This is a genomic window from Desulfosporosinus sp. I2 (assembly GCF_000960765.1).
GTDB lineage: Bacteria > Bacillota > Desulfitobacteriia > Desulfitobacteriales > Desulfitobacteriaceae > Desulfosporosinus.
Genome location: NZ_JYNH01000001.1, coordinates 1 through 115,343, shown reverse-complemented (window position 1 = coordinate 115,343; position 115,343 = coordinate 1). Strand labels below are relative to the sequence as shown.

101 protein-coding genes, 3 pseudogenes, 2 riboswitches and 1 other annotated feature (1 of these 107 running past the window's edge) are annotated in these 115,343 nt (G+C 42.4%); of the genes and pseudogenes, 71 read left to right on the top strand and 33 right to left on the bottom strand.

Annotation, left to right across the window (positions count from 1 at the left end; all coding sequences use genetic code 11):
* The 5 genes in view from hisC to hisF are tightly spaced (at most 32 nt apart) and all read left to right on the top strand, a layout consistent with a single transcriptional unit that may run on beyond the window.
* A protein-coding gene (gene hisC, locus UF75_RS00500; RefSeq protein WP_045572629.1) for a histidinol-phosphate transaminase crosses the window boundary here: on the top strand, positions 1-40 show its 3' end. 1,037 nt of this gene lie to the left of the window's left edge; 40 of the gene's 1,077 nt are visible here — the last part of the coding sequence; the start codon falls outside the window, past its left edge; it ends in the stop codon at positions 38-40.
* Positions 41-72: 32 nt separating this feature from the next.
* Positions 73-657: an imidazoleglycerol-phosphate dehydratase HisB gene (hisB, locus tag UF75_RS00495; RefSeq protein WP_045572628.1), complete on the top strand. Its 585-nt coding sequence runs from the start codon at positions 73-75 to the stop codon at positions 655-657.
* Position 658: 1 nt separating this feature from the next.
* A complete protein-coding gene (gene hisH / locus UF75_RS00490; RefSeq protein WP_045572627.1) occupies positions 659-1,288 on the top strand; it encodes an imidazole glycerol phosphate synthase subunit HisH in 630 nt (209 codons plus the stop codon).
* Positions 1,266-2,057, top strand: a complete 792-nt coding sequence (gene hisA / locus UF75_RS00485) for a 1-(5-phosphoribosyl)-5-[(5-phosphoribosylamino)methylideneamino]imidazole-4-carboxamide isomerase (protein WP_045572683.1) — start codon at positions 1,266-1,268, stop codon at positions 2,055-2,057. Before hisH ends, hisA begins: the two co-directional genes overlap by 23 nt.
* Before the next feature lie 14 nt (positions 2,058-2,071).
* Positions 2,072-2,845, top strand: a complete 774-nt coding sequence (gene hisF / locus UF75_RS00480) for an imidazole glycerol phosphate synthase subunit HisF (RefSeq protein ID WP_045572626.1) — start codon at positions 2,072-2,074, stop codon at positions 2,843-2,845.
* A 135-nt stretch (positions 2,846-2,980) separates the two neighbouring features.
* Here hisF and UF75_RS28865 read toward each other — a convergent pair whose 3' ends face one another.
* Entirely contained in the window at positions 2,981-3,298 is a 318-nt protein-coding gene (locus tag UF75_RS28865) for a hypothetical protein (RefSeq protein ID WP_197079280.1), read from the bottom strand.
* Between the two features lie 420 nt (positions 3,299-3,718).
* On the opposite strand from UF75_RS28865, the gene hisIE reads away from it, so the two are divergent.
* Both hisIE and UF75_RS00465 read left to right on the top strand, forming a co-directional pair.
* Positions 3,719-4,390: a bifunctional phosphoribosyl-AMP cyclohydrolase/phosphoribosyl-ATP diphosphatase HisIE gene (gene hisIE, locus UF75_RS00470; protein ID WP_197079283.1), complete on the top strand. Its 672-nt coding sequence runs from the start codon at positions 3,719-3,721 to the stop codon at positions 4,388-4,390.
* Between the two features lie 329 nt (positions 4,391-4,719).
* Complete coding sequence (locus UF75_RS00465; protein ID WP_052692940.1) at positions 4,720-5,958, top strand: methyl-accepting chemotaxis protein; 1,239 nt, start codon at positions 4,720-4,722, stop codon at positions 5,956-5,958.
* Between the two features lie 135 nt (positions 5,959-6,093).
* On the opposite strand, the gene UF75_RS00460 is transcribed toward UF75_RS00465, so the two are convergent.
* Entirely contained in the window at positions 6,094-7,401 is a 1,308-nt protein-coding gene (locus tag UF75_RS00460; protein WP_045572624.1) for an aminotransferase class I/II-fold pyridoxal phosphate-dependent enzyme, read from the bottom strand.
* Positions 7,402-7,668: 267 nt separating this feature from the next.
* Between UF75_RS00460 and UF75_RS00455 the strand changes: the two genes are divergently transcribed.
* The 3 genes from UF75_RS00455 to UF75_RS00445 all read left to right on the top strand — a co-directional run bounded on the left by UF75_RS00455 (position 7,669) and on the right by UF75_RS00445 (position 9,361).
* Entirely contained in the window at positions 7,669-8,349 is a 681-nt protein-coding gene (locus UF75_RS00455) for a CoA pyrophosphatase (RefSeq protein WP_045572623.1), read from the top strand.
* A 308-nt stretch (positions 8,350-8,657) separates the two neighbouring features.
* Entirely contained in the window at positions 8,658-8,897 is a 240-nt protein-coding gene (locus UF75_RS00450; RefSeq protein ID WP_242860051.1) for a hypothetical protein, read from the top strand.
* A gap of 35 nt (positions 8,898-8,932) precedes the next feature.
* Complete coding sequence (locus UF75_RS00445) at positions 8,933-9,361, top strand: acyl-CoA thioesterase (protein ID WP_045572621.1); 429 nt, start codon at positions 8,933-8,935, stop codon at positions 9,359-9,361.
* A 7-nt stretch (positions 9,362-9,368) separates the two neighbouring features.
* On the opposite strand, the gene UF75_RS00440 is transcribed toward UF75_RS00445, so the two are convergent.
* On the bottom strand, positions 9,369-10,193 hold the full coding sequence (locus UF75_RS00440; protein ID WP_045572680.1) for a nitroreductase family protein: 825 nt from the start codon (positions 10,191-10,193) through the stop codon (positions 9,369-9,371).
* A gap of 386 nt (positions 10,194-10,579) precedes the next feature.
* On the opposite strand from UF75_RS00440, the gene UF75_RS00435 reads away from it, so the two are divergent.
* The 6 genes from UF75_RS00435 to larA all read left to right on the top strand — a co-directional run bounded on the left by UF75_RS00435 (position 10,580) and on the right by larA (position 18,817).
* Entirely contained in the window at positions 10,580-11,365 is a 786-nt protein-coding gene (locus UF75_RS00435) for an enoyl-CoA hydratase/isomerase family protein (protein ID WP_045572620.1), read from the top strand.
* Positions 11,366-11,597: 232 nt separating this feature from the next.
* Positions 11,598-13,178 (top strand): CapA family protein, encoded by a 1,581-nt coding sequence (locus UF75_RS00430; RefSeq protein ID WP_045572619.1) that lies wholly within the window; start codon positions 11,598-11,600, stop codon positions 13,176-13,178.
* Positions 13,179-13,490: 312 nt separating this feature from the next.
* Positions 13,491-14,453 (top strand): MBL fold metallo-hydrolase, encoded by a 963-nt coding sequence (locus UF75_RS00425; RefSeq protein ID WP_045572618.1) that lies wholly within the window; start codon positions 13,491-13,493, stop codon positions 14,451-14,453.
* A gap of 357 nt (positions 14,454-14,810) precedes the next feature.
* Positions 14,811-16,202: an FAD-linked oxidase C-terminal domain-containing protein gene (locus UF75_RS00420; RefSeq protein ID WP_045572617.1), complete on the top strand. Its 1,392-nt coding sequence runs from the start codon at positions 14,811-14,813 to the stop codon at positions 16,200-16,202.
* 4 nt (positions 16,203-16,206) lie between these two features.
* The gene (locus tag UF75_RS00415; protein WP_045572616.1) at positions 16,207-17,529 is read left to right on the top strand and encodes a (Fe-S)-binding protein; all 1,323 of its coding nucleotides are present in this window, start codon (positions 16,207-16,209) and stop codon (positions 17,527-17,529) included.
* The gene (larA, locus tag UF75_RS00410) at positions 17,522-18,817 is read left to right on the top strand and encodes a nickel-dependent lactate racemase (RefSeq protein ID WP_052692939.1); all 1,296 of its coding nucleotides are present in this window, start codon (positions 17,522-17,524) and stop codon (positions 18,815-18,817) included. Before UF75_RS00415 ends, larA begins: the two co-directional genes overlap by 8 nt.
* A gap of 156 nt (positions 18,818-18,973) precedes the next feature.
* Here the strand turns inward: larA and UF75_RS00405 are convergent, their stop codons facing one another.
* The 6 genes from UF75_RS00405 to UF75_RS00385 form a co-directional block, all read right to left on the bottom strand.
* Positions 18,974-19,669 (bottom strand): ABC transporter ATP-binding protein, encoded by a 696-nt coding sequence (locus tag UF75_RS00405; protein WP_348983016.1) that lies wholly within the window; start codon positions 19,667-19,669, stop codon positions 18,974-18,976.
* On the bottom strand, positions 19,666-20,403 hold the full coding sequence (locus UF75_RS00400; RefSeq protein ID WP_052692938.1) for an ABC transporter ATP-binding protein: 738 nt from the start codon (positions 20,401-20,403) through the stop codon (positions 19,666-19,668). Before UF75_RS00400 ends, UF75_RS00405 begins: the two co-directional genes overlap by 4 nt.
* Before the next feature lies 1 nt (position 20,404).
* On the bottom strand, positions 20,405-21,265 hold the full coding sequence (locus tag UF75_RS00395) for a branched-chain amino acid ABC transporter permease (RefSeq protein ID WP_242860050.1): 861 nt from the start codon (positions 21,263-21,265) through the stop codon (positions 20,405-20,407).
* Positions 21,195-21,374: a hypothetical protein gene (locus UF75_RS29745; protein WP_242860061.1), complete on the bottom strand. Its 180-nt coding sequence runs from the start codon at positions 21,372-21,374 to the stop codon at positions 21,195-21,197. The genes UF75_RS00395 and UF75_RS29745 overlap by 71 nt, the downstream gene beginning before the upstream one ends.
* A gap of 31 nt (positions 21,375-21,405) precedes the next feature.
* Positions 21,406-22,284: a branched-chain amino acid ABC transporter permease gene (locus UF75_RS00390; RefSeq protein ID WP_045572614.1), complete on the bottom strand. Its 879-nt coding sequence runs from the start codon at positions 22,282-22,284 to the stop codon at positions 21,406-21,408.
* 309 nt (positions 22,285-22,593) lie between these two features.
* On the bottom strand, positions 22,594-23,835 hold the full coding sequence (locus UF75_RS00385) for an ABC transporter substrate-binding protein (RefSeq protein ID WP_045572613.1): 1,242 nt from the start codon (positions 23,833-23,835) through the stop codon (positions 22,594-22,596).
* 370 nt (positions 23,836-24,205) lie between these two features.
* Here UF75_RS00385 and UF75_RS26710 point away from each other — a divergent pair, with 370 nt between their 5' ends.
* The gene (locus UF75_RS26710; protein ID WP_082074948.1) at positions 24,206-24,442 is read left to right on the top strand and encodes a glutaredoxin family protein; all 237 of its coding nucleotides are present in this window, start codon (positions 24,206-24,208) and stop codon (positions 24,440-24,442) included.
* 76 nt (positions 24,443-24,518) lie between these two features.
* Here UF75_RS26710 and UF75_RS00375 read toward each other — a convergent pair whose 3' ends face one another.
* The 3 genes from UF75_RS00375 to UF75_RS00365 all read right to left on the bottom strand — a co-directional run bounded on the left by UF75_RS00375 (position 24,519) and on the right by UF75_RS00365 (position 27,759).
* Positions 24,519-25,694 carry a pyridoxal phosphate-dependent aminotransferase gene (locus tag UF75_RS00375; protein WP_045572612.1) on the bottom strand — a complete coding sequence of 392 codons (1,176 nt, stop codon included), beginning with the start codon at positions 25,692-25,694 and terminating at the stop codon, positions 24,519-24,521.
* 24 nt (positions 25,695-25,718) lie between these two features.
* Complete coding sequence (locus UF75_RS00370) at positions 25,719-26,705, bottom strand: D-glycerate dehydrogenase (RefSeq protein ID WP_045572611.1); 987 nt, start codon at positions 26,703-26,705, stop codon at positions 25,719-25,721.
* Between the two features lie 94 nt (positions 26,706-26,799).
* Entirely contained in the window at positions 26,800-27,759 is a 960-nt protein-coding gene (locus UF75_RS00365) for a phosphodiester glycosidase family protein (protein ID WP_045572610.1), read from the bottom strand.
* Between the two features lie 206 nt (positions 27,760-27,965).
* Positions 27,966-28,197 (top strand) — a binding site (T-box leader).
* Between the two features lie 68 nt (positions 28,198-28,265).
* Here UF75_RS00365 and ileS point away from each other — a divergent pair.
* The gene (gene ileS / locus UF75_RS00360; RefSeq protein ID WP_045572609.1) at positions 28,266-31,367 is read left to right on the top strand and encodes an isoleucine--tRNA ligase; all 3,102 of its coding nucleotides are present in this window, start codon (positions 28,266-28,268) and stop codon (positions 31,365-31,367) included.
* Positions 31,368-31,493: 126 nt separating this feature from the next.
* Here ileS and UF75_RS00355 read toward each other — a convergent pair whose 3' ends face one another.
* From UF75_RS00355 to UF75_RS00340, 4 genes are all read right to left on the bottom strand, one after another.
* Positions 31,494-32,747, bottom strand: coding sequence for an FAD-dependent oxidoreductase (locus tag UF75_RS00355; protein ID WP_045572608.1), 1,254 nt, complete (start codon positions 32,745-32,747; stop codon positions 31,494-31,496).
* A 15-nt stretch (positions 32,748-32,762) separates the two neighbouring features.
* On the bottom strand, positions 32,763-34,670 hold the full coding sequence (cooS, locus tag UF75_RS00350) for an anaerobic carbon-monoxide dehydrogenase catalytic subunit (protein ID WP_045572607.1): 1,908 nt from the start codon (positions 34,668-34,670) through the stop codon (positions 32,763-32,765).
* Between the two features lie 2 nt (positions 34,671-34,672).
* Entirely contained in the window at positions 34,673-35,167 is a 495-nt protein-coding gene (locus UF75_RS00345; RefSeq protein ID WP_045572606.1) for a 4Fe-4S dicluster domain-containing protein, read from the bottom strand.
* Positions 35,168-35,395: 228 nt separating this feature from the next.
* The gene (locus UF75_RS00340; RefSeq protein ID WP_242860049.1) at positions 35,396-36,034 is read right to left on the bottom strand and encodes a Crp/Fnr family transcriptional regulator; all 639 of its coding nucleotides are present in this window, start codon (positions 36,032-36,034) and stop codon (positions 35,396-35,398) included.
* A gap of 492 nt (positions 36,035-36,526) precedes the next feature.
* On the opposite strand from UF75_RS00340, the gene UF75_RS00335 reads away from it, so the two are divergent.
* Positions 36,527-40,135: an EAL domain-containing protein gene (locus UF75_RS00335; protein ID WP_207642465.1), complete on the top strand. Its 3,609-nt coding sequence runs from the start codon at positions 36,527-36,529 to the stop codon at positions 40,133-40,135.
* 140 nt (positions 40,136-40,275) lie between these two features.
* On the opposite strand, the gene UF75_RS00330 is transcribed toward UF75_RS00335, so the two are convergent.
* Entirely contained in the window at positions 40,276-41,502 is a 1,227-nt protein-coding gene (locus tag UF75_RS00330) for a trypsin-like peptidase domain-containing protein (RefSeq protein WP_082074946.1), read from the bottom strand.
* Between the two features lie 320 nt (positions 41,503-41,822).
* Here UF75_RS00330 and UF75_RS00325 point away from each other — a divergent pair, with 320 nt between their 5' ends.
* From UF75_RS00325 to UF75_RS00310, 5 genes and pseudogenes are all read left to right on the top strand, one after another.
* Complete coding sequence (locus tag UF75_RS00325; protein ID WP_045572604.1) at positions 41,823-42,533, top strand: HAD family phosphatase; 711 nt, start codon at positions 41,823-41,825, stop codon at positions 42,531-42,533.
* 45 nt (positions 42,534-42,578) lie between these two features.
* Entirely contained in the window at positions 42,579-42,803 is a 225-nt protein-coding gene (locus UF75_RS26705) for an isocitrate/isopropylmalate family dehydrogenase (protein WP_082074945.1), read from the top strand.
* 103 nt (positions 42,804-42,906) lie between these two features.
* A pseudogene (locus tag UF75_RS00320) lies at positions 42,907-43,569 on the top strand (diaminopimelate decarboxylase); the annotation flags it as partial.
* A gap of 103 nt (positions 43,570-43,672) precedes the next feature.
* A complete protein-coding gene (locus tag UF75_RS00315) occupies positions 43,673-44,197 on the top strand; it encodes a YfiT family bacillithiol transferase (protein WP_045572603.1) in 525 nt (174 codons plus the stop codon).
* Positions 44,198-44,397: 200 nt separating this feature from the next.
* The gene (locus tag UF75_RS00310) at positions 44,398-45,984 is read left to right on the top strand and encodes a substrate-binding domain-containing protein (protein ID WP_045572602.1); all 1,587 of its coding nucleotides are present in this window, start codon (positions 44,398-44,400) and stop codon (positions 45,982-45,984) included.
* A gap of 107 nt (positions 45,985-46,091) precedes the next feature.
* Here UF75_RS00310 and UF75_RS00305 read toward each other — a convergent pair whose 3' ends face one another.
* On the bottom strand, positions 46,092-46,601 hold the full coding sequence (locus UF75_RS00305) for a flavin reductase (RefSeq protein ID WP_045572601.1): 510 nt from the start codon (positions 46,599-46,601) through the stop codon (positions 46,092-46,094).
* A 305-nt stretch (positions 46,602-46,906) separates the two neighbouring features.
* On the opposite strand from UF75_RS00305, the gene UF75_RS00300 reads away from it, so the two are divergent.
* Both UF75_RS00300 and UF75_RS00295 read left to right on the top strand, forming a co-directional pair.
* Positions 46,907-47,596 (top strand): ElyC/SanA/YdcF family protein, encoded by a 690-nt coding sequence (locus tag UF75_RS00300; protein ID WP_045572600.1) that lies wholly within the window; start codon positions 46,907-46,909, stop codon positions 47,594-47,596.
* A 61-nt stretch (positions 47,597-47,657) separates the two neighbouring features.
* Positions 47,658-49,673, top strand: coding sequence for a molybdopterin-dependent oxidoreductase (locus UF75_RS00295; protein WP_045572599.1), 2,016 nt, complete (start codon positions 47,658-47,660; stop codon positions 49,671-49,673).
* On the opposite strand, the gene UF75_RS00290 is transcribed toward UF75_RS00295, so the two are convergent.
* A complete protein-coding gene (locus UF75_RS00290; protein ID WP_045572598.1) occupies positions 49,670-50,944 on the bottom strand; it encodes a solute carrier family 23 protein in 1,275 nt (424 codons plus the stop codon). The genes UF75_RS00295 and UF75_RS00290 overlap by 4 nt on opposite strands.
* A 180-nt stretch (positions 50,945-51,124) precedes the next feature.
* Here UF75_RS00290 and UF75_RS00285 point away from each other — a divergent pair, with 180 nt between their 5' ends.
* Positions 51,125-52,408, top strand: a complete 1,284-nt coding sequence (locus tag UF75_RS00285) for a glycoside hydrolase family 18 protein (RefSeq protein WP_045572597.1) — start codon at positions 51,125-51,127, stop codon at positions 52,406-52,408.
* A 162-nt stretch (positions 52,409-52,570) separates the two neighbouring features.
* Here UF75_RS00285 and UF75_RS00280 read toward each other — a convergent pair whose 3' ends face one another.
* Both UF75_RS00280 and UF75_RS00275 read right to left on the bottom strand, forming a co-directional pair.
* Positions 52,571-53,923: an ammonia-forming cytochrome c nitrite reductase subunit c552 gene (locus UF75_RS00280; RefSeq protein WP_045572596.1), complete on the bottom strand. Its 1,353-nt coding sequence runs from the start codon at positions 53,921-53,923 to the stop codon at positions 52,571-52,573.
* Positions 53,924-53,940: 17 nt separating this feature from the next.
* Positions 53,941-54,426, bottom strand: coding sequence for a NapC/NirT family cytochrome c (locus tag UF75_RS00275; RefSeq protein ID WP_045572595.1), 486 nt, complete (start codon positions 54,424-54,426; stop codon positions 53,941-53,943).
* Positions 54,427-54,735: 309 nt separating this feature from the next.
* Between UF75_RS00275 and UF75_RS00270 the strand changes: the two genes are divergently transcribed.
* The 7 genes from UF75_RS00270 to UF75_RS00240 all read left to right on the top strand — a co-directional run bounded on the left by UF75_RS00270 (position 54,736) and on the right by UF75_RS00240 (position 62,483).
* Entirely contained in the window at positions 54,736-56,964 is a 2,229-nt protein-coding gene (locus UF75_RS00270) for an LUD domain-containing protein (RefSeq protein WP_052692937.1), read from the top strand.
* Positions 56,946-57,791 carry a lactate utilization protein gene (locus UF75_RS00265; protein ID WP_197079278.1) on the top strand — a complete coding sequence of 282 codons (846 nt, stop codon included), beginning with the start codon at positions 56,946-56,948 and terminating at the stop codon, positions 57,789-57,791. The genes UF75_RS00270 and UF75_RS00265 overlap by 19 nt, the downstream gene beginning before the upstream one ends.
* A 203-nt stretch (positions 57,792-57,994) precedes the next feature.
* Positions 57,995-59,158 carry an ABC transporter substrate-binding protein gene (locus UF75_RS00260; RefSeq protein WP_052692936.1) on the top strand — a complete coding sequence of 388 codons (1,164 nt, stop codon included), beginning with the start codon at positions 57,995-57,997 and terminating at the stop codon, positions 59,156-59,158.
* Between the two features lie 24 nt (positions 59,159-59,182).
* Positions 59,183-60,061, top strand: a complete 879-nt coding sequence (locus UF75_RS00255) for a branched-chain amino acid ABC transporter permease (protein WP_045572592.1) — start codon at positions 59,183-59,185, stop codon at positions 60,059-60,061.
* Entirely contained in the window at positions 60,062-61,009 is a 948-nt protein-coding gene (locus UF75_RS00250; protein WP_045572591.1) for a branched-chain amino acid ABC transporter permease, read from the top strand.
* The gene (locus tag UF75_RS00245; RefSeq protein WP_045572590.1) at positions 61,006-61,767 is read left to right on the top strand and encodes an ABC transporter ATP-binding protein; all 762 of its coding nucleotides are present in this window, start codon (positions 61,006-61,008) and stop codon (positions 61,765-61,767) included. Before UF75_RS00250 ends, UF75_RS00245 begins: the two co-directional genes overlap by 4 nt.
* Entirely contained in the window at positions 61,767-62,483 is a 717-nt protein-coding gene (locus UF75_RS00240; protein ID WP_045572589.1) for an ABC transporter ATP-binding protein, read from the top strand. The genes UF75_RS00245 and UF75_RS00240 overlap by 1 nt, the downstream gene beginning before the upstream one ends.
* A 137-nt stretch (positions 62,484-62,620) precedes the next feature.
* Here UF75_RS00240 and cax read toward each other — a convergent pair whose 3' ends face one another.
* The gene (gene cax / locus UF75_RS00235) at positions 62,621-63,655 is read right to left on the bottom strand and encodes a calcium/proton exchanger (protein WP_045572673.1); all 1,035 of its coding nucleotides are present in this window, start codon (positions 63,653-63,655) and stop codon (positions 62,621-62,623) included.
* Between the two features lie 157 nt (positions 63,656-63,812).
* Here cax and UF75_RS00230 point away from each other — a divergent pair, with 157 nt between their 5' ends.
* On the top strand, positions 63,813-64,334 hold the full coding sequence (locus UF75_RS00230) for a GNAT family N-acetyltransferase (protein WP_045572588.1): 522 nt from the start codon (positions 63,813-63,815) through the stop codon (positions 64,332-64,334).
* Between the two features lie 222 nt (positions 64,335-64,556).
* Here the strand turns inward: UF75_RS00230 and UF75_RS00225 are convergent, their stop codons facing one another.
* From UF75_RS00225 to UF75_RS00210, 4 genes are read right to left on the bottom strand one after another with little or no spacing between them, the layout of a single operon-like run.
* Complete coding sequence (locus UF75_RS00225) at positions 64,557-64,982, bottom strand: universal stress protein (RefSeq protein ID WP_045572587.1); 426 nt, start codon at positions 64,980-64,982, stop codon at positions 64,557-64,559.
* A 14-nt stretch (positions 64,983-64,996) separates the two neighbouring features.
* On the bottom strand, positions 64,997-65,917 hold the full coding sequence (locus UF75_RS00220) for a SufD family Fe-S cluster assembly protein (protein ID WP_045572586.1): 921 nt from the start codon (positions 65,915-65,917) through the stop codon (positions 64,997-64,999).
* Entirely contained in the window at positions 65,898-66,650 is a 753-nt protein-coding gene (locus UF75_RS00215) for an ATP-binding cassette domain-containing protein (protein WP_045572585.1), read from the bottom strand. The genes UF75_RS00220 and UF75_RS00215 overlap by 20 nt, the downstream gene beginning before the upstream one ends.
* A gap of 44 nt (positions 66,651-66,694) precedes the next feature.
* The gene (locus UF75_RS00210; RefSeq protein ID WP_242860047.1) at positions 66,695-67,447 is read right to left on the bottom strand and encodes an epoxyqueuosine reductase; all 753 of its coding nucleotides are present in this window, start codon (positions 67,445-67,447) and stop codon (positions 66,695-66,697) included.
* Positions 67,448-67,896: 449 nt separating this feature from the next.
* On the opposite strand from UF75_RS00210, the gene UF75_RS00205 reads away from it, so the two are divergent.
* The gene (locus UF75_RS00205; RefSeq protein WP_045572583.1) at positions 67,897-69,915 is read left to right on the top strand and encodes a hydantoinase/oxoprolinase family protein; all 2,019 of its coding nucleotides are present in this window, start codon (positions 67,897-67,899) and stop codon (positions 69,913-69,915) included.
* A complete protein-coding gene (locus UF75_RS00200) occupies positions 69,916-70,563 on the top strand; it encodes a DUF1638 domain-containing protein (protein WP_045572582.1) in 648 nt (215 codons plus the stop codon).
* Between the two features lie 341 nt (positions 70,564-70,904).
* Here UF75_RS00200 and UF75_RS00195 read toward each other — a convergent pair whose 3' ends face one another.
* Entirely contained in the window at positions 70,905-72,473 is a 1,569-nt protein-coding gene (locus UF75_RS00195; RefSeq protein WP_045572581.1) for a sodium:solute symporter family protein, read from the bottom strand.
* A gap of 1,071 nt (positions 72,474-73,544) precedes the next feature.
* On the opposite strand from UF75_RS00195, the gene UF75_RS00190 reads away from it, so the two are divergent.
* Positions 73,545-74,090: a GDSL-type esterase/lipase family protein gene (locus tag UF75_RS00190; protein ID WP_045572580.1), complete on the top strand. Its 546-nt coding sequence runs from the start codon at positions 73,545-73,547 to the stop codon at positions 74,088-74,090.
* Between the two features lie 18 nt (positions 74,091-74,108).
* Here UF75_RS00190 and aspD read toward each other — a convergent pair whose 3' ends face one another.
* Positions 74,109-75,740 carry an aspartate 4-decarboxylase gene (gene aspD / locus UF75_RS00185; RefSeq protein WP_045572579.1) on the bottom strand — a complete coding sequence of 544 codons (1,632 nt, stop codon included), beginning with the start codon at positions 75,738-75,740 and terminating at the stop codon, positions 74,109-74,111.
* 384 nt (positions 75,741-76,124) lie between these two features.
* On the opposite strand from aspD, the gene UF75_RS00180 reads away from it, so the two are divergent.
* Positions 76,125-77,663, top strand: a complete 1,539-nt coding sequence (locus UF75_RS00180; protein ID WP_052692935.1) for a L,D-transpeptidase — start codon at positions 76,125-76,127, stop codon at positions 77,661-77,663.
* 82 nt (positions 77,664-77,745) lie between these two features.
* On the opposite strand, the gene UF75_RS00175 is transcribed toward UF75_RS00180, so the two are convergent.
* Entirely contained in the window at positions 77,746-78,822 is a 1,077-nt protein-coding gene (locus UF75_RS00175; protein ID WP_045572577.1) for an aromatic acid exporter family protein, read from the bottom strand.
* Between the two features lie 254 nt (positions 78,823-79,076).
* Between UF75_RS00175 and trkA the strand changes: the two genes are divergently transcribed.
* Both trkA and UF75_RS00165 read left to right on the top strand, forming a co-directional pair.
* Positions 79,077-80,408, top strand: coding sequence for a Trk system potassium transporter TrkA (gene trkA, locus UF75_RS00170; RefSeq protein WP_045572576.1), 1,332 nt, complete (start codon positions 79,077-79,079; stop codon positions 80,406-80,408).
* Positions 80,409-80,419: 11 nt separating this feature from the next.
* On the top strand, positions 80,420-81,871 hold the full coding sequence (locus tag UF75_RS00165; protein WP_045572575.1) for a TrkH family potassium uptake protein: 1,452 nt from the start codon (positions 80,420-80,422) through the stop codon (positions 81,869-81,871).
* Between the two features lie 76 nt (positions 81,872-81,947).
* Here UF75_RS00165 and UF75_RS00160 read toward each other — a convergent pair whose 3' ends face one another.
* On the bottom strand, positions 81,948-82,466 hold the full coding sequence (locus tag UF75_RS00160) for a NapC/NirT family cytochrome c (protein WP_242860046.1): 519 nt from the start codon (positions 82,464-82,466) through the stop codon (positions 81,948-81,950).
* Between the two features lie 266 nt (positions 82,467-82,732).
* On the opposite strand from UF75_RS00160, the gene UF75_RS00155 reads away from it, so the two are divergent.
* From UF75_RS00155 to UF75_RS00100, 12 genes and pseudogenes are all read left to right on the top strand, one after another.
* Positions 82,733-83,830, top strand: coding sequence for a C4-dicarboxylate ABC transporter (locus UF75_RS00155; RefSeq protein ID WP_045572574.1), 1,098 nt, complete (start codon positions 82,733-82,735; stop codon positions 83,828-83,830).
* A gap of 78 nt (positions 83,831-83,908) precedes the next feature.
* Entirely contained in the window at positions 83,909-84,541 is a 633-nt protein-coding gene (locus UF75_RS00150) for a hypothetical protein (protein ID WP_045572573.1), read from the top strand.
* Between the two features lie 35 nt (positions 84,542-84,576).
* Positions 84,577-85,185 carry a DsbA family oxidoreductase gene (locus UF75_RS00145; protein WP_082074944.1) on the top strand — a complete coding sequence of 203 codons (609 nt, stop codon included), beginning with the start codon at positions 84,577-84,579 and terminating at the stop codon, positions 85,183-85,185.
* An 88-nt stretch (positions 85,186-85,273) separates the two neighbouring features.
* Positions 85,274-85,987, top strand: coding sequence for a sulfite reductase subunit beta (locus tag UF75_RS00140; RefSeq protein ID WP_045572571.1), 714 nt, complete (start codon positions 85,274-85,276; stop codon positions 85,985-85,987).
* Between the two features lie 79 nt (positions 85,988-86,066).
* Positions 86,067-86,771: a futalosine hydrolase gene (locus UF75_RS00135; protein WP_045572570.1), complete on the top strand. Its 705-nt coding sequence runs from the start codon at positions 86,067-86,069 to the stop codon at positions 86,769-86,771.
* Positions 86,768-87,606 (top strand): annotated as a pseudogene (locus tag UF75_RS00130) (1,4-dihydroxy-6-naphthoate synthase). The gene UF75_RS00135 and the pseudogene UF75_RS00130 overlap by 4 nt, the downstream one beginning before the upstream one ends.
* Before the next feature lie 37 nt (positions 87,607-87,643).
* Positions 87,644-88,528 carry a uroporphyrinogen decarboxylase family protein gene (locus UF75_RS00125; protein ID WP_045572569.1) on the top strand — a complete coding sequence of 295 codons (885 nt, stop codon included), beginning with the start codon at positions 87,644-87,646 and terminating at the stop codon, positions 88,526-88,528.
* A 287-nt stretch (positions 88,529-88,815) separates the two neighbouring features.
* A complete protein-coding gene (locus UF75_RS00120; RefSeq protein WP_156146148.1) occupies positions 88,816-90,123 on the top strand; it encodes a phenylacetate--CoA ligase in 1,308 nt (435 codons plus the stop codon).
* Between the two features lie 72 nt (positions 90,124-90,195).
* Positions 90,196-91,791: an L-lactate permease gene (locus UF75_RS00115; RefSeq protein WP_045572568.1), complete on the top strand. Its 1,596-nt coding sequence runs from the start codon at positions 90,196-90,198 to the stop codon at positions 91,789-91,791.
* A gap of 404 nt (positions 91,792-92,195) precedes the next feature.
* Entirely contained in the window at positions 92,196-92,891 is a 696-nt protein-coding gene (locus UF75_RS00110) for a GNAT family N-acetyltransferase (RefSeq protein WP_242860045.1), read from the top strand.
* A gap of 13 nt (positions 92,892-92,904) precedes the next feature.
* Positions 92,905-93,672, top strand: a complete 768-nt coding sequence (locus tag UF75_RS00105; RefSeq protein WP_045572567.1) for an NRDE family protein — start codon at positions 92,905-92,907, stop codon at positions 93,670-93,672.
* A gap of 45 nt (positions 93,673-93,717) precedes the next feature.
* Entirely contained in the window at positions 93,718-95,289 is a 1,572-nt protein-coding gene (locus tag UF75_RS00100; protein ID WP_045572566.1) for an ASKHA domain-containing protein, read from the top strand.
* 68 nt (positions 95,290-95,357) lie between these two features.
* Here the strand turns inward: UF75_RS00100 and UF75_RS00095 are convergent, their stop codons facing one another.
* Together UF75_RS00095 and UF75_RS00090 are read right to left on the bottom strand one after the other, a co-directional pair.
* Positions 95,358-96,359, bottom strand: a complete 1,002-nt coding sequence (locus tag UF75_RS00095) for a methyl-accepting chemotaxis protein (RefSeq protein WP_045572565.1) — start codon at positions 96,357-96,359, stop codon at positions 95,358-95,360.
* A gap of 136 nt (positions 96,360-96,495) precedes the next feature.
* Entirely contained in the window at positions 96,496-96,897 is a 402-nt protein-coding gene (locus tag UF75_RS00090) for a hypothetical protein (protein ID WP_045572564.1), read from the bottom strand.
* Between the two features lie 238 nt (positions 96,898-97,135).
* Between UF75_RS00090 and UF75_RS00085 the strand changes: the two genes are divergently transcribed.
* The 18 genes and pseudogenes from UF75_RS00085 to galE all read left to right on the top strand — a co-directional run bounded on the left by UF75_RS00085 (position 97,136) and on the right by galE (position 114,044).
* Positions 97,136-97,417: a hypothetical protein gene (locus UF75_RS00085; protein WP_045572563.1), complete on the top strand. Its 282-nt coding sequence runs from the start codon at positions 97,136-97,138 to the stop codon at positions 97,415-97,417.
* A gap of 91 nt (positions 97,418-97,508) precedes the next feature.
* Positions 97,509-97,700 (top strand): annotated as a pseudogene (locus UF75_RS00080) (ArsR family transcriptional regulator); the annotation flags it as partial.
* 11 nt (positions 97,701-97,711) lie between these two features.
* On the top strand, positions 97,712-97,870 hold the full coding sequence (locus tag UF75_RS27915; RefSeq protein ID WP_156146138.1) for a hypothetical protein: 159 nt from the start codon (positions 97,712-97,714) through the stop codon (positions 97,868-97,870).
* A 550-nt stretch (positions 97,871-98,420) separates the two neighbouring features.
* Complete coding sequence (locus tag UF75_RS00075; RefSeq protein ID WP_045572562.1) at positions 98,421-99,389, top strand: efflux RND transporter periplasmic adaptor subunit; 969 nt, start codon at positions 98,421-98,423, stop codon at positions 99,387-99,389.
* A gap of 16 nt (positions 99,390-99,405) precedes the next feature.
* Entirely contained in the window at positions 99,406-100,059 is a 654-nt protein-coding gene (locus UF75_RS00070) for an efflux RND transporter periplasmic adaptor subunit (RefSeq protein WP_045572561.1), read from the top strand.
* 15 nt (positions 100,060-100,074) lie between these two features.
* Positions 100,075-101,700 (top strand): DHA2 family efflux MFS transporter permease subunit, encoded by a 1,626-nt coding sequence (locus UF75_RS00065; protein WP_045572560.1) that lies wholly within the window; start codon positions 100,075-100,077, stop codon positions 101,698-101,700.
* Entirely contained in the window at positions 101,663-102,124 is a 462-nt protein-coding gene (locus UF75_RS00060) for a MarR family transcriptional regulator (protein WP_045572559.1), read from the top strand. Before UF75_RS00065 ends, UF75_RS00060 begins: the two co-directional genes overlap by 38 nt.
* Before the next feature lie 79 nt (positions 102,125-102,203).
* A riboswitch (purine riboswitch) is annotated at positions 102,204-102,305 on the top strand.
* A 347-nt stretch (positions 102,306-102,652) separates the two neighbouring features.
* A complete protein-coding gene (locus tag UF75_RS00055; RefSeq protein ID WP_045572558.1) occupies positions 102,653-103,816 on the top strand; it encodes an alanine--glyoxylate aminotransferase family protein in 1,164 nt (387 codons plus the stop codon).
* Between the two features lie 336 nt (positions 103,817-104,152).
* Complete coding sequence (locus UF75_RS00050) at positions 104,153-104,638, top strand: DUF6323 family protein (RefSeq protein WP_045572557.1); 486 nt, start codon at positions 104,153-104,155, stop codon at positions 104,636-104,638.
* Complete coding sequence (locus UF75_RS26050) at positions 104,635-105,474, top strand: DUF6179 domain-containing protein (RefSeq protein WP_052692934.1); 840 nt, start codon at positions 104,635-104,637, stop codon at positions 105,472-105,474. Before UF75_RS00050 ends, UF75_RS26050 begins: the two co-directional genes overlap by 4 nt.
* 50 nt (positions 105,475-105,524) lie before the next feature.
* Complete coding sequence (locus tag UF75_RS26045) at positions 105,525-106,007, top strand: hypothetical protein (RefSeq protein WP_207642464.1); 483 nt, start codon at positions 105,525-105,527, stop codon at positions 106,005-106,007.
* A 160-nt stretch (positions 106,008-106,167) separates the two neighbouring features.
* Positions 106,168-106,269: riboswitch (purine riboswitch) on the top strand.
* A gap of 180 nt (positions 106,270-106,449) precedes the next feature.
* Positions 106,450-107,253 carry an FAD binding domain-containing protein gene (locus UF75_RS00040; protein WP_045572556.1) on the top strand — a complete coding sequence of 268 codons (804 nt, stop codon included), beginning with the start codon at positions 106,450-106,452 and terminating at the stop codon, positions 107,251-107,253.
* Positions 107,238-107,687 carry a 2Fe-2S iron-sulfur cluster-binding protein gene (locus UF75_RS00035; RefSeq protein ID WP_045572555.1) on the top strand — a complete coding sequence of 150 codons (450 nt, stop codon included), beginning with the start codon at positions 107,238-107,240 and terminating at the stop codon, positions 107,685-107,687. The genes UF75_RS00040 and UF75_RS00035 overlap by 16 nt, the downstream gene beginning before the upstream one ends.
* A gap of 1 nt (position 107,688) precedes the next feature.
* Positions 107,689-109,965, top strand: a complete 2,277-nt coding sequence (locus UF75_RS00030) for a molybdopterin cofactor-binding domain-containing protein (protein WP_045572554.1) — start codon at positions 107,689-107,691, stop codon at positions 109,963-109,965.
* Between the two features lie 156 nt (positions 109,966-110,121).
* The gene (locus tag UF75_RS00025) at positions 110,122-110,463 is read left to right on the top strand and encodes a MazG-like family protein (RefSeq protein WP_045572553.1); all 342 of its coding nucleotides are present in this window, start codon (positions 110,122-110,124) and stop codon (positions 110,461-110,463) included.
* A gap of 130 nt (positions 110,464-110,593) precedes the next feature.
* Complete coding sequence (locus UF75_RS00020) at positions 110,594-111,616, top strand: hypothetical protein (RefSeq protein WP_082074943.1); 1,023 nt, start codon at positions 110,594-110,596, stop codon at positions 111,614-111,616.
* Positions 111,617-111,807: 191 nt separating this feature from the next.
* Entirely contained in the window at positions 111,808-112,650 is an 843-nt protein-coding gene (locus UF75_RS00015) for a DegV family protein (RefSeq protein WP_045572552.1), read from the top strand.
* A 401-nt stretch (positions 112,651-113,051) separates the two neighbouring features.
* Positions 113,052-114,044, top strand: a complete 993-nt coding sequence (galE, locus tag UF75_RS00010; protein WP_045572551.1) for a UDP-glucose 4-epimerase GalE — start codon at positions 113,052-113,054, stop codon at positions 114,042-114,044.
* Between the two features lie 85 nt (positions 114,045-114,129).
* Here galE and UF75_RS00005 read toward each other — a convergent pair.
* Positions 114,130-115,343: acyl-CoA dehydrogenase family protein (locus UF75_RS00005; RefSeq protein WP_045572550.1), on the bottom strand; the 1,214-nt coding region annotated here is incomplete at its 5' end.

The following is a 115,343-nucleotide window of genomic DNA, read 5'->3' as shown; positions in this document are numbered from 1 at the left end:
AGACTTTTTACGAGCAGTCCGAGAGATCAATGGTGGATAACGGGGATTACGGACAGTGAAGGAGTAGAGATCATGAGAGAAGCTTTTATTGAACGGAAAACTAAGGAAACAGAGATTCATGTGCGATTAAACATAGACGGAACGGGAGAATCCCAAATCGAAACTGGAATAAGTTTTTTCGATCATATGTTAACTGCCTTTGCCCGGTTTGCCTACTTTGATCTCGTCCTGAAGGCCAGTGGGGATTTAGAGGTGGATGCTCACCATACAATTGAAGACTGCGGTATCGTCTTGGGACAAGCGCTTAGAGAGGCTTGCGGAGATAAGCGAGGAATTGAACGACTGGGAGAGGCCCTGCTACCTATGGATGAAGCACTTATTCAAGTGGCGCTCGATCTTTCCAATCGTCCCTATCTAGTCTGGGATGTAAATTGTCCGGACGGTATGGTAGGTGAGTTTCCTGTTGAAATGGCTGAGGAATTTTTTCGAGCATTTGTTGTTCAGAGCGGGCTTACCCTCAACATCAGGCAACTTTCTGGGAAAAACCGACATCATATTTTAGAAGCTATTTTTAAAGGGGTGGGAAGAGCCCTTGGTCTAGCCCTCCGTCAGAATGTACGGTATAGCGGTATCCTTTCGACTAAAGGAGTTTTATAAGATGATAGGGATTGTGGATTATGGGCGGGGAAATTTAAGAAGTGTTGAAAAGGCTTTGGAAAAGGTCGGTTATCAAGCCAAAATCATGAATGACCCTCAAGAATTAAGTGAGGTAGATGGGCTGATCCTGCCGGGGGTTGGAGCATTTGCCGATGCGATGGGGGCTTTAAAAATAATGGACTGGATCGAGCCATTGACTCAGTTCGCTCATTCGGGTCGTCCGTTCTTAGGGATTTGTCTGGGCATGCAACTTCTCTTTGAGATCGGGGAAGAGCACGGAGAGCATGCCGGACTAGGGCTCTTAGCAGGCCGAGTTATCAAATTCCCCCCCGGCGGCAAGGTACCGCATATGGGCTGGAATAGCTTAAACTTTGAACAATCTTCTCGGTTACTTGATGGGATCCCCAATCAATCTGATTTTTATTTTGTCCATTCGTATTATGCTGATCCTAGCGAGAGTCGGGATATTATTGCCACGAGTGACTATGGAATTGTCTTTCCTGCCGTCGTAGGCCGGGAGAATGTCTGGGGGGCGCAATTTCACCCGGAGAAATCAAGTCCTTGGGGGCTTAAACTTCTGACGAATTTTGGAAAGTTGGTGAATGACAATGTTGCTCTTTCCAGCAATTGACCTGAAGGAGGGGAAAGCGGTACGTCTACTGCAGGGTCGGATGGAGGATGCCACGGTTTACGCCGAGAACCCTGTTGACGTGGCTATGGATTTTGAGAGCCAAGGTGCGGAATATTTACATATAGTCGATCTCAATGGCGCGTTTTCCGGAAAGCCCGTGAATGATGAGATGATCCGTAAAATTGTCGGAAGTGTTTCTCTGAAGATTCAAGTCGGCGGAGGAATTCGGACCATGGAGCGAATAACGGAGCTTTTAGAGTTAGGGATTGAACGCGTTATTCTGGGAACGATTGCTGTTAAAAATCCGGATTTGGTAGCTGAAGCTGCACAGCGGTATGGGAAACGAGTCATTGTTGGGATCGATGCCAAAGATGGCTTGGTAGCGGTTCAGGGCTGGGCAGAAGCAACCGAGATGCATGCCACTGACTTGGGTAAGGCGATGAAAGCTGTGGGAATCCAAACTGTGGTTTTTACAGATATTGCACGCGATGGAATGCTACAAGGACCGAATATTAGAAGTACGGTTCAGTTAGCTCGGGAAACCGGCCTAGCAGTGATCGCCTCTGGCGGGATTTCTACTCTTGACGATTTGCGAAACCTACAGGCTGAGGTTTTACAAGGGGCCTCGATCGAGGGGGCCATCACAGGCAAAGCACTTTATAGCGGAGCCTTTAGCTTAGGGGAAGCAATAGAGGCAGTTCGCACAGAAGTACGGACCGGAAAGCTTGTAAGCGGAATACAAACAAAAAATAGGGATAATGTGGGTTGAGGAGGGAATGAGACATGTTAAGTAAGCGAATCATTCCCTGTTTAGACGTCCATGATGGGCGGGTCGTCAAAGGGACTAATTTCGTACAGCTACGGGATGCTGGAGACCCGGTGGAACTAGCTGCTCTCTATGATAAAGAAGGCGCCGACGAATTGATATTTTTAGATATCACGGCTTCATCAGATAAACGCGAGACAATGGTTGACGTAGTCCGCCGAACGGCGGAACAGGTCTTTATTCCTTTTACGATTGGGGGCGGACTGCGGACGATCGAGGATATTCGTCGCATGCTGCGAGCAGGGGCGGATAAGATCGCCCTGAACACCTCTGCAGTTCAGACTCCACGACTTATCCAAGAAGGGGCGCATGCGTTTGGCAGCCAGTGTATCGTCGTAGCCATTGATGCACGAAGCACGGCGCCAGGTAGATGGGAAGTGTATATTCACGGGGGAAGAACGGCCACTGGCAGGGATGTGTTGGAATGGGCCGCGGAAGCAGAAGCCCTCGGGGCAGGGGAAATCCTCTTGACCTCCATGGATCGCGACGGAACTAAGATCGGCTACGAGTTAGAATTAACCAAGGCTGTGAGCCGGGCGGTATCCTTGCCAGTCATTGCGAGCGGCGGAGTAGGAACCTTAGAGCATTTAGCGGAAGGGTTAACCTTGGGGGAAGCGGATGCTGTCTTAGCGGCTTCGATCTTTCATTACAAGGAGTATAGCATTGAGGAAGCTAAACGCTATCTGGCAGAGCGGGGGATTTTGGTGCGAAAGACCGGGGGACTTGTGTGAGGGACTTGTGTGACACAGCGCTCGGTGCTTACGACGCAGAGCAAACTAACCGTTCAAGCTCCTGCTATGGGGAGCGGGGTCCATCCTTCGGCGATAGTATTTATTTTAAAGAATGCGCCTACGGCGATAATAATCCTACGCCGGTAGGTATCGTTTGGAGATTAACGGCTTCGGCGATACTCTCCACTGGAGACTATCGTCACTGGAGACTATCGTGCCAAAAGCGCCATCCGCCGTCCATGACTCAAACAGGACGTTTGAGGTTAGAGCACCGCCATGGATGGCAAGGTGCCGTGATGGACAAGTGTCCCTGTAGCCCGAAGACACTGTCTTTGCACGTATTAACCTTCTTGCAGGACGGCGAGAAGGGACCTTGGCGCATTGGCGGCAGTGCACATCCGCTGGCCAAGGATGGCCGAGTGTCCCTGTAGCCCGAAGACACTGTCTTCGCACGTATTAACCTTCTTGCAGGATGGCGAGAAGGGACCCTGTGCACTGCCCCGTATCTGGGGTCGGTCGCTTGAACGGAAGTTTGCTATTCTGCTTACGTAAAGACGTCGCGCTCTGTCACACTGCGTCCCCGGCTGGGGTCGTGGAGCTGAGTTTACGTGCAAGCTGAGGACGGTTCTTGATTTGTATGGAGATAGCTAAGAGTGCGTGTTTAGTGCGATGGTTCTGGGGGACGGCACATAACATGTGCACCGTCTTTTTTGGGGGTCGCTTTCACGGATTATGATATACTACTTATGCAGAACACCATGCTTGTAATCACACCATGTCTCGGGTTTGGGTAGGGAAAAGGCGCGATGCATGAATAATACATACGAACCGCTAACCACGGACCACGATATGAATAGAAAGGTTGAGATAGGAATGGATGCAAATAAAATAGAAGCCTTAGACTTATCAGGGATCCGCTGGGACTCTCATGGCCTTGTTCCTGCAATTGTTCAGGATGCGGAGACAAAAGAGGTTCTGATGCTCGCTTATATGAATGAAGAGTCTTTACGCAGAACGTTGCTGGAACGCAAGGCATGTTATTATAGCCGAAGTCGGCAATCTCTGTGGCTGAAGGGGGAAACCTCAGGACATTTCCAAGAGATCATCGACATTAAGTTTGACTGTGATCAGGATGCAATTCTTCTGAGTGTGAAACAAACTGGGATGGCTTGTCATGAAAACTATTTTTCATGTTTTCACTATGATTTGACAAGTGAAGGATTTAAGGTTATCGGAGAACCAGAGGTAAGGCCCGAGCCAAATCTAGGAAGAATTCTAGAGTTATTGAGCGATGTGATTCACTCTCGAAACCTTGAGCGACCGGAAGGGGCTTATACCACCTATCTGTTCGAAAAAGGGATTGATAAGATCCTAAAAAAGGTCGGAGAGGAAAGCGCTGAAGTGATCATTGCGGCTAAGAACTCAGATCCGGAAGAGATCAAATGTGAAGTTTCAGATTTGTTTTATCATGTCTTAGTCATGCTGGAAGAACGTAAGGTTGGAGTTGCAGAGGTAGCTAGTGAGCTACTTAAGAGGCAAAAATAGGGAATACACAAATATAGAATAATGGGATGTAATAAACTTGCTTGGCAATTTATTGCATCTCCATTTATTGATAAAATATAAACTTTAAGAGCATCCTTCACTTAGAAGGGGCATTTCTCTTGCAAAGAATCAATAAATGTAAAATAAACACGAAATATTTAAAATTTTATATATTATTTTGTATAATCCAGTTATAATTACTTAGGTACATAAAATCAGGGTAAAAAAACCACGTAGTAACCCCCCTATTTTAGGGGATTTTTTTCAATGGAGGAGGGTTTATTATTATAGGTAGTAATGAAGCAAAAAATGTCGGTTTAGGTAAGTATATGCTCAAAACATTAGGTTTAGTTCTTCCAATGGACATAGTTATGGGAATTATTATTGCTTACATTTTGCAACTTGATTGGAAAAAGTCTTTAATTATGATAGTGTGTTTTGTAATATCAGGAGTGTTAATAGGGATTCTTGCCGTCTTGAAGAATTATTACCGTTTTACAAAACCTATATTTTATATGGAAAAAAGCATTATTCAGGTGGCCCAAGGAGATCTTTCTCAGCGAATGAGAGTTATTAAAAATAGCGATGTTGCAGAATTAGGGGAAGCATTTAACCTTATGATGGACAATTTTGAAAATATTGTTCTTAAGATTAGTGAATCTTCGGAGCAAGTAGCCTCTTCATCCAAAGAATTAACCATCATTGCGGAGCAAAACGCTTTAGTATCTACACAAATAGCATCCTCTGTTGAGCAAGTAGCATCGGGAACGGAAAACCAATCGGTGGCTGTCAATAAAACCTCTTTAATCACAGAAGACATTTCAAGCAGTACGGAAGAAGTCGCAGCCAGTACCAGCGAAGTCACTAACGCGATGATTAGGACAATAGAAACTACTCAGGCAGGTCAAAAAGCACTAGATCGCGTGGTACAACAGATGAATAGTATTAATTCAGGTACAGATCGTGTTCAAAGCTCAATAATTGAGTTATCCACAAGTTCAGATAAAATCGGAGAAATAGTGGGGGTTATAACCAGTATCGCTGAACAAACTAATCTGTTAGCTTTGAACGCAGCCATAGAAGCAGCACGAGCTGGCGAACAAGGTAGAGGGTTCGCGGTAGTAGCTGATGAAGTTCGAAAACTAGCTGAACAATCTAGCGAAGCCACAAAACAAATATCTGTTTTGATAAATCAAAACCAAACAAACATTGGTACAGCTGTATCGGCTATGAAAGATGGTACTAAAGACGTTAAAATTGGGATCGAGGTAGTCACGGTAGCCAGTAAATCATTTGATGAAATTGCTTATTTGGTTGAAAATGTATCGACTCAAATGCAACATATTTCGGCGACCATACAGCAGATTGCTATCGGTACACAGCAAATAGTTACTTCGGTCCGCGAAGTTGATGTAATAAGTGCAGAGACAGCCGATCAGGCTCAATCGGTATCTGCGGGAGTCGAAGAACAAACTGCTTCTATGGAACAAATTTCCTCGGCATCACGAGATTTGTCCACAATGGCATTTGAGTTACAGTCTATTATAGGAAAGTTTAAAATTAAGTAGAATCCCTAAGATACTCTCCATTTCAATAGGGCTTAGCGAGTACGTAATAGAAACAAGGCTGGAAGCTAATGCTTCCAGCCTTGTTCCATAAAAAATAACATGGTTGGTTAACCGAACCCCCAAAAAGAGGTAAGGTTAGGAATCAAGAGCCCACGCTGACAAATCTTTGAATCCCCGATAAATAAGATCAAAAAGTTGTTCAAGTTCCTGTTCCTCGACACATGAGAAGGCGACTCGGACATCATTTTCCCCAAGTGAAATGATCCCTACGCCATAATGGTCGAGTAGATGTATCCGCAAAGCTTCAGCATTTACCCCTTTGAGCTTGAGGCACATGAAATAACCGGAATTAAACGGGTAATAATCCCAGGCATCATGGTATTCCTTTCGTTCGAGAATCTGTTTGACTTTAAGAACACGTTGCTTGAGTAGTTCGAATTTAACTTGTTTCTCGGTCTGGAATTCACTCGATCGAAGGGCATTTATGACAAATGTCTGAGCAGGATGAGAAGAACTAGAAATTGTTCCACGAATAATACCTAACGTCTTTTTTTCCAAGGCATTTAAGATAACCGGATGCTCAGATGCGTATGTAATAAACCCTACACGAAATCCCCACATAAACTCTTCTTTTGTAGCGCCATCTACTTTTATGGCTAGTATTCTAGGGTGAAGGTTAGCAATCCGGGCAAACATGGATTCCTTAATGGAATTCTCATAAAATAAACCGAAATAGGCATCGTCAGTAACCACTGCCAGGTTCATTCCTTGTTCAGCGACTTCTCTTAAGGCTTTAACGATCTCCGTTGCTTCTTGTTCATTCGGCGTATATCCTGTTGGGTTGTTTGGAAAATTAAGTAATAAGACTGCCTTGCCATGGTCTTTCTTAGAAAGTAAGGCTTCTTTCATGCCTGCCGTATTAAAAGCCCCTTCCTGCGTGAAGAAAGGGAAGGTAATGTTTTCTGCCCCTCTACGAACCCCAAAGATAAGGTTATAATTACCCCATATTTTATCGGGCAAAACCAAGGGGTCGTTTTCGTCGATAAAAAGATCTGCAACGATACTTAAACCATGAGTCAAGGCATTGGTCACTAGGGGGTTGCTAAAGGATTTATCCTTTAAAGAAGGATTTTCCTGTAGCATCTTTTCTCGCCAGAGTTGTCTTAGCTCAGCTTTTCCAGCAGGGGGAGCATAGGGATAAAGGTCTTTAGGAGTATAGCTGCTTAAGGTTTCCTGGATTAATGGTAAGAACATCGGTTGACCATTTTCAGTTGCAATCCCTATCGTAGCATTATAGCGATAGGCCTTCTGATTGGCCTCCGCAGATTGAGTTAGAATCCCCTTAGGATAGTATAGATTCTTTCCAAGTTCTGACAAAAGTTCATAAACATAGGGATTTTCTTGTTGTATCTGGCGATTTAAGTCTTGGGCAATCTCATTCATAGTTCTTCTCCCTTGCTGTTAAAGTCGTTTTAATAGTTTCTATATTGAGCTAAGCAACTAAATTTTACACTATATTGGTTATTTCCACCACTATAAGGTTGTATTTATTGGTGTAAACCAGTTAGAGAAAGTTGCTTGCGGCTTTTGCCTTTAGGTAAATTTTTCAGAAAGGGTGGGATTGTTTGGATTGTAGGCGATTTATTATTGTAAAAAGTGTAATATAGTATTAGTAGCAAAAGTTATCCAATTGATGAATGGAGGTGGGATATGAATAAATCGATGCTAGAAGGTCTGAAAGAAAAGTTACCACTGGTACCTGGCATCAATGGAAAAGAAGAGTATTTTAACTCTGCAGTTGTAGTGCTTATGATGCTGATAGGAGAAGAATATCATTTTGTGTTTGAAAAGAGAGCGGCCATGATACGACAAGCCGGAGAAATTTGTTTTCCCGGCGGTAAATTTGATCCTGATAAAGACTCTGATCTTCGAGAGACGGCACTTAGAGAAACGGCCGAGGAGTTAGGAGTTAACGCAGAGAAGATAATGATCCTGGGAACGCTTGACACGGTTGTTGGCACAATGGGTACCACTGTTGACGCTTTTTTAGGCATTATTGATATATCGAGTTTGGATGAATTAATTATAAATCTTGATGAAGTAGAAAAAATCTTTACAGTTCCAGTTTCTTATTTTGTGAATACGGATCCGACGGTATATAAAGTGAACCTTAGAGCTCAACCTTCTTACATCAATCAAGCCGGCGAAGAGGTTATCACATTTCCGGCGAAAGAATTAGGACTTCCAGAGCAGTATACAAAACCATGGGGAACTATGATGGGCAATATTTTTGTTTATAGGGTACCAGAAGAAACAATATGGGGAATCACCGCACGATTAATTAGGGATGTTACTGCTAAAATAGCGGAGCTTATCAGCCCAACTGAGTGATAATCTATAACCCCGACTTGCATCGGACTGGAAGCAACACGTGCTTCCGGTCTTCTTTTTGGTGATTTATTTTTGAAAGAGGATAATATGACACTTTCGTAGAATTGTGAGGAATTAAGACTAAAGCGAGAATCAAGCGTTGAAACATTATAAATTGGGACATTTTAATAAGGAACACTCCGACATAGCACTCAGATGACAAAGCATAAGAGAATAATCGAATTAGAATCTAAAATGATAGGCGGGTATAGTAAATGTTAACATTGACAGCGAAAATAGAGTTTGTAAAATTCATGAATGAAAAATTCATGGGCAAAAACTTAGAAAGTATAGAGGTTAGTAGTGTCATAGATTGTACTGTAGATTTTGGAGTTGTAGAGTATATAGACGTTGCAGATGATAAGGTTTCGGTATGGGGTGCGGAAAGTCGAGTGTTTTGGATTAATTTGAACGACGTTCTTGCCGTAAATTATAAACCATTTGAAGAGGATGTATGTGTACTGATCGAAGCGAAGAATAATGTTGAAGTTCGGTTTAAAGTAGTTTAAAACATATAAATGAATTTTTTCAAGGAGGCAGAATTATGGATTTGAAGGATTTTCCCGTTCAAGTGAAAACACACATTGCTTGGGGAGAGATGGATGCCTATGGTCATATCAATAACATTTATTATTTGAGATATTTCGAAAGCGCTAGGATCCAATACTTTCAGGAAATAGGGTTAAATGACCTGAAATCCAAGACGGGTATAGGCCCAATTTTGGCTCAAACGACCTGCAAGTATCTCAAGCCGCTGACATATCCAGATCAAATAATTGTCGGCGCAAAGGTAAAATCAATGGGTAAATCAAGCTTTGTCATGGAGTACTTAATTGTCAGTGAAAAATTAGGGGTAGCGGCTAGTGGGGAAGGGGTTATCGTCATCTACGATTATAATAATTCAAAAAAGGCGGAGTTACCCTTGACCACCAGGGAGGCTATCGAAATGATCGAAAAGGGAAAACCCTGCTAGAGCAAAACTAAAGCCAAGTAACCAGAGGGGCATTTCGATTTGGGATACGATAATATCCATATTGTGGGTAGCCGAGCATTACGGCCCCAAAACACTTATGTCCTTCTGGCAAGCCTAAGGCTTTTTTTAGAGGAGCGTAGGCATTGGCTGCCGAAGTAAGGTAGCCTGCCCAGCAGGTGCCAAGCCCTTTAGAAAAGGCATAAAGCTCCAGATAGGTCAGGGCGATCACGCAGTCAGATGATACAGAGGGCAGATTACCTTGAGAATGAGCCATTATCAGGTGAGGTGCACCATGTAGTATGCGGTCTTCACCTTTTTCCCAGCTTGAGACTAAACGTTCCATTCGTATAACAGTAATTTCATCCGGGATTTGTTTAACCATTAGCTTTACCCAATCAATCACTAAGGATGACAAATCTTGAAGTTTCGTTTTGTCTTCAAAGACAGTCCAGTGCACTTGTTGTTTATTGCTTCCTGTAGGTGCATACCGTCCTAGGTCAACAAGCTCAGCTAGAAGGTCGTGGCTAACAGCCTGTTTATGATATTTGCGAATTGAACGTCTAGAAGTTAAGAATTGTTTAATACTTTCTGCTCCAGGGAGCAGATTTTTTTGAATTAGGGGATAATCATCTATAATCATCGTGTTAAGAGTCAAAGCTCCATGAGGACATACCGCCACGCAGTGACCGCAGTTTAAACAGTATTCTTCGGCATTCTCCACAAGAAAGGGGAACCTGTCTTGGTTGGTAAAACTAATAATCTTGGTTGGACATTCTGCGGCACATATACCGTCACGCTTGCATTTTTTCTGATCAATTTCAACTAAACTCATTTCTTTCATCCTTTCGAACTTCATCTGAAGTCTCAATGTTTCAATTAAGGGGAACGATTTCTTTCCAGACCCAATGGGGGATCTATTTTATACGAAATGAAGTTCACCACTGTTGTTTGAATTATATGATTAGTCGTTATCAATGTAAAGATGAGAACGACTAATCATTTTAGAATGTAACCTTCTCTATATTAAAGAGACATAAATTTTATCATCGAAAATAAAGGAATAAAATAAAGTTTGGCGAACTTCAAACTAATTAATAAATGAATACTAATTCATTAGACGTTAGAAAGGAGCGAACTAAATATTCTCTTGGTGGGAAAGCATTCGTCATTGCTCAAAAGAGAGTAGGTTGTTACCTAGAGAGGAAAGGTGGAGGGTTTATGAATTGGAAAACAGTTAAACTTGATATCCTGGACACTGGAGTGGCAGTGCTTACGTTTAATCGCCCGGAAACCATGAATTCTGTCAATGATCAATTTTGTTATGATGTTCAGGCGGCTTGCAAGGAGGCGTCTGAAAACGATGCTGTTAAAGTCGTTGTCATTACTGGTTCAGGTAAGGGGTGGTCTAGCGGGGGAGATATCTCTATGTTAGCTTCTATAAAAGATCCTATCAGCGCCAAGGAAACTTATGATGCGTCAGGTGAACTTGTAACGGCAATCTATGAAATGAAAAAACCAGTGATAGCTGCACTTAATGGTGTGGTAGCAGGGGCCTCGGTGGCAGCATGTTTGGCATGCGACTTGATTATTGCTTCTGAGAAAGCTCGTATGGGCTTTACCTTTATGCAATTGGCTTTCTGTCCTGATAGTGGAGCATCGCATTTTCTGATTCAGAAAGTGGGCTATCATAAAGCTTTGGAATTATTGTGGTTTGGTAAAATTATCAATGCCGAGGAAGCCGAGAAACTGGGATTATTAAATAAAGTAGTGCCACATGAAGAGTGCTTGCCTGAGGCGATACGATGGGCAGAAAAGTTGGCTATGCAGCCACTCATGACAGTAGGTCTCGATAAAAAGCTATTGCGTGAGGCCTGGAAAAATGATTATTATCAGCAGACCGAATTGGAGGCAATGTATCAGGTTCTGACCTGGTCTTCGGAGGATTTCAAAGAAGGCTGTAAGGCATTTGCTGAGAAACGTAAACCTATATTTAAGAATCGATAGGTCATATTATGGAAACGTATGAGACTTAGTTCAAGGGGGAGTTCTTCTTTTTGGTGAAGGACTTCCCCTTTGTAGTGTTCAAAATAACAATAAAAAAACATATTATGATGGAATTGTTTTATTGTAGGAAAGAGCCCTTTAATTTACCGGTACAAACTGAAGATAAGAAAACACCTTCTAGGGAAATTTAAAGATGTATTCGTTTTGAATGTTTTAGGGAGGTGGTCTTTTCGTGTGCAATCGATCCTTTGCTCTGCTCATAACCGCCACATTTTTTTGGGGATTTACTGCCCAAGCTCATGCAGCGGATACACCTAATCCTCTTACAGCAGAAGGGACAGAATATAAAACTATCACGGAAACGTATGAGGTTAAGACCCAGAACATTATGGATATCAAAAAGAAAACTGATTTTGTTGAGGTCCAGCAAATTATCCCATCTGTGGATTTGGACATAAAGTATGCAACCACCGATAATTTTACTCACACCAAACTTTACGATCGTCCAAAAGCACTTCTTCGCCAAGGGACCGCCGATAAACTTAAGAAAGTTGCCGACGAAGTAGGGGAAAGGGGATATCGCCTCAAAGTTTGGGATGCCTATCGAAGTCCTGACGCTCAATTTGCGATGTGGAAGCTCGTACCCGATACACGTTATGTAGCGAATCCTAATAAGGGCTATTCTAACCACTCAAGGGGATCGGCTGTTGATTTGACCCTGGTGGATATTCAAGGAGTTGAACTTGAAATGCCAACGGGCTTCGACGATTTCACGTCTAAGGCAGCTCGGATCAATGAAAATGCGAAATACTTAAAAGAGGTCATGGTTAAGTACGGGTTTAAGCCGTTGGCAACGGAATGGTGGCATTTTGATGACAGGGATACGTATAAATCAGCTGATTCTGTCCAAGTCTCACCGCCACCAGTTTTACTTCAAAATGAAAAAACGACAATTACCCTCAGTGCTTTAGGAGATGTGACATTGGGTCAAGATGAACGTTTTTCATACTCAGGTAGTTTTGATCAGTATTACCAATTGAAAGGTCTAGACTATTTTTTCTCAAAGACAAAAAAAATCCTGACTGAGGATGATCTGACCATCGCCAATCTAGAAGGGACCTTAACTGAAGCAATCGAAAAACCCGATAAAAATTCCCAGGGAGATCAGGCTTTTTTCTTTAAGGGAAATCCGTACTATACGGCCATCTTGAAGGACGGAAGCATTGAAGCTGTAAACCTAGCTAATAACCATAGTATGGACTTTCTGAACAAAGGTTTTACGGACACTGTTGCAACCTTGGATCATGCTGGGATAACTAGTTTTGGGGATAACAAAATTGCAGTTTATGAAAAAAATGGAGTGAAAATCGGCTTAATAGGAGTTAACACTTTAGGACCAGTAGAGGAAGGGGTTAGCTTTGATAGCCTAATGTCTGAATTAAAGGTTAATATCCAGGCTTTAAAACAAAGAACTTCGTTAATCATTGTAAGTTTCCATTGGGGTAAGGAAAATAAATATAACCCCACTCAAGAGCAACGTAGGCTTGGGCGCTTCGCTGTTGACCAAGGCGCAGATTTGGTGTTGGGTCACCACCCGCACGTTCTTCAAACATACGAAATTTATCAAGGTAAATGTATAGTTTATAGTTTGGGTAACTTTGTATTTGGGGGGAATTTAAATCCTTGGTATAAGAACACGGAGATTTTTCGCCAAAAGTACAGCTTTGTGAATGGTAAACTTGTTGAGGTGAGTTCACCCCTTATCATACCATGCCGATTGTCTTCTAGTTTTAGCCCAGAGCCATCAAAATAGAATTTAGCAACCTCCTCTATCCAGAAGAAACGCTGGATGGGAGGTAGCTGTCTGTAGGAAAGATGTGTATTGGTTTGTAACTAGGGGGATTTTATGTTAGATTTAATCCGTAATCGGCTAGTGCAATCGATCTTAGGAAGAATGAGGGTAATGAAGATACAGGTTTGTTCTGGTATAAAAGGCAACTGACTAAGCGAACGATACATTGATGGTAAAAGAAGGTATAATATAAAGATACCTAAAAAATCTACAGTAGCTCAATCCTAGAAGTGATTCCTGCTACCGAAGTAGTTAATTTGGAGGCATTACAAGATGATAACTGAAGTTTACCCAAACATTTTCAAAAACGAAATACCTCTCCCTAAAAATCCCTTAAAAGCAATCAATAGTTACATCATAGTATCTGAGACTAGGAATTTAATTATCGACACAGGATTTAACACAATAGAATGTCAGAATGAGCTAATGAAGGGCATAGAAGAACTAAACATTGACCTAGATAAAACGGATCTCCTGATTACTCATATGCATACTGATCACTCAGGCCTTGCTCCTTTTCTCAGAAAACAAGGGGTACAAGCCATATATTTTAGCCAGATTGATGGAGAAATTTATAATCAGACTTCCGAAAAAGATCTGTTTTTTAAATCACTCAACCAACTATTAGGCTTTGAAAGCAACAAGACGATCAAGTTTGGCAAGGAATTCGGGACTACCCCAACCGAGCCTCTTGATTTTAGTCCTTTGTATGAAGGTAATAAAGTGGTTATAGGAGCTTACAGCTTTGAAGTGGTGAATATTCCCGGGCATACACCTGGACATATCGGTTTATATGAGAGAAACCATAAGCTGTTTTTTTGCGGAGACCATATACTAGATGAAATAACTCCCAATATTACCTTCTGGGGATTTGAACAGGATATTTTAGCGACCTATTTTAAGAGCCTTAACAAAGTGTATGAGTATGAAATCGATTACTTATTTACGGCTCACAGGAAGATTATCAGAGCTCACCAACCAAGAGTTACTGAGCTTTTGCGCCATCATCAAGAGCGACTCCAAGAGATCTTAGGAATTTTGAAAGAGGGCAGCAAGACTCCTGTGCAAATGGCAGCTTCAATGCATTGGGATTTAAGTCATAAGGAATGGGCTGATTTTCCGTCTTCACAAAAGTGGTTCGCTTCTGGTGAAGCACTATCCCATTTAGAACATTTAGTCCATATCGGACTCGTTAAGCGGACAAACAAGGAAGGAGTGCTCTTTTACGGACTCTAATCCCAGTGCCGGCCAATGGAAACTTCAGTTTTAGATTAGAAAACTTGGCTGGCGCCCGAAGACACTGTCTTCGCACGTGTTAGCTTAGCGGAGCGAAGACACTGTCTTCGCACGAATTAACCTTCTAGTTAGCCTTGGCGAAGGCGGCTGACTTAGTTGCACTTATGCTACAGAAAGTATGTAACGTAAGTTATACTTTCTGATCAGTACAAGAAAAGGAGGAAGACATATGTGACGTATGTCTTCCTCCTTTGTCATATTTAAAGGATATTTAGAACAGATAGCGAAATAATATAGTGTTCTATAATTCGACAACCATTGAGTTACAGAGGGAACCCACTAAAGGAGGACATAAGTTTGAGGTCAGAGATTATTCAAAAACTTGGTGAAATTGTTGGCAAAAATAATTTATATACATCGTTAGAGGATTTATATTGTTATACGTATGACGCTTCTTTTGTTAAGGCGGATCTTAAGAAGGATTTAGCCGGAGTTGCTGTGTATCCAGCTAACACAGAAGAAGTGGCGCAAATTCTCAAGCTGGCAAACCTTGAGAAAATACCGGTTGTCCCACGAGGAGCAGGGTCAAATGTGAGCGGAGGATCTGTTTCTGTAGGGGATTGCATTGTCCTAGTTCTGAAGAGAATGAACAAAATACTTGAGCTTGACCGAAAAAACTTGATTGCTGTGGTGGAACCTGGCGTGATTACTAGCCAATTGCAAAGCGAGGTTGAGCGAGTAGGTCTGTTTTATCCTCCGGATCCCGCTAGTCAAGCGTTTTCGACGATGGGCGGAAATGTGGCGGAATGTGCTGGAGGACCGCGTGGCGTGAAATATGGGGTCACTCGAGATTATGTTATTGGGCTTGAAATAGTACTTTCAAACGGAGAGGTTATGAATACCGGGGGTAGAACGATTAAGAATGTCACTGGTTACGATATGACCAAGTTATTCACCGGTTCAGAGGGAACGTTGGGTGTTATCACTAAAATCATTGTTAAACTTATCCCTTTGCCGGAAGCAAAGAGTACTATGATGGCGGTTTTCCCTGAGATTGATCAAGCCTGTGAGACGGTTTCCGAAATCATAGCCATGGGGTTGGTTCCTTGCTCACTTGAATTGTTGGATAACATTTATATTCGGAACATCGAAGAATATGCTAAGGTAGGTCTACCCACGGAGGCGGGTGCTGTACTTTTAATAGAAGTCGATGGAGATTCGGAAATTCTAGCTAAGCAGATTGGCAAGATCGAGCAAATCTGCAGGCAGCTAGGGGCTGTCCAGATCCGGGTTGCCAAGACGAAAGAAGAGGCTGAAGAATTATGGCGTGCGCGTCGCTCAGCATTTGCAGCTGTGGCAAGGCTGAAACCAACCATTATTGGGGAGGATGCGACCGTTCCGCGGAGCAGCATCCCAGTTGCTGTAAGGAGAATTCAGGAAATATCGGCTAAGTATAACATTATCATCGCGATACTCGGACATGCAGGAGACGGCAACTTGCACGCCACGCTCCTTACCGATGAAACGAATCTGGAGGAGATGTCGAGAGTCGAAAAAGCGATTGATGAGATCTTTATCGCGACAGTGGAACTGGGCGGCTCTTTAAGTGGTGAGCATGGTATTGGTCGGGCAAAATCCAAGTTTATTACCCTACAGATCGGGGAGGTTGGACTGGAAGTACAACACCAGATTAAAAAGGCCCTTGACCCTAACAATATTTTAAACCCCGGCGTAATGTTTGGAGCGTGATGGAATGGAATGTTCATTAGAGTCTTGGGAAAAGGAAGTCATCCGCTGTATTCGTTGCGGTGCCTGTCAAAACGTTTGTCCAGTCTTTAAAGAGTTACAGGCAGAATCCACCGTAGCCAGAGGACGAGTTAAACTGATTCGCGGAGTTATTAATCAAGACTTGGGTTTAACAGAAGGGTTTATCGATAAAATATCCTTGTGTTTGATGTGTAAGGCTTGTGTTGTTAACTGTCCGAGTGGCGTGAAAGTAGACAAGCTGGTGGAAGCAGCTCGCAAGGAAATTGCGGACAAGGAAGGACTTTCTCTGCTTAAGAACCTGATCTTTCGTTTGGTTTTAAAAAATCGTTGGGTGTTTAACACGGGAATGCGGACAGGACGAATATTTCAGGGCTTATTCTTCCGTAAAGGGCCTCATGGACAAGGAATGTTACCGAGAATGTCACTGGGAATAGACAAGAGAAGACTTCTCTCTCCTCTTGCCCAAAAACCACTTAAATCGATGTTTCCAGAAGTGGTCAAAACCACGGAAGCAACCATGAGGGTCGCTTTTTTCACAGGGTGCATGATTAACTACATTTATACGGATACTGGTCGGGCCGTCATCAACGTTCTAAAACACAGCGGAGCAGAGGTGGTAATTCCTGCACTTCAAAATTGTTGTGGTACGCCCGTCAGGATTAACGGGGACTATGAAACAGCTAGAATGATGGCGAAGGCCAATATCGATGTCTTCCTTAAGGAAGAGGTTGATGTAGTTGTCGTGGCCTGTGGCACATGCGGCTTAAGTCTGAAGGAAGAGTACGCCGAATTACTCGGGGATGATCCGATCTATGCCAAAAAGGCCAAGCAGCTTGGGGGTATGATTAAGGACTTTACCGAACTGTTGGTTTCCCTGGAAGGGATTGAGGACAGAATGGGTCGTTTGCCAATCAAGGTTACTTACCACGATCCTTGTCACCTCGGCAGAGGACTAAAGGTTAAAGAACAGCCCAGACAGATTATCAGAAGTATCCCGGAAGTAGTTTTTGAAGAAATGGATAAACCGGATACCTGCTGTGGTAGTGGGGGTTCCTTTAGCTTATATCACTACGAACTCTCGACCCAAATCAATGATCATAAAGTGGAGGCTATCAATCAGACGGGTGCAGAGGTGTTAGTTACAGGGTGTTCTGCTTGTCGAATGCACATCGCTGACGGTCTGAACCGCCAGGGATTTTCGGTAAAGGTAATGCATACTGCTCAACTTGTTGAAATGGCTTATGAAGCCAAGGGGAAAAGTTTGGAGACATTAAAAAACAGACCACAGGGGGGAATAAAGGGTGAATAGTTTTGACCTTGCCTATGGTAAAGAAACGTTGTCCTTTAGGCTTCCGCCCTCCGCGAAGGTTATGGAGATTGAAGCAAAAACCAGTCAGCCAATTCTGAATATAGAACAAGCAATTCTTGAGGCTGTAGCTCATCCTGTTGGAACGGTTCCACTCATCGAGGTCGTAAAACCTGGAGACAAAGTGGTTATTATCGTGAGTGACATTACTCGACTTTGGGTGAGGGCAGATGTCCTTTTGCCTGTACTGCTGAATGTTTTAAATGGTGCTGGAGTACCGGATAAGGACATTTCTATTGTAACGGCGACCGGGGACCATCGATTGCAGACGTTAGAAGAGCACATTGCAATTTGTGGGGAAAAGGTCTTGGCGAGGGTTTCCATTTACGATCACGAATGTCGCGCCCAGGATTTAGTTGATTTAGGTTTATCCTCCCAAGGAACACCCATTCTTGTAAATCGTCGGGTGTGGGAAGCAGACAAGGTGATTCTGACCGGTGGAATTGCTTATCATTTGCTTGCAGGCTTTGGTGGTGGCCGAAAGTCTATTGCACCTGGAGTATGTGGTTACGAGATGATCCAGCAAAACCATGCTTTAGCACTCAAAGGAGGAGGGCCCAAGGGACTTAATCCAAACATAGAAACCGGAAAAATGGAGGGCAACCCGGTTGCCGAGGATATGTTAGAAATCGCTCGTCTAGTTGGTGTGGATTTCATTCTCAATGTCGTTATTAACGAAAAGAAGGAATTTGTCTATATTACAGCGGGTGATTTGTATCAAGCACATAAAGCGGGTTGCCGGGTGATCGAAGAAATCTTCGGAATTGAAATCGAGGAAAAAGCGGAGTTAGTCATCGTTTCGTGCGGTGGGTATCCTAAAGATACTCAGCTTTACCAAGCAATCAAGGCCTTGGACAATGCTAGCTATGCGGTACAAGAAGGTGGAGTCATTATCCTGGTTAGTGAATGCTCTGAGGGGGTAGGTTCTCAACCTTTTCTGGAATTTTTTAATCACGGTGAGGTGGAGGATATGAACGTTAGACTGCATGCTGACTTTATAATGCCAGGCTTCATAAGCCTGAAAACAGCGAGCATCTGTCAAAAGACTCCCGTGATTTTGATCAGTTCCTTGCCGATGGAGCTAGTTAAACACGTAAAGATGATTCCAGCCTATTCCACCGCTGAAGCTTTGCAGTTAGCAAGTCAAATACTTGGGCGTCAACCGGAATCCGTCTATATAATGCCTCACGGAGAAAACACGTTTCCGATCTCTAGTAAGCTTAAAACGTAAAAATAGCCCTACTTATCTATCCAAGGTAAGCGCTTAACAGACAGTGTATAGTCAACATGCGCTAAACCAAAGAACGAGAGAACCCGCATAATGTGGGTTCTCTCGTTGTATACATGTCAGCAAAACAATGAACTATTTTTTTGTCAGAGAAGGATATCAAACCAATAAATATTTCGACCGAACGTCTTCATTTTCGGCTAACTCTTCGACTGTTCCTTCAAAACGTACTTGTCCTCGTTCAAGGACATAACACCGATTGGCTAATTTTAAAGCAGATTTGAGATTTTGCTCTGCTAAGAGAATCGATATCCCCGTTGAACAAAGCTCAAGAATTTGCTCTTCTAATTCACGAACGATCAAAGGTGCCAGTCCCTCGGTCGGCTCATCTAAAATCAGAAGCTCAGGATTGCCAAGCAGGGCCCTAGCAATACTTAACATTTGTTGCTCTCCTCCGCTTAAGTTCCCGCCCCTCCGATTCTCGACTCTTTTTAGGACCGGGAATAACCCATGGACTTTATCCAAATCCCAAGCACCTGATTTGACGCCTGTTGCGATCTCAAGATTTTCGCGCACAGACAAGTCGGCAAAGATTCTACGGTTATCAGGGACAAAGCTAATCCCTAATTTAACCATCCGCTTAGTTGGGGTTTTTGAAATGTCTTGCCCTTTAAACTTGATTTGTCCGGTTTTTGGCGGGGTAATTCCTATAATGCTCTTAAGTGTCGTGGTCTTGCCTACCCCATTACGACCAAGCAGACAGACTACTTCGCCTTTACTTACCTGTAAGGATAAACCGAATAAGATGTGACTTAATCCGTAATAGGTATGAATATCTCTAACGTCTAACATCATCCTGCTTCCCCCAAATAGGCATTTTGCACAGATTTATCGTTTCTGATATCTTCAGGAAGCCCTTGAGCTATGGTTGTACCCTGGTGAAGAACCATAATTTTTTGAGCAACATCAAAAACTAATTCCATATCGTGCTCAGTAATTAAAATTGTTAGGCCCTTTTCCCGGGATAACTTCTTAATAAGATTAACAATTTTGCGAGTTTCTTCTGAAGACATTCCTGCAGTAGGCTCATCTAAGAGAAGGAGCTCGGGTTTGCTTCCCAGAGCAATTGCAATTTCCAGGACCTTTTGATCCCCGTAAGATAGGGATGTACACGAACGATCTTTTAATTCTAACAGTCCAAAAATGTCCAATACCTCTAGTGTCTCATCAATCAGCAATCTTCTTGAGGGTGTAAAGAAATTCCGATCTAAGCGTTGTTGGGCAAGGACTGAAGTTTGCACATTTTCAAAAACCGTTAGACTAGAGAAGATATTAATCAACTGAAAAGATCTAGCCATTCCTTTATGGCAAATTTTATAGGGAGCTAAGTTTGTGATTTCTTGACTTTGAAATTGGATATGACCGGAATCGGCCTGCAGGTGTCCAGTTATTAAATTGAATAAGGTGGATTTTCCTGCGCCATTGGGACCAATGACTGCCACGACTTCTCCTATCGGAACAGAAAGGTTAGCGTCTGCGATGGCTTGAAATCCATCGAATGCTTTCTTAAGCTGTTTAACCTGAAGCATGTTAATTCTCTCCTCTCATACTTCGGCGTTTGTCATAACTCTCCATCAAATAACCAAGAATACCCTGAGGCAAGAAGAGTACGAGGATCAGTAACAGCAGCCCAAGGACAAGAAGCCAATATTCTGTGTAAAGACCAACGATCATCGACAAAAGAACTAAAATGCCGGCCCCTAACGTTGGGCCCATAAAGACAGTCAGTCCTCCCATTAAACACATGATTAGGATTTCGGCCGATTTGTTCCAAAATAACAGGGAGGGGGCTACAGATCGTTCAACTAAGACAAAGAGCACGCCCGCAATTCCTGCAAAGAAGCCAGCAATAACAAAGGCAATCAGGCGGTGGCTTTTGACATTGATTCCAATGCTTTCCGAGCGCACAGGGTTATCGCGAGTCGCAAGTAACGTGATACCAAACGGCGATTTACTGATCATGTAGAGAATTATAAGAGAGATGACTAGAACCAATAGCGTCGTATAATAAACGGAATTAATAGAGGACAAGGATTCCGGAACGGGTATGGCGTGGATTCCGTTGTCTCCATTGGTTAGAGCATTCCAGCGGTATACAATGGCCCAAACTAACTGCCCTAAAGCAAGCGTAAGCATACCAAAATATAGTCCTCTTAGACGTACGCAAAACCATCCGATCACTAAGGCTATAAGTGCGGCAACCATGGGTGCTAGCAAGATCGCAACAGCAAATGGCCAAGAAGTTTTGGTCATCACGATCGCTACCGTATACGCGCCTACCCCAAAAAATACGCCATGGTGCAAATGCAGTAGACCTCCGTTACCCAGAACCAGATTTAAACTGCTCGCTAGTAAAGCTGTTGTAAAAAACAGTGGCCAGCAAGTAGACATAGTATTGAGTGAGTATCGTAGGGGCCACCAGAAGTATCAGAACGCCTGCTACTGCAAAGGCCCAACCTAGATAGGTGCCGAGCTTTTTAGGTTTTTTTGTGGATCTCAAGTTATTCGTGGACATATCTATGTTCCTTTCTCTACCAGGCAGATTTTAGCAAGCCAGTGGGTCGTACGATAAGGAGAACACCTGCTATGATATAAGGAATTATGATGGCAATGCCCGGAATAAATAAAATCCCTAATGCCTCCCCAACCCCCATAATAATTGAACTAATCAGTGCACCCCAGACGTTTCCTAGACCCCCTATCACCACGATCAGGAAAGCATAAATGACAATGCTAGCATCCATACCCATCGAGATGGAGGTCGTTGGCGCAATCAAAGCTCCTCCCAACCCGGCAAGCCATCCACCCAATGCAAAAACCATAGCAAATACTCGGGTACTGTTAATCCCCAAAACATCCACCATTTCTCGGTCAGTAGCCGTTGCACGGCAGATTTTACCCAGATGGGTTTTTGATAAGAACAACCATAAGCCAAGGGCAACGATGGGCCCCACGATCAGAAGGAATGCATTATACCAAGGTAAGGATGCCCCCCATAGATTAAAGGAACCTCTTAAAACTGCAGGGATATTCATAGACTTAAATTCTGTTCCCCATATTATTTTGACAAGATCTCCCGCAATGAGCACTAGAGAATACGTTAAGAGCATCTGGATTAAATGATCTCGGTTATAGATAAATCTAAGCAACCCGCGCTCGATGACTAGACTAACTAACATTACTGCGACAGGAGCAACCAGCAGGGCTAACCAAAAACCATAAGGACCCTGTCCAACAAGGGTTGAGACTGAATAAGCGATAAATGCGCCTAACATATAAAGTGCTCCGTGAGCAAAATTTGTGATTCTTAAGACCCCAAAGATCAGAGTTAATCCTGCAGAAACGATAAAAAAAATCATTCCCCTGCTTAGTCCAATAAAAAACTGACTAGCGAGTGTGGCAAAATCCATGGGTAATCTCCCCCGTCATCAATGATTTAAAAAAACATGGCTAGCGCCAAGCGCTGGCCATGACTCGAACAGGACGTTCGAGATTAGAGCGCTGGCCATGGATGGCCGAGTGTCCCTGTAGCCAAGACTCGAACAAGGATGTTCGAGATTAGAGCGCCGCCATGGATGGCAAGGCGCCGTGATGGCGAGAAGGGACCTTCCAGAAAGTATATAAACTTTATTTATACTTTCTGACTAGTAGCGTAAATGGGCGGCACCTGGCAGCACCGCCCATTAATCTTTTCTCTTTCTCTTATCACTTACCCTACACTATTTTGACCTAGACTTGAGAATTTGGTCAACCGAGGGCATAATTTCATCAGAATTCAGAGTGTGAAGGTCTTTACCTGTAAAGACACCATTGACTTTGGCAACTACACCATAGGACATGGGAATTGCCACCTGATGATCTTCTTTACGTAGGGTTGCCTTACCGACTGGAGTATCAATCGTTAATCCTTCCATAGCGTCAATGATTTTTTCTTTATCGGTACTTCCTGCTTTGGTAATTGCTTCACCGAGGAATTTTCCTCCCATGTAACCGTACAAGGCAAACGCAGCGGGTTCACGATTATATTCTTTCTTAAAGGCTTCAACAAAGGCTTTATTTTCAGCTGTGTCGGGATAATTATACAAATATGGATTAGTACCCATCACTCCTTCAGGTGCTTGATCTCCCAAAGGCCTTAGGGTAGCTGGGTCGTAGCTAGTGTGTGCCCATACTGGTATTTCTTGAGTCAGCCCAGTTGCTTTGACCGCTTTCATAAAAGCTACCATGTCTGCTCCCCCGGTACCAACCACCAGCACATCAGGTTTAGCACTGCGGATCGCGTTGATATATGGCGTGAAATCTGTTTCCCCGACACGCCACCAAGATTCACCCATTTTCTTGACGTCTGGTTTAAGTGTCGTCAGATTGGACCATAGATTATTGATCAAAGAGTGACCATATTCATAATCACTACCGGCTATCCAAACTTTTTGATAGGATGTCTTGGAGAGTTGGACAGCACCAGCTTTGCCGATGATCGCTGTATTTGGCAACGTGCTAAATACATAGCGATGACCCGCTTCACCTGTGATCCTGTCACTCATTCCGCCCCAAACGATGAAGGGTACTTTACTCTCTTTAGCATATTGCGAAACAGCTAAGGAGCCTGCACTATTTGTTGTTCCTGCCAGAAAATCGACTTTTTCACGCATCACGAGTTCTTTAGCCCAGCTTGTTGATTTATCTGGTTTGAATTCATCATCACGAGTGACAAATTCGATCTTCGGACCACCTTTATCTTCTAATTCTTTAACTGCCAGTTTAAAGCCATCTAAAGAGTCTTTGGCATAGACAGCTGCTCCACCAGTATACGTATCTACAATTCCAACTTTAATCGGTTTTTGCTCCGTCTTCGCAACGGGGCTGCTTCCACACCCTGAAGCCATTAATGCTGTAATCAGGAGCATCGAGCCCAACCGAGTTAAAGTGTGTGATTTTTTCTTGCCTACCATACTAACCATCCTATCTCCTCCTAAATCTTTTTAGCACAAATACAAGTAGATATTCCTTCTTTAACAATTTCCGTTTCTTGATCGTTTCTCCGTCTAACCATACTTCCTTTCTCGTCACTCATTGCTTTAGAGTCTAGTCTGAATTAATTCAATATGCGCTTCTCACATAAAAGAATATGTTAGAATTATAGCAGGTGAGTGTAGAACAGACAATACTTTTTTAAAGTGTATTAAAACACTCCGAAAATATTACTGATTAGGGCCCAGATAGGTAGTATTTATTAGCAGGTAATGAGAAATTTGACTTTGTAAATAGGAATGAAATAAAAAATTAATGCAATACTAACGGCAGGTAAAAAATAACAGGAGGGATCTAACCATTAAAAATCTAATTATGTTTACTAACAATTCTTGACCCTACTGCGCCGTAGCGAAGGAGTTTCTTTCGCAAAACAACATCCCTTTCGAGGAAAGAAACATAAGTACTGACGAGGATGCCTTGATGGAGTCACAAAGGAGGAATATCAGAAGTGTGCCCACTTTTTTGGTAGGAAGTAATACAGTAGTGGGTTTTAACAAGGCAAAGATTCTCTCTCTTGCATTAAGTTCACATTGAATTAAAAAACCGCTAGCGTTGGCTCAGCGGTTTTGCTATGAAGGCTTGATGAATCGTCGTTTCCAACTTTGTTTGGTTATCGCATTTTGCCTAAAGCCGTTTCAATACGCTCTAAGGCCTTTTGGATATTCTCTATCGAATTTGCATAGGAGAAACGAAGATATCCCTCACCGTATGAGCCAAAAGCAGTACCCCCTAGACAAGCGACTCCTGCTTCGTTTAAAAGGTAGTCAGCAATCTCTTTACTGTTTTTGCCGAACGACTTTAAATTGGGGAAAACGTAAAAAGAACCCTCTGGCGAAAGACAGCTTACTCCGGAAATAGAGTTTAAGCCAGTAACCATAGTATCCCGGCGTCTTTTAAACTCAGCAACCATAGTATCAACCTCATTTTGGGGTCCTGTGAGTGCCTCCTTGCCTGCCATTTGAGTAGAAGCTGCGGTACATGAATTAGAATTGACCATAAGCTGAGCAATTCGAGCCGCTATTTCTGGGTGCATCACTCCGTAGCCCAATCGCCAGCCAGTCATGGCATAAGTCTTTGAGAACCCATCCAAGATAATAGTCCAATCTTTCATTCCTGGTAACGAGGCAATGGAGAGCGGGTGAGTATCACCATACACGATTCGATCGTATATTTCGTCAGAAAGAACAAGTATATCTTTCCCTCTCACTAAATCTGCAATGGCTCTAACATCGTCACTCGTGAGCACTCCACCAGTAGGATTCCCAGGGGAATTGATAATGAGCATTTTGGTTTTGGGTGTAATCAATCGCGCAAGTTCGTTGACATCTAACCGGAACTGGTTTTCTTCTCGTAATGGGATTGGGACAGGCTTTCCACCGACAAACTTAATGACGGATTCATAAATGGGGAAGCCTGGATTAGGATAAATGACTTCATCACCTGGATCGATAGTTGCCATAATGGAGAAAAACATGATGGGCTTTCCTCCAGGCACGATAACGACATCGTCAGCAGAAGCATCAACGTTTTTATGCTTACGGACATAATCAGCGATCGTTTCCCTTACTTCTGGAATTCCTGGGGCTGCAGTATAGTGGGTATATCCACTGTTTAGGGCAAGGCAGGCAGCATCAATAATATTCTTAGGAGTGTCAAAGTCTGGTTCACCGATTTCTAGATGGACTATATCTTTTCCCTGAGCTTCCAACTTTTTAGCCTTTGCCAAAACTTCAAAAGCAGTCTCTGTACCGAGTAAGGACATTCTCTGAGCAAATACTTTTTCCATTGAAAATACCACTTCCCTTTAAATTTAGTTTGAATTCGGTTTGTAAACCTCCGGGTTAAGACAATTAGGGGGAAGTTCTCCCCTCATCGCTGCTAAAATATTCGAGACAGCAATAGTTCCCATTTTAGTGCGAGTATCAATCGTGGCACTGGCAATGTGAGGACAGAGGATGGCATTGTCGAGTTCCATAAGTCCTTCTGTAAATTCAGGTTCGAATTCGTAGACATCAAGACCAGCTCCCCAGATTTCCCCTGATTGTAAAGCTTTCACCAGGGCTAATTCGTCCACGACTGGACCACGAGAAGTATTAATCAAAATCGCTGTTTTTTTCATAAGCTTGAACTCTTGTTCACCGATTAAATGGGACGTTTCCGGAAGAAGGGGAGTATGGATCGAAACAAAATCCGATTCTCTGAGAAGTCTTTCTAAGCTGACAAATTCCCCCCCGGTTTCTTGTTCAAATTGAGGGTTAGCCGCTATGTCGGTATAGAGTACCGTCATATCGAAAGCCTTTGCTCTTTTAGCAAAAGACAAGCCTATTCTTCCGGCACCTATTACTCCAACGGTTTTGTGGATGACGTCCTGTCCCAAAAAGAGCATCGGACCCCACCCCTTATATTTTCCCTTTCTCGTGTACTTATCTGATTCCACGACTCTCCGGGCTACGGAGAACAATAAAGCCCAAGCCATTTCAGCCGTAGTATCCGTAAGCACACCCGGTGTATTAGAGACCATAATTCCCCGTTCTGTTGCGGACGGGATTTCGATGTTATTATAGCCGACAGCATAGTTAGCAAAGATTTTAACCCCTTTAGCAGCATCCATCACCTCAGCATTGATAGGATCAGTAAGCAGGCTAAGCACGGCATCCCTACCCTTAACCTTTTCTAACAGTTCTGGTTTTGTAAGAACTTGGCCCGTACGATTTACTTCCATGTCGCAATACTCTGCCAGCATGTCAAGAGCAGGTTTAGGTATTTCATTAGTAACATAAACATTCCACCTAGTCATGTTAAACCTCCCAATATGTAATCTAATAGATCATATAGGGGTATTAATCCCAAATGCAAGGTGTATTATGAATTAATTACGAAAGTTTATAGAGCTAAGGGGTCACTATAAAAGCTGTTGGAATATAACGTTCCCCGAAAACGCTACTCGGCCGATTTGTGACTATCCCTTGATCAACGAAAATAGAGGAAGATCCGCCATCGAGATTGACGGCATTCACCGCCTGGTAATTAATAAAGACATTCATCAGGTCCCGTAAGGTCGCTCCAATACTCCAAGTAGGTTGACGTCCGTCGATGACAACAAAAATGACTGTTCCATCCGCCTTTTGACCAATTCCTGTTCGGGGTGCAATTCCCCAACCGCCGTCTCCCAAAATTTCAGGCTTGCCATCTTTAATAAGATTAGGACCAAAGGTAACGGCTTCGAGAATATGGTTCGCTTCCAATTGAGTGGCTGTCATACTCCCGATAATCAGTTTTCCTTGGTCATTAAATCCGACAATATTGACCGCTCGATTTCCCACATTGTTGTGGACTAATTTTCCGTTCTGTACGGTTAAACCATCTGGGAAAGCTCCGTTTCCTTTACCATCCGGGTCATAGAAGCCTCCGGCATTAATTCCGGCAACAGCCCCTAGATTCTTGACCATTTGGCTGGCCTGTTCTCCCGAAACACCCATTTTTTTGGTAACGGCCAATTTGACTCGTTTAGGGTCTTTGATCAGCATCACTTTGCCTTTATAGCTTGGACCTTGGATATCTTCAATGGTGATTTCTGAACCTGTATCTATAACATTGGAGTGTGTTATCGACTGTCCGGCGCTAGTTTGTTGAGAAGTATTGACGTTCATAAGCCGATCTATTTCTGCTTGGGACAGAAAGATTTTAACAACCTGAGGATGTCTGGATGTGTAGACCGACCCAACCGCCACGGTTTTAAGGGCTTGGAAAGGTCCCCAAAACACTATAAAGGGAGCCAGTATTGCTGCGAATGTTAGATTAAAGCCCAAAAATGCTAAAAACATTTGTATTCTTTTAACCCTTGTTTTCATATAAACCTCTTGAATTCTTTAATATTAAGTGAGTTGGTATAATCATATCATCATATTGAAACAGTATAAAGCCCAGTGAAAGAGGCCGGCCTAAGGGGCAGGTCTCAATGGAGAACAACTTTCTTGGACTCTTGACAATGTTTGAGCAACTGGAATATGATAATTGATATAGGGTTTAATCGTTTGGGATATTGGGCAAAATTTTGATAACAACTATGAAAAGGATAGTAATAAAGGACTTGGTTTTTATAGAGACATAATCCTAGGCTGAAAGATTATGACGAAGGTTTTTTATGAAGATCCCCTTGGAGTTGGGCAGCTGAAATAATCTTAAGCTGTTCCGTAGGTATACGTTACATGCTTTAAGCGATTAATGGATTGTTTATTTGAGCTGTCCATTAATAAAAAGGGTGGTACCGCGGATAATCCGTCCCTAAGTCATTGACTTAGGGACTTTTGATGTTATTAACTCGACGTTAGTAATACAACACGAAAGGAAGATGATTATGTCTAACTTCAAGCCGCTATCGGATCTGTTGGTAGCTAAAAAGGAAAGCGAGCTAGCAGATTTCTGGGTCGATAATGAGATATTGGATAAAAGCATAGAAATTAGGGAAGGTAAAACACCCTTCATATTCTACGAAGGCCCTCCCACAGCTAACGGCAAACCGGGAATTCACCATGTCATAGCTAGAACTTTGAAGGATTCAGTTTGCCGCTATAAAAGTATGCAAGGTTATCAGGTCAAACGCAAGGCCGGTTGGGATACTCATGGTCTGCCTGTAGAAATTGAAGTGGAGAAGCAGCTCAAACTTTCTAGCAAACAGGAGATTGAGGCCTATGGAATTGCTGACTTCAATCAAAAATGTCGAGAATCTGTGTTCAGCTATGAGAAGCAATGGCGAGAAATGACTAAGCGAATGGGGTATTCCATCGATTTGGATCATCCTTATGTTACGCTAGATAATGATTATATTGAAAGTGTCTGGTGGATCCTTGATCAATTTTTTAAACAAGGTTTGATCTATGAAGGCCACAAGATCCTTCCTTATTGCTCGCGCTGCGGAACGGGATTGGCTTCTCACGAAGTGGCCCAGGGCTATAAGGAGATAAAAACCAATACTGTGATTGTAAAGTTTAAGAAAAAGGATGCTGAAGAATACTTTCTGGTTTGGACCACAACGCCCTGGACGCTGCCATCGAACGTGGCGCTGACCGTGAATCCTCAAGAAATATACTTCAAGGTTAGGCAAAATAATGAGATCTACTATGTGTCTAAGACTTTGGCACATAAAGTGTTGGGTGAAGAGTTTGAGGTTCTGGAAGAAATTCAGGGAAAAGCCCTGGAATTTGTGGAATACGAACAGTTGATGCCGTTTGTAAAACCAGATAAGAAGGCCTTTTTCGTGACGGTCGGTGATTATGTAACCACTGAGGATGGGACAGGAATTGTTCATACCGCTCCAGCCTTCGGGGAGGACGATTATAACACGGGGCGCAGGTACAATCTACCAGTGCTTCAGCCTGTCGATGAAACCGGGAAATTTGTGAGCACACCATGGGCAGGGAACTTTGTCATCGATGCGGATTTAGATATTATCAAGTGGTTGCATGGAGAAGCAAAATTATTTAAAAAAGAAAAGATGGAGCATAACTATCCTCACTGCTGGAGATGTCAGACCCCACTTCTGTATTATGCTAAACCAAGCTGGTACATCGAAGTCACTAAATTCAAAGATAAATTGGTGGAGAATAATAGCCGTGTCGAGTGGTATCCTGATTATGTCGGAGAAAAAAGGTTTGGCAACTGGTTGGAAAATGCCAATGACTGGGCTTTATCTAGAAGCCGATATTGGGGAACGCCGCTTAATATCTGGAGATGTGATTGCGGACACACGACATCCATAGGTTCTCGAAAAGAACTTGTAGATAATGCCTTGGAAACGCTGGATGAAACGATTGAATTGCATCGGCCCTTTGTGGACGATATTCACATTAAATGCGCAAAATGTGGCGCAGCAATGACCAGGGTGAAAGATGTCATTGATTGCTGGTTTGACAGTGGCTCGATGCCTTTTGCCCAACATCACTATCCGTTTGAAAATAGCGAGAATTTTGATCAACTCTTTCCCGCCGATTACATCTGTGAAGGGATTGACCAGACAAGAGGATGGTTCTATTCTCTACTTGTGATATCAACCTTTATCAAGGGAGTCGCTCCCTATAAACGAGTGTTAGTTAATGATTTGATCCTCGATAAGGACGGGCATAAGATGTCTAAGTCCAAAGGAAATACAGTCGATCCCTTTGAACTGTTTGATCAATATGGAGCGGACGCTTTAAGATGGTATTTACTCTATGTTTCTCCAGCCTGGACTCCTACTAAATTTGATATTGAAGGGCTCAAGGAAGTACAGAGTAAATTTTTCAGTACGCTGAGAAACGTGTATGCTTTCTTTTCACTGTATGCCACTACCGATAAGCTTGACCCCCGAGATTTCTTGATTGTTTATCAAGATAGACCTGAACTTGATCGCTGGGTACTATCAAAATATAACAGCCTTCTCAAAGAGGTTGAGTCAGATCTGAGTGCCTTTGATCTGACTAAAACAGTCAGAAAGATACAGGAGTTTGTCAATGAGGATCTTTCGAATTGGTATATAAGACGTTCACGCAGACGCTTCTGGGGTAACGAGCTTACGGATGACAAGAAAGCGGTTAACAATACGACCTATGAAATACTTGTGGGAGTATCTAAGCTTGTGGCTCCTTTTGCACCTTATATTTCTGAAGAACTCTATCGAAGCTTGACCGATGAGCTATCAGTTCATCTAGCAGATTACCCGGTCGCCGATTCAGAGATGATTGATGGTGGGTTGGAAACCAGAATGGATCTGGTCAGAAATTTAGTGGGTCTAGGTCGAGCGGCAAGGGAACAGGTGAAAATCAAGGTACGACAGCCTATCCAGCAGATATTGATTGACGGCAAATATGAACAGTTGATAGACTACATGCTTCCTTTAATCCAAGAGGAGCTTAACGTTAAACGGGTTGTGTTTGCCAAGGATTTAAGCCAGTATATGAACTTTAGCTTAAAGCCTAATTTCAAAGTGGCTGGTTCTGTCTTTGGATCTAAAGTAAAGTCCTTAGGCAAAGTACTGGCAGCCCTTGACGCTTCTTCCGTTGTGCCGAGATTAGAAGCTGGAGAAACAATTTCGATTGATGTAGAGGGTGAACTTGTAGATCTAGTTAAGGACTATGTAATCACCACTATCGCTGCCAAAGAAGGCTTTACAATGACTGTGGAGGACAATTTATTCGTAATACTTGATACAACGCTGACCAAAGAGCTGATTGATGAAGGATATGCCAGAGAGTTTGTCTCCAAAGTACAGCAAATGAGAAAATATAATGGCTATGAAATGATGGACAGAATTAAAATCTACTTTAATGGAGATAAGGAAATAGCTGAGGCCGTCGAACTTTATGAAGATTATATTAAACAAGAGACTCTAGCAGATTATATAGAGAGAATCAATGACGCTGGCCTGGAAAAGCAGAACCTTAATGGGCATGAGACAGGCTTGCAACTTGAAAAACTATCATAATGTAAGGTTAATTGCCATCTATGACCACAAAATAATTCAAGGTAGATGTATCTCTTCATATGAACTATAAATCAAAAAACAAGGCTGGAGGAAATATCATCCAGCCTTGTTTCGAGTATAAGAAGTTTACTTCATCATTCCTACAGCCAGGGTTCCTCTTTTTCCCATAGTTAAATTCTTTTGGTCTTGTGTCAGGGGCCGACCTGCTTTCACCAAGGCTGTCAATACCCCGCATTGAGATGTATCCCCAACAAGTACAAAGCCTTTTAGGATGTTCCCTTGCCAAAGTAGATTGCGATAAATAGGTATATCTTTAACTATTTTTAGGCTTTCTTCTTGGTCCCAATCCCCCTGACCCTTTTTCTCTGGGAGTTTCGTGATTCCAGCAGACATGGCTGAGAGGCCAAAGAAGTCCACGGAGTTTAGGCCTAGAGATCCTGGATAAATTTCTTTTCCACCGCACATATTTGCTCCAGCAATTCTGCCTTGGGCTGTAGCATTTGGCCAAGTGGCGTTTACGGCGAACTTCTGGCGAACAAGGTCCCAGGTTTCAGCAATATCCCCAGCCGCATAAATATGGGGAAGATTAGTGGCTAAAGAGGAATCTACCTGAAGACCCTGACCCATCTTGAAACCGACATTTTTTAATTCTCCTAGGTTTGGACGTACCCCCTTGCCAACAAGTACTAAATCAGCGTCAAGTTCTGTTTTAGTTGCGATTAAAACGCCTTGAACATGGTTTTTTCCGGTGATTGCCTCAACCTCCGTCCGTAAGAGAAATCTCAGTCCATTCGCTTCTAAATGCCCCTGAATTAAGCCGGCTGCTCTTTCATCAAGCATTTGGGAGAGGATCTGATTGGAAGAGATCAAAACGGTAACCTCAAGCCCACGCCTTTTTAAGGCATAAGCACTCTTCAGGCTGACCAAACCCCCTCCGATGATGACTGCCTTTTGCGCTCCCCGCTCCAAGACATCATTAATAGCTAAAGCATCTTTCATGGTGCGCAGGGTAAAAACCTCTGGAAGGTTTCCGCCCAGGATCGTGAGTTTATTAGCTGAAGCACCCATGGCAAGTAAAAGCTTGCTATACTCCCACTCGCGTCCATCAGCACTTTGAACCCGTTGACTTGTTGGATCTATGCCAGTAATCTCGACTCCGTAGACAATGGTTAGATTTAGTTTTTCAGCGAAATCGACATTGCGCAAGTAAAGGCGGGAAACAGGGATATCCCCTGCTAAGAAATACGTGGTTAGACAACGAGAGTAACTCTCTTCTTGTTCAGCCGTGAGGACGATAATTTCTGACTGGGTGTCGTGCCTTCGGATTTCTTCAACCGCAAACAGCCCTGCCGCGCTATTGCCTATAACGATATACCTCATAATTTCTTCCTTCCCTTAATTAGGAAGTCCGAGCTTTTTCCGTTTCGCTCGAATATCCTCAAGAAGTCCAAGAGCCGCTTTTTGGGGATCTGTTTCTACATAGAATTTTCCCCCAATCACATCACTTAGTCCTGCGGTCAGTAATTCAGTCACCGCTTTACTTCCCAGCACGGGAGGAACAACGCCCAGGTGAGTAGTGAGCCCCATGGTCACAGCCCAAGTTCCGATACTTAAGGCTTTTTCATGTTGAAGTTCTGGAGCACTTGCCGCCACAGGCAATAATGCCGAATCAACCTGCAAATAATGAGCGATAGCTGTGACCAAATCCCCAATCCTAGAATTGTCGACACAGCTACCCATATGCAGGACAGGGGGAAGTGGGGCACCAAGACCAGCCGCTTGCCCAATCGCGGTCAGGACTGCTTTCAAACCTTCTCCGGCATAGGTCTCCGTACCTTCAGAATTCATCATACCAGCCTTAGCTAAGGCGTGAGCGGAACATCCTGTAGCGACCACCAAGACGTTATTTTTAAGGAGTTCCTTCACTAATTCTACATGATTGAGATCTTGAGTCACTTTGACATTGTTGCAGCCCACGGTCGCCACAACCCCTAGGATATTACCATTGACAATATTATCGATCAGAGGCTTCAGGGGTTGGACAGGGTCTACTGTTGAGAGTGCTCCGATGATGGCTTCCACACTAAATCCCGCCATAATCTTACGTTTATAATTCGGAATTTTGATTTTCTTGCTGTCCCTCCGTCCATAAGCAGCTATCGACCTTCGGACAATTTCCTGAGCTGCTTGATCCGCGTTTTCTAAAGTAAATGGAACGTGGGTAGTTCCTGGAATTTTGACGATCGGCATAGTAGTGATGATCTCTGTATGGTAACAAGAAGCCACTTGAGCTAAAGAAGGCATAATACATTGTACGTCGACAACCATAGCATCGACGGCTCCGGTGACGATGGCCAATTCTTGGGCTAAGAAGTTAGTAACCAGCGGAATCCCTTTGCGCATTAAGACTTCATTACCGGAACAACAGATTCCAGACACTAAAATTCCGCTGGCTCCGGCTAAGCGTGCTTCAGCTTGGAGTTGGCCAGCCCAAAAGACAATTTTCTCAGATAGTAAGGGAACATGACCATGTACGATAAGATTAACCGAGTCTTCCTTGAGAACCCCTAAATTAGCTTCGGTGACTACCGGCGTAGGGGTCCCAAAAAGGATATCTTGCATGTCTGTCGCCAGTTTCAGACCAGAATAGCCATCTACTAGCCCTTGTTTAGCGGTCGATAGGACTAGATTCACTGGGTCAGCATCCATCCCCATCGTTGTCTGATGCATTGCTTCACGGATTTCTCGATCGGGATTGCGAGGGAGAATTCCAAGGCTCTCCCAAACGGCAATTCTCTCTTTAGGCGCATTGACCATCAACCATTGTACAGGCTTCTTACTATGGTTAGCGAGATCGGCATATGCAACTTCAACAACCTCGATAGCGAGGTCCGCTTTGCTTTTGCCAGAGATCTCTAAACCTAATCCCTTGGCCACCTGGTGTAATTTTTTTTCGTCTGCGATGTTATAATTGATTTCTCCTTTGGCTGCCAACTCTAAAGCCTCAACAGCCTCGTAAGCATGGTCTACATGGGCTGCTGCTCCGCCAGCCACTTGCCTAAGTAAATTTCGAGCTACAATCGTATCCGCGCTGGCTCCGCAAATCCCCGTTTTAGGCCCATTGCCAAAGGGATCAATTCGACAGGGACCTTGAACACAATGTCGGCAACAGATTCCTAAAGTTCCAAAACCACATTGGGGCTGTTGGGCTTCATATCGATCCCAAACAGTTTCTACTCCATCTAAGGCCGCTTTGGGCAATAATTCTAATACGGCAGGATCAATTGATTTATGAGATTTCATAGTTAGTTGACTCCCTTCATTTGGTTTAAGAAGGTTTGCCTTCCGCTGTGGGCAAACTCAAGAACCTCAACAAATTCCAAAACCTTTGTCGGACAGGCAGCCACACAGGCCGGATCATAATCTAAGTCCTGACAACGGTCACACTTGGCAACTTTGTGGGTCGTCGAAATTTCGGCAATTACTCCAAATGGGCAGACCATAACGCACATCATGCATCCTACACACTTTTGTTCATCAACTTGAATTAACCCTGTGTTCGAGTCGAACTGCATAGCCCCACTCATACAGGCATGAACACAAGGAGAATCTAAACATTGCCGACATTGCAAGGGGAAATTGAGCTCCCCATTAGACTCAACAAAGATCCGTTTTTGCGGTGGTTTGAGTTCCTGAATTGCCTCGAACAGGTTCTTGCTGGTTGAGTGAGCAACTGCACAAGCTAGCTCACAGCTCTTACAGCCGAGGCAATGTTCGCTTCTGGCCAGAATCTGTCTCAAATTTATCCCTCCTTAAAATTTTTTTGACTGTACTTATCCATTAAATTATTAAAATATTCTATTTTTTTCAATCGGCTTGCCGACATTGCTCTGCAAGTATGAAAATTTATCGCGGATTTTTGCTTCACTGGGAAACAACATACTTATACCCGTGAAATTTTTAGACAACAAAAAAGCGCAGTTATACTGCGCAAAAAATGTAATGTATTATAGTTTAGTTTTCTCAGATTATAGTTTATCGATGAGCATCTCCCAATTTAGCACAGAAAGTTTGCCACGTTTTACGATCACAATTCCTTGGCGTTCCCAGCGTTTAAGGATCTCATTGACCGTTTGACGAGTTGTCCCACTCAGAGCAGCAAATTGTTCGTGGGTAAAGTCCAGAAAATAAGGTAGATTGGTTCGTTGGTTGGCTTTTGGCTGTCCTTCACGCAGGATAACATGAGCTAAGCGCACAGAGACTTCCCGAAAAGCTAAGTCGAGGATGACATCATTGGTTTCTTTTAAGATGTTTCCCAACAAACGGATCAAGCGCAAGCTAAGTTCAGGACTTTCTCCGAGCATCGGTCGAAAATTGTCCATACCAAGATAATAGACAACTGAATTCTCGAGCGCTGTGGCAAAGGCTAAAGAGTGAACACTATAGACTTCTCCAGAGGAAAGGCAAGCGACTGTAAATTCCTTGCCATCTTCTGATAAATACGAAATTTTAATACGGCCTGTTCGGATAAAGTAGATTGGTTCCGAGCAGTCTGATGGAAACTCTAGAATTTGACGCTTAGTAAAGCTTCGCTCTCTAAAGTACCTCTCCCACTGAGTTAAAAGCTCTGGTGAAAGACCTTGAAACAGCGGAAATTGTTCCAACATAGAAGACATCTACATCACATTCCTTTAGAGATAGGTGTTCAGAACAAGTGGTCTCCGTTCTTGTTTAAGGATACCATAATTTGGGGGAGGCGTCACTTTCAATTTGTTTTCAAATTTCAATAGCAAACCCATCATACCATTTTCGATGGTACTATAGGGGTTCCCTTGGACAAAAGAAGTTTGTTGATGTACACACGTTAAATGGAAAACACGGATTTAGTGATCCGTTTTCGAATCGTTACAACGAGAAATCGCAACAGATCGCTCAGGATCTAGTAGATAGGTTTTTGATAATGCAGTTGTCATATCCTCTAAGGCGTTTTTGACAATAATCAGGATATTTTTCATGGAAAGGGAGGAGTATATTAGAATTTGCCGAATATTAGGACTTAGGCAAAGGTGAGATATCATTTCTAAACATTATTGACGTTCTGTGAAAGGAGCCATTTCATGCCACCCTCGCACAAGTCTATCTCTCCGAGAAAAATATGTTTGCTTTATATTTTATTAAGCGGATTATGGTTTTTAGGTTTAGAATGGGTGAACTATTATTTGGCTTGGGATTATGAATTGCTTCTCCGTATTTCAACGTTTAAAGTCTGGTTTTTCCTTTTGTTTACGGTCGTATTCTTTTACTATTTTATGGGCCTAACTTGGCACGCTCTTGAAGCTACCCATCAGGAAATGATCACGACGATAGAAAAGCAGCACCGCCAAATTGAGGCTGGTAAACGGCAAGAAGGATTTTATCAACGTATATATGACAGTGTAACCGAAGGTGTGATTTTACAACACGTCTCCGGCCAATTTTTCAACGCGAATTCTGCGGCATGTGATCTACTCGAAACCTCTTTATCCGAAATGGAGAAACTCGAATTTTCAACCCAAGTTACTTCATGGACGGATAATCGGGGAGAGCCTTTTAGCTGGAAAGCTCATACTTCAAACGTGTTAGCAGGGGCCCAAGAGCGAGAGGGAATAACAAACACGTTAAAACGATTTGAACCTGATCAACGTTGGCTACATCTCAACAGTGTCTTGATTCGCAATGCTCAGGGTGAACCGAGCTGGGTGGTCACAACATTGAGTGATATCAGTATGCGAAAATACAGTGAATTACAGGAAATCATTCTCTATGGTATCACACAGCGCATCCTTACGGAGCAACCGCTAAGCGTTATCTTCCAATATCTCTGTGATGAATTGGTAAACTCCGTTGGTTATCCTGTTGCTGCAGTTGGGTTGAAAATGCCGGAAGGTTCTGTCGCTATTGTGGCTCAAGCGGGTGTGAGTAAAAAGTATATAAGCACTCTTAAAATACGTTGGGACGACACCCCTGAGGGAAAAGGTGCAGTGGGTGAAGCTATCCGTAGTGGAAAGCCACAAGTGCAGACACTAATCAACAACCCACAGTTTAAACCTTGGTGGGCCTTTTATGAAGCCTTAAATCTGCAGTCGATAGCCACTTTCCCTCTGTGGGCACATGGACAATGCTTGGGGGCAATAGCTTTATATACGCATCTTCCCGATTATTTCAACTTAGTGCGAATTGAGCGACTGCAATCCTTAGCAGAACAGATTACCATAGCTCTTCTGGCTCATGAAGATCGAAGTCAACTTCAAATTCAACTTACCGCCCTTTCAGCCGCTGCTGATGCGATCGTCCTTACGGATCGAACGGGTAGGCTTCGCTGGGCTAATCCTGCCTTCACTCAGCTTACGGGTTACTCATTTGAAGAGGTTCAGGGTCAAAACCTGCGTTTTCTTCAATCCGGCTATCAGGATAGCTCCTTTTATAGGAAAATGTGGGAGACGATTCTTGATGGTAAAACATGGCGAGGTGAAATGATTAACCGCCATGCGCAGGGCACACTTTACCGCGAAAAAATGACGCTCACCCCTGTGCAAGCGGATGGGGAAGAAATTACTCATTTTATTGCAATTATTCGGGATGTTAGCAAACAATTTGCGACTCACAAAGCGTTACGGGATAGCGAAGAACGCTATGAGGAAATGTTCGAAAACATGAGTAATGCGGTGGCGGTTTTTCAATTTTCAGAAGACGAAGAAGTCTTTTACTGTAAAGCCTTCAATAGGGCTGCTGAACAGATTGAAAAGCTGCCTCGTAGTCAAGTGTTGGGACAACCTCTCGATCGATTTTTCTCAAATCATGAATCGTTAGAGGTTCTTAAGGTTTTTCTTCACGTCTTCCGAACAGGTGAAGCTTCTCATTTCCCAGCTACTTACTACCATAACGATTACATCAGTGGGTGGAGGGAAGGCTTTATCTACAAGCTATCCACGCGTGAAGTGGTCGCCATCTATGAAGATGTGACTAGACGAAAACAAGATGAAGAAACTCTTTGGTTGGAAAAAGAACGTGCTCAGATTACACTGGCCTCCATCGGGGATGCTGTAATTACGACCGATGTGCTGGCAAAAATCACGTATCTCAATCCTGTTGCTGAAAGGTTGACAGGTTGGACGAATAGGCGCGCTAAGGATTTGCCACTTTTGAGAGTGTTTAATATTGTCAATGAAAATACGGGCAAAGCGGTTGTTAACCCGGTCGCTGAATGCCTTCGAGAAAAGCGTATTGTAGCATTGGCCAATCATACGGCTCTTACCCATCGGGATGGACATACTATTTCGATTGAAGATTCGGCGGCACCGATCTTTGACCGGGAAGGAGATGTCATTGGGGCGGTGCTTGTTTTTCACGATGTTAGTGACAAACGTGCTCTCGTACACCAGCTTTCTCATCAAGCCCATCATGACGCGCTAACAGGCTTACCGAATCGAATCTTATTTAAAGATCGCGCAAACCAAGCCATTGCCCAAGCACATCGACATCAGACCCACGTTGCGTTGCTTTTTCTCGATCTGGATCGGTTCAAACTCATCAATGATACGCTCGGGCATACGGTAGGGGATCTGCTTTTACAGGCTACCGGAGAGCGACTCAGTGCCTGCTTACGGGAAGGGGATACAGTTTCTCGGCAGGGGGGAGATGAATTCCTTATTCTGTTGCCCGAAATGCACTCGGAAGACCAAGTGGCACAGGTGGCCCAAAAACTTGTAAATGTGTTTACAACACCCTTTTTCCTGCTTGAACAGGAGGTCTATATCACAGCAAGTTTAGGCATTGTCCTCTTTCCTACAGACGGAGAGGATATCGAAACATTGATCAAACATGCTGATACCGCCATGTACCATGCTAAAGAGGAAGGTCGGAATCGTTATCAGTTTTATACGTTAGCTTTCAATCAAGCCCTTTCCGAGCGTTTGGCTTTACAAAATGATTTGCGGAGAGCTCTGGTATGTGAGGAATTTCTGCTCTATTATCAACCTCAGTATCGACTTAGTGACGATCAAATGTGTGGTATGGAAGCCTTAGTGCGCTGGCAACATCCGGAAAGGGGGCTTCTTTTGCCAAGAGAATTCATTTCAATTGCTGAAGAAAGCGGGCTCATTTTACCACTCGGAGAATGGGTCTTGCGCAGCGCTTGCCGACAGAACAAACTCTGGCAAGAGATGGGCTATCCTCCTGTACGTGTCGCTGTTAACCTATCCGCACGTCAGTTTCGGCAAGCAAATTTGGTCAGCCAGATTGCCCAGATTCTCAGGGAAACGGGGTTAGATCCCCAGTGGCTTGAGTTGGAAATCACGGAAAGCATCAGTATGGAAAATTCGTCCTTCACTCTGACCATGCTTCAAGAACTCAAAAGGATGGGAATCCATCTCTCAGTGGACGATTTTGGCACAGGTTTTTCTTCACTGAGCTATTTAAGCCAATTTTCTCTAGACACTTTAAAAATTGATCGTTCGTTTGTTAAGGCACTTTCTACCCGGTCAGACGAAAGAGAAAGCGGAAATGAGATCGTAACGACCATTATTCAACTCGCTCATAATTTGGGTCTTCGAGTCATCGCTGAAGGGGTAGAAACCGAAGCCCAGTTAGATTTTCTCCGCTCCCAAGGGTGCGCTGAAGTGCAAGGATACTTATTTGCTAGACCGGTTTCGGCTGAAGATCTGGTTTTTTATTTAATTGAGATTAGTCATCACTTAAAGAAAGAGAGTTGCTATAATGGTGCAGTTTAGCACAATCTTTAGTGAGAGTAAAGAATCATGAACGGATCAAGAACCCAGACTTAGATGGATTACCTTCTTAGCCTGGGTTCTTACAATCCTAAAATGGAACTTTCAAGTTGGCTGAGGACCAGAGATTTGATGGTCTTAAATTAAGTTGAAGATATTTCTCCTAGCGTCACCTCAACCTGCTTGGTTTGTCCATCCCGAATATAGGTTATGGTTACTTTGTCTCCAACCTTATTTTTATAGAGTTCGCGAATTAGATCAGAGGAATTTTGCACGGCACCCGCGTTAATCTTGGTGATGACATCTCCCTTTTTAAGTCCGGCTTTAGCGGCGGGACCGTTCACTGTAACTGATGAAATGTAGGCCCCTTGGGGCTTATTATTATCTTTAGCGTAAGTGTTATATTGATCATCCGTGCTCACTAATAGGGCCGGATGTTTGGCTACACCTGAAGTGATCAGCTGTTGAAGTGTTGGCATGGCATCTGAAATTGGAATAGAGAAGCCCATTCCTTCAAAGCCTGTTTCTGCGTATTTTGCCGAGTTAATGCCAATGACCTGTCCGAGATAATTGACAAGCGGTCCGCCACTATTGCCGGGATTTATGGCTGCATCAGTCTGAATGAGATTGTAACTGGCTTCACCTTGAAGATTTAAGCTGCGATTGGTTGCAGAGATGACCCCTGTGGTTACGGAACGTGCAAATTCGTTCCCGCCGGGATTTCCAATAGCAACCACTGGTTCGCCAACTTCCACCTTTGAAGAATCCCCTAGCTTAACTGCAGTAAGATTCTTGGTATCTGAAATCTGTAAGACGGCAAGATCTGTGCGTGGATCTGCACCGATTACTTTCGCATCAAGATTGCGTCCATCACTTAAACTGACCGTGAGTTTTTGAGCACCTTCGACCACGTGATTATTCGTGGCAATATAGCCTTTTGCAGCATCAATAATAAAACCAGAGCCGCTTCCAGCTTCTTGGAGACTGGAGCTTCCCGAAAAACTACGACCGGATTGGAAATTAGAAACACCAACAACGGCTGGACCAACATTCTTAGCAATTTGGGCTACCGGGAAATTGGTTTCAGAGGCAGTAGGATTCGAAACCTGGGTAAACGAGGAATTAGCTGTTTGCGGGAGAGGGGATGCGTTAGTAGGATAGATATAGGGGAAGGAGGCAGCTGTAGTGAGACCACCGATGACTGCGCTAATTAAACAGAGGCTGGCATAGGCAATAACTTTTCTCTTTGGTTTAGGCTGGGCGATAGGTTGTTCGGTAGTTGGTATTATTTTGATTTCCTTTTTTATGTCGTCTACGTTATCTGAAGCGGTATTATTGTCATTGAGTATTGAACGAATTTCCTCTTCCATAATTATTTGCCCCTTTTCGTGTTAGATTTATGATCCCTAGGATTTTGCCATACTTATGCGTGAATCATTTTGGGTTCTTTTCATCGGACTAAGTGGCCACTTCCATAAGGATATCTGAAATATGTTAAGGTAAAAGGTGCAAATTGTGAAAGTTTATTGTGGTAGAAGTCGAGATTCTGTGAAATAGAGAGGCGAACCAATGAATAATTTCATGGCTGATGATAGAAGGAATAGATATATTTTTAGAGAATTGTATAGTTGAGGGAAAATATGGGTTATAAGGGTTATGATTAAGTGTAGTTCATTGGGAGGTTTTCGTAATGCACCTTGTGATTTTTGATTTTGATGGCACAATCCATCTTGAAGAAACCCCCCGTATCTTCTTGCGGGTCCTAAGTCAAGACCAAGGGATGCGCAAAAAGATTCGTAAGTTCTATATTTCAATGTCTTGGGTATACATATTGTATCGCTTTGGACTATGTCGTCAATTAGCGATTAGGCGAGTTTTAAGCGGCATAGTAAAAATGATGTGTGGGATGAGTGAGACTCAAATAGATGGCTTTTTTAAGCAATGTTTAGAGTTGGCAAGAGAAAGTTTCAGTCCTATATCCCTTAGTCGGCTAAAGGCTCACCTGGAGTCAAATGATCAAATTTTGCTTCTCTCGGGTGCCTTCTCGCAGTTTATTGCTTTGGTAGCCAGAGATCTGGGTATGAATTCTTGGCTTGGGACCGAGATTGAAATAATAGACGGTGTTTGTACAGGACAAATAACCTCTATTATGAATGGACCCTCAAAGGTACAGGCCCTAAGAACGTTTCTGCAGAAACAAACGGAGGCAGGGGTGATTTTTGACATGGGCGAAGCTTATGCTTATGCTGATTCAATTTATGATCTACCACTGTTAATGCTTTGTGGACACCCTGTGGCCGTTAATCCTGACCAAGAGCTTCTAAAAGAAGCTAAACTAAGAGGGTGGGAAATAATCTGGGATGGCGCCTGTCAGTTAAAGGGTAAGAAAATAAAGAATTAAGGAGAAAAACTATGCGTAATTATAAAATAGCCAGTTTGTCAGGATATCAAGGGGAAGGGGATCGCCAATCCCTTAGGAGCGGTTTGGGCTGCCATGATGCTATTGGAGCATCATGGAGAAAACTCGCTTGCTAGCCTTGTCATGAAAGCTATTGAAGATCAGGTTGCCGAACGAAACATTCGCACGCCTGATTTAGGTGGCGGTTCAACGACATGGGAGGTGGGAGATGATCTTGAGCAGAGGATTAGAAAGATGACAAGAATGGTTTGATTTAAGTGCCATAGACTAGACGTGAGTACTCCCATAGCACTTGGGATGGGGGATAAGTATTCTAATTATTACGCAACAAAAGGACAGCATCGCTGTCCTTTACACTATAGAAAATGAATATTATCCTGTACTTGCTAGAATGTTGTTTGAAACAGCGGTTGTTTTAAACCGAGAAACGGGAGTGCATATTGCTTTTATCAATCTTTCGGGGGGCATTGGTATTCCATATCATCCAGAGCAGCAGCCAGCTGACATTTTTGCTATCGGTGAGGGTGTTCGCAAGGCCTATGAGGATATTCTCGTTCCTGCAGGAATGGGCGATGTTGCGATATACACTGAGCTTGGACGATTTATGTTGGGGCCCTACGGCTGCCTTGCTACAACTGTAATCCACGAAAAGCACATCTACAAGGAGTATATTGGAGTCGACGCTTGCGCTGCCAATCTCATGCGTCCCGCAATGTACGGTGCCTATCATCATGTTACTGTTATGGGTAAAGAAGATGAGCCATGCAGCCATAAATATGATATTACCGGCGGTCTGTGTGAGAATAACGACAAATTTGCAATTGATCGTATGCTACCTGAAATTAAGCTTGGCGACTTAATTGTAATTCATGACACTGGTGCACATGGCTTTGCGATGGGTTATAACTACAACGGTAAACTGCGGTCTGCTGAAGTTTTGTTAAAAGAGGACGGTTCAACTGAATTAATACGCCGCGCAGAAACACCGGCCGATTATTTTGCAACGTTTAAATTTTAGGTTTATTAACTTAGAAGGTAACTCTAATGGGAGGAATCGGTTATATTTCATCGAATCTTGATAAGTAACGACATGTCAGAAGAGGAGAAGGGGGAGAACGTTTGTGGAGGATTTACGATATCCAATTGGGACGTTTGATTTTGAAAAAGAGGTCCAGGAAAAACAAATTAATTTTTTAATAGACCAAATAGAAGCGCTACCTGAGTTGTTAATTAGGGCTGTCGAAAAATTAACGGATGAACAGCTTGACTCTCCCTATAGACCAGGCAGTTGGACTAATCGCCAGTTAATCCATCACATAGCGGATGCTCATATGAATGCTTATATTAGAGTTAAGCTGGCCATGACAGAGGATAAACCCACCATCAAGCCTTATGATGAAGTGCTGTGGGCTGAACTAAATGACTCTCAGTTACCTGTTGAACTATCCACAAAACTTCTTGAAGGATTGCATAAACGCTTGGTCGTTCTACTGAGGTCGTTATCGTCGTCGGGTCTTGAGAGGGAGTTAATTCACCCGGATGTTGGGCTATTAACGATTAAGAAGTTAATTGACCTTTATGCATGGCACGGAAATCATCATTTGGCGCAGATTACTGCGGGCATAAGTAGAATGACGTCAAAATAATAAAAACAAGGCTGGAAGCGGATACTTTCAGCCTTGTTTTTATTTCAATGAAATACTCTTGAAATACTAAGAGCACTATAGGAGGACTAGACTAGAATTTGCCGAATTGTAAGGTTATAAGGGATAGGGTGAATCGAGATTAAGTAGATTAAGTAGTCGTAGTTATTAGAGTAGTTAATAGAGAGCAGGGGTGTTAAACGATGAAATCAAATAAAGGGTATCTGGGAACCTCATTGGCAACCCAGATGATCCTTCTTCCGTTCTTACTTACTATAGGGATGCTCCTTGTTTCGTCAATTACAGATGGGCTAAGGTTATACGAACTGGGCAAGGATGCTAAAAATTTAATTCTTTTAGGGGTAGCCTTTTTAGGTTCAGCTTTCATAGGGATATGTGTCGGCTATATTTTTGCGAGGCTGTCTAAGTATAAGCCCGACTCGGCTAAGGAAAGGTATCTCCCTGCCCTTGTGCCAATTATCTATGCTTTGGTGTTTGCAATTCTGGCACTATCACTTTCCAACGGAAATCTTAATTCTGGCTGGTGGGGAGTGTATGCTCTCAAGAACCCTATGTTATTGATCTTTGACATTGGTCTTTCCTTATCAGGATTACCTTTCATCATACCTGTGGCAGAGCTTATGGCGTATATTGGGTTTCTAGCGGGGATTGTTCTATTTGAGTGGACAGCGAAGACCGCGGTAAGTAGCCCTCTATCAAGAAACTTTAAAGCGGTCTTGGTCCTGCTTTGTATTTCTCTCCTTGCTTTTTCTGGGATCACAACAAGAAAGATTATTGATAATGGTATGACAGAACTGCTTTATGGGAAGTCAACGGTCGGGAGTGAGTTAACGGAATTTGATCTGATGGAAAAAGCGCCGTTCAAGGATAAGAACGGACTCGCCAAGCTTGATAAACCTGCCAGTTTACAATTTACAGAGCTTGATTCCATGCCGCGTCTTGACGGTGCTACAGCCGCCTATCCAGTATATGCGGCGTTTGTTGAAGCGGTCTATAAGGGACTTGGCGACTACTATGGAGCAAATAAGAACAACAACGATAAAGATCTCTATACCGCTTTTGTGGCAAGTCAACAGTTTCCCCTCGATATAGTGAAGTGTTCAAAAACCGGTACAGCCTACAAGAGTTTAATCGAGGGTCAGACTGATATTATCTTTGTTGCGGAGCCGTCAAAAGCTCATGTTGAGGAACTTAAAGCCAAAGGGGATGAGTTTGTTTTAACACCCATCGGGAGTGAGGCGTTTGTCTTTTTCACAAACTCTCAGAATCCAGTTCAGAATCTGAGCATAAAACAGATTCAAGATATCTACTCTGGTAAAATCACCCGCTGGAAAGAAGTTGGTGGATCATGGAGCAAGATATTGCCTTATCAACGTCCTGAAAACTCAGGGAGCCAAACGATCATGCAAAATAAAGTGATGAAAGACATCACGATGTTAGAGCAAACCAAGGAAACCTATGCAGGGGGTATGGGCGAAATGATTAGTCAGGTTGCAAGCTATAAAAATGCTAAGAACTCCTTAGGGTATTCATTTATGTATTACTCAAGCGAGATGATAAAAAACAATCAGATTAAATATATAGCAATCGATGGGGTTAAACCGACCCCCGAAACGGTCCGAAATAAAACTTATCCCTTTACGGTTCCTGTTTATGCAGTAACTTTGAAATCGAATCAGAAGGAGAATGTCAGTCGATTTATTCAATGGATATTATCCGAGGAGGGACAAGGTTTAGTGGAAAAAACCGGATACGTGCCTGCAAAATAGAACGATATAGAAGTTGATACTGTTATACAGGAGAAGACAACAAAAGTAGAAGCCATTATCTTTGAACACTAATCGGAGATATTGGCTTCTACTTTTCGTAGGGCTCGTTACTCTTTAACAAGAATATTTGTGATCTCAGCAATGTATAAGGTATGATGATCAATATCTGGATACCATTTTTCGTTCAGTTCTGGAGAAATAAAACACTCTGGCTTTAGTTTTTGGGCATACAATTTATGGCAGAAGATTACGATATTTCCCTCTTCAAAATAAGGCGTATTGCTTGTATGGAGGACGGTCAAATTCGATTTTTGAATTTTATCTTCGTCCCTGCCTGATACAGTGCCTAGATAACTCAATTGCTTTTTGAAACTGTCAGCAAAAAAGGTAAGTGAAAATGTGTCGGAGTTATCTATAAACTCCTTGGTGTAGCGTTGTGGACGGATCACGATATAGGCTACATTTTTGCCCCACATTACCCCAAGGCCACCCCAAGAGGCAGTCATCGTGTTAACCGTTCCGTCTTTTTCTGCGGCAATCAGCATCCAATCCTTTCCTATAAGCTTAAAAGGACTATGCTCAAATTGCTCTGGTTTAACTTCTTTAAAATTAGACATCGCCAAATCTCCTTTTTATAAATTTTATTATACAAAGATAGCTATTACAATTATAATTTAGATATGTAATAAAGCATAGTATTTGTTCAGGCTAATTATGATATGCACAAGAGTATAGAAGGGGATAGAATCGGATTATTTTTTAAACGAAAACATCAATTTGAGCTTGTGTTGGGTATTATTATTAAACCAATGCTGGAGTGGTTAAACCAATGCTGGAGTGGAACACCGATATTTGTTAGTCTTGTATAAGTTGGTAAAAATGTAGTATATTTTACAGAAATAACAGTTATGGAAGGTGTGCAATGGTTAAGTTAGTATCCTTTAAGAAGCGCCTTAAACAGGTGATGCTGATCCCAGTGCTATTATTGATTCTGGCTAGTACCTCTATGCTTGTGATTAATCAGGCCGTTGAGTCTGTGGGTAGAAACTACATCGTTAACTCAGACGAAGTGCCTAACGCTGATGCGATTCTCGTCTTAGGAGCTTATGTCTTTCCCAACGGAACAGTGTCGACCATGCTCAACGATCGATTAACGACTGGATATGAACTTTACGAGCAAGGGAAGGCCCCTAAGCTAATCGTGAGTGGAGATCATGGACGGAAAGATTACGATGAAGTTAATTCTATGAAGAGTTTTTTAAAAGACAAAGGGGTACCGAATCAAGATGTCTTTATGGATCATGCTGGGTTTAGCACGTATGAGAGTTTGTATAGAGCAAGAGATATCTTTGAAGTGAAGAAGGTAATCATTGTTACTCAGGAGTATCATCTCATGAGAGCAGTTTATGTTGCTAGGGCATTAGGGATGGAAGCGTATGGTGTTGCTGCTGACAGACGGGATTATGGACAAGCTATGAAGATGTATAAGATCAGAGAAATTGCTGCAAGGAACAAGGATTTTGTGTGGACAAACATTATTAAACCGAAACCGACGTTTCTGGGAGATACAATACCGGTTATGGGTGACGGCAAGGCAACCGATGATAAATAATATTGAATGCAATGTAATTTAGGTATTGCGATCAGAACTATGACAGAAGAGGGAGTGTACCATGAATCCTGAACTAAAACGGTCTGTCTGCCCCTACGATTGTCCGGATGCGTGTGGGCTGCTAGTCGAAGTTGTTGATGGTCAAGCAGTGAAGGTAATGGGGGATCCGGAACATCCTTTTACTAAAGGAACTCTATGTCCTAAAATGGTGCATTATGAACGGACTGTTCATTCTCCTCAGAGGTTAACCCAACCTCTACTACGCATCGGAGAAAAAGGAACAGGCCAGTATAAACCCATTAGTTGGGACGAAGGAATTCAAGTCATTGTCGATCGTTGGAAAGGGATTATGGCTCAATATGGTGCGGAAGCGATTTTGCCGTATTCTTATGCAGGGACAATGGGTACAGTCCAACGCAATTGTGGAGAGGGGTTTTTCCACCGCTTAGGCGCTTCCAGATTGGCTCGCACTATTTGCTCTTCTTCAAAGGGCTATGGTTGGGCGTCAGTCATGGGGGATACCCTGGCACCACACCCGGATGAAGTGGGAAAAAGCGATTTTATTCTTTTGTGGGGTACGAACGCCTTAGCGACTAACATCCATTTACTGAATAAGGTTCGTGAAGCGAAAAAAAGGGGTGCCTCTATTTGGCTGATTGACACCTATGAAAATCCTACGGCGCGGATGGTTGATCAGGTCGTATTAGTACGACCGGGGACTGACGGCGCTTTGGCTCTCGGCATCATGCACATTCTAGTTCGCGAAGGCTTGATAGATCAGGCGTTTATGGACAGGTTTGTCCAAGGATTTGAGCAGCTCCGCAAGGAAGTTCTGCCCAATTATCCTCCGGATAAAGTAAGTCAAATTACAGGGATCGAAGTTAAGTTGCTTGAAGAAATGGCGGTTCATTATGGCAAATCTTATGCGCCTTTTATCGTCTTGGGATCGGGGCTTTGCCGATATGGCAACGGGGCAATGACGGTTCGCACGATTACCTGTCTGCCCGCATTGGTCGGAGCTTGGGGCAAACCAGGGGGTGGACTGCTCGCTAGTATTTCCACAGGTATGGCATTTCATTCAGAGCGAGTCACGCGCAATGATTTATTAAAAGAACCAACCAGAGTTGTGAATATGAATCAGCTTGGTTACGCACTGACGGAATTATCAAATCCCCCGATTATGGGTATGTACGTCTATCACGCTAACCCAGCCGTCGTTGCCCCTGACCAAACGATGATCCTTAAAGGACTTAGGCGAGAGGACTTATTCACGGTTGTTCATGAACGATTTATGACGGATACCGCTCGCTATGCCGATATCATCTTGCCGGCCACAAGTTCCTTAGAGCATGCGGATATTTACCGTTCCTATGGGCATTATGGCATCCAGAAAGCAGCTGCTGTAATTCCTCCAGTTGGTGAAGCTAAGTCGAACTGGGAGGTTTTTCAGTTGCTTGCTCAAGCTATAGGTTTTGAAGAGGACTTTTTTCAGCAAACAACCGATGACCTTATTCATCAACTCGTTGACCCACCAACTCCTTGGCTAGAAGGGGTTGACATGGCAAAACTCCATGCAGGCCGTCTCGTCGAACTCTCTCTACCCGAAGATTATAAAACAACCTTTCTTACTCCATCTGGTAAAATCGAACTCTATAATCCCACGGAGGCTGAGCCGTTGCCGCGCTATTTTGAGCCTTATGGGGATGATGCCCCCTTTTATCTGATGAGCGCACCTAGTTTGTACTCGTTGAATTCATCGTTTAATGAACGCCCTGATTTACTACGGAAGAAGGAAGCCGCTTACCTCCAAATGAACCCCAAAGATGCTGAAACTAAGAATTTGCTCGAAGGTCAGAAAGTGATCGCCTTTAATGAACGAGGTGAGGTACCGTTTATCCTCAAGTTAACGATGACCGTTCCCCAGGGAGTCGTTGTAACTGAAGGTCTGTTTTCGATGGAAACTATGTCAAGAGATAGTACGGTCAATGCCCTTACCTCCCAACGTTTAACGGATAGAGCTGCAGGAAGTACTCTTTATGATGTCAAAGTGGATGTCCGATTATGGGAGAGTATTTAACGTTTTTGGCGGAACACCAAGTGTTCCATGATCAACACTGCGATCACCCCGACCACAAAGCCATTGCCTAATATAGGTTTTAGAATAGGGGGGAAGGTGTTAAGAACTGCCGGGGGCAAGTAGGATATGATAACACCTAGGAGCATAGGCAGTCCAATAATTAGCCCATATTCAAATTTATATTTCTGGCTCAAAGCGACCTGAAGACCACCCGCGATCTGGGAGCACATCAGGTAAATCATGGAACTGCCAATCACGACAGAAGGGATACTGCCTAAAACTGCGATGGTTTTTGGTAGGAAGGATAAAGCCAAAAGCCCTAGGCTTGCGGGAATCAAGGTATATCTAGAGGCTGCTCCGCTGGCGATAATGACTCCTGGACTGAAGGAGAAATTGACAGAACCGATGACCCCTAGGAACCCAGATAGTACATTGATTAATCCAGTCACTGTGACCCCTCTAGTAATCCGTTTTTCTATATCATCCGGTTTGAGAAGTTCATCAACCGCTTGAATGGAGCCGAGATCGTTGACCGAGAGCGCAAGAAAACAAATCATAAAGGAGAGGAAGACACCCGAATCGAAAACGAAAGAAGGTGTTAGGCCTTTCCAAAAGGGGGCAACTGCCGGAAGGTTGTAAGTCGGAAGAGGGGATTGGGGGAAAAGAAGGATGTAAGCTAACGTTCCACTGATTACAGCCCAAAAGATGAGTGTCGATTTCCACAAACCCCGTAAATACTTTGCTGCGATAAACATGCTGAGTACCATCACCAAGGAGAAACATAGGTTAGCAAAGGAACTGGCCTGTGTGGTTGGAGTGGTAATTAAGTTAAGAATCATCGGTGTAAGGGTAAGGGCAACTAGAATCAAGATGACGGCTACAACGGTTGAAGTGAAGAGTTTCTTAAGATGGGCGAATAATCCAGTAATACTGACAGCGGTTAATATTAGGCCACCTAGAAAAATTGAAGTATAGACCGCCTCGAGACTGCTCTTTCCTCCAGCCGAAATCCCAACCAAAAATACCGTCGCTGGTCCGAAGATTATTGGAAGGCGGTGGCCCCAGATCACCTGCGAAAATAAGGCAACGGCCACTACAAATAATAGCCGTTGAATATAGACTACTTGTTGGCCAATCCCGCTGGGATGAAGGCTTGTTACTGCTGTCCCCATAATAAGTATAATGGGAATTATAATGGCCAGCCACTGCAGACCAAATAACAGGAGATGCCCCACAGGGGGAATTTCATCAAGATTATATTTAAAGTTCATTAAGTATCACCTAGCCTATCCGATAACTTCAAAATCCTAACTAATTATAGCCTAAATCCTGATTATGTACAGGTTTGGCGGCAAAACATTTGCATCTCCAATTTTTTCTGAGGCGCGATAACTACTCTCTGAACATAAATTAACAGAAGAGATTTGCTTGCTTAGAAGAGGAGGATATTTATGCAAATACATGTCGTAAGCCCTGGAGATACTCTTGTTAAAATTGCTCAAGCTTATAGTATTTCTGTTCAGGAGATTGCGGTTGCCAATCAGGTTCCGGATCGCAATCGGTTGGTCGTTGGGCAAACCTTAGTGATACCTATTAACGGCCAATACCACTGGATTAGGGCGGGAGAAAGCTTATGGAGTATTAGTCGTCGCTATGGAGTATCGGTTGAGGAGATTGTCCGAATTAATAAGATCCCAAATCCTAATCATCTTCCGGTTGGGTTACGCTTATACTTACCCCAGAAAGCGAAGCAAATAGTCGAAACAAATGCCTATATCGATCCTAGAATGACTAGAACCCGATCTGCTACAGCGGTTGATAAAGTAGGAGAGCACCTAACTTACCTTGCCATTTTCAGCTATGCCGTCGATCGGGAAGGAAATCTTACCCCAGTTGAAGATCAGCTGCCGTTGAGCGCCGCTTTTAAGGATAAAGTTTCCCCTCTTTTGGTTTTAACCAATTTTGAGGGTGGCCAATTCCGTAAAGAAATTGCCACAGCGATTTTGACAAACGAAGCGTTGCAAGATCGCGTGCTCAATCGAGCCCTTCAAATTATGGCTGAGAAGGGATACCGAGGTCTTGATTTTGACTTTGAGTATCTAGGGGCAGAGAACCGGGAACGATATGTGCTTTTTTTAAGAAAAGCACGACAATTATTAAAAGCTCATGGGTATTTCATTTCCACAGCTTTGGCACCAAAGTATCGAGCTGAACAACGAGGAGTTCTCTATGAGGGTCACGATTATAAAGCCATTGGTCAAGTTGTCGATTTCATCTTCTTGATGACCTACGAATGGGGATGGTCCGGAGGGGAACCGATGGCTGTATCCCCAATAGCACAGATGCGAAGCGTTATGCGTTATGCTGTATCCGTCGTGCCAAAACAAAAGGTCATGATGGGGATGCCCCTGTATGGCTATGACTGGACCCTCCCATATGTGCCCGGGGGCAAATTTGCCAAATCTGTTAGTCCTCAACGAGCTTTGGAGCTTGCTATTCGTTATGGTGTAAGCATCCGCTATGATAAGACCTCACAAGCTCCGTGGTTTAGATATACGGATGCGCAGGGCAAACGGCATGAAGTCTGGTTTGAAGATGCTCGCAGTGTGCAGGCTAAATTTGATATAGTCAAGGAGTTAGGGATTCGAGGGTTCTTCTATTGGGTATTGGGAAATGATTTTCCTCAGAACTGGCTTCTGATTGAAGATAACTTTGTGGTACGTAAACTAACCTAGGAAAAGCTCAACGAAGGCTGAGTACGGGGTATCACTCCCACTTAAAGATGTGGAAGTCTCACGATTGGATTAGAAATAAAGAGCAAGTAGTCCATCTTTATTTAGACAACTACTTGCTCTTTAAAACCTTTTGAGCTGGAATTTGCGTAAAAGTTATTACTTTTACTGTTTCGGCGCTGTTTGAGGCCCGGCAGCATCAACTGAAGTTCCTGCTCCTGGAGTTTTCCCTGCTTCAGGACCAGACGCACCTCCAACTGCAGCACCTACTGCTAAATTCGCTTTGAGCTGGGCCTGCCGAGCCATATCAATCCCTTCTCCGAGTATTCTTAAGGCTTCTTTAGGGCTGTGCCAACCCATACTGTTTTCAGCGGAGATATAATCCCAACGCCATTGAGCTTTGCGATGTAAAGAACGTGCTTGGTTCATCATATCTGCTTTGGCGGCTGGGTTCTTGGCGGCAGTTGAGATGGCATCGATAGCCTCAGAGAGCGCAGTTTCTAATGAGACCTTAGTTTTAAACACCGTGTCCTGTGTGCCTATGACTTGATTCTTTAGGTATTCTTCGCTTTGTTTATGACAGGTTTGACAGGATTGAGAGATAGAATTAAGTGGACTTTGTAGGTGGTGTGAGGATATTTTAGTTTGACCTTGTTTTACATAGGGCATATGGCAATCAGCACAGGCCACCCCGTTAGCCGCGTGTACACCTGTAGAGAATAATTCGTAGTCAGGGTGTTGGGCTTTAAGCATAGGGGCCAGACTTTCTTTATGGTCCCAGTCTTTAAAACTAATCTCCTCATATAACTTTTCTGCATCATCCATTTTCAACCCATATTTCCAAGGAAAGGTGACCTTCTTATTATCTGGTTTAAAGTAATATTCGACATGGCATTGAGCACATACCATAGTTCTCATTTCTTGCCGACTGAATTTGTTGGGATCAATACCTCGTGTTTTTAGAGCATCAAGTAGCGGAATACTGGTAATCACAAGGGCCATTGTTTTAGAGTCATGACAGTTAGCACAGGCAATAGGATGTTTAATTTGATCTTTTAACTGTGCAAAAGGAGTTGACCAAAAAGAATCTCCCATTTTTTCGACAAGCGGCTTGACGTTAGGACTTTTACAATTCCAGCAGGAACTGATTGATTTCGGCCCAATACGTAGGGTCCTCGTTACATCTTCCAAAGCCCAAACATGGCCTCGTTCTTCGTTATAATCTTCAGAAAAGGGATAGCCTGCAAAAAGTTTTACTTGGGCAGGAGATTCTTTCAGATGTGATTCCGGAATTGAACCACCATATTTGGAATTTCCTTTGGTTTGTTCCTTTTGCTTAAGATAGCTAGCATAGTGATCCGGGTATACTTTTCCCCATACGGCCGGATCGAGTTCTCCCTCAGGTATAGTGGCAGTTGTGGATTGGGTGGGTGTTTTTTGGCTACATCCAAAAATTAGAAGTCCGCTCATAAATAGGATGAGACCGAGCAACAGGAAACTGCGCCAGTATTTTTGCATTCAATTTATACCTCCATTTAACGAATTGGTGTGTATACCGTTTGGGTGCTAAAAGTCTGAGGGCGTGTATCATGCGGTTCTCCGCGATGGCAATCGAAACATTGTTTTCCATCACTCGTGTTGATTCGTGCAACAACCGTTGAATGACATCGAATGCAGTTGCGTTGAAGAATTTTTTTACTCCATTCCTTCGTAAGGAGCACATCAGGTTGGGCAAAGGTGTTCTTATAATAATCTCTAGCACCCGAATATCCTTTGTAGATAATTTGCTCAAGAATATTATCATGGGGAATGTGACAATCTTTACACCCTACACCATTTGTCTCGCGGTGCACGCTATGAAAAGATGTTTCGTAGGGAGCTTTCATAATATGACAGGTAGTTCCGCAATAATGAGTGGTTGATGTCCGCTCGTATTGCATAAATAGAAAAACTGAACCAATAACTAGCAGTGGCAATCCAATGAGAAGCCACTTTTTTGTCCTTGAAGATAAATCCTTCATAAGAACCTCCTCCCTCTAATCACGTTTATTATGAAATTCTATTGATATTTTTATGTAAGAGTTAGGAAAATATTATTAGTGTGATACGTTTGATTATTTGTAGTTAGGACATTAGTGTGATCATGAAAAGAGCCCCAAGTGAACCTAGTATCGGCTGGAAGCATACGTTTCCAGCCTTATTTCTACGTAAAATGAAATTGTTTTATATAACAGGGAGGAATATTTGCGTATTTTGTAGAATTGTTAAGCTGTATTTAAAGTGTGGAGTGTTGAAAATATCATCGTGTTTATAAGCTAAGGAGGATTCATGTGGGAAGCAAACAACTTAAACAAAGAATAAGAGTAGGGCTTGATGATAAGGACTCCGAGAAAGGGAGAGAACGGGCTTTCGGGGTCATTCGCGGAGCCATGAAATCTATGGTTCCCCAATACCCGGAACTTTCGAATAGGCTTAGGCAAATAAAAACAACAGCTATCGACAATCTTGATGCCATGGAGGAGATGGCGGTTGCCAAACTCGAAGCAAATGGGTGTAAGGTTTATAAAGCCGCTAACCAGCAGGATGCAGTTAAATATATTGCTGGCATTGTGCGTCAGGGTCTGGTCGTCAAATCCAAATCCAACGCCGCTAAGGAGATTGATTTAGTTAAAGCTTTGATTGATCAGGGAACTCGGGTGGTAGAGACTGATTTAGGGGACCGGATCGTTCAACTTGCTGATAGTCATGCCAGTCATTCCCTAGCTCCGGCGATTCATATGTCTGTAGAAAAAGTAGCGGAGGTTTTCAGCAACGACCTTGGACAAGCTCTCCCTGCGGACGCTGAGGAGTTAGTAAAGGCAGCCAGGGTTTCGTTGCGTGACTACCTACTTACAGCGGATGTCGGTTTATCAGGAGCTAATGCTATTGCTGCGGAGACTGGTTCAATTATCGTTATGGAAAACGAAGGAAATATCCGGGCAGTCACTAGCCTACCCAAGATTCATATTGCTATAGCCGGAATTGAAAAGATTGTACCGACCCTCGAAGATGCTTTTACTGTAGTGCGAGCAGCATCAGTTTTTGGGGTTGGTCAAGATTTTGGTACTTATGCATCAGCTATTTCAGGGCCGAGCAAGGTTTTAGACTTCGATGGTGAGGGATTTATCGCTGGGCTGGGTCCGGAAGAAGTTTATGTCGTTTTGCTTGAATATGGCCGTAAGAAGGCGATAGAGGAAGGGTGCGAAGAAAGTCTATACTGTATTAATTGTGGTAGTTGTCTTAATTTCTGTCCGGTGTATCGGGAAATCGGGGATCGTTATGGAGATAAGTACTTAGGGGGCAGGGGAATTATCACTGCTGCAGTGCAGAAAGGACTAGGAGCTGCCGAAGAGAGTGGTCTTTCTCTTTGCTTAAACTGTCAAGCTTGTGTTGAAGCTTGTCCGTCCCATATCAATACTCCGGGTATGATCAATCTTTTACGCTCCAAACAAGTTAGTCAGGAAGGACTTTCACCGCTCTGGGGTACAGCGTTTAAGGCCTTAAGCCAGGAGAAAACACTTCATACAGTGACTAGTGTGGGCAGTAAACTGCAGTCTCTATTTTTTAACTCAGAAGAATACGGGCAAAAGCAGAGACTTCCCCTTGGCCTGACATATCGGCGCTTATTGCCACAATTAGCCAAGCAATCTTTCCAAGCTTCTTGGCCTGTGGTGGTGCGACCTGAAGACACGGCAAGACTCTTTTCCCAAGGAGATCAGGCTCGGGTGCTTATCAAAACTAAGTCACGCGAGTCTGCGCCTCAAAGAAGGGTAGCCTTTTTCACAGGGTGTTTGATTAATTACGCACAGACCTCCATAGGCGAAGCAGTTCTGGCAGTCCTTGGTCAACATGGGATCGAAGTTGAAATACCAAAGGATCAGGTTTGCTGTGGGCTGCCAATGTATCTGAACGGAGATTTATTGCATGCTAGGGAAGCGGCTGAGAGGAATATCGAAAGTTTTAACCCAGATAAGGTGGATGCAGTGATCGTGGCCTGTGCTACGTGTGGAAGCCATCTTAGGGAGATAATGCCAGGACTATTCCCGACTGGAGATGTCCGAGGTCAGAAGGCAGTGCTTCTAGCGGCTAAAGTCAAAGATATTTCCGTTTATCTTGCTGAGGCTGGTTTAAATCTAAAACTTGAGAATCAACACCCGCTTTCTGTGCACTCTGTCACTTATCACGAAGCGTGCCACTTAGGCCGGATCCAAGGGGTAAAAACGGAACCCCGTGATCTCTTGCAGGCTATTGAAGGTCTCGAACTGCGTGAAATGGCTGATGCGGATGGTTGCTGTGGTTTCGGGGGTACCTGTAGTTTCAAACAATATGAACTTAGTGAAAAGGTCCGTGTGCGCAAGCTTAAGTCCATTAAGGCAACGGAGGCTGAGGCAGTCGCGGCGGCCTGCCCCGGATGCTTAACGCATTTAAATGATGGGATTCTCCAGGAGGGTTTGTCACAAAAGACCTTTCATCCGATAGAATTATTAGCCTTAGCTTATGGTTGGAAAGGAAGGAAATAAAAATGGCTTTGGCGGATATTTTAGAAAAAATTGCCCTCAGAAGAGATGATTTATGGCGAAAAAACCCCGAGCTAAAGCACCAAGTTGAAGAAATGTTGGCTGCTCGGAAGGAAACCTTTCCAATTTTGCTTGAACAGGCTAAGGCAAATTTGACGGCCAAAGGGTGCTCTGTGTTTAGCGCTAACACTCCGGATGAGGCCTTAAAACACATTCTTTCTTTAACTGGGCAAGGTCCAGTTGTTCAGGCTTATAGCCCCTTGTTGACGGAGTTGGGCTTATCTGTAAAGCTACGTCAAGCCGGCGTGCAGGTTACGGAAACGCATTTTGCCGCTCTGGCCATCGACTTGTTGAATAAAGTGTCGGCTCATCCGGATTTTCCAGCGGGGAACCTATCCGAGCAAGAAACCTTAACATCACTGGCTACTTATGCTGGGGTTAGTGACAAAATGGAAAAAGCAGATATTCTTAAGGCGGTTCGAAAGCGGTTACGCCCGGAAATTGAGTCAGCCCCAGTTGGGATAAGTGGGGTTTCAGCAGTTATTGCTGAGCATGGCACTCTTGTATTGGGGGAGGATCAAGGGCATATTCGAGCCGTATCAAATTTGCCGCCTGTTCATATAGCACTCGTCAGTCCTCGCCAAATTGTCGCTTCTTTAGATGATGCAGTCCGCTATTTGAGATATCAGGCTATTGAATGCTTCGGGCGAGATATCCAAACCTATCTTTCCATGATTAGCGGACCCAGTCGGACGGCGGATATTGAATTTAAAATGGTTAATGGGGTCCACGGCCCTGGGGAGTTGCATGTAGTATTTATATCTGGATAAGCTCAACTAAACTTCAGATGGAGTTGAAACTCCACCTGAAGTAAGTTACCTATATCAGCCTAGTGAATTGATTCGTGAGAGAAATTTTTAGAGTTTTATTTTATTTAAAGGATTTTATAAAAAAATGTAGAATTTGTTGTATCTATTGTATAATACATTTTATTTTAGTCTCTTATTATTTATTAGAAAGGGTGTAATCAAAAATGAAATTATTTTCCGAGGGACATTTTCTAAAGGGGGTAGCGGTAATTGCCTTGAGTGGTATGCTTCTGTCGGTAGCAGGCTGCGGTAAGACTAGTTCACCGACTGCTACAGAGCCTGCAGCGAATCAGGAAGCAAAGATTGGAGTTATTTCTTTCTTGAGCGGTGGGGGCGCTGCTTATGGGGAGGCTATCAAACAAGGATTAGATATGGCTAAGGAAGAGCTTAACGCTAAGAATAAGATCAAGATTAATCTCTTGTACGAGGATTCACGCGGGGAGAAAACGGACGCGATTAATGCAGCTAACAAATTAGTTAATAAGGATAGTGTTGTAGGAATTATTGGACCTACTTTAAGCGGCGAGATGTTTGCTGTTGGCCCGATTGTTAACGGGGCCGGTGTTCCAATTATGGGTACCTCAACAACCGCTGAAGGAATTACAGATATTGGTGAATTTGTGTTCCGCAATGCTTTGCCGGAGTCTGTGGCCATACCGTCAGCAGTAAAAAAAGCGGTTGATAAATATAAGCTAAAAACGGTTGCCCTTATGTATTCAAACAACAATGACTTTGCTGTCTCTGGATATAAAACCTTTGAAAAGGCGGTTAAGGACAGCGGTTTACAAATTGTTGCCACTGAGACGTTCGCGGACAAGGATACAGACTTCTCAGCTCAGTTGACGAAAATTGCCTCTCTGAAACCGGATGCTGTCATGGTTTCTAGCCTTTACCAAGAAGCCGCGCTGGTCCTAAAGAAAGCACGGGAACTGGGGATTAAGGTTCCCTTTGTCGGTGGGAATGGATTTAATTCCCCTCAATTAATGAAGATCGCTGGAACTGCTGCAGAAGGTGCTCTTGTAGCTAGCCCTTGGTTTCCTGCTAAGGATGATGCGAATGTAAAGAAATTTGTCGAGGCTTATAAAGCAAAATATAATAAGGTCCCAGATCAATTTGCAGCACAGGCTTATGATGCTTTATACATCATGAGTGCAGCTTTAGATAAGTCAGGTTCTGCGACTGACCGAAAAAAATTAAGGGATAGTCTTGCTGGAATTAAGGACTTCCAAGGGGTAACTGGAAAATTTGCCTTTGACGCTCAACGTAATCCAGTCATGGAAGCTACTGTGCTACTGGTTAAGGATGGCCAGTTCACAGAGTTCAAATAAGCATTCGATTAGGAGTGAACAATATTGTTTTGGCAGCAGCTGGTCAACGGCCTGACGTTGGGAAGCACGTATTCCCTTATAGCTCTGGGCTATACCCTAATCATGGGAGTCTTAAATATTGTCAACATGGCACATGGTGAAATCTTCATGTTTGGGGCTTTCGTGGGTTTGTTATTAGTGACTCATCTAAAAGTTAATATCTTTGTAGCAATGCTTGGAGCTGCGTTGACCGGCGCTATCCTGGGGATCATCTTGGAAAGAGTGGCCTTGCGACCTTTACGGCGCAAGGCCGTTTCCCATTTAGCACCCTTGATAAGCACGATCGGAGTTTCAATTTTTCTTGAAAGTGTCGCTTTGAAATTATTTGGTCCGCAAAGTAGGGATTTCCCTTCTTCTTTTACAGCTGCTTTTGAGTTTGGACCGATGCGAATATCTCTAGTACAAATTTTTATTTTGGCAGTTTCATTTTCCTTAATGCTGGTGTTGCGCTTTTGGCTCGCCAAGACAAAGATCGGCAAGGCACTTCGAGCGACTGCTGAAAACATTGAGACGGCCAATTTGCTTGGAGTCAACACGAATAAGATCATTGTTCTTACTGTTTCACTTGCTTCAGCTTTAGGGTCCGTAGCTGGGGTTTTGGTGGGTTTATCGTTTAACGCTGTGGAACCGACGATGGGAATTACGATGGGGCTAAAAGGCCTTGCTGTTCTTATCCTGGGTGGTATGGGTAATATAACTGGGGCAATGTTAGGTGGGCTGATCTTGGGCATTGCCGAAGTTTTCAGTGTAGCTTATGGAAATTCTTCATATAGAGATGCGGTTGCTTTTGGGATGATTATCGTGATCCTTTTTATTCGTCCCCAAGGACTTTTTGGCAGCCGTGATCAGCAAGGAGGTAAATAAATGATAAATTCCTTGCTGAATCCTTATTATCTCCAAATCGGGATGTTTGTTTTGATTAATGCCATTCTCGGGATTAGCATTTACCTTACTTTAGCTACTGGGCAACTTTCGCTGGGTAACGCTGGCTTTATGAGTATTGGAGCCTACTCGTCTGCCTTGTTAACCATTAAGTTAGGTTTGCCCGTTTATCTAGCTATCCCTACAGGGGGGATGGCTTCAGTGCTGATTGCTCTCATTATCGGCTTTCCCGCTCTTAGACTCAATGGCTTGTACTTGGCAATTGCCACGCTGGGATTTGGCGAAGTGGTTAGGGTCATCTTTCTGAATTTAAAGATTACAAACGGAGCATTGGGGATATCAGGGATACCATCCTTAAATGTCCTAACTGGAAACGTTTTAAGCACTTTGGGTTTTGCCGACGGTTTCGCGGGCATAAGCCTGCAACAAATAAGCAATTGTGCTGTCTTGCTAATTCTTTTAGTGATCCTTGTACTATTGCTCTTTTTCACCCGTCGTTTAGGGTTCTCCCGAGTAGGAAGGGCGTTTGCAGCGATCAAGGCAGACGAGACGGCGGCGCAAGCAATGGGAATCAATACTACTTACTTTAAGATCTTAGCATTTATTTTAGGAGCTTTTATTGCTGGGGTTGCTGGTGGACTATCGGCTCATTTGACGTTCTACATCGGTCCCAAGGATTTTGATTATCATCGAACGGTCGAGATTCTTATTTTTGCAGTGTTTGGTGGGAGTAACTTAGTGTGGGGCCCTATTTTGGGTGCTTTGCTCCTTACTCTTCTGCCCGAATTTTTACGTGCAGCATCTGATTATCGGATGATGATCTATGGGGCTATTCTAGTTGCAATGATGGCCTTTAGGCCGCTTGGACTGATTTCTGAAGAGACGGTCCGCTTTTGGCGTACCAAGTTAGGAAGGAGGTCCTCAGAGTGATCTTAACTCTTGAGCACGTAAGCAAAGAATTTGGGGGTCTAGCGGCCTTGAATGATATAAGTTTTCAACTGAAAAAGGGAGAGATTCTAGGTATTATCGGGCCTAACGGCGCCGGCAAGACCACTCTTTTCAACTTGATTACTGGCATTTTTGCGCCAACTAAGGGGGAAATTCTTTTTAATGATCGTAGTCTATTAGCAATGAAGCCGTACCAGGTGACTAAACTTGGTTTAGCTAGAACGTTTCAGAATATTAAGCTCTTTGATCAGATGACGGCCTTGGAAAATGTGATGGTCGGGGCTCATTCCCAGACTAAGTCGGGCTTTTGGGCCGGTATTTTTCAGCCCACTGCCCAACGTAAGGAGGAAGCAAGGACTAGGAAACGAGCTCAAGAATTACTGGAATTGGTTGGAATTGAGGACAGTGCTAAAACCCCTGCCGGGGCTTTGGCTTATGGTAGACAGCGACGTTTAGAAATTGCCAGGGCCTTGGCCGCTGAGCCGGAAATTCTGCTTCTAGATGAACCGGCAGCCGGTATGAATGAAAACGAGACTGAGGATCTTGAAAGGCTGATTAAAACTATCAACCAAATGGGCAAGACTATCCTCCTCATTGAACATGACATGAATTTGGTGATGAATATTTGTCATCGTTTAGTCGTCATTAATTTTGGGGTTAAAATTGCAGAAGGAACACCCACTGAAGTTCAGGCGGATCCAGCTGTCATTGAAGCCTATTTGGGGAAGGAGGATGCCTAGTGCTTAAAATTGAAGGACTCGTTACTGGTTATGGTAGTATTAAAGCACTAAAAGGCATTGATCTCGAGGTTCCTGCTGGCTCAATTGTGTCTCTAATTGGAGCAAACGGGGCAGGTAAAACAACGGCTATGAAATCTTTGTCTGGGTTACTTAAGCCAGAATCCGGGCGGATTATTTATAAAGGAAAGCAGATCCAGGGATTGGCGCCGCATAAGATTGTCTCCCTTGGGATCTCCTTAGTACCTGAAGGACGAAATATCCTCAGTCAAATGACGATCTTGGAAAACCTGGAGATGGGTGCTTATCAAAGGAAGGATGGTCAGGTTGCGGCTGACCTGCGCTCGGTTTTTAATCGCTTTCCGGTGCTTGAGGAACGCAAAAACCAGCTTGGGGGGACCCTCTCTGGTGGACAACAGCAAATGTTAGCGATTGGCAGGGCTATGATGGCTAAACCGGATCTCCTATTGTTAGATGAACCTTCAATGGGGTTGGCTCCGATGGTTGTGGCTGATATTTTTAAAGTCATTAAAGAAATCAATCAGGAGGGTGCTACGGTTCTGCTTGTAGAACAAAACGTACGTCAGGCTTTGAAAATTGCCCATTACGCGTACGTTTTGGAAACAGGTAAGATTGTTTATAATGGTACAGCAGAGGAAGTGGCGGCTAATCCCAGAGTTAAAGAAGCTTATTTAGGGGGAAGTAAGACTACAGTTTAAGCGGTTTTTAGCACAAAGGGAACAAAGGGAAAGCCCTAGAAATTAGAAGAAAAAGAACTCCAGGCTTGAAGCATTAAGCTTCCAGCCTGGAGTTCTTTGAAAGTAGGAATTTGCTTTTTTGAGGTGAAAAGGAAAGTTCAAACAAAAAGAAAGGCTAAGGCCATAATGGAATAGGCTGCTAAAAGCTGGGCGCCTTCTAGCCAATTGGAGCGACCGTCCATACTAATAATCGCGGTGATGACGGTTGCCATGATGATGACAATCAGTTCATAACTGGTAAATAAGAAGTCAAGGGGTTGGCCCATAGAGTATCCGATAAAGACCAGTAAGGGTGCGACAAAAAGCGCAATTTGAGTGCTTGAGCCAATGGCGATTTCTAAGCTAATGTCCATTTTGTTCTTCAGGGCCATAATAACGCTGGTGGAATGCTCAGCGGCATTGCCGATGATCGGAATAACGATGACTCCAATAAATAGTTCGCTGATACCTAGGGTTTTAACGACAGGTTCGATGCCTGCAACCAGAAATTCACTTTCGATAACGACAAAGAACGTAGCTATTAGTAAAATGGTAAAAGACTTAAGTTTTGACCATTTGGGTTTGTCTGAACTTTCCTGACTTGGACGAAAGACATCCTTATGGGTATGTAGAGAAAAGATTAAACTGAGCAAATAAACGAGCATCAGTATTGCTGCTACTCCCAGGCTGAGTGGTTCAGCTGCGGGATTAGAGTGGGTGTTAAGAAAGACGGCAGGTATGATTAACCCTGTTACAGCCATAAGGAGCATAGAGGTATGCATTACAGCCACCGCTCGGTTGAATTTCTGAGTTTTATACTTAAATCCACCAAGGAGCATGCTAAGTCCTAACACTAAGAGAAGATTACCAATAATAGACCCTGTTATGGATGCTTTAACCACCTCTAGCAGGCCTGCTTTAAGCGCAAAGATAGTGATGATAAGTTCTGCCGCATTACCAAAGGTGGCATTGAGCAAGCCCCCAACTCTTGGGCCAACGTAGATTGCGATTTCTTCCGTGGCTTTCCCCATATAGCCTGAAAGAGGGATAATGCTTAAACAGGCAGTAAGAAAAATCAAAACGGGCGAGTTATCAGAAAGATGTAGGAAAATACTAAGAGGAATTGCCAATAGTAACGAATTAAGATATTTCACCAAAAATAGACCTCCTTCTTCTCTGAGCTACTATATCATTAAAATTGATTTAAAGAAATGTGTCAATTAAATTGGGCATAAATCTTTGGGGCTATGCGATTGTACTCGCAGTTCATATCTGAGAACATTATGATTACCTATTTGAAAGGAGAAAGAGATGGAAAAATTATGGGATACAGGTTTGGCTGATTTTAAATTGAGGTTTGCTGAAGTAACAGATGTTTCCCTGATCTTGAACTTTATTAGAGAATTGGCTGAGTATGAAAACATGTTGCCTGACGTTGTGGCGACCGAAGAGGTTCTTCGAGAGTCATTATTTGAACAAAAAATTGCGGAAGTTATTATTGGCGAATATAAAAATGCTCCGATAGGATTTGCTTTGTTTTTTCATAACTTTTCAACGTTCCTAGGGAAAACGGGCATCTATTTGGAAGATTTATACGTAAAACCAGAAATGAGAGGAAAAGGGATAGGCAAGATTTTTCTGACATTTCTAGCACAGTTAGCAATTGAAAGAAAGTGTGGTAGATTGGAATGGTGGTGTTTAGACTGGAATGAACCCTCAATTAAGTTCTATAAACAAATGGGGGCTATTCCAATGGATGATTGGACGGTATATAGAGTATCTGACGAGGCTCTTTATAATTTGGCTAGTAAGCTTCCAATCAAGAAGCGGTAAAAGGAAAATAGGCTTAAGATTAATCCCGGAAAGTGAGGTAGGGGAAAAGGCTGGAAGCTTTTAGCTTCCAGCCTTTTGTTGTACTAGTCAGAAAGTATAACTTCGTTGTATACTTTTTGGAAGCATAAGGGCAACTAAGGCGGCCGCCTGCGCCAAGGCTTAGCGCCAGCCAAGTTTTCTTTAACGTGAATTAAGAAAATAGTATAAAGGTATGGAGCGTTGTTATTTCACAATAAGTACTGGACTTTGGGAATGGGCCAGTACGCGTTGAGTAACACTTCCTACGATTGCTCCGGAAATAACTCCATGGCCAACAGTCCCCATGATAACTAAGTCAAATTCCCTTCTAATCTCTTCTAAGATGCTGTTTGCAGCGTTGCCAGATACATGTTTCTTTGATAAAGATACGTCTCCAACCTCCATGCCCTTAAGAGTAAATTCTAACGCTAATTCGCCGTTTTTATCGATTTGGTCTTGGTCAATGAGAATACTATAACCCCCATCGAATCCATAGTAGGCTTCCTGGGTTGGGGTAACGTGGAAAAGCTCTATTTCCGAATTGAATTTCTCAGCAAGTTCCAAGGCAACTTTGAGGGCGTGACGTGATGATTCGGAGCCATCTGTGGGTACCAAAATCCTTTTAAACATAAGCTTCCTCCTTCTTATTTAAGAAAACCACTAAGGATGGTATCTTCGGCCTCTTTTTCTGAGAATCCCATCGACATTAATTTAATTAACTGTTCCGATTCGATCCGTCCGATGGCAGCCTCATGCACTAGCTGTGCTTCACTATGATAGGCGGAAATTTTCGGAGTGGAATGAACCTGTGCATGATGCATGATAATCGCATCACATTGGATATGACCGCGGCCTTTATTCTTCCCTGCGAGATCGAAGAAAAATTCCTGGCGGGAATCATCCTGAGCAACAGAGCGGGATATAATCTGGGCGGAAGAATCAACTCCTAATAACTCGACGCTAATATTGGATTCCGCTACTTGATCCTTGTGGGTAAGAAGTCTTTCAGTGACCATAAGTTTTGCATTATCCATAAGTTTAATTTCTGTATCCCGCTTTGTTTGGTCAATCCCCTTAATCTGAATAAGTTCAAGCTCGACAACGGCACCTTCTTCTGCTTCAATAATTGTCTGCGGATTTAGGACCCGCTGTCCCTTTCCGTCACCTTGTCCGTAGTGTTTCTCGACATATTTAAGTTTAGCCCCTTTTCGAACATAAAAAGTATGAATTCCGTCATGTTGTGATTTGAGATCTCCAGAATTATGAACTCCGCAGCCCGCAACAATCAACACATCTGAGTATTCGCCCACTTCAAAGGTATTATAAACAACATCATTAATGTTTTCTTCAGTCACAATAACTGGAATATGGACGCTTTCCCCCTTAGTATAGGGTTTAATGATCACATCAATTCCCGGTTTATCCAGCTTCGTGATAATATCTATATTCGCTGTTGTATTGCGCTGAACTCCTTGTCCGTTTTTACGGATATTGTAAGCCCCTTGGGGTATTTCATGGAGATCGGCCACTTTCTCAAGCATCAGTTTATCTAACGCATTCAACATTTTGACCAACCCCTTTCACACATTTAGTGCTGCAAGCACAAGCCTCGTTACTTAAAATTCCAGCAAGAATGATGTCTCTTTCGGATTGGGCACTGATTGTTCCATTAGACATGATAATAATTTCATCCGCTAACTCCATTATGCGCTCTTGGTGAGAGATAATAATAATCGTTGTATCATATTTCTCGTGGATATTTCTAAACGTTTCGGCAAGCTTCTGAAAGCTCCATAAATCGATGCCTGCTTCTGGTTCGTCAAATACCGCAATCTTTAGATTGCGTGCCAGCACAGTGGCAATTTCGATCCTTTTCATTTCTCCACCTGAGAGACTGCTATCAACATCTCTATTAAGATAATCTTGGGCGCATAATCCCACGTCATAAAGCAGATCGCAAATATTCACTTTTTCAGGATTATGTGAGGCGGCCATAGTTAAGAGTTCTTTAACCTTTATGCCCTTAAAACGAGGCGGACTCTGAAAAGCATAGCCAATACCCATCCGGGCTCTGTCGGTAATAGTTGTTGTAGTGATTTCTTGTCCATCGAGTAGGATATTCCCTTGGGTAGGATGGTACACTCCCATAATAACTTTGGCTAGCGAGGATTTCCCCCCGCCATTGGGTCCTGTAATAACATATATTTTTTTTTCATGAAATTGAAGATTTATGTTCTTTAGAATCTCAAATCCTTTAGATCCTTCAATTTCTAAAGATAAACTTTGTAATTCTAGCATGATTTAGCCTCCTTCGAGCTTATATGTTCAAGAATAACATAAGTTTAGCGATTATTGTAGTATGCACAGGGTCCTACGGCACACTTACCACAAATGTCGCATAATCCTAAGTCAGGGAACAGTTTGTCCACTTCCAGTAAATGAGCATAACATGTTTGTTTATCCAGACCTTGAAGAGTTAAAGCACCGGTTGGGCAGTTCTTTACGCAAAATTGACATTTTGAATCTCTAAGATAGAGACAATTTTCCACAGTTGGTCGAGGGGATGGTGTAATTTTGGCTGAGATTACCATGCTGCCAAAACGCCCTCCACATCCTGCCGGGGTAATTAAAAGGTGGTTGATGCCAAAGGTCCCTAATCCAGCAACATAGGCCATGCTTTTATTAGACCAACTTGCTGTAAGATCCTGTTCGTTGAAATTGTGAGTAGCAGGTTGAATAGCCACATTTATTCCATGGCCAGCTAATTCTTTCTCTAATTCTGAGCTAATAGTTGCGATTAGTTCGTTCGTCTCGATATAGGCTATAGCCCACTCTCTAGCAATCTGTGAACCTTTTCGATTAGCTTCTATTACTGTCTCGGCAAAGGGTAAGAAAAAGGCGATAACTGTTTGTGCATCAGGGAGAAGTTCAGTTGGATGTAAATGATGGGGACCGATGATCTCCTTCATTTGATTAAATAAGGGGTCATTGGCTGAAGCAAACCCGATAAGCGGTTTTCGGTACTGGGTTTGAGTTTTAGCATGGTCGACTTGGAAGTTGATCGAGTTAATGACTATTTTAGCTAAATCAAGCAATAGAGGCATCTCCAATCTCGTTATTTTAATCTTTACGTATAAGATTTTTATGATACTCAATCCACTTAATTCAACGTCACAATCAGAAAACCTTCTTAGTGTGTTATGAGTGTTATGGGGACCGTCCCCATAACACAAGTCCCCATTACACATTAGCCGATGGAAAGCGGAGTTCATTGAAAATGATGTACTCGATTTTTCTTACTTTATAAATCTGACCATCAATTTAAGTTAATATAAAGCGGAGGCAAGTTAATACTGACTTAAAAACGAAAATCAAAAGTAATCAATTATGAAAAATACATACCTGATTTTGCCGTCCAAAGCCTTATATTTCAGTACAGAAGTATTTTGAGCTTATGTTGACAAGAAAAAACAACTAATTATGACTGAATAATAGGCAAACCTATATATGTAGTTGAAATATTACCTTACTGGGAGAAGATGGCATGAATATTGCATTTAAACATCCTAGAAGTGCGAACTTGTGGGGAGTGATAACTGTGTCCTATATCTTAGGTATTGATACCGGAGGGACTTATACGGATGGTGTGCTTTTGAATTTTGAGGGCAAGGTTGTTGTTGCGAAGGCAAAAGCCTTTACAACACCGCAGGACTTGACCATTGGGATTGAGGAATGTATCGATAACTTAGGAGAAATCGATCCTAAACAGATTAAGATGGTTTCTCTTTCCACGACACTCGCTACAAATGCGATTGTTGAAGGGCGTGGCGGTAAGGTAGGATTAATCTTAATAGGCTATAGACCAACAGGGGAATTCCCAGCACAAATGATTAGCGTCGTTTCAGGTGGGCATGACGGGTTAGGAACGGCAAAGTGTGAACTTGACACGGAAGAACTTGCGAAGGTAATAGGCCAAATGAAAGGCGAAGTTGACACTTTGGCTATTTCTGGAATTTTCAGCATCAGCAATCCCGAACATGAGAATCAGGCAAAGGAGTTAGTACGAAGAGAATGGGATGTGCCCATTATATGTGCTCATGAGTTAAGCTCAAGTATCGGTCACTATGAACGGACAGTAACAGCTTGCTTGAATGCAAAATTATTGCATGTCATCTCGGATTTGTTAGTGGCCGTCAAAGAAGTACTAACGAGTAAAAAGATTGTTGTTCCACTTATGGTTGTAAAAGGGGATGGGTCTCTGATCACTGAGGAGACAGCACTCGAAAGGCCCATTGAAACAATCCTGTCAGGCCCTGCGGCGAGCGTAGTTGGTGCGATGTTTCTGTCTGGTATGGAAACCTTCTTAACTCTCGATATGGGAGGTACTACCACTGATATAGGAATCGTTAAAAATAAATACTGGAGAATGCATGAAGAAGGGGCAATAGTCGCTGGGTGGAAAACACATATCAACACCGCAGGGATCAGCACCTTTGGGATCGGTGGGGATAGTTATATAGGGGTTGAGGGGAAGGGTCAACTGTGTGTTGGACCGACGCGGGTTACCCCACTTTGTGTTATCAGCATGCGCTATTCTTATTTAATCCAGGAGTTGCGCGAAATTCATCGATCTAAAGCCCTCAATGGAACTATCTTTGATGGACAAACTCTCGACTGCTGGATGCTCGTTAAAAAGCCCCTTTCCCTAGAGAGCTTAAGTCGCGATGAACAGCGAATAGTCAAGGGGCTTGAAGATGGACCTCATAATGTTAAATTTTTGAAAGAACGAATTGGAGATTTCGTGAGCGTATTTGCGCTAAAATCCCTTGAACAAGCTCGGATTATTGGGCGCATTTCCTTTACTCCGACAGATGCTCTGCATTGCCTTGGGCTGTTGCAACTATGGAATGTTGAGGCTTCCCTCGAAGGGGCAAGAATTCTCGCCACGACTTATGGCTCAAGTATTGATAGTTTTGCAACACGGTGCATCGAGACTATGACTCAGTCAATAGCTCTTGCCACCTTACAAAGTGTTGCTAGGAAACAAGGATATACCTTCGATATTACCAAGGAAAAGAACTTTAAGTTTTTCCTTGAACCCTTTTTTAAACAAACTAAAGGAGATTTAGATATTTGTGTTCCAATTGGCTTAAATTATCCCATTGTCGCCATCGGTGCTCCAGTATCCGCTTATTTACCAGAGGTGGGTAACTTACTCAAAACCGAGGTTCTTATTCCAGAACACAGTGAAGTTGCCAGCGCTGTTGGAGCTGCAATGGGAAAAGTAGCCGAAAAGATTACTGCCATCATGAAGCCTGGATATAAAGTTCATGCGCCTTGGGGCTGTGAAACATTTATGTATTCTGAAGATGCACGCAATAGAATTCTAACAAAGGGCAAGGAAATCGTCTTGGAAAATGCTAAGAAAGCCGGTATAACCAACCCTGAGATTATCGTGAACCAAGATAGAGTAACTAGTGACACAAATTATGGCGAGGTTTTTATCGAGGAGTACTTTGAGATTATTGCCTCTGGATACCGTCAAGAGGAGTGTGAGCATTAAATGAAAGCGAAGATTTTTGCGTGTAATACGATTGCCGATGAAATCGAAAAAGTTCTGCCTCAAGGAATGTCCTATGAATTATTGCCCTATGCTCTTCATCGAGAGCCCCGAAAACTTAACTTGGAATTACAAGCCAGAATTGATGCAGACCAAGACCATAACACCCTACTTTTTGGCTACGGTTTGTGTTCAAACGGTGTTGTTAATCTTCATTCGAAAACTCATACGCTTGTAATTCCAAGGGTTCACGACTGCATCAGTCTTTTACTCGGTTCACGACAAATTTATCAGCAGGAATTCGATATATGTCCGGGAACCATTTATGTAAATAAGGGGTGGATAGATCAGGGCGGCGAGCCAAAGGCAGAGTTTCTTAAATATAGCGCGAAATACGGGGAAGAAAACGCCCGGTATATTATTGATACCGAATACCGCAACTATAAACGACTTGTTTTCATAGACACTGGCGTCGGCAATTATGAAAGTTTGGTTGAACATTCAAAACAAATTGCGGAATTTATGGGGGCAACATTTGAAGAAAGAAAGAGTTCTTGTCCGCTATTAGAGAGGCTCGTTACCGGAGATTGGGATAAAGATTTTGTCGTTATTCCACCGAGAATGATGGTTACCCAGGAAAGTTTTTTTTAGACACTGCTTTTGTTATAAGATATTTAACTCAATAGCTTACCTCGGTTCACTTCACTTACGAGGAGTGATAACGGTGTCTGTATTGGTAATTACCACTTAATCTATCGAGCAACCGATCGCGCAGATCTAGAAGGCCGTTTTTTGCTACCTGTCCACAGCCCAAAGATAAGACGGAACCCGAACAAAAAAACTGGGAACGGACACCCTAGTAACCGGCGCAAACGAGAGAAAAACAAACTTTGGTCCTTCGAGCAAAAACACGTTGCAGAGCATAAAAGTGTAGACAACGAAAACATCTTTCGTCGCTCAGGAGGAATTGTGTGATTTAAGACATTGCCTTGTTAAGCGACAGGTTTTAATGGTTTGGTTAATAGTGAGACGATGATAAAGACAAAAATACTGGCCGGAAGTGCAATTATCAAAGGGTCGACATAGCTTAAGGAACCTGTTCCCGCTAGCGAACTTTTACCAAATGTAGCTTTGGCTATGCCAAAGATGGCAGATTCCTTAGTATAGACAAAGAGGCACATAAAACTATAGACGCAGGTTCCCACCAGCATACTCCATGTTGCGCCGGTTCTTGTTGCGCGTGGCCACCAAAGGGCGCCTGCGTAGATAGGTAGGAAGGCTGCGGCACAAAGGCCAAAGAAGATCGACGTGGCCACAGCGATGATGTTACCTGGTAAGACGTTAGCTACCATGACAGTGGCAATAAACCCAACTATTAAACCCGCACGGGCTAACAAGAGTGTTTTAGAAGAGTCATCTTTACTCGTTTTACCCAAAAGATCATAACTGATTGAGGTCGAGATAATATGAAGCTGACCGCTCAAGGTAGACATGGCTGCTGCTAATAGGCCAAGCAAGAAAAAGTAAACGAGCCAAGCAGGAAACGCTTGAGACAAAAACAACGGGATGACTTTATCCGTATTAGGACCAGTTCCTCCAATAGCGGATGCTGTCATGGCAATAGTATTACTCGTTTCGTGGAAATAAACATTTGAAAGAGCACCGATGGTAAAGGCTACACCAGTCATAAATAAAATGAAAACTCCGCCGAAAACTAAGGCTCGGTTTAATTCTTTACCGGATTTAACCGTCATATAACGTACGACCAGTTGAGGCTGAGCTAACACACCGATACCGACCCCAAGTACTAAAGTGGATATGACAAACCACCAGTTTTGGCTTAAAAAGATGGGCATTGATGCAAATCCGGTCATTCCTTGCTTCGCTAGGGCGGCAGGAACTAGGCTAGTCATGGCATTTAACTTAGCATGTGCCACAGAAATACCGCCAAGCTTTATATACGTAAAGCAGAGGAGGAGAAACATCATGACAAACATCAGGGTGCCCTGGAAGGCATCCGTATAAACCACTCCTCTCAGACCACCAAAAAAGACGTAGGCTAATACTATGAGAGAGAGAAGCCAAAGTGCTGTTGAGTAATTCATTTGTAAAGTCTGTTCTAAAAATCTGGCACCACCAATCATGACGGCCGCAGCGTAAAGTGGTAATACAAGACTCATAAGTGCAGCGGACCACTTGCGAATGAAGGTTGACTGAAAATGAGCCCCCAATAGGTGAGGAAAGGTATATGCTCTATGTTTCTGTCCCAATGTGCGTGTTTTCTTACCAAAGAAAACAAAGGCCAGAAAAATTCCTACAAAAATATTAGCAAAAGTTAACCATAACATACTCAAACCATAGAACCCAGCTGCTCCACCAAACCCAACAATCGCTGAGGTAGAAATAAAGGTTGCCCCATAGGCCATGCCCATGACATAAGGGTGGATATCACCGCCTGCCACCATGTAATCCATTGAAGATTTTGTATGCTTATAACCGAGGTATCCCAGAAAAGCTGTGATTAATATATAAATTGCCAGAACAACAATAAAAATACTCACTTGCTACTCCACCCTTCAAACTATAAAATTTTTAGTCATTATTCCAATTGATTAAACCATAAACAACACATAAAAGGGTACTGCCGATAGATAAGAGTAATGCGGCGATGACACCCGGGTCAGTTAGCCCTAACATAAATCCACCCCGTTTCGATTTGAATAGAAATTGTATTTAAATTATCCGAAATTAAGTGCGCGATTATTTTCCTACCATTCTAACCATACTATAATTTGTTCTAAGTGTTTTGTTTTCTAACCCTAAACAGTTAGCTATGTATTTAATACCCGTACTACCATCCTTTCTTTTTTTTGCCCTCAAGTGGAAGTCTAAGAAGACTGAAAAGGACTTGCGCTAAAAGGGACATGCTAGAATTATAACAGGTGTGTTCTAAACAGACAATACATTTTTTTATCTGTATTAAAACACACCTTATGCGTAAATATAGTTCGCTGTCTTGAAATTTTTTTCAGAGCCGAGCTGGTTAGAAGCTCGGCAGGTAATGGAACTGTAAGGGTGCAAAAAAGGGACTTGGATTTCTGCAAATTACATATTTACGTGACTTTATAAACATACTAAATATTAGGGTCAACAAGTACTTAAGTTAAAACCTATAAAGCCATAACTAATTTACATTCAAAGGTCTGAAAGGAGGAAGTAAAAACTTTGCCCCCTAAATGGAATAAAATAACTAAACCGGTCACAAACCATACGTCTACTCATACCGAAAAAGTTTCTCCCAGCTCCAATACAACGTCGAAAGAAAGAGATACTATTATCCCAACCAAGGAAAAAAGTCCAGATGATCTGGAAATTTTCGATTAATAGCTTCTTTAATGTTAGTATTAATTGAAAGTAGTATTAATGAAACTATAATTTTAACGAAACAAGGCTAGCTGTGCTTTATCACTGCTAGCCTTGTTTCGTTAAAATTATCATCCTCTTTTAGAACGTTTATAATCATTTCTTAAATATTATAGATAAGTTATAATATTTACAAGCTTATAACGGTCTTGCTGGTTTAGAAAATAGAAGGTTAAAGGATAAGGAAAACAAGGTGGTATAGAAGATACATGAAAATAGTTGCGATAGGGGATTCGATTACCGAAGGGTATCCTTTTAGCAATCAGGAGTCTTGGGTAGAACATTTAGCCCAACAAGTCAAAGGCCATGTTTTAAACCAAGGGATATGCGGGGATTTCACGAGCGGGATGTGTAAACGGTTCCAACGGGATGTACTGGATCATGCTCCGACCCATGTCATTATTCTTGGGGGAGCTAATGATGCTTATGAGAAAATCCGCCTAGAAAGTGTCAGCGCTAATTTTAAGGCGATGGAGGACTCTGCTAGGCAAAACGGGATTGTCCCTATTTTTGGGTTACCTACTCCATCCTTATTACCTGAAGAAGAGCTATTTCTGGCGGAATATCGGAATTGGTTAAAAAGCTATGCGGATGAAAAAGGGGTTTCTTTGATTGATTTTTATTCACCTTTTCTCGACAGGGTAAGAGTAGGTAATGGTGCCCTGCTATTTGTGGATGAAGTTCATCCTAGTATTGCGGGTTATGCCTTGATGGGGGAAGTAGCGATCCGAAGCTTGAGAGGCTTATGTTTATAAGTCTAAGAAAAACAAGGCTTAATGTCCTTTAGAGGCTCGCCAAGATGCGGCGTATTCTTCAAACGTCTTCTGGACGGTCTCACCGATTTTTCGATAAGCTTCATCATTTAAGTTGGCTAGAGAGGTACGAATGGACCACTTTGGTCCTCCGAACCCGCTGCCATTGAGTAGCACAATCGAAGATTCCTCTGCTAAACGAAAAAGGAAGTCAGTGGGCTCATAGTTCGCTTGTAAATAGTCACAGAATTCAACCCCGTACTTAATTTTTGCCCACACCAACAAGTCAATTTGACTGTAATATGCGGCGTCGAATGAATCAGGGCGTAGTTCTAATCCAAAGCCTTCGTATAATAATTCTTGGCGATGGTGACAAATTTCCTGGGTCAATTTCTTGTAACGGTTCTCTCGGTCAAGCAACGCAAAGAGAGCAAATAGACCCATTTGTACTTGCTGAGGGGTAGATAAACCTGCTGTATGATTTAGAGCGACTTGGCGACTATCTGCCACCATTCGATCAATAAAACGGAGTTGTTCAGGGTGCATCGAAATTGTTCCATAGCGCTCGGACAATGCGTCCGATTTATCGCGTGGAAGGTCCTTTAACAATTGATCAAAAACATTGTCTTGGTGAACAGCGATGACTCCCAAACGCCAACCTGTAGCCCCAAAATACTTGGAGAACGAGTAAACTCCAAGTGTATTAAACGGTAATTCAGCCATCAGGGAACGGAAATTATCAACAAAGGTGCCGTAGACATCATCTGTAATAATCATTAAGTTGGGATTATGCTTATTAACCATCTCCAGGATATGGTTTTTTGACTCGGTTCGTATCGCCACTGAGGGCGGGTTGCTTGGGTTAACGACATATAAAGCTTTGATACTGGGATTGGCTAGTTTGTCAATCTCAGTATTTGTATATTGCCAAGTGTGAACTCCTCGTTCATCCATTTCCAAAGCATTGATTCGAATAATTTCAAAGTTATAGCGCGCTAAATGTGGAATCTCGAGATAAGGAGTAAAAGTGGGCACCATCAGAGCAATTTTGTCCCCAATGGCTAGTAATTTATTGGCAATCAGAGAGTCGAAAATATAACACATAGCGGCAGTTCCACCTTCAACCGCGAACAGATCGTATTTGCCGGGTGGAGATTCGTTATTACACATTTCCTGAATAAGATAAGAGTGAACAATCTGTTCTAGGTGCACGAGCATGCGATCTGGTACAGGATAGTTATCCCCGATAATCCCATCCACGAGTTCATGGACCCAGTCATCCGGGTTAAATCCCAGATTAGTTCCATAATCAATACAATTCCTGAGGAAATCGTCTCCAGGTTGGGGATGTTTTCCCAGGAAAGCATTAAGGCGCACGGCGATGCCCTTGTTGTTAGGCATGCCAGCAAGGTCTTTATCTTTCCATACGCTGCGGGTTTCCTCTAAAGCAAATTGACCTAAGGTGAAGAAGGCTTCTCGTGGGGTTGCTGCAATCCAGTTTGGGTTGCCTCTTCCTGCATTTAGCATCGACCAAATACTTGTATCTCCATGTTTATTGGCAAGGCTAATTAATTTGTCCTTAAGCTCGAAAGGGCTGAGTTGTTCATAAGTCTCTTTATTTTCCCTGTGAAGGGTAGTATTAATAGTGATCATTCCTTCCTGAATATAGCTGATAAAGACTTTCGTCACTCGTACCGGAGAGACTATGTTTTTAAATATTAATTTAACACTTTTCGGTTTTTTTATGCTGTAGGAAGATAAACAGAGATCATTCAAACTGAACTAGATGGATCAGAGGCAATTCGTATTAACAAAAACTAGTCTGTTAGCTAAAAGCTTGTAGGCTTGTTTTTAATTTATTTTCTGAAAAGACGTCTTATCATATCCCTAGATGAATAGTTTAAAGTAGTCATAATTTAATAATTTTATTTAATGTCCGCTTGGACAAGCAATGGAAACTACTTAGAAAGTAAGTCAGGTAATCGCCAGAATCTTAGCATCAGAAAGAAATGAACAAGATTAAGGGATGTGCTTACTTTGGAATCAGCCAAACTGAAGAATAATTTATTGAGCCTAGAGAACGGTTATTATATTTCTAAAAATGATCCATTCTTTTGGAAAAAGCTCTTGATTCAACGACCGGAAGATCCTGAGGCTATGTATCAATTGGGTTTAGAATCTGAAGCTCAGGCCCGTAACTATTTGAATTTGTATAATTCAACCAAGAATAATCGATATTTAATGTTACACCAAAAATTAATGAAGCAAACATTTGAGCTTATTCATCGGTCTTTTAACAAAGGGTTTCTGCCAGCAAGACAAGAAGTTCTTAGATTGGAACGACTCATGAGAGATACTGAGAGAAAGGTTATTTCCACAAAGAAAGAAGATAAGAGTCAAATTGGCATGGCCGGATTAGTTATTGCTTTGGTTATTGCCTTACTTCTCGGGGTAATTGTTGCAATTCTTTTTTTGCCTGGTGAACTTCAAAATACTTTCACTTATGCAAATCATCATTATACATATATGTTGCCTTATGAAGTAATAGACAAGAAACCAGCAACTCTTCTATCTCCCTCAGGAATTATAGTTCAACCTAAGATAATTGTAGTTAAACGAGAGGTAAGTAAAGATTTATTAGTTAGGGAACTTGTTGCCAGGCTAAAGACTGATTATCAGATGGATTCATTAAATGCAATAAAGATAGTGGCAATCGATGAAACTAAGACTGAAAGAGGGATGGCCTTTTGGGCAGGCGGGGATAATAATATTCGGGTGTATATTTACCCGCCGGAAAGTACGGCCGATACTCAAGAACGTCAATTATGGGAAACGACAACTGTTTTAAGAAGTGCAGCCTATCAATTCTTTAAAAAAAATGGCTTTCTACCCGAAGACCTCGGAACTCTGACCCAACCTTTCCCTGACAATTATTTAACTGCGCTACCGAATGACCCTTATCGATTAAAGAATATTGTGTCCTTATCCTCGACAGGAGAGGGCGGGTGGCTATATCGATTTACAGATAACCATTCTGATAAGGAATGGTTATCTGTTATAAAAGAAGTTGTTAAGCCCAATGTTTCATATGATAAAGAGATCCCATTTTATCCTTTATCAATTATCATAAGTAAGGAGAATCATACCTTATCAGTAATTTCTGGGGATCAAATAATTCGTAGCTATTCTGTTGCTCTTGGGAAAGAGGATTCAACCCTCGAGGGAAATTTGTTTATCTCGAAAAAGGTCATGAACCCCGATAAATTTGTGCCCATTGATGAAAATGTATATGGGAAAAGAGCCATGGAATTGTCAAATAATAAGTTTGCTATTCATGGAACTAATTCCCCTTTAAGCATTGGGCAAGATGTTTCTCAGGGTTGTATACGGCTCAATAATTCAGAGATGGACGATTTATATGCTATAACCCCTCTGTATACTTCCGTTACGATAGAGAAAAGTCCTACCCTTCCATCAGGGCTGCCTGCAATTGATTCTCCCAATAGTTATTTATATCATCGCCTGGATAACTCTAAAGAAGAAGATACTCGTTCTATATATCATTGGGCCAGCTAAAGCATGAAGAATATAGTTTGTCAATAAAAAGGCGACCTGCTTTCGCAAGGTCGCCTTATACGTGCGCCACGCATGGCGATTCTCATTTAATCATTTTAGGATTCTGTTTGTAAAGTCGATTGAGGATGGCTTTTGTGCGGCGACCAGCCCAACGTAATTCCGTGGCTACCACGGACACTTCCATTAAGGCCCGCAAATAAAAGACTCCACTCACTTTCCTGTTCCATTCGTCAATTGCCTTATCGAATGATTCCCAGTATGAAATATCTTCGTCGTAGAATTTACAACTTTTCTTTTCGGTAACTCCGAGGCGAAGGGCTTGAATCAATCCAGTTAGTTTTCCATGTCCAACGAACAGAATATCCATTATATCTTGGAATTGCGCACTGATTTCTTGGAGCTCTGCTTCGGAATACGCTTGTTGTCTTCGTTTGACCCGTTGAGAAGTCATCTGATTAATGCTTTGACCCCGTTCAATAAAGCCTCTACAAATTTCCAAGAGCCGCTCTATTAGGGGTGGATTGTCTTCAACGGTAATTTCTTCACGAGCATGCTCGTAAAGGAGTGTTATTTCTTCAAACAGGTCTTTTAGTTTTTGAGGGTCTGGCTTTTGATAGGATGTTATAGAACCAGCATGGATGAAGGTATTAAGACTTTCTAAGAAATAGTCTGACGTCAGAACGAGAAGAGATTGGAGGGTATCCAGCAGTTTGGTTTTATATCTAGGCGGGGCCAAAACTCTGTTAATTAGCAATGCTATCCCCAGTCCTACAAAGATACTGAGGGAACGGGATAAGGCATGAATTAGGAAGGTTTCCGGAGGAGAGTCAAGGATGAAGATGATCGAGACAATTCCTAAGACAATTCCACCTGACCAGCCGATCCAGTTACAGATAAGAATAAGGGAAATTACGGTGGCACCGATGGATATCGGATTAGCACCGATGAGGATGCCAATTAGTAAGGCAAAGGTTGCGGCGAGTAAATGTACGCCGATTTGCTGCCAGGCGTTATTAAGAGATTTACTGACGGAAGGTTGCATATTTACGACCGCAGTTATCGCGGCAAAGGAAGCAGGTTCGATATGGAAGAGATCACAGATAAAGAGTGTAGTTGCCACAGCAATTCCTGTTTTAATGGTACGAGCCCCAATAAACATCTTATTCCTCCTTTCGGGCTTTTATCCAATTTTCAAACCCAACACAGATTGAGGGTTTCTAGAATATTGTTTATCATACAGTTTGTTTTAAAATAATTCAACTTTTCATGTCTAAACGTAGAATTTCTAAAATTTAGGGTTAATTCTTATAAGGCCCATAAAATAAAGGAATTACACATAACCTTGCCGAATAGCAGTATGTTGCCCATGGCAAAATGGCCCATTTGACATTGGCGGAAGGAGAATTTAATCAAATGCGTATAGTCATTGTCGGAGCTGGAAAAGTGGGTTTCAGTCTGGCACAATGTTTGTCCAAAGAGGGACATGAAGTTACAGTCATAGAACATGAAGAGGAACGTCGACAGATTGTCCAGAATAGCCTTGATGTGATGACGCTTAGTGGCAACGGGGCAAGTCCGCAATTCTTAGCCGATTTCGGGTTACTCAAGGCGGATCTTCTGGTCGCAGTGACGGATCGGGATGAAGTCAACATGATTGCTTGCATGGCAGCCAAACAAGTTGGGATACCTCGAACCATTGCCCGTGTACGGAGCCAAGAATATGCAGGAAAAAAACAAGCTGAATTTAATAGGGCGCTAGGCATTGATTTGACGATCAATCCAGAAATGGTAACGGCTCTTGAAATCAGCCGCATTCTTCTCACGCCTGCTGCGTTAGATGTTGAGGATTTCGGGGATGGAAGAGTGCGATTGCTCGAGGTTCGGATCAGAGCCGATTCTCCTTATGTTAATGTTCCACTGAAAAGTTTAAAATTACCGGACCAGGTACTTGTTGTAGGGATCCTGCGTCAGGATCGTATGATTATTCCCAATGGTACGGATTGTTTATTACCTCAAGACAGTGTGTTTTTTGTCGGTGCACAGGTCGCTATAGAAGATTTTGGAGAACAATTCGCTGAGAAGAAAACAAAGATTCAACGGGTGATGATTATTGGTGCGGGTCGAATCGGCAGACATCTAGCAAAAATTTTAGATAATGTTGGAATATCGATTAAAGTGATCGAGAAAAACCGAGAGCGCTGCAGTGAATTGGCAAAGATCATCGATAAAGGACTCGTTCTTTGTGGAGATGGGACGGATATTGATCTTCTTATTGAAGAGGGAGTGGGAGAAACAGACGCGGTTGTTTGCGTAACAGCAGACGATAAATTGAATTTACTGCTCGCCTTGTTAGCCAAAGATCTGGGAACTCAAAAGACAATTGTTCGTGTGGGCCGATCCGAATATATGTCCCTGATGGGCAAAGTGGGAGTTGATGTTATTCTTTCACCACGGCTCTTAACTGCAGGGGTTATCTTGCGTCAAGTGCGTCAGGGTGAAGTGGTCGCTGTCTCGCTATTGGAAGGCGCCAAAGCAGAGGCGATGGAAATTGTGATTTCTCCTAAATCGTCCCTTATTGGTCGTAAGCTCAAAGACGCGAGGATACCTAGTAATATGTTGATTGGTGCTTTAGTTCGGGGAGATGAGTTAATTATCCCTAATGGTTATACCATTCTCCAAGCTGGTGATCGCGCCGTTATCTTTACATTGCCGAGTTCCATTAAAAAAATTAGTAAAATCTTTTAAGGGGTTCTGCTATGAACTATTTATTAGTGGAAGGTATCCTGGGCCGACTTATGGTCGCTTATGCAACTTTCATGGGAGCTCCATTATTGGTAGCTTTGGCCTGGCAGGAAGGAAGCGTACTTGGGTTACTCATCTCCGTCATCGTAATCTTGATTTTAGGGGTTATTATGGTGTCACATGGGCAAAAAGACGGGCGAATGGGTTTAAGGGAAGGATTTGTCATTGTCGCAGGAGCTTGGATACTAACATCTTTAGCTGGAGCTTTACCCTTTGCCTTAACTGGAGCTGTACCAACTTATCTTGACGGATTATTTGAAACTGTCTCTGGTTTAACGACAACAGGGGCGAGCGTTATTGACAATGTTGAAATACTCCCACAGAGCATTCTTTTATGGCGCGGTATGACCCATTGGCTTGGGGGTATGGGTATTATTGTGTTGTTTATTGTCTTTCTGCCAAACATAACAGGTGCAGTTCATCTCTTTAATGCTGAGGTCCCAGGGCCGATCTCCGAACGCGTTCTTCCCAGAATCCGTGATAATGCCCTAAAACTCTGGCAAATATACTTGGGCCTTACGCTTGCTCAAATAATTCTTTTAGTGCTCGCGGGTATGAATTGGTTTGATGCCATTAATCATTCCTTTGCAACGATGGCGACCGGAGGCTTTTCTACGAAAAATACGAGCATTATGTACTATGATAGTTTAGGGCTCGAACTAATAATCATTGCTTTTATGATGATTGCTGGAGGAAACTTTGGACTTTATTACCAAGCTTGGCGCTCAGGGATAAAAAAGATTCTTAAAGATGTCGAGTTTCAATTCTATATACTTATTATTGTTGTCGCCACACTGATGATTGCCCTGAGCTTGTGGTGGACAATGGAAAGAGGGGGAGGAAATTCACTGCGTCATGCGCTCTTTCAAGTTGTTTCGATTATGACCACAACGGGGTTCGCTTCAGATGATTTCAATCAGTGGCCTTCTGTAAGCAAATTCATCCTTTTGTGTCTCATGTTTATCGGTGGAAGTGCGGGATCGACTGCCGGCGGAATAAAAGTATCTCGAATTATTTTACTCTTTAAGCTTGCGTGGGCAGAGTTGAAAAGGGCGATCCACCCTAAAGCAGTCATCGATGTTCGCTTCGCAAAAAGGACGGTTGATCCTAGTATTTTAAATACTGTGGCCGTTTTCTTCTTTCTTTTTCTCAGCATTTTTGCCTTTGCAACCTTGTTAATTACAGCAACAGGATTAGAACCCTTTGATGCGATGAGTGCGGTGGCTGCAACCTTGGGGAATGTTGGTCCAGGATTTGGAGTGATAGGCCCGACAACCACGTATTCCACCATTAACGCCTTTGGAGAAAGCGTCCTTATTCTCTGCATGCTGCTTGGCCGACTGGAACTTTTTACCCTGCTGGTGCTGATTCAGCCTGAGTTTTGGCGGAGTCGTAAAGGGTGGTAGGTATTGAAGTTTCTTTTGATAAATAGCCTTTGCTTGGGTAACTGACCAACCCAAGTAAAGGCTATTAGTTTTAGATTTACTTTGTAGAATCTTTACTGTGTCCCACATTCTGATGGCACGTAAGACATGAAATCTTATTCTTCAAAATTTCTGCATGCTGAAACTTTGGTGCCATATCTCCGGAAGTCAGAAGAAGATTCTTGGCCTTAGGAAAGTCGCTACCAGTATGGCAGGAAATACAAGCTTCAACATTTAACCTTGCACTTAGCTTGTTGGGTTCCTGGTTTGTTACATGTAAATATACTTCCTTTAATCCACCAATTTTACGCTTAACATACCCGATGTAACCGGGATCGGCATGACATTTTAAGCAAGTAACATCTTTGTGTTGTCCTTGAGCCCATGAGGTAACAGAAGGACTAATTAGATGGCAACTTGCGCAAAAGTTTGGTTGCGAGGTGAAATGCATTCCTGCATAAGCTATAATCACCAGAAGTACGACTGCCATTGATGAATAAATAACAATCTTTCTGATCTTTCCACTTGGCACATCATGTTCTTGCCGGATTTTTTCAGCATCATTTGAAGAGGACAAAGTACTCAACTCCTTCTCTCCGTTAATAACCCTTTAATCTAGAACTAAGGATTGCAACGAAATTATAGTTCCCGTATTTTGTTCAATATAATCAGAATGGAAAATAAACTAGTTTTAATTCCACGGATCGTAGGAGGATTATATTTGTCATCTGTTGAATTGTGCATAGAGGGGTAATTTTATAGATCATTACCGCTATCGGCCCAAGTCGAAATCGAAATGATTTCCAGAAGAGGAAATGGATAAGAGAAAGGAATTTTGACTGCATGTATGAGCGTCATACCATAAAATATTTGGCACCGGGATGGTTCGCAGTGATTATGGGTACAGGCGGTTTAGCCAATATCTTAAATCGATGGCAAACTGTTTTTTCTTCAGCCTATCTTTTGAGTTTACTGTTTGCTAGTTTGGCTGGTTTATTATATTTTTTGATTCTAGTCCCTTGGATTATTCGCTGGATATCGTTTTATGAATATTCTCTCAGGGACTTGCATCATCCAGTTACTAGTAATTTCTTTGTGACAATGCCTGTAGCGACCATCATCATGGGTACGAATATCGTGACTATTTGGGGCGACTATTTAGGTAGTTGGCTAACGTTTCGACTGGCAACCCTTGCTTGGGTGATAGGGATTGTGGGAGTAATCTTTTTTTCCTTCTACTCAACTTTCAGGCTTATGCAGGTAGAAGCGGCACCCCAGCCGGAAACTACCAATTTTTCTTGGATTATGGCCCCGATCGCTAATATGGCTACCTTGTTGTTAGGAAATCTCGTTTTAAGCCTGAGTATTAATTTTGAGCCGACTTGGGGCATGTCCATTTTAATTGTGAATATCATCATGTTCGGCATAGGCCTTTTTTTGTTTCTCTTTATTAGCTCTGTAATTTTTGTTCGCCTGGTGCACCATCCTCTACCTCCCGTCGAATTGACCCCTTCTTTTGGAATCCTGTTAAGTGCAGTAGGACTAGCTGTGATTGCCATTATCGATACTGCAAGGAGTGCTCAAACTCTCGGAGTAGTAGGCACCGTCGATTTTGCTTACCTAGGAGCAGCGATTATATGGGGTTTTGGGTTTTGGGTTATCGGAATCATAGGGATCATTGCTTTTTATCATATGCAACGAGGAGGAATTCCTTTTAATTTAGGATGGTGGGCGTTTATCTTCCCCTTGGCAGCCTATACCATAGCGAGCCAAAAAATAACGACAATTTTCTTGACGCCAATTACTTATTGGGTAAGTGTTATTTTGACGATACTACTCGTGCTACTTTGGATCTATGTGTTTATCAATACCCTAAAAGGGGGATTAAGTGGTAATCTTTTCATGGGTAGCCCGATTCCGCAAACAAGCAAAAAAAGGTAGGTAATTGGCGATTAATATAAAAATACGATATGATTATAGGACAATGAATACAGATCTTGGAAAGGTGTGGGCAAGGGAATGGTTGTTAAGGCACAACGAATTTATGCAGAAGAATGGAATCCATCAGAGCAACAAATTAATCGGATTTTCCCAATTGAAAATTTGAAGTTAGAAATCGGTCAAAACCCAGGTATGAAAGTATTTCGTGATGATGTAATAAGAATAAACTATCCCAGTCAATATAACATTTCTGTACAGGCAAGAGCGCATAATCTATCCCTGGTTCAATTATTACAGGAATACTATACTACTTATCGGGATAGTCCTGAGCTAGCCAGTTTATTAGGGATCCAAATACCACAGATCATGTGGGTTGACACATTAGGATATGAAGAAAAAATTATTAGTCTCCATATATCGAAGCTTAACAAACAAGAGGTTTTCATCAATGATATTGTGTTGGTCAAAAATGAAGATTTCGACTTGTTAAGTGATGCTTTGATGGATACAATACTGACCAATTTAAGAGCATTTGCCAAAGAACAAGGGGCTAAGTATTTATCGGGGTATGCTGCAAATCATAGTACTCTTAATCTTTTAAAAAGTAAGGGTTTTAAAGAAGATAAACGTGAGCGGATGGGTAATGATTATTTATATAGAATAGCCACGATCAGTGGCGAACAATTACCCTATTATGATGAATTAATCTAAAGCAATTCGGCTCTGTCGATAAGGGAGGTAAGTTTATGGCTCGTAAGATAACGGTCTTTTCAGATTTTTTATGACCCTTTTGCATGATAGGGAAAGTCCCACTTGACCAGTTGGCCAAGGACAAAAATATAATAATTGAATGGAAATCCTTTGAGTTAAGACCCGAGGGTCTTGAAGTCCCAGAGAAGCCAGCGAACTATTTGGCTCAAGCAAAATTAAGTGTGGAAGCATTAGGCCGAAAGTATGGTCTACAAATGACTTTCAATGAGAAGAGCAAACATTCTAGAATGGCCTTAGAAGGGGCTAAATATGCAGAAGACCACGGGTATGGTGATGCGTATCATAATGCGGTTTTTGCAGCTCAATTTCAAGAGCAAAAAAACATTAATGATTTAACCACTCTGACCGAGATAGCGGGACAGATCGGACTTGATCAGGAAGAATTCAAGCAAGCAATCGTCTCCAAACGCTATGAACAGGCAGTTCTTGAGGATATTTCAGAATCACAACGCTTAGGGATCCAAGGGGTTCCTTACTATATCGTGGACGGTCGTACAGCCTATGGAGCTCAGAGCTATGAAGCTTTAGAAAAACTTCTGTTAGGTAACGGTTCAAAGGCTGGACTAAGCTTTCTTGACCAGTGAAAAAGGAGTTTGAGACTCCAAAGTGAACAATTTTCATTGAGAATACTGATAAACATTAGGAGATAACGTGGAGGAGAGTTTTTGAGAGATGGAATTGACAGATGATCAGAAAAAGTCTCTTTTAGGTCAGGGATATATTGCTTCAGAAGATGGGGCCCATTTTGCCTGTAGAGTTTTAGTCCCGGCGGGTAAAATGACGACCCAAGCAACGCAAAAAATCTCTGAGGTAAGTGAGAAATACGGCAAAGGCTATTTTAGCTTAACACAAAGGCTAAACGTTGAAATTCCTTGGATACCCTATCAGGATTTGGATAATGTTACTAGGGAACTTAAAGAAGTGGGTCTTTCTATTGGAGGCACAGGGCCTCGGGTTAGGCCGGCGCTTACTTGTAAAGGGACGGTTTGTAAAAGGGGGCTGCTGGACACGGATGCCCTAGCCCAAGTGATCGACGAACGATTTTATAATGGGTATTATAAAGTAATGCTACCTAATAAATTAAGAATAATTGTGAGCGGGTGTAGCAATAGTTGTTCTAAGCCCCAAATTGGATGCATTGGCTTGCAGGGCAGAACTCGAAATCAAGTCGCTATTAGCCTTGGAGGAATGTTTGGCAAAGATCACGTCATAGGAAGAGAATTACCGAGTCTTTATTCAATTAAAGATGCCCTAAATATGATCGAAAAGGTAATTACTTATTATCGCGATAACGGCCTTAAAGGGGAGAGATTCGCCAAAATGGTGGATCGAATTGGTTTTGAGGGTGTAGAGAACTTCCTTTGTAGTCAAAATTCAGAAGCTTGAGTCGTGAAGTTTTGCGTTGATGTGTTTATCACTCTTGGGAATAGTGCTTTGAAAGTTCAAGCGTGGAGGAAGTGAGATCTTGGATTTTGAACAGACAGTAGAAAAATCTCAACGTTTATTTCCTCACGAACTACGATCTAAAAATCGTGTTCTTGTTATAACGGCTGTTTCGGCCGAAAGGGATGCGATGTTACGTGGGCTACTGGATGATACAAGATTTGATGTTTTAGCGGCAGGAGTCGGTTCGGTAGTTGCAGCAGTTAATACCGTTAAGGCGTTATCAAGTGACGAATACAGTTTGGTAATTTGTGCGGGTATCGGGGGAGGCTTTTCTGGTAAAGCTGAAGTGGGTTCGCTCGTGGTGGCGACTGAGATCGTCGCCGCCGACTTAGGGGCTGAGACCTCGAAGGGCTTTTGCAGTTTAGATGAGTTGGGATTCGGCTTTACTCGTGTTCAAATTGATGCGAACCTAGTGGCCCGAGTAAGTCAAGCACTGCAAGAAGCTAAGCTACCCGTTACTACTGGTCCAGTGCTCACTGTATCAACGGTAACGGGAACAGCCGCGAGTGCTGCTGAACTGGCTTCTAGAGTACCAGGAGCCACTGCTGAGGCGATGGAAGGATATGGCGTCGGATGTGCGGCCAATGATCGAGGCTTGCCAGTTCTAGAGATTCGCGCGATCTCAAACGTAGTAGGTCCGCGTGATCGGTCCGCATGGCAAATCAAAGAAGCTCTTGACGCATTGGAAGCTGCGAGCGCAGTATTGACGGAGGTTTTACTATGAAAATTGCATTTTCTCCTTGTCCAAACGATACGTTTGTTTTTTACGCCTGGGTACACGGATTGATACACGGTGCACCTAAGCTTGAGGTAACTTATGCGGACATCGATATCACAAATAGTTTGGCAGCTGGCTCCGAGGGACCCGATGTAGTCAAGATCTCATACGCGGCACTACCGTGGGTTTTGTCTGAGTATGCCCTGTTGCCATGTGGGGTGCCTTGGGTAAAGGCTGCGGTCCGCTGCTGCTAACGTCAGATAGAACAGGTATCAATCATGATTTAGCAAAGTTAGCGAATAAACGGGTGGCTGTTCCCAGTGAACGATCTACCGCATACTTGCTTTTTCGGTTATGGGCTGCTCAACATGTGCCTGGGGGAGTGGGAGAGATAGTTGTTCTTCCGTTCCACGAGATTATGCCGGCGGTGCGTGACGGTTTAATTGATGCTGGGCTTGTGATTCATGAGGCACGTTTCACTTATCCTTCATTTGGGCTAACCCTCTTGGCTGACTTAGGAAATTGGTGGGAGAAAGATACGAACCTGCCGATCCCGTTGGGCGCAATTATCGCTCGACGGTCGCTGGATCTATCGGCCATCACAGGCTGGATTCAGGCATCGGTCAAATACGCTTGGGCACATCCTGAGGAACCGAGGGAGTATGTGCTACAACATAGCCAAGAATTGTCCACTGAAGTAACCCAAGCGCACATAAAGCTTTATGTCAACGAATTCACCGAGAATATGGGCGAAACTGGGTATAAGGCGGTATCAACCTTGTTAAATAGGGCTTCGAAAGAAGGGCTAGTGCCAAAGGTAGATTTAGAGGCACTTTATTGATAAGCAGATCGGAACGGAATATAAGGAAGTATGTTACATGACAAAAATCGAGAGAATACTGGCGGCTATACGTTTTGAGTGGGTGGATCGAATACCCAAAGGGGAATTTTATCTTGAAGATGGATTTATAACGAAGTTATTAGGGCTCAAGGAAAACGTAGCGTTTGAAGACAGAGTGAAAGCCTGTGAACTTTGTGGGCTGGATGCATTAGCTTTTTCCCCGTCTCACTCTCAGCCGGACAAAGCTCAGGTTTGGGAAGAGTTCAAACGCTGGCGAGAAGAGACGGATTTCTTTATTTTTGTGATCCTCGACGGGCCTTTTCAGGGGGTGGCTAAGTTATTCTCTTCGTTTACAGATTATCTGATTGCAATTGCTAAACGGGACCCAGTAATTCCTGACCTAGTTGCTAAGGTAGTTGCCGAGAACGTGACACTGGGGTTAAATGCCTTAGATTGCGGGGCAAATGGAATCATCATTGCAGATGATATCGCTTATAATGGTGGTACATTTATTTCCCCGGCAGCTTTACGTAAAGACTTTTTTCCTGGCCTTACGGACCAAGTAAAGGAGTTAAGGGCACAAAAGTCTCCGGTTTTCTTCCATGCCGATGGGAATTTGCTCCCAGTATTAAGTGAGCTTGTTAATTCGGGTGTTGATGGTTTGCATTCCCTAGACTTTTCTTCGCTTGCCGATATAGCTAAGGCCAAAACCATGACGGATAAAAGACTTTGTTTAATGGGAGGCTATGCGCTAGGGTGGTTCAAAGAGGAAACCCGTAAGGAAAAAGCGCAAGAATTATTAGCAGTAACCTCCAAGAACGGAGGATATATCTTTGGAACTAGTGCAGGGATTATCGGGAACGATCTCTCGGCAAACGAGGTGTTGGAAGTCTATCAATCTTTAGATACCTATTTGGTATAATAGCCGTGTGTTGACAAGAAAAAAAGACAGGGAAAAAAACCTAGACAAATTAACAATTGTTGGTTAGAATAGATTTGTAGAGTTGCCTGTGAGTTGTTTCACAGGTTTGTAGGTAAGGTAGAATGAGTAGTATGGATTTCTTGAATTTTGTGACCCTATTGACTAAATGGGAGGATGGTAGAATATGAAGCATTTAGCGATTGAGCTAATGTAGCTATCCTTTTGTGGTAGCTATTTTTTGTTTTTATAGTTACCGCAAATTTCTTTTGAGAAAGGTTTGGTTTAGCGTGATCTGGAATATCGAGCAAGAATGTATGAGCCGCAATCATTTAGAAGAAATACAACTAGAACGTTTGAAGTGGACTGTTAATAGAGTGTACAACAATGTGCCTCATTATAAGGATAAATTTGGGAAGTCGGGGATTACCCCTGAGAGCATTAAATCCTTAGATGACCTCAGACATTTACCCTTTACGACAAAAGAAGATTTAAGAAACAACTACCCTTTTGGGCTATTTGCTGTCCCTCAGAGAGAAATAGTTCGAGTCCATGCTTCCTCAGGTACCACGGGTCGACCTGTGGTTGTTGGCTATACAGCCAATGATCTAAATACCTGGACTGACCTCACTGCTCGAATGGTTACCTTGGCTGGGGTCACCTCGGACGACGTTGCTCAGATTGCGTTTAACTATGGTCTTTTTACCGGAGGATTTGGCTTGCATTATGGATTAGAACGCGCAGGCGCTCTCGTAGTTCCCGTTTCAGGAGGAAATACGGAACGACAACTTATGTTAATGCAGGATTTCGGCACGACTGTGCTTATTTCAACGCCCAGTTATTCCTTGTATATTGCTGAAGTTGCGGAGAAGATGGGGATTGATATCTCCTCTTTGAAATTGAAGATCGGGTTGTTCGGTGGTGAACCATGGACAGAGGAAATGCGTAAAGAAATCGAATCAAGACTGCACATTCTTGCCACAGATAACTATGGCCTGAGTGAAGTCATGGGGCCGGGTGTAGCTGGGGAATGTACCTACCAATGCGGTCATCATATTGCCGAGGACCATTTTATTGTTGAGACGATTGACCCCGAAACAGGGGAAGTTCTTGAACCCGGTCAAGAAGGGGAGTTAGTCTTCACTTCCTTAACTAAGGAAGCTTTTCCAGTGATTCGTTTTCGAACTAAGGATATTTCACGTATCAATCAAGAACCCTGTCAGTGTGGCCGGACTACCGCTCGAATGAGAAAAATCGTCGGGCGCACGGATGACATGCTGATTATACGTGGGGTCAATGTTTTCCCTTCTCAAATTGAAAGCGTCCTCATGACTATCGAAGGGATCAGTCCACACTATGCCATAAATGTCTATAGACGGAACTTCCTCGATGAATTGGAAGTCTTAGTAGAAATTAACCGTGAAGACTTGCTTGAACCTTATTCTAGACTGGAAGACTTCTCCACATACATCCGCCAGAAGCTCCACAGTGTTCTTTCTATCAATGTTCGTTTAAAGATCGTTCAGCCGGGTACTTTGGAACGAAGTGCTGGTAAAGCTAAACGAGTCTTTGATTATCGTGACCAGCCCGCAGGGTAATTGGTGAATTCATGAATTGCACTACTATAGTTCGTGATCAGTTCATACTTTGAAACGGGGGTTGTAGTTGTAATGTCAATAAGCGCTCTTTTACTAACCTTGACTCCTATTGCTGTAATCATTTGGATGCTCGTGGTCTGGAAAAAGGCAGCAGATATTAGTGGGGTTGTTGGTTGGGTTGTAGTTTCAGTGATCGCCTTCTTATTTTTTCAGACCAGTCTTGAAGTTATTATTAAATCAACCATTTCAGGAGGAATTAAGTCGTTCCCTGTATCGCTAGTCGTAGCCTCGTCGTTATTACAAATGGCGTATATGGAAAAAACCGGGGCCCTCAAACGAGTCATTATATTAATTAAAACCATCGCCAGCGAGAACAAGGCGGTACAGATTATGCTTATCAATATCGGCTTCGGTACCCTCATGGTATCAGTTGGCGCAACCCCTGTTTCATTGCTTCCGCCTATTATGTTAGCCTTGGGTTATTCAACCTACGTATCAATTGCTCTCCCGTCAATCGGGTATGATGCACTTTGCACTTATGCACTATTAGGCGCACCAATTGTCGTTTTTGTGGATATTTCCAACTCCTTTCTTGGCAAGGGTCATGAAATTAGTTTGTCTCAGGCAGGTAGCGTGTTTTTCATGTTCTTGCCGGTTGTCTCCACGTTGATCGGTTTTTGCATGTTATGGATTGCCGGCAGATGGAAGGGCATAAGAGATGGTTGGCTTCCCTGTCTGCTTACGGGGGCAGTCATAACTTTTGTAGCCTATTTCACCAATAAAGTGGACAGATTAGTCGTTCTAACCGGTATTATGTGTGGTACTGCTGTAATTATCGCTATGGTAGTTTACCTTATGGCTACGGGGAAAAAGGTTATCGATAAAAGTAGGCTAACGGGTGAGGAATTAGTCTATGAAAAACACTTTCCTCTCTGGAAAGCGTTAACCCCATGGGGGATCCTTATTATTCTTATCCTAGCACTCAATATTCCAACTGAAATGTTCAATTTTCTCTATAGAGAGGTCACTCTGCCAATTGTCGGGTTATCTGCTGACGGCAAGCCGATTTTGACGAGAGCGTTATGGAACGCATATACGTGGATTTTTGTCAGTACCTTTCTTTCCATGATCTTTATTAAACCGACGTTTTCTCAACTGAAGGACACGTTTAGTCTTTGGTGGAAGAGAGCCCCTAGGCCAGTATTTGCAGTGGCAATATTCTTTAGTATTGGAGAGATCATGAATATGTCTGGCTATGATATTGCTACAAAAAAGTTTGCTGTAGCAAGTATGGTGCAGGTTTTAGCAGATTTCTCTTCCCAGGTTTTCAGCAATGCCTATGGTTCAGTGGTTGCCTGGATAGGCTTATTAGGAGGGTTTATAACAGGGAGCGAAGCATCTACGATAGCGATGTTTTCCAATTATACAATGAAGACCGCAAATCTGCTGAATATGGGATTGCCTGGAATGCTGATTATAACTGCGGGATTAGCCTTTGGAGGAGGCCTGGCCAGCGTTATTTCTCCATCTAAGCTACAAAACGCAGCAGCAGCGATCGACAAATTGGGAGAAGAAACGAAGGTCATTAGGATTGCGTTCGTTTTTGCGTTACTTCTAACCGCAGTAACGGCGGCCTTAGTTGTGGTGTTATTAGGGATTTATGTCTAACTCTTTTTGATTGAGAAGATATTCGTTGGAATTAAATAACCATTTAAACGTCTGCAAGAAAAGTCTTTGTTCCTAAAATAAGGGAGCAGGGACTTTTCCGTCTTTAGACGAGAGATTAAAGTAAGGCTTCTTATATCAAGTTCACACTGGTCGAAGCTGGAAAAAAACCTTATAATATATTGTGGAGTAACTTTTTGGAGGCATATAGCAAATAATGACGATAAAAGCTTATCAAAGTCTAAGTGAGAAAGTTATTAACGAGGTCCTTAACCTAGAAAGCGTTTGTATTGACCATGATAATCTTAAAGGCAGCCATTTTTTTAGAGTCCTCCTTGAACGTTGATCCAACCATTAAAAGTTTTTTTCTTATATATGAAAAAGGCGAGTTAATAAGCATGATATCAATGTTCATTCCTACGAAGCACGAGGCTGAGATTTCAGCTTATACTTTGCCGAAATTTAGAAAGCAGGGATATTTTAAGAAGTTATTAACTAATGCGGTTAACGAATTAAGGAGATTTAATATTTCGGACATTCTATTTGTCAGTGAAAAAACCTCAATTTCAGGTAGAAAGGTCCTCAGAGCTCTTGACGCTAAGTATGAACATACAGAGTATTTCATGAGATTCAATAAGGCTGGATATGTATCTATGGATACGTACCGTTTGGAATATCGAAAAGCAGAACTAAAGGACCTTGAGAAGACTATTTCAACTAGCATGAAGATTTTCAATGACAGTTATGAAGATTCGAAAGGTTTATTAGAGAAATGTTTTGGAACGGAAACTCGAGAACAGTATCTGGCCCTTTTGAATCATGAGATTATTGGAATTGGTTCGGTAAATTTGGAGGGTGAAGACGTATCAATTTTTGGTTTGGGACTAATCTCTGAATATCGGGGCAAAGGTTATGGCAAAGAACTACTTCATCTCATGATCGATAATTTATTGCTAAGAGGAAGAACGGACCTTACAATTGTGGTTAATAGCGAAAATATAAATGCTTTAGGGCTATACCAACAGACGGGTTTTCAGATTGATGTGGCTTATGAGTATTACCGCAAAAGAGTAAGTGAACTATGCCCACTTATAGGAGACTGAGGGGGGGAGCTATATGTGCTTGATTATTTTTGCGTATGACTGTCACCCGCGTTATCGCTTAATACTAGCGGCAAATAGGGATGAGTATTTTTATCGCCCGACGGAATATGCTCATTTCTGGGAATCTCACCCTTGGGTTTTAGCGGGCAGAGATTTGGAGATGCTGGGAACTTGGATGGGAATAACGCGATCAGGCCGTTTTGCGGCATTGACAAACTTTCGGGATCCTTCCTCACAGATTCTGAAGGCTAAATCTAGGGGGAAGTTAGTCAGCAACTTCTTATGTATAGATGAAAACCCAATCAATTATCTTCAAGGGGTTATTGAGCAACGAGACCTCTATAATCCATTTAATCTCTTAGTAGGTGATTCATCAAGTCTTGTCTATTATTGTAAACAAACGTCGGAGGTTAGGGAGCTTAAACCCGGGATATATGGTCTTAGTAATCATCGTCTAGATACTCCTTGGCCTAAAGTTCAAAAGAGTAAACAAGCTTTAGCAAATTACATAGACAATAATACCTTGATCGATTCACAAGCTCTTTTTGAAATCTTGGCAGATGAGAAAAAAGCTCAGGATCACGAACTGCCGATGACAGGGATTAGTTATGAGCTCGAGAAACTACTATCCTCAATCTTTATCGGAGGAACTGATTATGGAACGAGGTCGTCCACGGTCCTATTAATTGATCGAAATAATCGATTAACTTTTAAAGAGAAAAGCTATTATCAAGGGCGGAAAGACTTTTTTGAAGTTTGTCATGAGTTTCAGTTGGATTAATTGAAGTGGGAATCACAATGAAGAATAAGATAAAGAAGGTACGCTATGTCAAACCATCAAAAACCCGTAATCCTTGCGGAGCAAGTTCAATCTCCTCTCATTAACCTTAAGCCATTAACTAGAAAAGTTTACTTGTCTCTGAACCCACCAAGTTCACTGGATAACCGAGCGGATGTGGACCAAGTTCGTCAGATGCTGGAGCGCAGCTACGGCTGTGTTAATGTACCTCTGGCACTTATGCCTAGGATTCCCGTTATATGCCGAAGCGCCAAGTGGCAGCTCACAGCCACTTTAGCGGACAACGGACAAGGCTGGACCGTAATCGATATAGAACCAGGCGATACTACCCGAGAACATTTCGGGTTGGCCATCGACATAGGAACTACAACCGTGGTTGTGTACTTAATTGATCTCTGTGAAGGTACAGTTCTAAGGCATGCCGCTGATTATAATGACCAAATAGTCATGGGTGAGGATATCTTGACCCGCATTCGCCATTCTGGAGAACTTGGTGGCTTAGCAAGATTGCAAGCTGCAGTTTTAAATACCTTAAATCGTTTGATTAAAAGTCTTTATCCACTGCCTATTGAAACGGGTAAGATTACTGCTGCAGCTATTGGAGCGAATACAACGATGATTCATCTTTTGCTAGGGCTTGATCCTGCTTCGATTTGCCGTGCTCCCTATACTCCTATCGTAAACAATCCGGGTTTTATTTCGGCAAAAGAAATAGGACTTGAGATTCACCCCTTGGCTCCAGTTTATTGCTTACCGAGTATAGGGAGTTATCTGGGTGGAGACGTCATAGGGGGAATCTTAGTTAGTGGTATGCACCAACAGTCTGATATTTCCCTTTTTGTTGATATCGGAACGAATGGGGAAATCGTGTTAGGGAATGAAGAATGGCTAGTCGCCTGTGCGGGTGCAGCAGGACCAGCGCTAGAAGGCGGAGTCACAACCTATGGTATGCGAGCAGAACCCGGAGCGGTAGACCATGTTGCCATAGATCCAAAGACGGGTTGGATAAGCTATTCGACCGTTGGTAATCTCCCTGCCCGAGGTATTTGCGGCTCGGGCTTGGTGGACACACTTGCCGAGCTTTTCCTCAGCGGTTTTATTAATCGAAATGCCCGTTTTCAGAACGGACTTCAGGAGTTTGTTGTAGTCCCTGCCCATGAAGCGGCTTCCGGGGAAGACATTGTTGTTTCGCAGGTCGATATTAATAATTTCATGGCTACTAAAGGGGCAGTCAACTCGGCTACGGATCTATTGATGGAAAACGTCGGCTGTGCTTGGCAAGAGATTAGCCATTTCTATGCAGCTGGGGCATTTGGTCAGTATTTACCGATCGAGTCAGCTGTTACAATAGGTCTCTACCCTGATCTTCCACGTTCGGCGATCGTACGCCTGGGCAATAGTTCAGGCGAAGCTGCTCGCCAAGTGCTTCTATCTCGCAGTAAGCGACTTGAAGCGGAAGCGATAGCAGGCAAGGTGACTTATTTCGAGCTAAATGCTAATTCCGCCTTCATGGACAAGTTCAGTGGCAGTAAATTTCTTCCCCATACTGACCTAGATCGTTATCCTAGCGTCAAAAGGCGTCTGCAATCAAACGCTTAAGCTTAGAATTTATAGGGAGGCTATCCTTGCCGAAGGAAGGTTTGCGCCAGCCAAATTCCCGTACTAATTTAAAGGGCTTCGCTTACGAGGGCAGACCAATTTTTCCCTTGATAGGCGTTGTAGCCTCGAGTATGGGCGTAACCGTAAATTTTAGAGCCTATTGTATCCTTTTCAAAAAGGTAACCGTAGGTTTCCCCATTAATCGCCAGTTGAGCAGCCTTAAGGTGCTTTAAATTATCAGTAAGAATACCTTTGCGGCTCCGGCAGGCAATGACGTATCCGGCGTTGTTAATAATGAATATATCTCCATTCTTCCCTATACGAGCGGAATCGATAATGTCATAGATATAGTTCCAGTTGAATCGAGTAGAGAAATACCCCAATATTTGCCCTTCATCACTACGGATTGGGCAGGTATAGGCCACGGTATGAGACTTACCAACCGTTGAATAGTAAAGGTCACTGACCGATATTGTGTTTTCTGCCTTAGCAGCTTTAAACCAATCTTTATCAGCCATGTTCTGACCCATGAGTTCGTAATGAACACCAGCCGCAACGATTGTTCCTGCAGGATCCAGAACATAGAGGTCAAGATAGACTTCATAAATATCGACAAGCTTCTTTAATAATGCATTAGCTATGGAAGAACGATCTGAAGCGGATGTGCAAAAGCAATTCTTAACTTTATCAAAACCAGCCCATGCTTGGGCATCACAATTGCGTTCAAAAAGGTTCCGATCAATCTTATCGATCGTATCATAGGCCACATCGGCCATTCGCACAGCCATTACTTCGTTGGCTTTGCTTTGAATATTTTCGATAATCTTTGTACTTTCTTTAGTTGAAGCTAAGCTGCGTGTGGCGAGTTTTTTGATTTCATCCGCTACGACGCTAAAGCCACGACCCGCTTCACCAGCTCTGGCTGCTTCAATGGCTGAATTAAGAGATAGAAGGTTTGTGTGCTGAGCTATTTGTCGGATGGATTCGATGACTTGACCCATTTCTTGGTTCGCATTTTTAAGTTCGCTAAGTAGGATGGAAGTATCAATAACTAGGTTTTCGTCTGCCATATAGATTCACCTCAAATTAAAAATAGCCTACCTGAAAATCAGGTAGGCCTCGTTGCCAACTCTTTAATTATTATACGATAGACGAATGAAATTGCAAGCAAATTCATTCGTCTATGAGAAATTCTTACAATTAACTCTAATTTTCGCAATTGGGTACTTCAAACGATAAATTACTAAAGGTAAGCACATCGTTAAATTCAATAAAGTTATACTGGTTTGTCTGGGCCTTTTCCATGAGAAGGGATAGGGGGGTCGTTGTAAGGATAACATCCTTAGGTTGAAGTAATTGGTCAATAAGGCCAAAGTGTTGAGTGTTGAAACGAATAGCAATGTGAACTTCATTTTCCCAAGTTACTTGGAGGACATATGCATCCTTAAGTTCCGTTGCAAACCAATGATAAGTATATCCAGAAAGACCGGACTGATTGACAGTCCTGACTTGACCCTCAAATTCTTTGACATAGAGAATAAGCACATCTCGACCATTTTCAAGTTTGCCAAAAGCAGATTGTTCAGGTGAATAAGCCTGAGTATACATCGATCTCCCCCTTTAGGACATGCAAGGACAAGTCCGACTTGTTCCATTGCGAATTTTGGACTTAATATTACATAGTTATTATAGACTATTTGTTTTCTTTATGTAAGTATTAACATACGGGTAAGTATTAACATACGGGAACAACTTGGGTTACTCCAAGCGGGATTGTTATAACTTAGAGTCAGCCCTATAACAATAGCTTTCTAGATAGAAATGGTACGGAGGGAGAAGAGCTGTAATGGATAATCCTTGTGGAATGACTAAAGCCAATATCTTTGAAAGCACGGAAATAAACGGGACCCCTATTTACTTTGGTTCCGGAGTAAATCCCGTTAACTCCCCAGCTCAGTATTTTGTAGCTTGGGGCAAGGGGGTTCTTGCGGGTGGTTTGATTCATACCTATAATAGTAAGTCTCTAGAACAGGGAACAGAGTGGTTTACTGATGAGGATGAAGCAGAGACAAACTATACCACGATGCAGAGTTACATATTAAGTTGTTCGTCATCCAATCCTAAATAGATGACAAAAAACAGTCTTCAGTTTTAAGGGAAAGCGTGTTGGTGAACATTTTTTTTAAGAAGTATATATCTTTTGGTTTTAAAAAAGCCAATTTGATATGACGAAGCCGAGTATTTCTCACCATCTCAATGCCTTGAAGCAAGCTTTGTTGGTGACGGATAATCGAAAGGGACAAAACATCTATTATTCGCTGAATACGACAGTATTTCAAGAGGTGGTTAAATGGTTTTTTAACGCAACTCATGTTAACGAAGGAGGAATAGAAGATGCAAAAGATAAGTAAAAACCCACAGATTGGCTGCCCCATTATGGGCCTTGGGCGGTATTATCAATATATTACTGGCCTTTACGGGAACAAAGTTTACGGGAATTGGGTTCATTATTATTATTGCCGTGATATCAATAGTCCCGATTAGTTATTCATATATTGCCTATCGGCAAATTGTTGAATAATAGAAATGGGGCGAGTGATACTGGAACCCAATTAACTAATTGTTAGGATGAGTAGCATCTGCGCTTAAAGCGCAGATGCTGTGCATATGCCGGAAGATGTTACCACCAACGATGTCCCCAATGAGGGACGATAATGATTACTCCAGGATGACGACGCCAAAACCGTCTATGATGTCTTCGAGACCATCCGTCCATAATTATCACTCCTATATAAGAAATTTGTTGTCCGGTTAAATGTTCCAACTGCTCCTATTACCATTATATGGAATGCACAATTTGTCTGGTTCCCAGACCACAGGGATTTCAATAAATATTGAAGCTTAGAAAGGATCTCCACTTAAGATAGCTGGAGATCCTTTTATTCAGAATCTTTCGGTCTAGACTTTACCTTAATCTAGAACATTCTTGAATTCAATCATGGTCAGGGGAACTTATAAAAACGCAGTCGCAATTTAGGTATTGACAGAGTTTATATCTCGAGGTACATTAGACTAAGTCTAATAATAGTACGCATACGAACTGTTGCTGTACAAAGAGAAAGGGGATTGGTATGAAAAGAGTTTTATTGATTATTTTAGCAATGGTTGTTGTGCTTACAGGATGCAGTGCTACGGAACAAAAAGATATGCAAGCTGGCACTGATGTTCAGGCAAGTAAGCCAGTTTTTGTGATGGCGGGGATCATCGATGCTAACGAAAAAGCTGGGATCACAACAAAGATTTCGGCGAAAATTTCAGATATCTCAGTGGACGTAGGCTCTGTCGTGAAAAAAGGAGATAAGCTTATTTCACTTGACGTCAAAGATATTGAAGCTCAAGTAGCCCAGGCCCAAGCGGGGGTAAGTACCGCTCAAGCGAATCTAGTCAAAATGCAGTCCGGGGCTCGACCTGAACAGATAGCTCAAGCTCAGACTCTGTTAGACAGCACCAAAACTGCTTATACAAATGCAAAAAATAACTTTGATCGGAATCAACAGCTTGCTAATGCTAAGATAATATCGCAGGCACAACTGGAAACGGCTCAAACACAATTGTCTGCTGCTGAAGCTCAGTATAACTCAGCGCAAGATCAGCTGGATATGTTGACTAAAGGGGAAACAAAGGAAGCTTTGAATGTCTTGCAAGCACAAGTTAATCAAGCCCAAGCGGCGTTAGACTTGGCTAAGACTCAACTTGCCTATGGAACAATAGTATCTCCTGTCTCTGGAACAGTAAGTGCAATAAATATCAATGTCGGTGAATTGGCTTCGCCAGGAGTTGTTTTGCTAACAGTTATCAATGTTGATTCATTATACATTAAAGCTTCTCTGCCTGTCGGATTTATGGAAAGTGTAAAAGTTGGTCAGGAAGTTGTCGTAAAGGTTACAGAAATCCCCGATAAAGAGTTTTCAGGAAAAGTTTCTTTCATAGATCCTGTCATTGACTCTCGCAGTAAAAGTGTTTTGGTGAAAATTACAGTGAATAACCCTGATTTAGTCCTAAAACCCGGAATGCTAACAGAAATCGGTCTTAAAAAGTAAGGACAGGTGAAGGAAAATGAATGAAAAGCGCAAAAAGATTATTTATTTAATCATAGCCCTTATGCTCATTGCGTTTGCCAGTATCGGATTATATTACTGGTATAAAAATGCGTATTACGTTTCAACAGAGGACGCTAAAGTAATGGGGGACATTGTTAGCGTAAGTCCACAAATTACCGGAAAACTTCTGGAAATCAATGTGGAAGAGGGAGATGCCGTAGTTAAGGACCAAATTCTCGGTCGCCAGGGCATCAGTAGTGCTCAGGAAACTAACATTGATCAATCTGTTTTTAGGGCACCGATTAACGGAATTATAATTAAAAAGCAAGGAACCGTTGGAGAAGTTATTTCTCCAGGACAAACTATCGCGATGATGATAGATCCTAATAAATTGTATATTACTGCGAATATTGAAGAAACAAAACTAGGAAACATTAAGCAGGGTCAAAAGGTGGATATTACGATCGACCAGTTTTCTAATAAAAAGTTTACCGGTCGAGTTAAGTATGTCGGTCAGGCCTCTAATTCGACGTTTGCCCTTCTCCCTTCTTCAACGAGTGGTACGTTTACTAAAGTTATTCAGAAAATACCTATAAAGATTGAATTTGATAAAAGCGATAATACCTTACTTCCCGGTACGAATGCTGTTGTCAATATTCACATTAAGTGATGAGGTGAAGTAGGTATGGCAGAACATGACCATCAGGAAGGTTCGGGTGACGGTTCTTATAAGTGGGCTGCCTTGTTTGTTGTTGTCATAGGGACGTTTATGGTAATGCTGGACAGCAGTATCGTTAATATCGCAATTCCTAAAATGATGAATGTTTTTGGATCAGATTTGGATGCAGTAAAGTGGATTCTGACTGGTTACACTCTAACGATGGGTGCAGTCGTACCTATTACAGGGTTTTTAAGTGATACATTTGGAGTTAAAAAACTATTCATCTTTGCCTTGAGCTTTTTTACTGTAGGGTCATTCCTATGTGGCTTTGCTTGGAGTAATAATGCTATGGTTGTTTTCCGAGTTATCCAGGCTGTAGGTGGCGGTGCGATCATGCCCGTGGGTATGACCTATATTATGCAAGTGTTTTCAGTGAGTGAACGTGGTAAGGCCTTGGGATTCTGGGGGATCTCGGCTATGGCTGCGCCAGCCATAGGACCAACCTTAGGGGGATATATCATTCAATACATGGATTGGCGTTTTATTTTTTATGTTAATGTACCGATTGGAATCTTTGGGGTAATTTTTGCGAGCATTTTATTGAAGGATGCACCCATGAAGCCATTTAAAGGGAATTTTGACTACATTGGGTTCTTTTCTTCCATTGCAGGAATCGTCAGCTTGTTATATGTCCTAGGTGAAGGCAATACTATTGATTGGACAGATGTAAAATTTCCGCTTTTACTGGCATTTGGTTGTTTTAGTCTCTTGATATTTATAGTTAATGAATTGATGCATCCTGATCCTTTACTAGATTTACGGGTATTTAAAATATATAATTTTACCCTAAGTCAATTTATTACAGGGATAACTACTCTGGCTATGATGGGTGGAATCTATGTACTCCCTCTGTTTTTGCAAAATTTAAGAGGATATACCGCTATGGAAACAGGTTTAATTCTTTTTCCGTCGGCCATTGCTTCCGGCTTAATGATGCCCATCAGTGGGGCTATTTTTGACAAACTAGGAGCAAAGATCGTGACCGTTCCTGGCCTCATAGTCTTGGCCTATGCGACCTATAAAATGTCTCAATTTAATTTGGATACGCCGGCAATAACTATTACCTTGATAGCTTGTCTAAGGGGGATCGGACTTGGGCTTGCCATGATGCCAGTTAATACAGCTGCGATGAACGCTGTGCCGAGACATCTGTATGGGAAGGCAACGGCTCTCCAAACTACAGTTCGCAATATCATGGGCGCCGTGGCTATTACGTTTATGACCACTATCATATCTAATAAATCTAGTTTAAACTATACTAGACTAACCGAGCAGATAACCCCATTTAACCAGACTTCAAACTATCTCGCTAAAGTTTTGCAAGCGGTCTTTATGAAATCTGGATTATCTCAAGGGAACGCTCAAGGGTCTGCATTTTCGACTTTGGGAAAGATACTTTATGGTCAGGCTTATTTAGATGCTATGAACTATGCTGTTGCGTTGACAGTACCGGCAATTTTTGTGGCAATTATTTTGGTTCTATTAATGAAAAGTAGTAAGAAAACTAAAAACACGGAAAATGATCCAAGTCTTGCGAAGGGGGCCGGAGTGAATGGAACAGAAGCCCGAGCTGCAACAGCCATGGAGTAATCCTTCGGAAAGGGTGATATTTCTATTTAAATCCATTCACAAGATATATCGGGATCAACTCTATAAAAAATCTAGGCAATTTGGGTTAACTGGACCACAAATTGGCTTGATTATGGGTCTGCATAAGCATCCTGAGTCAACCTTGAATGAGATAAGTGACAGCTTAGGTCTATCTAAAAGTACTGTGTCCGGAATTGTGGATCGTTTGGTCGGACAGGGCATAGTCATAAGGGAAATTCCTGAAAACAATCGAAGAATTGTACAACTCTCATTATCACCAGAATGGCAAAAAAACAATGCCATTCACGAGCTAATCAACAAATTCATGACCGACACCCTTAGGAACGCCAGTGAAGAGGAAATGGACAAAATTATTACTGGATTGGAAATATTACACGACTTAATAAATACGAACAAAACCTGAATTTTCGAACGTTTTCTTAATTACCTAAGTAAACGTTCGAGAAATATTGACCTAAGTCTAGATTTCTTGTAAAATAGATTGAGACAAGTGAATATTAGTTCATATAGTAGCAGAGATAAGGTCTGCAAGTTTCTACCGGGCTGCCGTAAATGGTCCGACTATGAGCGAAAGTGTACCTAGGGCAACGGGTCCAAATACGGATTGACTTATCATGAAGTGAATAGCTGTATTTGGATTATAATGTTGGGTAAAATGCGATCCACAAGCCCAAGCTGACAGGTTTCTCTCACTCCACCTGAGTAGAAACAGTTCGCTTGGGTTTTCCTTGTTGTACTCAAAATCTAGGGTTCTGTTTAATAAGCAAATGCTTGGGAATAATTCTAGTACATACAGTGTAATAGCGAAGGGAGGACATCAGAGAAGTCCAGCTCAGACTTAGTCTTGTGAATTCATTGAGAACTAAAATTATGAGTTAATCATTAAAGAAATTTCAAAAATGCTTTATAAATAACAAGGGGGAAGAACACTTTGCGTAATCAAGAAATGCTACTAGTTCCAGGGCCTACACCAGTTGTAGACGAAATATATGATGCTTTATCTAGTGAAACAATGGGTCACACGGATCCCAGATTTGCGAAGATTTTCAAGAACAGTATAGAGTTATGTAAGCAAATGTACAACACGGATGGAGAGGTTTTTGTTATTGCGGGTTCGGGGACCCTAGCCATGGAAATGGCAATAATCAATACTGTTGCTCCGGGAGAAAAGCTGCTAGTTGTAAGCCATGGCTATTTTGGGGATCGCTTTATCCCTCTGGCAAAAGTCTTTGGAATACAAGTAGAAACCCTTCAAGCGAAGTGGGGCCAGCAGATCAGCAAGCAAACGGTGGAAGAAAAATTGGCTGAGGGTGGTTTCAAGGCAGTTACTGTAACTCATGTTGACACATCAACTGGAGTAATGGCAAATGTTGAAGAATTGGTTCCGGTTGTTAAAAAGGCAGGGGCACTTTTCATACTTGATGGAGTGTGTGCTTCTGCTGCCATGGAAGAGGATATGCAGAAGACATACGGACACCCAGATTACACTATCGATGTTGTGCTAACGGGATCCCAAAAAGCGATTGGGGTGCCGCCGGGACTTGGAATTGTAGCATTTGGGCCAAAGGCTTTAGCCGCACGTGAAGCGATGCCTTCGGTTATGGGGTACTACACAGATATTAAGAATTGGCTTCCAGTCATGAATGAGCCTGTAAAATACTTTGCTACCCCTCCGGTTAACATGATTTTTGCCTTTAATAAAGGCATGGAATTGGTCATGGCCGAGGGTCTGGAGAAACGTTATCGTCGCCATTATGCTCTCGGACGTGCCATGAGAGCTGGTCTAACAGTCTATGGTATGAAGCCCTTGGCAGAAGAAGCGGTCGCTGCTCCAACCTTGAGCTGCATAATCTATCCTGAAGGATTAAACGATGCGGAGTTCCGAGCGAAGTTAGCTTCGAAAGGCGTCATCGTTGCAGGAGCTTTAGCTACTTTAACTGGGAAGGCATTTCGGATTGGGCATATGGGTAATGCCACTGAAGAAATGTTTGTCAAGGCACTCCAAATCGTTGGAGAGACTCTTCAAGAGATGGGATATCCAGCTAATATAGACGCTGCGATCAATGAGTTTAAAGGGATTTATCATTCGGCCTAAAGGAACTTAAAATATCTAATACTAAAAACGCTAAATATGGGGACTTTTGTTCAAGAAACAGGCTGTAAGAATTAACTTGCAGCCTTGTTTATTACCGATAGTCAGAAAAAACAATAGAATAATATGAGAGGGGAGCCAAAAAGTACCCCTCTCATATTATTCTATATAGGTAGTTATTGAATTATCGTAGAAAATATGATATTATGAAAAATGCTCAAGAAATAATCATAAATATAACTAATACTCACTTATACAATACCACGTATTTAGAGTGTTGTCAATAGGGAAATCTATCTTTTTATCTATTTTTTAAATCATTTTTGAGAGGTGAACTTAATGTCAATCGATTTAATGCTATTTTCCGGTTCTCTTCTGCAAAAACAAGCTGTTTCAGAGATAATACTGTGCAACAAAATAACTGAACAATACGTGCTGACATTGACCGAGCAGCAGGCAATTGAACTTGTTGAAACCCGCTCCTATACCCTAAAGAATACCGGAAGAATAGAATTTGGTGGTGGTGTAATCGATAAGATAATCAAAACGTTTTGTAACTCACCATATATTTCACAGTACAATTATGCTGAAACTATCCATGAGCTTATAGAAATATTTTACTATTATAAAAATGAAACGCTTGATCTGATGAGTGACGATGAGTTAATAAAGTTTATGAAAAGTTGTTTTGACGGAAAGTGCCAAGGTTCGCTAGACATGCTTAAATGGCGCGAGCTTGAGAAAATGGCTTTCGGAATAAGGTGTGGTTATGATCGTGCATACGAAGAAATCGACAATGAAGAGCTGGAGGGTGAGGACGGGTGAATATTGAAAAGTATTCAAAAATAAAAAAGGAACTGCTAAGTGGGGAATTTTATTTTCAGTCACTTTTAGAAGAAGCATATAGGCAAGCATTGTTAAGTGATTTGGAGATGGAAGGCATTCAAATGCAATGTCTTCAGCTTTTAGCTGAAAAAGCTGAAGGCTATAATAAAGGCGAGAGTAGCTCTATTAGGGTTGAGGTGGCACAAACTATTATGGCATCGAACTTATATACAGTTGGTGTATATCTAAAATCGTTGCCCGATATATTATCTGCACTCGATAGTGTGAAGGAAGAATCTATTTCAAAACTTTATCAGCAAGGTCGCAAAATTATCAATACAAAGCTGAATGTTGCTAAGCACTTATTTCAGCTGGTCTGCCAAACGAAAATTCAAACTCCAAATTACACCTATAATGCTACAATCGAAGAAGGTATAAGGAGTTTTTTTAAACAATACAATCCGGACTATGAAGCACATGAAACTTCGGCATCTATCGACTATCAATTAATGAATCCAGTAACCGACTCGGCTGGTGTGGAATATATAACTCTGTATTTGCAGAACTTGTACATGGAAAACCTATTTTGTTCAAAGTTTGATGCCAATATCATCGATGAGGTGATGTGCGGATACGATGAAACCTACAAAGATTTACTAGTCAATGTCTTTGGACAAGTGCTTCAAAATGCTTTAGGATGTACGGTATTAAATACAGATATATTGTCTTTAAGTCTTGCACTGTCAGATATTAAGAAAATTAGAAGTACCTTAAAAAATGAAACCCAAGAAGCAATTCACGGTCTTTTACAGCAAAAATGCGGACACGGTAATTAAGAGTTTAAGCTATTACAAGCACATCCTTGAAGACCTATATCTATGCAAGTTTGCCGGAATTTGCTTCAAGAATTTACTCTGCAATAAACACCGATACATTACAAACAATACTTGTGCCACGGTTCAGCCGTATTGTAAATCAAGTTATCAATTATTCTATGGGCGAAAAAATGGATGATGAGACATATCGAAATATTGTCAATGAGGTGCTAGCTTGCAGATATATTGATGATAAGGTTCAAATCATCAAAGAGTATATAAAAACACTTGCCGATATGGAAGATGTAATTATGGATGCTGAATTGAGTGAGACTGAAGCATTAATTGTTTTCAATATGCTTGAGGATGTTGAAATTGCTGTTTTAGTTAAGCGACACCCATACCACCGAGAAATAGAGGCAATTGATTTTTCAGAAGCGGAAATTCGATTGCAGCGATATTTAGATAAGTATTTGCAAAGTATACCCAAAGTCAGATTAAAACAACTTCAAAGAACTGTTTTAAATATTGCCGATATTGAAGATATAGGATGATTTTTTTGGGGGGTCTATTGCTAAGTGTGCTTGCCATGCTGAACGAATTGGAGAATATGGGTGGAGAAAAGCTTAAAGATCGAACGATGCTAAAAGATGCTTGTTTAATGTTCGGAAAAATTGTTGACCTATGATTAAGTTTCTTGTAGAATAAGTTCTAGGCCAACAAATAAATAGTGTTCATATAGTAGCAGAGATATGGTCTGCAAGTTTCTACCGGACTGCCGTAAATGGTCCGACTATGAGCGAAAGATGTACTGGGCGTAAGCTATATTGTACAGATCCAAAGACTTGTTTAGGAAGTCTAACTTTGTTTTTGGATTAAGCCGCAGGGTCAGTTCCCAAGCGGACAGATTTCTCTCACCAATTTGAGTTGAAAGCTGTTCGCTTGGGTTTGTTTTTTCTGCAGTAACTATTTTGGACCATGTAAGGAGGGGTAGGCGTGTTTACAATAATCGATTTGGTTCAACCAAATAACCTCGACGAAGCTTATCAGATCCTATCTGATAAACGAAATAATACCATTCTTGGAGGCTGTGCTTTTCTGAAAATGGGCAAAAAACGAATTAATACTGGAGTAGATCTTACGAATCTAAAGCTTAGTTATATTCAGGAGAGAGATAATTTTATTGAGATCGGGGCTATGACAAGCTTGAGAGAACTTGAGACTCATCCCCTGTTAAAAGAGTATTATAATGGGGTGCTTCCTCAATCCGTTCGTGACATTATCGGAGTGCAATTTAGAAATGGAGTTACTGTGGGTGCTTCGGTTTATTCTAAGTACGGATTTTCTGATTTGATTACGGCGTTGTTGTGCTTGGACACGGAGGTTGAGTTGTTTAAGGCTGGAAGAATGCCTTTGGCTGATTTTCTAACTATGCCCAAGGCAAAGGACATCCTCGTTAGATTATGGATTAAAAAAACTTTGCGTCAAGCAATTTACCTAAGTTTTAGAAGCTCCGCTAGCGATTATTCGGTCTTAAATGTGGCAGTCTCTAAGCTTGATAATCACTGGACGATTGCAGTAGGCGCTAGGCCGAGTAAAGCCGCGATTGCTGTAAGTGCTTCTGCGATGTTATCTCAGGAAGTTCTAACCCTAGAAGAAATTGAAGAAATAGCACAGAAGGCATCAGAAGAGTTATCGTTTGGAACAAATCAAAGGGGGACTGCAACTTATCGGAAGGCCCTCTGCAAAGCGCTTGTCAAACGAGGAATAATGGAGGTATTGCCATGCAAATCGAACTAACGATTAATGAAAAAGCGGTCAAATGGGAAGTCGCGTTCGATGAGCTTTTAGCGGATACCCTGAGATCTCATGGATTTTTGAGTATTAAAACAGCTTGCGATACAAGCTGCTGTGGACTTTGTACTGTCTGGATTGATGGTAAATCAAGGCTTTCCTGTTCGATTCTTTCTTTACAGGCTCACGGTAAGAAAATCACAACCATAGAAGGACTTCCCAAGGAAGCAGAGGAATTTGCTCAAATACTCAGCGCAGAAGGGGCAGAACAATGTGGCTTTTGCAGTCCTGGTTTTATCATGAGTGTCTTGGCTATGAAAAATGAGCTGGTCAATCCTAGCGAGGAAGAAATTATTCACTATTTAACGGGCAATTTGTGCCGCTGTACGGGTTACATGGGACAGCTTAGAGCGATAAAGACCTTTCTGGGGGTGGCTTAGGATGAAGAGTGTTGGTCATAGTATTCGTAAAATTGATGGAATGGCGATCGCTACAGGAAAACCCGTGTATACTGAGGATTTAGCAATGGATAATGCTTTAGTGGTGAAAATTCTAAGAAGCCCACACGCTTATGCCAAGATTAGATCAATTGACCTTTCTAAAGCAGAGTCCTTGGAAGGTGTGGAATGTATCCTCACTTATAAAGATGTTCCGAACGTGCGATTTACCCTGGCAGGTCAATCTTATCCTGAACCTTCGCCCTATGATCGCTTAATCCTTGATCAGATCGTTCGCTATGTAGGGGATGAAGTAGCTATCATAGCAGCGGTGGATGAAAAAACAGCGCAACTAGCGATGAAAAGGATTAAGGTTGAGTATGAGGTGATGGAGCCTGTTTTAGATTTTGAGCAGGCTATAGGGCATTCGTCGATCGTTCATCCTGAAGAGGACTTGAGCTGTAACTTTGAGATTGGACTGAATAAGGAAAAAAATATTGCGTCTTCCTATCATGAAGAAGTCGGTGACGTTGAGGAAGAATTAAAACGATGTGCCGTAGTGGTAGAAGATGTCTATTATCCACAAGCTCAAGCGCATACCATGATGGAAACCTATCGGGCCTTTAGTTATTTGGATCATACGGGAAGGCTGATCGTGGTTAGTTCTACACAGGTTCCCTTTCATATTAGAAGACAATTAGCCCGAGCTTTGCAAATTCCCGCGAGCAAGATTAGGGTAATCAAGCCTAGAATCGGTGGTGGATTTGGTGGAAAGCAAACCGGGGCTGGGGATGTTTTTGCTGCGCTCGTAACCTTAAAGACGGGAAAACCTGCGTTGATTATTTATGACCGGAAAGAAACCTTTACCTGTACGACAAGCCGTCATGCCATGAGATTAAGGGTTAAATTAGGCGCTGACCAAGATGGAATTATTAGAGCAATCGATATGCAGGTTTTATCGGATACTGGTGCGTATGGAGAGCATGCCCCGACTGTTTTAGGCTGTGTAGGCCATTACACTCTTCCTCTTTACAATAAAACGAGAGCCGTACGGTTTGATGGGCATGCTGTGTATACAAACAAAATGCCGGCAGGGGCTTTTAGGGGATATGGAGCTACTCAGGGTACGTTCGCTCTGGAATCGATCGTGAATAAATTAGCAGAACGCTTAAAGTTGGATCCAACGGAAATTCGTTTAAAAAACATCAGCAAAGTTGGAGAAACCTTTCTTACAGGTCAGGGGGTTATGCTGGGTAGCACTTCCTTAGATCAGTGTATTGTTAGGGGAAAAGAGCTGATAGGCTGGGACGAAAAATTCCCGCGGAGAGAAGTTGGTCCTAATAAAGTGAGAGCGGTAGGTATGGCGATCACCATGCAGGGCTCCGGGATTGCCAATATCGGGACTGCCTCTGCTGAAATTCGTTTAAATGATGATGGGAACTTTACGCTACTCACAGGGGCAACAGATATGGGAACTGGCTGCGATACGATTCTCAGCCAAATGGCTGCAGAAATTTTAGAGATTCCCATGGAGATAATTATTGTTAATGCAGGAGATACGGATACGTCTCCCTATGACCCGGGGTCTTATGCTTCCAGTACAACCTATGTAGCAGGGACTGCAGTCGTAAAGGCTGCCGAGGAGCTAAAAAGTAAAATACTGGCACAGAGTGCAGCGTTTTTAGGGGTTTCCCGAGAAGATGTCGAATTAAATGGTTTAGCGGTACGCACCTTAAGCGGAGATCAAGAGATAAGCTTTGCTAAGCTAGCAGAACTCACCATTCTAGGCACGGGGAAACTCCAGTTAGTGGGCTATGCTACCCATGGTAGTGAAGTATCCCCTCCGCCTTATGTTGCTGGTTTTGCTGAGGTGGAAGTTGATCGAGAGACAGGGAAAGTAGACTTAATTGACTATGTTGCAGTCATAGACTGTGGTACTGTGATTAATCCTAATCTCGCTCGGATTCAAGCCGAAGGTGGAATCGCTCAAGGAATTGGGATGGCTCTCTATGAACAAGTAAGATATGATGAGCTAGGAAAGATGGCCACCAATACCTTTATGCAATACAAAATTCCCACGCGTAAGGATGTCGGCAAAGTGCGTATTGAGTTTGAAGTTAGCTATGAACCCACGGGCCCTTTCGGGGCAAAATCTATTGGGGAAGTTGTGGCAAATACCCCACCGCCTGCCATTTCTCATGCGATTTATAATGCAGTGGGAGTCAGAGAAAATCATTTGCCGATTACCCCGGAAAAGGTCTTTTTAGGAATGCAGAAATAAGGTATAATCGGGTTAAGATTGTGGCTCCCTTACTAAGGTAGGGGAGCTTTTTCTTTCGTTTAAGATGTTGCTACCGGATCAATAAATTTGCTTACAGGTGCTATAATAAACCAAGATTGTTTGATAGATTTGAGAAATCGAGAGGTAGTGGGAGAAATGACTACAAATAATAAAGTTGACAAAGAACCGCTTGTTTCTAAAACGGTGACATTGCCTCGTTTAAACCGCTTAAGTCCTTCCTTAGAAAGCACAGCGCTGAAGATTATGGAGGAATCTGGTGAGTTAGCTCAGGCAATAGGTAAACTAAGGGGCCTGAGTGGAGAACAACAATGCTTGGAAGAAGAAGAAGCCATGCAAATGGTGGCCCGAGAATTAGTTGATGTTGCACAGACAGCTGTCACGATGATGTTTGTTCTGGAAGAGCAATATGGGATTGATTTAGAGGCTATTCTAGAGGAACATCTAAGAAAGTTGCGCTTTAAGGGTTATTGTGATTAAGGAATAGTTTCCAAGAGGTTTTGAATGCATATGTGATTCTAGTCACGATAAGTTAGATTAGGGTTTGGTACAATTCAAGACAAGGAATTATAAAACTATTCTGACGACTGAGGAGGGGGGTATAGTATTAGTGCTTCCAGGTCAAGCTTTAACAACTGCCATGGGTATCTTGCCGCATACAGATTTAGCAGAGGCTCAGAAACTGGCGCTAACTTTAGATATTCCCTTTTGGCCCCAATTGCCGCGCTTTCGATTCAAGGAAGATATGTATGCTCAATTTTCTGAGCATTTCCCTGGGATCATAGTGGATGAAGTAAAGCAAAGTCTCCATTTCTCCCAAACACGTTTTGCTGAGGAGCTTGATGAATATCTTGAGGCCAGCAATATCCCTGATCACTTTGCCCTATCTGTTGAATCGTCTGCAGCGTTTAGGGGATTTTTGGCGGAGGACCTGTCTCCCTATAAAATGGTTCACGGACAAACGGTTGGTCCCATTAGTTTTGGGCTGAAAATATGTGATGAAGAGCGGAAACCCATGATTTATAACGATTTTGTCCGAGAGATTCTTTACGACTTTCTTGGGCATAAGATTATTTGGCAATATCATCAATTAAAACAGATCCATCCGAACCCCTTTGTTTGGTTGGATGAACCAGGCTTAGAAATGATTTTTAACTCGTTAAGTGCTTATACGTCTGAAGTCGCCCAAGTAGAATATCGAGCTTTCTTGTCTAAACTGCCGGGACCTAAGGGTGTTCATTTATGTGGTAATCCTGACTGGGCTTTTCTCCTAAACGCGGATATTGATATCCTATCTGTGGATGCTTTTACTTGGGGCCACATTTTCGTGCGTTATATAGATGAAGTAAAAGAATTTCTGCGACGTGGCAAAATAATATCTTGGGGAATTATTCCGACTTTAACCAGTGAATTAAGTCTGGAGACTGCGGAATCTCTAACTGCTCGACTGCGCGAATTATGGAAGTTTCTTAATCAGCATGGATTGGATGATGACTTAATCTTTGACCGTTCTTGGTTAGCCCCTTCCCGTTGTTGCCTTATTAATGGGGATGGAAAAACTAGTGTCAACCACTCGTTTTCGTTGTTACGAGAAATATCTCAAACTCTTCGTACTCGTTATAAGAGCGTTTGACTTGATAACCTATTCATTAAAGAGAAAGCCTTAAAAGCTGGAAGTAATACTTCTAGCTTTCTGTATATGAAATTATTTTTAGTAAACGAAAGGATTTCAAAGTCTTACACCGAAGTTACTAAGATATCTTAGTAACTTCGGTATGAGGATAGTTAATAACTCAAATATTAAGTATAATACGGAGGGTTTATATGAAAAAAATTGCCCTAGTAACTGACAGTACTGCTGACTTAACAGCAGAAATTATTAAAGAGTGTGATATTCATATAATCCCTTTGAAAGTAAGGTTTGGCGAACAAGAATATTCTGATGAAAAACTAACCAGCGAAGAATTCTACAGGCGTCTACAAGAGGATGTAGTGCTTCCAAAAACGTCACAGCCGACACCCGAGGAGTTCGGTTGTTTATACAGTAAGTTGCTTGAAGAGTATCATGAAGTGATATCTGTTCATATTTCATCGGCCCTTAGCGGTACATTTAATGCGGCTTATCTGGCCAAAGAGAAGTTTAAAGAAAAGATCCACCTTGTTGATTCTAAAACGATAAGTTTAGGTGCGGGTTTAATGATCATGGAGGCAGCTAAGAATATTAAAGAGGGTCAAGATATTACTGGGATTCTGAATAACCTTGGCAAGGCAAGAAAGAACATAGAAACTCTTTTTACATTGAATACGTTGGAATACTTGCAAAAAGGTGGTCGAATTGGAAAGGTTCAAGGTTTTATGGGGTCACTCTTAAATATTAAACCCATTATTAGAGTTGGGGACGATGGAGTGTATCACAATTCAGGAAAGGCTCACAGTCAGAAAAAGGCTTTAGATAGTGTGGTCCAGGCCTTTCAGGATTTAACAAAGGGAAGGAAACCAATCCGTTTGGCTGTCGCGCATGGCGCCGCTCTACAAGCTGGAATCTATTTAAAAGAAGTTTTGGAAAATGTCTTTCAACTTCAGACTACTGTGTTTACTCAGGTTGGATCTGTCATTGGTGTTCATACTGGCCCGGGAACTGTGGGGGCTGCCATACAGTTCGAGTAGAAAACATGCACTCTTGGGATAAACTCCCTAGGGTGCTTAAATTTCTAAAGAAATTTCCGGCATACAGCATTTAATCTTTAGAATAGGGATGATACTTTAACGAGCAATGGTGTATGATAGATTTGAAAAGTATAGACAGTTGAAGGAGATAGGGACGGAAAGGTTGAAGCATATGGGCTATGTGACGTCTGCGATTGCCTTAGGAGTTGTATTATTGTTTGCTTATGGGTTAAAATATCAACGTCTCGCGGCACAAAGGAAACGAAAAACCAAAGCTGATAAAGTATATCCTTTATCAAGAACCAAAAAACAAAGCAATTTAAGAAGAATTAAATAGTTTAAATCAATCGTCAACGATTAAGAGGCGCAATTGAGCTCGAAATACTCAGGAGGGGAATAGGATGGCGGTTTTGGTTACAGGGGGAGCCGGCTATATCGGAAGTCATACGGTTGCAGAATTTATAGATAAGGGTGAAGAAATCGTTGTCTTAGACAATCTTCAAAAAGGGCATCGTAATGCCGTTCTCTCAGGGGCTTTTTACCAAGGAGATATTCGGGATTCCGAGATACTTGAAAAGGTTTTCTCAAATCATGATATAGAGGCAGTTATTCATTTCGCGGCAGATTCTTTAGTTGGGGAGAGTGTTCAAGAACCTCTTAAATATTATGATAATAATTTGATTACAGCTCAAAGATTATTAGTCTGTATGGTGAAATATGGGGTTAAAAAAATTGTCTTCTCTTCAACGGCTGCAACCTACGGAGAGCCGGAAAGTATTCCAATTAGAGAAACGGATCGTAAGGTGCCAACGAATCCCTATGGTGAGACTAAACTCGCCATCGAAACTATGTTGAAATGGTGTGAGCAAGCCTATGGGACGCAGAGTGTCGCTTTACGTTACTTTAATGCTGCGGGCGCACATGTGGATGGGCATATTGGAGAAGATCATCGACCGGAAAGTCATTTAATCCCCATTATTTTGCAAGTGGCCGCAGGCCAGAGAGAAGTTCTAGCGGTCTTTGGAGATGATTATCCAACTGCCGATGGAACGTGTATTCGAGACTATATACATGTAACAGATTTGGCTAACGCACATTGGCTTGCTTTACAGAAACTTAGGAAAACTGGGGAAAGTGCAGTTTATAACCTAGGCAATGGAGAAGGGTTTTCAGTAAGGGAGGTTGTCGAAAAGGCAAGGGTAATCACAGGACATTCCATCCCTTTACAAATAGTCCTGCGTCGCGGCGGGGACCCTGCCATTTTGGTGGCCTCCTCGAGAAAGGCACAGGAGGAGTTAGGCTGGAAGCCACAATTTAATAGTTTAGGGCAGATTATTCAATCTGCTTGGAATTGGCACAAGAACCATCCCAAAGGGTTTGATAGCATTAAGTGAACTCTAAATTTATGAAGAACCCCCACTTCGAAAAGTCGGGGTTCTTCATAAATTATCAAATCTAAAAATCTGGAATATAAAGGGCTTAAGTATTTTGATAGGTTCTTTGAAGAGGTTTCACTTCATTCTCCCAAAGGGATTGCACAGTTCTAGGGTTCAGGATTGGCCTTTTCAGCATAGATTTCAAGAATTCTTCTTGCTGATCAGAATTATCGTAATTGGAAAGTTGAGTCAATGCGAATTGAGCGAAGTCGCGAACTAGGAAGTTGAAAATCTCATCTAGTAACTCTGCAGAGATGGAATAGATTTTAGAATTTTCGAGAATTAACTGGGCATATACAATCAAGGTAAACATTTCACCGAGTGCAAGCATATAATCGATATTTTTAAGTTGTTCAGGGTTTGGACTGGCTTGTTCTAAGAAGGAACGGAAAAGTTCAATTTGTTCTTTGAAGACAGTTACATTAGGGATCGAAACTTCTTCATAGGCCAAGCGGTAGTCAGGGAAACGGACTGAGGCAAGTTTTCCAGCTTTCTGACGAAATAAATAACTATCGTCAGCTGGCTCATCCCGCTTGGGGACTGTTGGGAATTTTTCGGGATTAAAAAAGTAATTATTAATGAACTTGATGACAAGGGCAATGTTGACATGAGTTGTCCCTTCTAAGCGGGGGATCATGCCAATATCTCGAATAGCGGTCTCAAAATATGTGTCTTGTTCAAACCCTTTGGCAGCGATAGCATCGAGAAGCATTTCAATAATTTTCATCCCTTGGGTTGTTACTTTCATTTTTTGAATGGGATTAAAAAGCAAATAGCGTCTGTCCTGATCAGAAGCAGAACGGAAATAATCTAAACTTCTAAGAGCATACAGTTTCATGGCGATCAGTCGAGCATAGGATTCTGTAAAGATTTTCTGAATATGTGGAAATTCGGTGACCTTTTTACCATATAATTCTCGATTTGAGGCATGATTAAGGGCTTCATAATAGGCGTGAGTAGAAATCCCAATGGACGCAAAACCCAATTGAAATTTACCAATGTTGATCGTGGATAGAGCTGAATCCCAAGCCAAAGGACCACTAGAAAGGATGTCATCAGAAGTGATGGGGTAATCGATGAGGTCATAATCTCCGACGTAGGCTGCACGGACCCCAGAAGTAGAGATTTTTTTAATTAATTTATAGTTGCGATGCTGGCTATCAACCACAAAAAAGACATAATCCTTGCTGTCTTTGTAACGTGCGAAGGTAGAGACTAGGGCAGCCACATTAGCGTTGCCAATATAGTATTTCCCGC

Coding starts and splice junctions, on each gene's coding strand:
- hisB (WP_045572628.1), top strand. CDS start 73: ATGAGAGAAGCTTTTATTGAACGGAAAACTAAGGAAACAGAGATTCAT.
- hisH (WP_045572627.1), top strand. CDS start 659: ATGATAGGGATTGTGGATTATGGGCGGGGAAATTTAAGAAGTGTTGAA.
- hisA (WP_045572683.1), top strand. CDS start 1,266: ATGTTGCTCTTTCCAGCAATTGACCTGAAGGAGGGGAAAGCGGTACGT.
- hisF (WP_045572626.1), top strand. CDS start 2,072: ATGTTAAGTAAGCGAATCATTCCCTGTTTAGACGTCCATGATGGGCGG.
- hisIE (WP_197079283.1), top strand. CDS start 3,719: ATGGATGCAAATAAAATAGAAGCCTTAGACTTATCAGGGATCCGCTGG.
- UF75_RS00465 (WP_052692940.1), top strand. CDS start 4,720: ATGCTCAAAACATTAGGTTTAGTTCTTCCAATGGACATAGTTATGGGA.
- UF75_RS00460 (WP_045572624.1), bottom strand. CDS start 7,401: ATGAATGAGATTGCCCAAGACTTAAATCGCCAGATACAACAAGAAAAT.
- UF75_RS00455 (WP_045572623.1), top strand. CDS start 7,669: ATGAATAAATCGATGCTAGAAGGTCTGAAAGAAAAGTTACCACTGGTA.
- UF75_RS00450 (WP_242860051.1), top strand. CDS start 8,658: ATGGGCAAAAACTTAGAAAGTATAGAGGTTAGTAGTGTCATAGATTGT.
- UF75_RS00445 (WP_045572621.1), top strand. CDS start 8,933: ATGGATTTGAAGGATTTTCCCGTTCAAGTGAAAACACACATTGCTTGG.
- UF75_RS00440 (WP_045572680.1), bottom strand. CDS start 10,193: ATGAGTTTAGTTGAAATTGATCAGAAAAAATGCAAGCGTGACGGTATA.
- UF75_RS00435 (WP_045572620.1), top strand. CDS start 10,580: ATGAATTGGAAAACAGTTAAACTTGATATCCTGGACACTGGAGTGGCA.
- UF75_RS00425 (WP_045572618.1), top strand. CDS start 13,491: ATGATAACTGAAGTTTACCCAAACATTTTCAAAAACGAAATACCTCTC.
- UF75_RS00415 (WP_045572616.1), top strand. CDS start 16,207: ATGGAATGTTCATTAGAGTCTTGGGAAAAGGAAGTCATCCGCTGTATT.
- UF75_RS00405 (WP_348983016.1), bottom strand. CDS start 19,669: ATGATGTTAGACGTTAGAGATATTCATACCTATTACGGATTAAGTCAC.
- UF75_RS00400 (WP_052692938.1), bottom strand. CDS start 20,403: ATGCTTCAGGTTAAACAGCTTAAGAAAGCATTCGATGGATTTCAAGCC.
- UF75_RS00395 (WP_242860050.1), bottom strand. CDS start 21,265: ATGTCTACTTGCTGGCCACTGTTTTTTACAACAGCTTTACTAGCGAGC.
- UF75_RS00390 (WP_045572614.1), bottom strand. CDS start 22,284: ATGGATTTTGCCACACTCGCTAGTCAGTTTTTTATTGGACTAAGCAGG.
- UF75_RS00385 (WP_045572613.1), bottom strand. CDS start 23,835: ATGGTTAGTATGGTAGGCAAGAAAAAATCACACACTTTAACTCGGTTG.
- UF75_RS00375 (WP_045572612.1), bottom strand. CDS start 25,694: ATGGAAAAAGTATTTGCTCAGAGAATGTCCTTACTCGGTACAGAGACT.
- UF75_RS00370 (WP_045572611.1), bottom strand. CDS start 26,705: ATGACTAGGTGGAATGTTTATGTTACTAATGAAATACCTAAACCTGCT.
- UF75_RS00365 (WP_045572610.1), bottom strand. CDS start 27,759: ATGAAAACAAGGGTTAAAAGAATACAAATGTTTTTAGCATTTTTGGGC.
- ileS (WP_045572609.1), top strand. CDS start 28,266: ATGTCTAACTTCAAGCCGCTATCGGATCTGTTGGTAGCTAAAAAGGAA.
- UF75_RS00355 (WP_045572608.1), bottom strand. CDS start 32,747: ATGAGGTATATCGTTATAGGCAATAGCGCGGCAGGGCTGTTTGCGGTT.
- cooS (WP_045572607.1), bottom strand. CDS start 34,670: ATGAAATCTCATAAATCAATTGATCCTGCCGTATTAGAATTATTGCCC.
- UF75_RS00340 (WP_242860049.1), bottom strand. CDS start 36,034: ATGTTGGAACAATTTCCGCTGTTTCAAGGTCTTTCACCAGAGCTTTTA.
- UF75_RS00330 (WP_082074946.1), bottom strand. CDS start 41,502: ATGGAAGAGGAAATTCGTTCAATACTCAATGACAATAATACCGCTTCA.
- UF75_RS00325 (WP_045572604.1), top strand. CDS start 41,823: ATGCACCTTGTGATTTTTGATTTTGATGGCACAATCCATCTTGAAGAA.
- UF75_RS00310 (WP_045572602.1), top strand. CDS start 44,398: ATGAAATCAAATAAAGGGTATCTGGGAACCTCATTGGCAACCCAGATG.
- UF75_RS00305 (WP_045572601.1), bottom strand. CDS start 46,601: ATGTCTAATTTTAAAGAAGTTAAACCAGAGCAATTTGAGCATAGTCCT.
- UF75_RS00300 (WP_045572600.1), top strand. CDS start 46,907: ATGGTTAAGTTAGTATCCTTTAAGAAGCGCCTTAAACAGGTGATGCTG.
- UF75_RS00295 (WP_045572599.1), top strand. CDS start 47,658: ATGAATCCTGAACTAAAACGGTCTGTCTGCCCCTACGATTGTCCGGAT.
- UF75_RS00290 (WP_045572598.1), bottom strand. CDS start 50,944: ATGAACTTTAAATATAATCTTGATGAAATTCCCCCTGTGGGGCATCTC.
- UF75_RS00285 (WP_045572597.1), top strand. CDS start 51,125: ATGCAAATACATGTCGTAAGCCCTGGAGATACTCTTGTTAAAATTGCT.
- UF75_RS00280 (WP_045572596.1), bottom strand. CDS start 53,923: ATGCAAAAATACTGGCGCAGTTTCCTGTTGCTCGGTCTCATCCTATTT.
- UF75_RS00275 (WP_045572595.1), bottom strand. CDS start 54,426: ATGAAGGATTTATCTTCAAGGACAAAAAAGTGGCTTCTCATTGGATTG.
- UF75_RS00260 (WP_052692936.1), top strand. CDS start 57,995: ATGAAATTATTTTCCGAGGGACATTTTCTAAAGGGGGTAGCGGTAATT.
- UF75_RS00250 (WP_045572591.1), top strand. CDS start 60,062: ATGATAAATTCCTTGCTGAATCCTTATTATCTCCAAATCGGGATGTTT.
- UF75_RS00230 (WP_045572588.1), top strand. CDS start 63,813: ATGGAAAAATTATGGGATACAGGTTTGGCTGATTTTAAATTGAGGTTT.
- UF75_RS00225 (WP_045572587.1), bottom strand. CDS start 64,982: ATGTTTAAAAGGATTTTGGTACCCACAGATGGCTCCGAATCATCACGT.
- UF75_RS00220 (WP_045572586.1), bottom strand. CDS start 65,917: ATGTTGAATGCGTTAGATAAACTGATGCTTGAGAAAGTGGCCGATCTC.
- UF75_RS00215 (WP_045572585.1), bottom strand. CDS start 66,650: ATGCTAGAATTACAAAGTTTATCTTTAGAAATTGAAGGATCTAAAGGA.
- UF75_RS00205 (WP_045572583.1), top strand. CDS start 67,897: ATGAATATTGCATTTAAACATCCTAGAAGTGCGAACTTGTGGGGAGTG.
- UF75_RS00200 (WP_045572582.1), top strand. CDS start 69,916: ATGAAAGCGAAGATTTTTGCGTGTAATACGATTGCCGATGAAATCGAA.
- UF75_RS00190 (WP_045572580.1), top strand. CDS start 73,545: ATGAAAATAGTTGCGATAGGGGATTCGATTACCGAAGGGTATCCTTTT.
- aspD (WP_045572579.1), bottom strand. CDS start 75,740: ATGATCACTATTAATACTACCCTTCACAGGGAAAATAAAGAGACTTAT.
- UF75_RS00175 (WP_045572577.1), bottom strand. CDS start 78,822: ATGTTTATTGGGGCTCGTACCATTAAAACAGGAATTGCTGTGGCAACT.
- trkA (WP_045572576.1), top strand. CDS start 79,077: ATGCGTATAGTCATTGTCGGAGCTGGAAAAGTGGGTTTCAGTCTGGCA.
- UF75_RS00165 (WP_045572575.1), top strand. CDS start 80,420: ATGAACTATTTATTAGTGGAAGGTATCCTGGGCCGACTTATGGTCGCT.
- UF75_RS00155 (WP_045572574.1), top strand. CDS start 82,733: ATGTATGAGCGTCATACCATAAAATATTTGGCACCGGGATGGTTCGCA.
- UF75_RS00150 (WP_045572573.1), top strand. CDS start 83,909: ATGGTTGTTAAGGCACAACGAATTTATGCAGAAGAATGGAATCCATCA.
- UF75_RS00140 (WP_045572571.1), top strand. CDS start 85,274: ATGGAATTGACAGATGATCAGAAAAAGTCTCTTTTAGGTCAGGGATAT.
- UF75_RS00125 (WP_045572569.1), top strand. CDS start 87,644: ATGACAAAAATCGAGAGAATACTGGCGGCTATACGTTTTGAGTGGGTG.
- UF75_RS00115 (WP_045572568.1), top strand. CDS start 90,196: ATGTCAATAAGCGCTCTTTTACTAACCTTGACTCCTATTGCTGTAATC.
- UF75_RS00110 (WP_242860045.1), top strand. CDS start 92,196: ATGTTCATTCCTACGAAGCACGAGGCTGAGATTTCAGCTTATACTTTG.
- UF75_RS00105 (WP_045572567.1), top strand. CDS start 92,905: ATGTGCTTGATTATTTTTGCGTATGACTGTCACCCGCGTTATCGCTTA.
- UF75_RS00100 (WP_045572566.1), top strand. CDS start 93,718: ATGTCAAACCATCAAAAACCCGTAATCCTTGCGGAGCAAGTTCAATCT.
- UF75_RS00095 (WP_045572565.1), bottom strand. CDS start 96,359: ATGGCAGACGAAAACCTAGTTATTGATACTTCCATCCTACTTAGCGAA.
- UF75_RS00090 (WP_045572564.1), bottom strand. CDS start 96,897: ATGTATACTCAGGCTTATTCACCTGAACAATCTGCTTTTGGCAAACTT.
- UF75_RS00085 (WP_045572563.1), top strand. CDS start 97,136: ATGGATAATCCTTGTGGAATGACTAAAGCCAATATCTTTGAAAGCACG.
- UF75_RS00075 (WP_045572562.1), top strand. CDS start 98,421: ATGAAAAGAGTTTTATTGATTATTTTAGCAATGGTTGTTGTGCTTACA.
- UF75_RS00070 (WP_045572561.1), top strand. CDS start 99,406: ATGAATGAAAAGCGCAAAAAGATTATTTATTTAATCATAGCCCTTATG.
- UF75_RS00065 (WP_045572560.1), top strand. CDS start 100,075: ATGGCAGAACATGACCATCAGGAAGGTTCGGGTGACGGTTCTTATAAG.
- UF75_RS00060 (WP_045572559.1), top strand. CDS start 101,663: ATGGAACAGAAGCCCGAGCTGCAACAGCCATGGAGTAATCCTTCGGAA.
- UF75_RS00050 (WP_045572557.1), top strand. CDS start 104,153: ATGTCAATCGATTTAATGCTATTTTCCGGTTCTCTTCTGCAAAAACAA.
- UF75_RS00035 (WP_045572555.1), top strand. CDS start 107,238: ATGCAAATCGAACTAACGATTAATGAAAAAGCGGTCAAATGGGAAGTC.
- UF75_RS00030 (WP_045572554.1), top strand. CDS start 107,689: ATGAAGAGTGTTGGTCATAGTATTCGTAAAATTGATGGAATGGCGATC.
- UF75_RS00025 (WP_045572553.1), top strand. CDS start 110,122: ATGACTACAAATAATAAAGTTGACAAAGAACCGCTTGTTTCTAAAACG.
- UF75_RS00015 (WP_045572552.1), top strand. CDS start 111,808: ATGAAAAAAATTGCCCTAGTAACTGACAGTACTGCTGACTTAACAGCA.
- galE (WP_045572551.1), top strand. CDS start 113,052: ATGGCGGTTTTGGTTACAGGGGGAGCCGGCTATATCGGAAGTCATACG.